Annotated in this window: 110 protein-coding genes and 1 tRNA gene (1 of these 111 running past the window's edge); 55 read left to right on the top strand and 56 right to left on the bottom strand. The window is 34.5% G+C overall.

The genetic code is table 11. The features are described 5' to 3' along the window. The 7 genes from ACXAGJ_RS03955 to ACXAGJ_RS03925 form a co-directional block, all read left to right on the top strand. Window positions 1–2,096, top strand: partial view of a UvrD-helicase domain-containing protein gene (locus ACXAGJ_RS03955; RefSeq protein WP_474837337.1) — the 3' portion only. It extends 1,057 nt beyond the left edge of the window; the window shows 2,096 of its 3,153 coding nt (coding positions 1,058–3,153); the start codon falls outside the window, past its left edge; its stop codon occupies window positions 2,094–2,096. Window positions 2,097–2,381: 285 nt separating this feature from the next. Further along, a complete protein-coding gene (locus tag ACXAGJ_RS03950; protein WP_474837335.1) occupies window positions 2,382–3,779 on the top strand; it encodes an OmpA family protein in 1,398 nt (465 codons plus the stop codon). Window positions 3,780–3,896: 117 nt separating this feature from the next. Continuing rightward, window positions 3,897–6,629 (top strand): PD-(D/E)XK nuclease family protein, encoded by a 2,733-nt coding sequence (locus ACXAGJ_RS03945; RefSeq protein ID WP_474837333.1) that lies wholly within the window; start codon window positions 3,897–3,899, stop codon window positions 6,627–6,629. Window positions 6,630–6,631: 2 nt separating this feature from the next. Next, window positions 6,632–7,480, top strand: coding sequence for an alpha/beta hydrolase family protein (locus ACXAGJ_RS03940; protein WP_474837331.1), 849 nt, complete (start codon window positions 6,632–6,634; stop codon window positions 7,478–7,480). A 57-nt stretch (window positions 7,481–7,537) separates the two neighbouring features. Next, window positions 7,538–7,822, top strand: coding sequence for a hypothetical protein (locus ACXAGJ_RS03935; RefSeq protein WP_474837329.1), 285 nt, complete (start codon window positions 7,538–7,540; stop codon window positions 7,820–7,822). Between the two features lie 73 nt (window positions 7,823–7,895). Then, window positions 7,896–10,292, top strand: a complete 2,397-nt coding sequence (locus tag ACXAGJ_RS03930; protein WP_474837327.1) for a TonB-dependent receptor — start codon at window positions 7,896–7,898, stop codon at window positions 10,290–10,292. Window positions 10,293–10,303: 11 nt separating this feature from the next. Further along, window positions 10,304–10,882, top strand: a complete 579-nt coding sequence (locus ACXAGJ_RS03925) for a type 1 periplasmic binding fold superfamily protein (protein WP_474837325.1) — start codon at window positions 10,304–10,306, stop codon at window positions 10,880–10,882. Window positions 10,883–11,773: 891 nt separating this feature from the next. On the opposite strand, the gene ACXAGJ_RS03920 is transcribed toward ACXAGJ_RS03925, so the two are convergent. From ACXAGJ_RS03920 to ACXAGJ_RS03905, 4 genes are all read right to left on the bottom strand, one after another. Continuing rightward, window positions 11,774–13,504 (bottom strand): helix-turn-helix domain-containing protein, encoded by a 1,731-nt coding sequence (locus ACXAGJ_RS03920; protein WP_474837323.1) that lies wholly within the window; start codon window positions 13,502–13,504, stop codon window positions 11,774–11,776. Window positions 13,505–14,110: 606 nt separating this feature from the next. Next, window positions 14,111–15,892: an erythromycin esterase family protein gene (locus ACXAGJ_RS03915; protein ID WP_474837321.1), complete on the bottom strand. Its 1,782-nt coding sequence runs from the start codon at window positions 15,890–15,892 to the stop codon at window positions 14,111–14,113. 291 nt (window positions 15,893–16,183) lie between these two features. Continuing rightward, a tRNA-Ala gene (locus tag ACXAGJ_RS03910) sits at window positions 16,184–16,257 on the bottom strand. Between the two features lie 9 nt (window positions 16,258–16,266). After that, window positions 16,267–17,067 (bottom strand): universal stress protein, encoded by an 801-nt coding sequence (locus ACXAGJ_RS03905; RefSeq protein WP_474837319.1) that lies wholly within the window; start codon window positions 17,065–17,067, stop codon window positions 16,267–16,269. Window positions 17,068–17,247: 180 nt separating this feature from the next. Here ACXAGJ_RS03905 and ACXAGJ_RS03900 point away from each other — a divergent pair, with 180 nt between their 5' ends. From ACXAGJ_RS03900 to ACXAGJ_RS03880, 5 genes are all read left to right on the top strand, one after another. Beyond that, window positions 17,248–17,748, top strand: coding sequence for a GNAT family N-acetyltransferase (locus ACXAGJ_RS03900; RefSeq protein ID WP_474837317.1), 501 nt, complete (start codon window positions 17,248–17,250; stop codon window positions 17,746–17,748). Then, a complete protein-coding gene (locus ACXAGJ_RS03895) occupies window positions 17,745–19,076 on the top strand; it encodes an MATE family efflux transporter (RefSeq protein ID WP_474837315.1) in 1,332 nt (443 codons plus the stop codon). Before ACXAGJ_RS03900 ends, ACXAGJ_RS03895 begins: the two co-directional genes overlap by 4 nt. 378 nt (window positions 19,077–19,454) lie before the next feature. Then, window positions 19,455–20,225: an enoyl-CoA hydratase/isomerase family protein gene (locus ACXAGJ_RS03890; protein WP_474837313.1), complete on the top strand. Its 771-nt coding sequence runs from the start codon at window positions 19,455–19,457 to the stop codon at window positions 20,223–20,225. A gap of 134 nt (window positions 20,226–20,359) precedes the next feature. Further along, window positions 20,360–20,812 carry a 6-pyruvoyl trahydropterin synthase family protein gene (locus ACXAGJ_RS03885; RefSeq protein ID WP_474837311.1) on the top strand — a complete coding sequence of 151 codons (453 nt, stop codon included), beginning with the start codon at window positions 20,360–20,362 and terminating at the stop codon, window positions 20,810–20,812. A 48-nt stretch (window positions 20,813–20,860) separates the two neighbouring features. Next, a complete protein-coding gene (locus ACXAGJ_RS03880; protein WP_474837309.1) occupies window positions 20,861–21,619 on the top strand; it encodes a UDP-2,3-diacylglucosamine diphosphatase in 759 nt (252 codons plus the stop codon). 56 nt (window positions 21,620–21,675) lie between these two features. Here ACXAGJ_RS03880 and ACXAGJ_RS03875 read toward each other — a convergent pair whose 3' ends face one another. The 8 genes from ACXAGJ_RS03875 to ACXAGJ_RS03840 form a co-directional block, all read right to left on the bottom strand. Then, window positions 21,676–23,172, bottom strand: a complete 1,497-nt coding sequence (locus ACXAGJ_RS03875; RefSeq protein WP_474837307.1) for a T9SS type A sorting domain-containing protein — start codon at window positions 23,170–23,172, stop codon at window positions 21,676–21,678. A 159-nt stretch (window positions 23,173–23,331) separates the two neighbouring features. Next, on the bottom strand, window positions 23,332–24,300 hold the full coding sequence (locus ACXAGJ_RS03870; protein ID WP_474837305.1) for an ABC transporter ATP-binding protein: 969 nt from the start codon (window positions 24,298–24,300) through the stop codon (window positions 23,332–23,334). A 97-nt stretch (window positions 24,301–24,397) separates the two neighbouring features. After that, on the bottom strand, window positions 24,398–26,566 hold the full coding sequence (locus ACXAGJ_RS03865; RefSeq protein WP_474837303.1) for a prolyl oligopeptidase family serine peptidase: 2,169 nt from the start codon (window positions 26,564–26,566) through the stop codon (window positions 24,398–24,400). A gap of 201 nt (window positions 26,567–26,767) precedes the next feature. After that, entirely contained in the window at window positions 26,768–27,136 is a 369-nt protein-coding gene (locus ACXAGJ_RS03860; RefSeq protein WP_073316131.1) for a DoxX family membrane protein, read from the bottom strand. A gap of 150 nt (window positions 27,137–27,286) precedes the next feature. Further along, on the bottom strand, window positions 27,287–28,279 hold the full coding sequence (locus tag ACXAGJ_RS03855; protein WP_474837300.1) for an aspartate-semialdehyde dehydrogenase: 993 nt from the start codon (window positions 28,277–28,279) through the stop codon (window positions 27,287–27,289). Window positions 28,280–28,508: 229 nt separating this feature from the next. Next, the gene (mscL, locus tag ACXAGJ_RS03850; protein ID WP_474837298.1) at window positions 28,509–28,928 is read right to left on the bottom strand and encodes a large conductance mechanosensitive channel protein MscL; all 420 of its coding nucleotides are present in this window, start codon (window positions 28,926–28,928) and stop codon (window positions 28,509–28,511) included. A gap of 101 nt (window positions 28,929–29,029) precedes the next feature. After that, window positions 29,030–30,142: an alanine racemase gene (gene alr / locus ACXAGJ_RS03845; RefSeq protein WP_474837296.1), complete on the bottom strand. Its 1,113-nt coding sequence runs from the start codon at window positions 30,140–30,142 to the stop codon at window positions 29,030–29,032. Then, entirely contained in the window at window positions 30,135–30,782 is a 648-nt protein-coding gene (locus tag ACXAGJ_RS03840; protein ID WP_473283921.1) for a thymidine kinase, read from the bottom strand. Before ACXAGJ_RS03840 ends, alr begins: the two co-directional genes overlap by 8 nt. A 106-nt stretch (window positions 30,783–30,888) precedes the next feature. On the opposite strand from ACXAGJ_RS03840, the gene ACXAGJ_RS03835 reads away from it, so the two are divergent. The 6 genes from ACXAGJ_RS03835 to ACXAGJ_RS03810 all read left to right on the top strand — a co-directional run bounded on the left by ACXAGJ_RS03835 (window position 30,889) and on the right by ACXAGJ_RS03810 (window position 34,453). Then, the gene (locus ACXAGJ_RS03835) at window positions 30,889–31,671 is read left to right on the top strand and encodes a hypothetical protein (protein WP_474837294.1); all 783 of its coding nucleotides are present in this window, start codon (window positions 30,889–30,891) and stop codon (window positions 31,669–31,671) included. 17 nt (window positions 31,672–31,688) lie between these two features. After that, a complete protein-coding gene (locus tag ACXAGJ_RS03830) occupies window positions 31,689–32,033 on the top strand; it encodes a DoxX family protein (RefSeq protein ID WP_474837292.1) in 345 nt (114 codons plus the stop codon). Continuing rightward, window positions 32,033–32,707 (top strand): 16S rRNA (cytidine(1402)-2'-O)-methyltransferase, encoded by a 675-nt coding sequence (gene rsmI, locus ACXAGJ_RS03825; protein WP_474837290.1) that lies wholly within the window; start codon window positions 32,033–32,035, stop codon window positions 32,705–32,707. The genes ACXAGJ_RS03830 and rsmI overlap by 1 nt, the downstream gene beginning before the upstream one ends. After that, on the top strand, window positions 32,707–33,279 hold the full coding sequence (locus ACXAGJ_RS03820; protein ID WP_474837288.1) for a uracil-DNA glycosylase family protein: 573 nt from the start codon (window positions 32,707–32,709) through the stop codon (window positions 33,277–33,279). The genes rsmI and ACXAGJ_RS03820 overlap by 1 nt, the downstream gene beginning before the upstream one ends. Window positions 33,280–33,300: 21 nt before the next feature. After that, entirely contained in the window at window positions 33,301–33,642 is a 342-nt protein-coding gene (locus ACXAGJ_RS03815) for a HopJ type III effector protein (protein WP_474837286.1), read from the top strand. Between the two features lie 112 nt (window positions 33,643–33,754). Then, the gene (locus ACXAGJ_RS03810; RefSeq protein ID WP_474837284.1) at window positions 33,755–34,453 is read left to right on the top strand and encodes a M50 family metallopeptidase; all 699 of its coding nucleotides are present in this window, start codon (window positions 33,755–33,757) and stop codon (window positions 34,451–34,453) included. 64 nt (window positions 34,454–34,517) lie between these two features. Here ACXAGJ_RS03810 and ACXAGJ_RS03805 read toward each other — a convergent pair whose 3' ends face one another. Then, the gene (locus tag ACXAGJ_RS03805; protein WP_474837282.1) at window positions 34,518–35,108 is read right to left on the bottom strand and encodes a carboxymuconolactone decarboxylase family protein; all 591 of its coding nucleotides are present in this window, start codon (window positions 35,106–35,108) and stop codon (window positions 34,518–34,520) included. 127 nt (window positions 35,109–35,235) lie between these two features. On the opposite strand from ACXAGJ_RS03805, the gene recJ reads away from it, so the two are divergent. After that, window positions 35,236–36,921 (top strand): single-stranded-DNA-specific exonuclease RecJ, encoded by a 1,686-nt coding sequence (gene recJ / locus ACXAGJ_RS03800; RefSeq protein WP_474837280.1) that lies wholly within the window; start codon window positions 35,236–35,238, stop codon window positions 36,919–36,921. Between the two features lie 60 nt (window positions 36,922–36,981). Beyond that, a complete protein-coding gene (locus tag ACXAGJ_RS03795; protein ID WP_473283904.1) occupies window positions 36,982–37,335 on the top strand; it encodes a hypothetical protein in 354 nt (117 codons plus the stop codon). 4 nt (window positions 37,336–37,339) lie between these two features. Here the strand turns inward: ACXAGJ_RS03795 and ACXAGJ_RS03790 are convergent, their stop codons facing one another. The 10 genes from ACXAGJ_RS03790 to pdxA form a co-directional block, all read right to left on the bottom strand. Continuing rightward, window positions 37,340–38,275 (bottom strand): alpha/beta fold hydrolase, encoded by a 936-nt coding sequence (locus ACXAGJ_RS03790; RefSeq protein WP_473283902.1) that lies wholly within the window; start codon window positions 38,273–38,275, stop codon window positions 37,340–37,342. Between the two features lie 117 nt (window positions 38,276–38,392). Then, the gene (locus ACXAGJ_RS03785; RefSeq protein ID WP_474837277.1) at window positions 38,393–38,851 is read right to left on the bottom strand and encodes a 3-oxoacyl-ACP synthase; all 459 of its coding nucleotides are present in this window, start codon (window positions 38,849–38,851) and stop codon (window positions 38,393–38,395) included. After that, on the bottom strand, window positions 38,832–39,533 hold the full coding sequence (mtgA, locus tag ACXAGJ_RS03780; RefSeq protein ID WP_474837275.1) for a monofunctional biosynthetic peptidoglycan transglycosylase: 702 nt from the start codon (window positions 39,531–39,533) through the stop codon (window positions 38,832–38,834). The genes ACXAGJ_RS03785 and mtgA overlap by 20 nt, the downstream gene beginning before the upstream one ends. A gap of 15 nt (window positions 39,534–39,548) precedes the next feature. Next, window positions 39,549–40,661 (bottom strand): NAD(P)/FAD-dependent oxidoreductase, encoded by a 1,113-nt coding sequence (locus tag ACXAGJ_RS03775; RefSeq protein ID WP_474837273.1) that lies wholly within the window; start codon window positions 40,659–40,661, stop codon window positions 39,549–39,551. 34 nt (window positions 40,662–40,695) lie between these two features. Further along, entirely contained in the window at window positions 40,696–42,048 is a 1,353-nt protein-coding gene (gene accC, locus ACXAGJ_RS03770; RefSeq protein ID WP_474837271.1) for an acetyl-CoA carboxylase biotin carboxylase subunit, read from the bottom strand. Between the two features lie 85 nt (window positions 42,049–42,133). Further along, window positions 42,134–42,628, bottom strand: coding sequence for an acetyl-CoA carboxylase biotin carboxyl carrier protein (gene accB / locus ACXAGJ_RS03765; RefSeq protein ID WP_474837269.1), 495 nt, complete (start codon window positions 42,626–42,628; stop codon window positions 42,134–42,136). Window positions 42,629–42,655: 27 nt separating this feature from the next. Further along, window positions 42,656–43,651: a beta-ketoacyl-ACP synthase III gene (locus ACXAGJ_RS03760; RefSeq protein ID WP_474837267.1), complete on the bottom strand. Its 996-nt coding sequence runs from the start codon at window positions 43,649–43,651 to the stop codon at window positions 42,656–42,658. Window positions 43,652–43,918: 267 nt separating this feature from the next. Beyond that, complete coding sequence (gene rpmF / locus ACXAGJ_RS03755) at window positions 43,919–44,116, bottom strand: 50S ribosomal protein L32 (RefSeq protein ID WP_073316151.1); 198 nt, start codon at window positions 44,114–44,116, stop codon at window positions 43,919–43,921. A gap of 10 nt (window positions 44,117–44,126) precedes the next feature. Beyond that, window positions 44,127–44,669, bottom strand: a complete 543-nt coding sequence (locus tag ACXAGJ_RS03750; protein WP_474837265.1) for a YceD family protein — start codon at window positions 44,667–44,669, stop codon at window positions 44,127–44,129. Between the two features lie 161 nt (window positions 44,670–44,830). Next, the gene (gene pdxA / locus ACXAGJ_RS03745) at window positions 44,831–45,904 is read right to left on the bottom strand and encodes a 4-hydroxythreonine-4-phosphate dehydrogenase PdxA (protein ID WP_474837263.1); all 1,074 of its coding nucleotides are present in this window, start codon (window positions 45,902–45,904) and stop codon (window positions 44,831–44,833) included. A gap of 87 nt (window positions 45,905–45,991) precedes the next feature. Between pdxA and ACXAGJ_RS03740 the strand changes: the two genes are divergently transcribed. Further along, on the top strand, window positions 45,992–46,579 hold the full coding sequence (locus ACXAGJ_RS03740; protein WP_474837261.1) for a riboflavin synthase: 588 nt from the start codon (window positions 45,992–45,994) through the stop codon (window positions 46,577–46,579). A 2-nt stretch (window positions 46,580–46,581) separates the two neighbouring features. On the opposite strand, the gene ACXAGJ_RS03735 is transcribed toward ACXAGJ_RS03740, so the two are convergent. Continuing rightward, window positions 46,582–47,208, bottom strand: coding sequence for a hypothetical protein (locus tag ACXAGJ_RS03735; RefSeq protein ID WP_474837259.1), 627 nt, complete (start codon window positions 47,206–47,208; stop codon window positions 46,582–46,584). Between the two features lie 75 nt (window positions 47,209–47,283). Further along, window positions 47,284–47,439 carry a hypothetical protein gene (locus tag ACXAGJ_RS03730; RefSeq protein ID WP_474837257.1) on the bottom strand — a complete coding sequence of 52 codons (156 nt, stop codon included), beginning with the start codon at window positions 47,437–47,439 and terminating at the stop codon, window positions 47,284–47,286. A gap of 427 nt (window positions 47,440–47,866) precedes the next feature. Here ACXAGJ_RS03730 and ACXAGJ_RS03725 point away from each other — a divergent pair, with 427 nt between their 5' ends. Further along, window positions 47,867–48,205: a hypothetical protein gene (locus ACXAGJ_RS03725; protein WP_073316156.1), complete on the top strand. Its 339-nt coding sequence runs from the start codon at window positions 47,867–47,869 to the stop codon at window positions 48,203–48,205. A gap of 93 nt (window positions 48,206–48,298) precedes the next feature. On the opposite strand, the gene ACXAGJ_RS03720 is transcribed toward ACXAGJ_RS03725, so the two are convergent. The 7 genes from ACXAGJ_RS03720 to ACXAGJ_RS03690 form a co-directional block, all read right to left on the bottom strand. Continuing rightward, on the bottom strand, window positions 48,299–48,874 hold the full coding sequence (locus ACXAGJ_RS03720) for a TetR/AcrR family transcriptional regulator (protein ID WP_474837255.1): 576 nt from the start codon (window positions 48,872–48,874) through the stop codon (window positions 48,299–48,301). 33 nt (window positions 48,875–48,907) lie between these two features. After that, complete coding sequence (locus ACXAGJ_RS03715) at window positions 48,908–49,846, bottom strand: lipid A-modifier LpxR family protein (RefSeq protein WP_474837253.1); 939 nt, start codon at window positions 49,844–49,846, stop codon at window positions 48,908–48,910. Window positions 49,847–49,963: 117 nt separating this feature from the next. Beyond that, window positions 49,964–51,046: an adenylate/guanylate cyclase domain-containing protein gene (locus tag ACXAGJ_RS03710; RefSeq protein WP_474837251.1), complete on the bottom strand. Its 1,083-nt coding sequence runs from the start codon at window positions 51,044–51,046 to the stop codon at window positions 49,964–49,966. 15 nt (window positions 51,047–51,061) lie between these two features. Further along, window positions 51,062–51,505, bottom strand: coding sequence for a hypothetical protein (locus ACXAGJ_RS03705; protein ID WP_474837249.1), 444 nt, complete (start codon window positions 51,503–51,505; stop codon window positions 51,062–51,064). 13 nt (window positions 51,506–51,518) lie between these two features. Next, window positions 51,519–54,638: an efflux RND transporter permease subunit gene (locus ACXAGJ_RS03700; protein ID WP_474837247.1), complete on the bottom strand. Its 3,120-nt coding sequence runs from the start codon at window positions 54,636–54,638 to the stop codon at window positions 51,519–51,521. Between the two features lie 5 nt (window positions 54,639–54,643). Next, complete coding sequence (locus tag ACXAGJ_RS03695) at window positions 54,644–55,951, bottom strand: TolC family protein (protein ID WP_474837245.1); 1,308 nt, start codon at window positions 55,949–55,951, stop codon at window positions 54,644–54,646. Next, window positions 55,951–57,024, bottom strand: coding sequence for an efflux RND transporter periplasmic adaptor subunit (locus tag ACXAGJ_RS03690; RefSeq protein WP_474837243.1), 1,074 nt, complete (start codon window positions 57,022–57,024; stop codon window positions 55,951–55,953). The genes ACXAGJ_RS03695 and ACXAGJ_RS03690 overlap by 1 nt, the downstream gene beginning before the upstream one ends. A 447-nt stretch (window positions 57,025–57,471) precedes the next feature. Between ACXAGJ_RS03690 and ACXAGJ_RS03685 the strand changes: the two genes are divergently transcribed. The 5 genes from ACXAGJ_RS03685 (at window position 57,472) to ACXAGJ_RS03665 (ending at window position 61,712) form a co-directional block, all read left to right on the top strand. Then, window positions 57,472–58,350 (top strand): helix-turn-helix domain-containing protein, encoded by an 879-nt coding sequence (locus ACXAGJ_RS03685; RefSeq protein ID WP_474837242.1) that lies wholly within the window; start codon window positions 57,472–57,474, stop codon window positions 58,348–58,350. A 572-nt stretch (window positions 58,351–58,922) separates the two neighbouring features. Continuing rightward, on the top strand, window positions 58,923–60,173 hold the full coding sequence (locus ACXAGJ_RS03680) for a tyrosine-type recombinase/integrase (RefSeq protein WP_474837240.1): 1,251 nt from the start codon (window positions 58,923–58,925) through the stop codon (window positions 60,171–60,173). Window positions 60,174–60,634: 461 nt separating this feature from the next. Next, window positions 60,635–60,859 carry a hypothetical protein gene (locus ACXAGJ_RS03675; protein WP_474837238.1) on the top strand — a complete coding sequence of 75 codons (225 nt, stop codon included), beginning with the start codon at window positions 60,635–60,637 and terminating at the stop codon, window positions 60,857–60,859. A gap of 100 nt (window positions 60,860–60,959) precedes the next feature. Continuing rightward, window positions 60,960–61,367 carry a hypothetical protein gene (locus ACXAGJ_RS03670; protein WP_474837236.1) on the top strand — a complete coding sequence of 136 codons (408 nt, stop codon included), beginning with the start codon at window positions 60,960–60,962 and terminating at the stop codon, window positions 61,365–61,367. Window positions 61,368–61,415: 48 nt separating this feature from the next. Further along, a complete protein-coding gene (locus tag ACXAGJ_RS03665; protein WP_474837234.1) occupies window positions 61,416–61,712 on the top strand; it encodes a hypothetical protein in 297 nt (98 codons plus the stop codon). Between the two features lie 9 nt (window positions 61,713–61,721). Here ACXAGJ_RS03665 and ACXAGJ_RS03660 read toward each other — a convergent pair whose 3' ends face one another. After that, the gene (locus tag ACXAGJ_RS03660; RefSeq protein ID WP_474837233.1) at window positions 61,722–62,072 is read right to left on the bottom strand and encodes a hypothetical protein; all 351 of its coding nucleotides are present in this window, start codon (window positions 62,070–62,072) and stop codon (window positions 61,722–61,724) included. Between the two features lie 221 nt (window positions 62,073–62,293). Between ACXAGJ_RS03660 and ACXAGJ_RS03655 the strand changes: the two genes are divergently transcribed. From ACXAGJ_RS03655 to ACXAGJ_RS03635, 5 genes are all read left to right on the top strand, one after another. Further along, a complete protein-coding gene (locus tag ACXAGJ_RS03655; RefSeq protein WP_474837231.1) occupies window positions 62,294–62,533 on the top strand; it encodes a hypothetical protein in 240 nt (79 codons plus the stop codon). Window positions 62,534–63,179: 646 nt separating this feature from the next. Then, window positions 63,180–63,677 (top strand): hypothetical protein, encoded by a 498-nt coding sequence (locus ACXAGJ_RS03650; RefSeq protein WP_474837229.1) that lies wholly within the window; start codon window positions 63,180–63,182, stop codon window positions 63,675–63,677. Window positions 63,678–64,513: 836 nt separating this feature from the next. Further along, window positions 64,514–67,849: an RHS repeat domain-containing protein gene (locus ACXAGJ_RS03645; protein WP_474837227.1), complete on the top strand. Its 3,336-nt coding sequence runs from the start codon at window positions 64,514–64,516 to the stop codon at window positions 67,847–67,849. 19 nt (window positions 67,850–67,868) lie between these two features. Continuing rightward, the gene (locus tag ACXAGJ_RS03640) at window positions 67,869–72,983 is read left to right on the top strand and encodes a DUF6443 domain-containing protein (RefSeq protein WP_474837225.1); all 5,115 of its coding nucleotides are present in this window, start codon (window positions 67,869–67,871) and stop codon (window positions 72,981–72,983) included. A gap of 3 nt (window positions 72,984–72,986) precedes the next feature. Beyond that, window positions 72,987–73,283 carry a hypothetical protein gene (locus tag ACXAGJ_RS03635; RefSeq protein ID WP_474837223.1) on the top strand — a complete coding sequence of 99 codons (297 nt, stop codon included), beginning with the start codon at window positions 72,987–72,989 and terminating at the stop codon, window positions 73,281–73,283. A 28-nt stretch (window positions 73,284–73,311) separates the two neighbouring features. Here the strand turns inward: ACXAGJ_RS03635 and ACXAGJ_RS03630 are convergent, their stop codons facing one another. Beyond that, window positions 73,312–73,686, bottom strand: coding sequence for a hypothetical protein (locus ACXAGJ_RS03630; protein ID WP_474837221.1), 375 nt, complete (start codon window positions 73,684–73,686; stop codon window positions 73,312–73,314). Between the two features lie 208 nt (window positions 73,687–73,894). On the opposite strand from ACXAGJ_RS03630, the gene ACXAGJ_RS03625 reads away from it, so the two are divergent. The 4 genes from ACXAGJ_RS03625 to ACXAGJ_RS03610 all read left to right on the top strand — a co-directional run bounded on the left by ACXAGJ_RS03625 (window position 73,895) and on the right by ACXAGJ_RS03610 (window position 75,758). Further along, window positions 73,895–74,167 carry an immunity protein Imm33 domain-containing protein gene (locus ACXAGJ_RS03625; RefSeq protein ID WP_474837219.1) on the top strand — a complete coding sequence of 91 codons (273 nt, stop codon included), beginning with the start codon at window positions 73,895–73,897 and terminating at the stop codon, window positions 74,165–74,167. Between the two features lie 76 nt (window positions 74,168–74,243). Continuing rightward, window positions 74,244–74,588 carry a hypothetical protein gene (locus ACXAGJ_RS03620; RefSeq protein WP_474837217.1) on the top strand — a complete coding sequence of 115 codons (345 nt, stop codon included), beginning with the start codon at window positions 74,244–74,246 and terminating at the stop codon, window positions 74,586–74,588. Beyond that, window positions 74,581–74,985, top strand: a complete 405-nt coding sequence (locus ACXAGJ_RS03615) for a DUF2750 domain-containing protein (protein ID WP_474837215.1) — start codon at window positions 74,581–74,583, stop codon at window positions 74,983–74,985. The genes ACXAGJ_RS03620 and ACXAGJ_RS03615 overlap by 8 nt, the downstream gene beginning before the upstream one ends. Before the next feature lie 500 nt (window positions 74,986–75,485). Continuing rightward, a complete protein-coding gene (locus ACXAGJ_RS03610; protein WP_474837213.1) occupies window positions 75,486–75,758 on the top strand; it encodes a hypothetical protein in 273 nt (90 codons plus the stop codon). Between the two features lie 619 nt (window positions 75,759–76,377). Here ACXAGJ_RS03610 and ACXAGJ_RS03605 read toward each other — a convergent pair. The 10 genes from ACXAGJ_RS03605 to ACXAGJ_RS03560 form a co-directional block, all read right to left on the bottom strand. Next, on the bottom strand, window positions 76,378–76,521 hold the full coding sequence (locus ACXAGJ_RS03605) for a hypothetical protein (RefSeq protein WP_474837211.1): 144 nt from the start codon (window positions 76,519–76,521) through the stop codon (window positions 76,378–76,380). Further along, window positions 76,484–76,768 carry a hypothetical protein gene (locus tag ACXAGJ_RS03600; protein WP_474837209.1) on the bottom strand — a complete coding sequence of 95 codons (285 nt, stop codon included), beginning with the start codon at window positions 76,766–76,768 and terminating at the stop codon, window positions 76,484–76,486. Before ACXAGJ_RS03600 ends, ACXAGJ_RS03605 begins: the two co-directional genes overlap by 38 nt. Next, a complete protein-coding gene (locus ACXAGJ_RS03595; RefSeq protein WP_474837208.1) occupies window positions 76,731–76,955 on the bottom strand; it encodes a hypothetical protein in 225 nt (74 codons plus the stop codon). The genes ACXAGJ_RS03600 and ACXAGJ_RS03595 overlap by 38 nt, the downstream gene beginning before the upstream one ends. Before the next feature lie 15 nt (window positions 76,956–76,970). After that, entirely contained in the window at window positions 76,971–77,324 is a 354-nt protein-coding gene (locus ACXAGJ_RS03590) for a hypothetical protein (RefSeq protein WP_474837206.1), read from the bottom strand. Between the two features lie 304 nt (window positions 77,325–77,628). Next, a complete protein-coding gene (locus ACXAGJ_RS03585) occupies window positions 77,629–79,743 on the bottom strand; it encodes a toprim domain-containing protein (protein ID WP_474837204.1) in 2,115 nt (704 codons plus the stop codon). 162 nt (window positions 79,744–79,905) lie between these two features. Continuing rightward, on the bottom strand, window positions 79,906–80,148 hold the full coding sequence (locus ACXAGJ_RS03580) for a hypothetical protein (RefSeq protein ID WP_474837202.1): 243 nt from the start codon (window positions 80,146–80,148) through the stop codon (window positions 79,906–79,908). Then, complete coding sequence (locus ACXAGJ_RS03575) at window positions 80,145–80,489, bottom strand: helix-turn-helix domain-containing protein (RefSeq protein WP_474837200.1); 345 nt, start codon at window positions 80,487–80,489, stop codon at window positions 80,145–80,147. Before ACXAGJ_RS03575 ends, ACXAGJ_RS03580 begins: the two co-directional genes overlap by 4 nt. 230 nt (window positions 80,490–80,719) lie before the next feature. Beyond that, window positions 80,720–81,760, bottom strand: a complete 1,041-nt coding sequence (locus tag ACXAGJ_RS03570) for a hypothetical protein (protein WP_474837198.1) — start codon at window positions 81,758–81,760, stop codon at window positions 80,720–80,722. 62 nt (window positions 81,761–81,822) lie between these two features. Further along, window positions 81,823–86,853 carry a DUF5724 domain-containing protein gene (locus tag ACXAGJ_RS03565; RefSeq protein ID WP_474837196.1) on the bottom strand — a complete coding sequence of 1,677 codons (5,031 nt, stop codon included), beginning with the start codon at window positions 86,851–86,853 and terminating at the stop codon, window positions 81,823–81,825. Window positions 86,854–86,866: 13 nt separating this feature from the next. After that, window positions 86,867–87,283: a hypothetical protein gene (locus ACXAGJ_RS03560; protein ID WP_474837194.1), complete on the bottom strand. Its 417-nt coding sequence runs from the start codon at window positions 87,281–87,283 to the stop codon at window positions 86,867–86,869. 254 nt (window positions 87,284–87,537) lie between these two features. On the opposite strand from ACXAGJ_RS03560, the gene ACXAGJ_RS03555 reads away from it, so the two are divergent. After that, on the top strand, window positions 87,538–88,350 hold the full coding sequence (locus tag ACXAGJ_RS03555; protein WP_474837192.1) for an endonuclease/exonuclease/phosphatase family protein: 813 nt from the start codon (window positions 87,538–87,540) through the stop codon (window positions 88,348–88,350). A 480-nt stretch (window positions 88,351–88,830) separates the two neighbouring features. Here the strand turns inward: ACXAGJ_RS03555 and yidD are convergent, their stop codons facing one another. The 8 genes from yidD to ACXAGJ_RS03515 all read right to left on the bottom strand — a co-directional run bounded on the left by yidD (window position 88,831) and on the right by ACXAGJ_RS03515 (window position 94,158). Next, the gene (yidD, locus tag ACXAGJ_RS03550; RefSeq protein ID WP_474837190.1) at window positions 88,831–89,118 is read right to left on the bottom strand and encodes a membrane protein insertion efficiency factor YidD; all 288 of its coding nucleotides are present in this window, start codon (window positions 89,116–89,118) and stop codon (window positions 88,831–88,833) included. After that, complete coding sequence (locus ACXAGJ_RS03545) at window positions 89,115–89,354, bottom strand: hypothetical protein (protein ID WP_474837188.1); 240 nt, start codon at window positions 89,352–89,354, stop codon at window positions 89,115–89,117. Before ACXAGJ_RS03545 ends, yidD begins: the two co-directional genes overlap by 4 nt. Before the next feature lie 108 nt (window positions 89,355–89,462). Next, window positions 89,463–89,633: a hypothetical protein gene (locus ACXAGJ_RS03540; RefSeq protein WP_474837186.1), complete on the bottom strand. Its 171-nt coding sequence runs from the start codon at window positions 89,631–89,633 to the stop codon at window positions 89,463–89,465. Between the two features lie 71 nt (window positions 89,634–89,704). Then, the gene (locus tag ACXAGJ_RS03535; protein WP_474837184.1) at window positions 89,705–90,829 is read right to left on the bottom strand and encodes a hypothetical protein; all 1,125 of its coding nucleotides are present in this window, start codon (window positions 90,827–90,829) and stop codon (window positions 89,705–89,707) included. Window positions 90,830–90,942: 113 nt separating this feature from the next. After that, on the bottom strand, window positions 90,943–91,113 hold the full coding sequence (locus tag ACXAGJ_RS03530) for a YjzC family protein (RefSeq protein WP_473283763.1): 171 nt from the start codon (window positions 91,111–91,113) through the stop codon (window positions 90,943–90,945). Window positions 91,114–91,299: 186 nt separating this feature from the next. Continuing rightward, window positions 91,300–91,968, bottom strand: coding sequence for a response regulator transcription factor (locus ACXAGJ_RS03525; protein WP_474837182.1), 669 nt, complete (start codon window positions 91,966–91,968; stop codon window positions 91,300–91,302). A gap of 12 nt (window positions 91,969–91,980) precedes the next feature. Next, the gene (locus ACXAGJ_RS03520; RefSeq protein WP_474837180.1) at window positions 91,981–93,945 is read right to left on the bottom strand and encodes a tetratricopeptide repeat-containing sensor histidine kinase; all 1,965 of its coding nucleotides are present in this window, start codon (window positions 93,943–93,945) and stop codon (window positions 91,981–91,983) included. Between the two features lie 48 nt (window positions 93,946–93,993). Beyond that, window positions 93,994–94,158 (bottom strand): hypothetical protein, encoded by a 165-nt coding sequence (locus ACXAGJ_RS03515; protein ID WP_474837178.1) that lies wholly within the window; start codon window positions 94,156–94,158, stop codon window positions 93,994–93,996. 383 nt (window positions 94,159–94,541) lie between these two features. Here ACXAGJ_RS03515 and ACXAGJ_RS03510 point away from each other — a divergent pair, with 383 nt between their 5' ends. The 5 genes from ACXAGJ_RS03510 to ACXAGJ_RS03490 all read left to right on the top strand — a co-directional run bounded on the left by ACXAGJ_RS03510 (window position 94,542) and on the right by ACXAGJ_RS03490 (window position 98,417). Beyond that, the gene (locus ACXAGJ_RS03510) at window positions 94,542–95,282 is read left to right on the top strand and encodes a hypothetical protein (protein WP_474837176.1); all 741 of its coding nucleotides are present in this window, start codon (window positions 94,542–94,544) and stop codon (window positions 95,280–95,282) included. Between the two features lie 406 nt (window positions 95,283–95,688). Then, window positions 95,689–96,972 (top strand): tyrosine-type recombinase/integrase, encoded by a 1,284-nt coding sequence (locus ACXAGJ_RS03505; RefSeq protein ID WP_474837174.1) that lies wholly within the window; start codon window positions 95,689–95,691, stop codon window positions 96,970–96,972. Between the two features lie 367 nt (window positions 96,973–97,339). Further along, window positions 97,340–97,564, top strand: coding sequence for a hypothetical protein (locus ACXAGJ_RS03500; RefSeq protein WP_474837172.1), 225 nt, complete (start codon window positions 97,340–97,342; stop codon window positions 97,562–97,564). Between the two features lie 100 nt (window positions 97,565–97,664). After that, on the top strand, window positions 97,665–98,072 hold the full coding sequence (locus ACXAGJ_RS03495; RefSeq protein ID WP_474837170.1) for a hypothetical protein: 408 nt from the start codon (window positions 97,665–97,667) through the stop codon (window positions 98,070–98,072). A gap of 48 nt (window positions 98,073–98,120) precedes the next feature. Then, window positions 98,121–98,417, top strand: a complete 297-nt coding sequence (locus ACXAGJ_RS03490) for a hypothetical protein (RefSeq protein ID WP_474837168.1) — start codon at window positions 98,121–98,123, stop codon at window positions 98,415–98,417. Window positions 98,418–98,426: 9 nt separating this feature from the next. Here the strand turns inward: ACXAGJ_RS03490 and ACXAGJ_RS03485 are convergent, their stop codons facing one another. After that, window positions 98,427–98,777: a hypothetical protein gene (locus ACXAGJ_RS03485; protein WP_474837166.1), complete on the bottom strand. Its 351-nt coding sequence runs from the start codon at window positions 98,775–98,777 to the stop codon at window positions 98,427–98,429. Between the two features lie 221 nt (window positions 98,778–98,998). Here ACXAGJ_RS03485 and ACXAGJ_RS03480 point away from each other — a divergent pair, with 221 nt between their 5' ends. The 5 genes from ACXAGJ_RS03480 (at window position 98,999) to ACXAGJ_RS03460 (ending at window position 109,859) form a co-directional block, all read left to right on the top strand. Further along, window positions 98,999–99,238 carry a hypothetical protein gene (locus ACXAGJ_RS03480; RefSeq protein WP_474837164.1) on the top strand — a complete coding sequence of 80 codons (240 nt, stop codon included), beginning with the start codon at window positions 98,999–99,001 and terminating at the stop codon, window positions 99,236–99,238. A gap of 648 nt (window positions 99,239–99,886) precedes the next feature. After that, complete coding sequence (locus tag ACXAGJ_RS03475) at window positions 99,887–100,384, top strand: hypothetical protein (protein ID WP_474837162.1); 498 nt, start codon at window positions 99,887–99,889, stop codon at window positions 100,382–100,384. A gap of 833 nt (window positions 100,385–101,217) precedes the next feature. Then, entirely contained in the window at window positions 101,218–104,559 is a 3,342-nt protein-coding gene (locus tag ACXAGJ_RS03470; RefSeq protein WP_474837160.1) for an RHS repeat domain-containing protein, read from the top strand. A gap of 18 nt (window positions 104,560–104,577) precedes the next feature. Next, window positions 104,578–109,644, top strand: coding sequence for a DUF6443 domain-containing protein (locus ACXAGJ_RS03465; protein ID WP_474837158.1), 5,067 nt, complete (start codon window positions 104,578–104,580; stop codon window positions 109,642–109,644). Window positions 109,645–109,715: 71 nt separating this feature from the next. After that, on the top strand, window positions 109,716–109,859 hold the full coding sequence (locus ACXAGJ_RS03460) for a hypothetical protein (RefSeq protein WP_474837156.1): 144 nt from the start codon (window positions 109,716–109,718) through the stop codon (window positions 109,857–109,859). 3 nt (window positions 109,860–109,862) lie between these two features. On the opposite strand, the gene ACXAGJ_RS03455 is transcribed toward ACXAGJ_RS03460, so the two are convergent. Both ACXAGJ_RS03455 and ACXAGJ_RS03450 read right to left on the bottom strand, forming a co-directional pair. Further along, window positions 109,863–110,153, bottom strand: coding sequence for a hypothetical protein (locus ACXAGJ_RS03455; protein WP_474837154.1), 291 nt, complete (start codon window positions 110,151–110,153; stop codon window positions 109,863–109,865). 3 nt (window positions 110,154–110,156) lie between these two features. Further along, entirely contained in the window at window positions 110,157–110,495 is a 339-nt protein-coding gene (locus tag ACXAGJ_RS03450) for a helix-turn-helix domain-containing protein (protein ID WP_474837152.1), read from the bottom strand. A gap of 209 nt (window positions 110,496–110,704) precedes the next feature. On the opposite strand from ACXAGJ_RS03450, the gene ACXAGJ_RS03445 reads away from it, so the two are divergent. Then, window positions 110,705–110,977, top strand: coding sequence for a hypothetical protein (locus ACXAGJ_RS03445; protein WP_474837150.1), 273 nt, complete (start codon window positions 110,705–110,707; stop codon window positions 110,975–110,977). Window positions 110,978–111,232: 255 nt separating this feature from the next. Continuing rightward, entirely contained in the window at window positions 111,233–112,510 is a 1,278-nt protein-coding gene (locus tag ACXAGJ_RS03440; RefSeq protein WP_474837148.1) for a hypothetical protein, read from the top strand. Here ACXAGJ_RS03440 and ACXAGJ_RS03435 read toward each other — a convergent pair whose 3' ends face one another. Next, the gene (locus ACXAGJ_RS03435; protein ID WP_474837146.1) at window positions 112,511–112,729 is read right to left on the bottom strand and encodes a hypothetical protein; all 219 of its coding nucleotides are present in this window, start codon (window positions 112,727–112,729) and stop codon (window positions 112,511–112,513) included. A 198-nt stretch (window positions 112,730–112,927) separates the two neighbouring features. Between ACXAGJ_RS03435 and ACXAGJ_RS03430 the strand changes: the two genes are divergently transcribed. The 6 genes from ACXAGJ_RS03430 to ACXAGJ_RS03405 all read left to right on the top strand — a co-directional run bounded on the left by ACXAGJ_RS03430 (window position 112,928) and on the right by ACXAGJ_RS03405 (window position 115,279). Next, a complete protein-coding gene (locus tag ACXAGJ_RS03430; protein WP_474837144.1) occupies window positions 112,928–113,083 on the top strand; it encodes a hypothetical protein in 156 nt (51 codons plus the stop codon). Between the two features lie 4 nt (window positions 113,084–113,087). Then, on the top strand, window positions 113,088–113,378 hold the full coding sequence (locus ACXAGJ_RS03425; RefSeq protein ID WP_073320001.1) for a helix-turn-helix domain-containing protein: 291 nt from the start codon (window positions 113,088–113,090) through the stop codon (window positions 113,376–113,378). Window positions 113,379–113,400: 22 nt separating this feature from the next. Next, window positions 113,401–113,604, top strand: coding sequence for a hypothetical protein (locus ACXAGJ_RS03420; protein ID WP_474837142.1), 204 nt, complete (start codon window positions 113,401–113,403; stop codon window positions 113,602–113,604). Next, window positions 113,597–114,733: a hypothetical protein gene (locus ACXAGJ_RS03415; RefSeq protein WP_474837140.1), complete on the top strand. Its 1,137-nt coding sequence runs from the start codon at window positions 113,597–113,599 to the stop codon at window positions 114,731–114,733. The genes ACXAGJ_RS03420 and ACXAGJ_RS03415 overlap by 8 nt, the downstream gene beginning before the upstream one ends. A gap of 128 nt (window positions 114,734–114,861) precedes the next feature. Further along, window positions 114,862–114,987, top strand: a complete 126-nt coding sequence (locus ACXAGJ_RS03410) for a hypothetical protein (RefSeq protein WP_474837138.1) — start codon at window positions 114,862–114,864, stop codon at window positions 114,985–114,987. Between the two features lie 16 nt (window positions 114,988–115,003). Continuing rightward, complete coding sequence (locus tag ACXAGJ_RS03405) at window positions 115,004–115,279, top strand: DUF7660 family protein (RefSeq protein WP_474837136.1); 276 nt, start codon at window positions 115,004–115,006, stop codon at window positions 115,277–115,279. Window positions 115,280–115,343: the final 64 nt, after the last annotated feature.

The raw sequence follows: 115,343 nt of genomic DNA, 5'->3' as shown, positions 1-115,343 counted from the left end.
AGATTTTACTGATTTCAGAATTTAATACCATTATTAGTACTACTATTCAGGATCAGCCAGCACCTTTTATTTATGAACGTTTGGGAGAGCGGTATCGTGATTATTTTATAGATGAGTTTCAGGATACTTCAGAATTACAATGGAATAATCTAATACCTCTGGTAGATAATGCGGTGTCTGCAGAAACGCTTTCAGGTAAAAAAGGCCAGATTACCATCGTTGGTGATGCGAAACAAGCTATTTACCGTTGGCGAGGAGGAAAGGCAGAGCAATTTATTAATTTATCAGCCGATCATAATCCTTTTTCGGTGAAGGAAAAAGAAGTACTCAACCTGCCCAAGAATTATCGTAGTCATGAAGAAGTGATACATTTTAACAATACCTTTTTTACCGAATTGGCCAAGGATTTTAGTAATCCAAAACACCAAAAATTATATGAGGTAGGAAACAAGCAGGAAGTGAATACCAAAAAGGGAGGGTATGTAAACATTTCATTTATTGAAGCAAATAATATCGCCGAAGAAAATGAAATTTATCCTCAAAAGGTATATGAGCAGATTGCTGAGTTACTGGAAAAAGGATACAAGGCCAACGAGATATGTATTATCGTAAGAAAGCAGAAAGAAGGAACTGCTATTGCAGATTTTCTAACAGAGAAAGGAGTTGCTATTATATCTTCAGAAACCTTGCTCATTAATAATGCTCCAGAAGTGTCTTTTATTATTGATATGATGACATGGCACATGCAACCCGATAATCTTTTGGCCAAGATTAATGTACTCCATTTTATTTCGAAACATTTGCAGGTTAAGGAAAAGCATGGCTTCTTGCAGAAAATGATATTCTTGAAAACGAGAGATTTTACGACAGCATTACAAGCAATAGGAATTGATTTTAACACCAACCTTTTAGCTCTAAAACCTTTGTATGAAGCTGTAGAGTATTTGATTAGTTCTTTTAAATTAAGCACAGTTGCTCCGGCCTACCTTCAATTTTTTCTAGATGTAGTGTTTTCATATACCCAAAAGGATGTTGGTGATATGATGGGATTCCTTTCGTATTGGAATGAGAGAAAAGACAAGCTAAGCATTGTAGCTCCAGAAGCAGAAGATGCTATAAAGATTATGACCATTCACAAAGCCAAGGGTTTAGAGTTTCCTTGTGTTATTTATCCTTATGCCAATGTAGATATCTATAGAGAGATAGAACCCAAAACGTGGTTTCCTGTTCGTCCTAATGACTATTTAGGGTTTGAAGAGGTCTTTATTGATTATTCCAAAAGCATTGGAGATTATACTGAAGAAGCTCAGGAAATGGTTGCTAAACGAAGAGCGCAATTAGAGTTGGATGCTTTTAACCTATTGTATGTAGTACTTACACGTGCAAAAGAACAACTCTATATCATTTCAAAATTAGAAATCACTCAAAAAGGAGAAAGCAATCCTAACAAATTTTCAGGAAAGCTGATTTCATATCTAAATAGTATAGGAGTTTGGAACAAGGAACAACTAGAATATGAATTTGGAATGCCAGAGCGACCTATGCCTATAGCAAAGCAAACATCGGACAAAGTCAAGGTGGTTAAATTGACTCGATTTGGTGACACAAGAAATAACTATAAAGTTCATATCGTGACACATTCTAGCAAATTATGGAATACTATCCAGGAAACTGCTATAGAAAAAGGGAATTTAATCCATGATCTTATGGCTTCGGTATACGTGCAGGATGATGTGAAAAGAGTGATACAAGAAGCCTTTATAAAGGGGGAAATTAATACTTCAGAAAAAGAAATATTATCAGTAGAGTTGGATAATGTTGTTCGTCATCCAGAACTAGCTTCATATTTTTCAGAAGGGAATATCATATACAATGAAAGAGACATTATATATAAAGGACGATTATTTAGACCAGATAGGGTAGTTATAGATTCTAATAGAAATGCTACGGTTATAGATTATAAGACAGGGAGTTATGATATTTCTCATGCCAAACAAGTCGATGAGTATGCCGGAATTATGCAAAAAATGGGGTATAGTATTGAAAAGAAAATTCTAATATACTTTGATAAAAAAATCACTTTAAAATACATATAAATAAGGACACTATTTTATAATTACTAAAAGAAATTTAAGGATAAAACGTAATTTTATCTTATACTTGTAGCGTAATTTTCGAGATAAACACGATAATTTTTCTCAAAATAGGTTAAAATTCACACTTTTTTCACGGTGAATTAATCGAAAACGAAAAGGGTAAAAACCTTGAAAACGGTTATATTTACTGGCCTGTTATGAAAATTTTATTAGATTTGTCTTTGACAGTTATGTTTAACATATTACATTTGCTCTAATTAACACTTAAAAATTAAATTATTGAATATGAAACATCTTAGCAGATTTTTAGTGGCTTCGATTTTTGTACTTGGACTTAGTACTGCGAATGCACAAAATGAAGACAATCCTTGGGCGGTTTCTATAGGTATCAATGCAGTTGATATTTTCCCTACGGGAGGTGACCTAATCAGCCAGGGGGAAATTTTCGACGAATTTTTTAATGCTGGTGACCATTGGAATATCCTTCCTTCTGTTTCTAAAATATCTGTTGGTAGATATATAGGAGACGGTTTCACATTTACTGTGGCTGGGTCTGTTAATAAAATAGACAATGCTGGAGAGCTTCCTGATGGGACTCTTGTAGACGTAGATGATTTATCTTACTACGCAGTAGATGGTAGAATTAGCTACAGTCTTCAAAAAGTATTGAACACAGGTTGGTTCGATCCTTACCTAGGTGTAGGTGGAGGTTATACTTGGGTTGACGAGCTAGGAGCTGGAACCCTAAACGGATCTCTTGGAATGAACTTCTGGTTAACAGAAAACTTAGCACTTAATCTTCAAACAACTTATAAGCACGTATTCGAAGACTACGAGGTAACTGGTGTAACTCCTACTCACTTCCAACACTCTGCTGGTCTTACTTTCGCTTTCGGAGGTAAAGATACAGACGGTGACGGTGTATATGACAAAGAAGATGAGTGTCCAGACGTACCAGGTTTAGAAGAATTCAACGGATGTCCTGATACTGATGGTGACGGAATCACTGATGCAAAAGATGATTGTCCTGATACTGCAGGTACTGCAGAATTTAACGGATGTCCTGATACAGACGGTGACGGAATCGCTGATCCTAAAGATGAGTGTCCTACTGTTGCTGGTCTTGCTAACTTAAATGGATGTCCTGATGCTGACGGTGACGGAATCACTGACGCAAAAGACGGTTGTCCAAACGAAGCAGGTCCTGCTGAAAACAACGGATGTCCTTACCAAGATAAAGACGGTGACGGTGTTCTTGATAAAGATGATAACTGTCCAGATGTTGCAGGTACTGTAGCAAACAACGGATGTCCTGAAGTAACTGAAGAGATCCAAAAGACTCTTAACCAGTACGCTGCTCAGGTATTATTTGACTCTGGTAAGTCAACTATCAAAGAAGAGTCTACAAAAGTACTTAACGATATCATCGCTATCTTAAAAGAGTACCCTACTGCTAAGTTTACAGTAGAAGGACACACTGATAGTGCAGGTAGCGCTAAGCTTAACCAAAGATTATCTGACTCTAGAGCGAACGCTGTTAAGAACTTCTTAGTAGAAAATGGAGTTGATCAGTTCAGATTATCTGCTGTTGGATACGGTGAAGATAAGCCAATCGCTTCTAACAGTACTAGAGCTGGTAGAGCTAAAAACAGACGTGTAGAGATCAACTTAGTGAAAAACTAAGAAAGTCTCTCAAGAATAATAAAGAAAACGTCCCGAGTTATCGGGGCGTTTTTTTATTTTTAAATCCTAATACAACTATACCATACGTTGCTATGAGTAGTGTAAAATGAAAAGGATTTGAAAAGTTTTTTACAAGAAGTACTACAAGATTTAAACTACTCTCCTGAAGAAATTAGTAACGTAATTTTTTTGGTCCCTAGTAAAAGAGCCGGGCTTTTTCTTAAAAAAGAACTCGTAAATACTTTTGGAGATTATACCATCCTACTCCCGGAAATTTATAGTATAGAAGAATTTATATCCAAATTATCAGGATTACAGCAAATAGATAGTATTCAGGCATTATTCGAATTTTATGAATCCTATTTACAAACATTCCCAGAGCAGGATAAAGAGGATTTTGAAACCTTTAGCAATTGGGCACAAACCTTAATTAGCGACTTTAACGAAATAGATCGTTACTGTATTGATCATAAAAGCTTCTTCTCTTATTTATCCGGAATTCAAGATTTGAATCATTGGTATCTGCAAAAAGAGAAAACCGAACTGGTACAAAATTATATTCGATTTTGGGAAAGTTTAAAGGAGTACTACGATGCATTCAAAAATAGACTATTATCTCAAAAAATTGGATATCAGGGATTGCTATATAGAAAGGCCTCAGAAGATATCGTAAACTATATTAATGAGGAAAAGAGGACTCATATCTTGGTCGGGTTTAACGCATTAAATAATGCCGAGCAGCTTATTTTTCAGGAATTGTTGGGAGCAAATATGGCCGAGGTGTATTGGGATGGAGATGAGTTTTTTTTTAATAACACCTATCATGAAGCATCCTTGTTTTTAAGAAACTATAAAGAACAATGGGAGTACTATCAAAAACACTCTTTTCGATGGATAGGAGATCATTTTTCTGACGAAAAGGATATTCAAATTATTGGAGCACCAAAACACGTTGGTCAGGCAAAATATGTAGGAGAAATTGTAGCTACAATCCCAGAAAAGGAAATGGAAAATACAGCTTTGGTATTGGCAGACGAGGGATTGTTACAACCATTGCTTAATGTATTACCAGATACGGTTAGGTCCATTAATATTACTATGGGATTGCCACTCAAAGAAGTTCCGATTTCTGGATTTTTTGAACAATTGTTTGATTTACATAAACACTCGAATACAAAAGGTTTGTACTATAAATCAGTAGTGCAAATTCTGAGTACCCTTCCAGCCTTTCGACTTTTGAAAGGAACATCCAGAAAGTTAATAGAAACCATTTCAAGGAACAATATGGTATTTGTTAGTTTGGAACAATTAAAGGAGGGTTATAATGATAAGGAACAAGAACTACTAGAGTTATTATTTAAACCTTGGGAAAATGTTTCTGTTGCAGTAGAAAATTGCCGAATACTAATTACCCAGCTCAGGGATCATATAGAGCAAGAAGATCATCAAATAGAATTAGAATATGTATATCGATTTCATATTGTATTCAATAAGCTGTCGGCATTAATAGATAACTATGATTATTTGAAAACCATTGCAGGGTTGCATTCTTTATATCGAGATATTTTGCTAACAGAAAACCTGGACTTCTCGGGAGAACCATTTAGCGGTTTGCAGTTTATGGGAATGCTAGAATCGAGGTGTTTAGATTTTGAAACCGTAATTATTACGTCGGTCAATGAGGGAATTTTACCTGCAGGCAAAAGTGCAAACTCCTTCATCCCCTATGATCTAAAAAGAGCATATAATTTACCTACTTATAGAGAAAAGGATGCCATTTATACCTATCATTTTTATCGATTGATTCAACGTGCAAAAAAAGTGTATTTGTTGTATAATACAGAGTCCGAAGGTGTAGGTGGAGGTGAAAAAAGCAGATTTTTACATCAATTAGCTATCGACAAACGACCAAAACATCAGATAGAGCAGCTTCTAGTTTCGTCTGATGTACCCAAGTTGAGTAGTGATCCACTGCGTATCGATAAGAACGAAGAGATTTTAACCTCGCTAAAGGCGCTCGCAAATCATGGCCTATCTCCTTCTGCCCTTACCACATATATTAGAAATCCAATAGATTTTTATTATAAATATGTATTAGGAATTCAGGAAATGCAAGAGGTAGAAGAAACTATCGCCGCCAATACCTTGGGAACGGTGATCCACAATACCTTGGAAGTGTTTTATAAACCGCTGGAAGGTGTTGTTTTGACTTTAGACCACCTAAAGAAGATGAAAGAAAACGTAGCCCAAGAGATTCAAATTCAATTTAAAGAAACTTATTCAGAATTAGATATCACACAAGGTAAAAACCTCTTGATTTTTGAAGTAGCTAAAAAGTATATTTATAATTTCCTGAGGTCTGAAGAGAAGTTGCTCAATAGTGGAAGTCAACTCAAAATTGTAGCGATAGAAAGCAATCTCAAAACTGAATTAAAAGTACCGGAACTTAATTTTCCTGTATATATTAAAGGTAAGGTGGATCGTATTGATGAATTAGATGGGAAACTTCGAGTAATTGATTATAAAACAGGAAAAGTAACCCGAAACGATGTTGTGCTAATGGATTGGGATCTGATTAGTGAAGAATACAAATACAGCAAAGCTTTTCAGGTGCTAAGTTATGCGTATATGCAAAGTATGAATGTTGCAGAAAGTCCTTTTCAAGCGGGGGTAATTTCGTTCAAAAACCTTCAGGAAGGGTTTCTAAGATTTGGAACAAAACAAAGTGTACGAGGTAAAGTAGATCACGAAGTCACAGCCGAAGTAATGGATACATTTTTGATACAACTGAAAAAAGTAATTATCGAGATTTTTGAGAGCACAATTCCGTTTACCGAAAAAGAAGTATAACTATGATCACAAGTAAAAAAAATATTGTTTTAGAAGGTAATCATGGCAAACGCATTGTAACCGATGTATTCTATGCCAATGAGCTCAACAACAAATCCGTTATAGTTTTTTGTCATGGATACAAAGGTTTTAAAGATTGGGGCGCATGGGATCTAATGGCTGAAGCTTTTGCGAATGCTGGATTTGTTTTGGTGAAGTTTAATTTTTCGCATAATGGAGGTACTGTTGAGCAACCTATTGATTTTCCAGACCTAGAGGCTTTTGCCAATAATACATTTATCAAGGAATTGGATGATTTGGAAACAGTATTGGACTGGATTACAAATCCAGATAATGAGATTTTGTCCAATGCTAATACCCAAGACATTACACTTATAGGGCATTCTAGAGGAGGAGGAATTGTTACCATTAAGGCAGCAGAAGATCCAAGGGTTACAAAACTGGTTACCTGGGCTGGGGTGTCGGATTATAAAAATCGATTTCCAAAAGGAGAAGCTTTTAGGCAGTGGGAAAAAGATGGGGTCTTTTATGTCGAAAATGGAAGAACTAAACAACAGATGCCTCATTATTTTGATTTTTATAGTTCTTTTGAAGAGAATGAAGAGCGTTTGACGATTTCTAGAGCCGCTGCACAAATTACGATACCATATTTGATCGTGCATGGTACAGAAGATCCTACTGTGGATGTGCAAGAAGCATATGACATAAATAAGTATAATCCCAATGCATCTCTCTTTTTGGTAGAGGGAGCAGATCACGTGTTTGGAGGAAGACATCCATGGAAAAACAGTGATTTGCCCAAAGATTTGGAGAAAATCATTGAGAAATCTATTGAGTTTACAAGACTTTAACAGCTGTTATAGGCAAATAATGTAATATTTTTCATTTTTTTTTGTTTATTTGTCACAATGAAGTCAGAAAGACGAATGATAGCGGCCATATTTCTTACCCTGTTCTGTTTAATACAGTTAGCAGAGATTCATGTGTTTGGACATGATAGTTGTGAGGAAGAATGCCAGTTATGCCTGATTTCAGCAGAAAAAATAAATGACGGGTTTCTAAATACAGAAGAGGTTACCGTACCTTGTATTATAGTTGTCCCTACCGATGTTGTTCGATCTACTTATGAACAACGCTATTTTACTTCTACAGTTAAGAACGCTTTTCTTAACAAAGCTCCTCCTACGGCCTAATAACTTCGTTATTTTTTTTAGTTCAACTTTTTTTAAATAGCAGGCAGTCAGTGCTAGCGATAATTATATTTTAATGAAAAGATTAACACTCGTTACAGCAGTGTTTCTTTTAGGAACTTTGATCTCAATTGCCCAAGAGTGCAATAAAACCCTTACCGGTAAAGTAATAGATTTTCATGATGGAGTACCATTGAAAGGAGCTACAATTACATATAATAATCAAACCATCGTAACCGACGATGCAGGAAACTATAGTATTAGTTCGCTATGTCCTACTTCGTATGCCTTTACGATATCTCACAAAGATTGTAATTCTCAGGTGGTTACTATCAATATTGGCGAGGTCTCTACCAAAACTTTTTATCTCGAACATCATTTGAATGAGCTTCAGGAAGTAGAGGTTTCAGGGCAAGCTCCTAGTAAAACATCGTCTTCACAAGAAGAAACGATTAGTGAAAACATTCTCGAAAAATATAGTAGTGCCTCTTTGGGAGATGCCCTTAGAGAAATTACAGGCGTTTCTTCATTGAATACAGGTTCAACTATTGTAAAACCTATAATCCAAGGATTATCAGGTAGTAGAGTGTTGATTATGAACAATGGAGTGCGAATGCAGGATATGGAATGGGGAGATGAGCATGCACCCAATGTAGATATTAATAGTGCTGGAAAAGTTACCGTAGTTAAAGGTGCGGCCGCATTGCGTTATGGAGGTGATGCTATTGGAGGTGTTATCGTTATGGAACCCAACAATGCCCCTGCAAAAGATACGTTAATGGGGAAAACAGCTGTAACCGGTTCATCCAATGGTAGAGGAGGTGCTATTACCTCTGAACTTATAAAAGGGTATGAAAGTGGATGGTTTGTCAAAGGGCAAGGTACTTTCAAACGTTTTGGAGATGTTGAAGCACCAGACTATGTGCTTTCTAATACAGGCATTTCAGAAATAGCTGCTTCTCTGGCATTTGGAGTTAATAAGTTTACACATGGTTGGGATGCCTTCTACTCATATTTTGATACCGAAATTGGGGTGTTAACAGCTTCTCATATTGGTAATGTTGATGATCTTATTGTATCGATCAATAGCAATGAACCCAATGTGATCAGAGATTTTACTTATGATATTATTAATCCAAAACAGGAAGTAAAACATCATTTAGGGCGCTTACGTTATTTTAAAAGATTCGAAGAATTGGGTAAGTTAACCGTACAATACGATTTTCAGCTCAATCAACGATTAGAGTTTGATATTCGACAAACTGCAGCCTTAAGAGAAATACCCAGTCTGGATTTGGAGTTGACCACGCATACGTTTAGTTCTGATTTTAAATTCGATTCGAAATCAGATTTTACCCTGGATACCGGAATCTTATTAAGGTATCAAGAGAATTTTGCTGATCCCTCTACTGGAGTAAGAAGGTTGATCCCGGATTATGATAAATATGATGCTGGAGCATTCATTACGGGAGAATATGTCCTTAATGAAGATTTGGTAGTAGATGCTGGTATACGATATGATTACAATCAAATCAATGCCAAGAAATTTTATTTAAAAACACGATGGGAAGAACGAGGATATGATCAAGAGTTTTCGGACCTGATCATAGAAGATTTTGCAACGCAGTACTTAACCAATCCAAAATTTGATTACCATAGTTTTTCTGCAACTACAGGTCTTAATTATCAGTTTAAAGATGATTATGAATTAAGATTCAATTATGCGTTGGCACAAAGAGCACCAAATCCCGCAGAGTTGTTTAGTGATGGATTACATCATTCTGCGGCTCGTATAGAATTAGGGGATCTTAGAATTGAACAAGAAACCTCTCATAAAGTGTCGTTATCAGCACAAAAAAATGGTGAACGCTGGGGCTGGGAAATAGCACCCTATGCCAATTTTGTCAATGATTATATCTTGTTAGAGCCCACAAATGTGGAATTGTCTATAAGAGGTGCTTTTCCGGTTTGGGAATATAGACAAACAAATGTTCGCCTATTAGGAACCGATGCAAAGTTATATACCCAATTACACACCAATTGGAGAACGGATCATAGCTTTTCTATTGTAAAGGGAATTGAAACTGAGAATGATACCCCACTTATTAATTTACCAGCGGCAAATTTATCTAATAAGGTAACTTTTACCAAGCAGGATTGGTTGGGGCTAGAAATGTCTTTAGAAAGCCAATACGTTTTTAGACAGAATGAATTTCCGCCTAATATTAGTGTTTTTTCACCGCAAGCAGGACAAGATGTATTATTAGAAATCAATACACCACCTGATGCATATCATTTGTTGCATGCCAATGCAGATATCGAAGTATCTGCTTGGAAAAACAGCACAATGAAAATAGGTGCCACAGTATCGAATATTTTAAATAAAAATTATAGAAACTACCTTAACCGTCAGCGGTTTTTTGCAGATGATGTAGGTAGAAATTTTATACTAAGACTAACATTTAACTATTAAATTTTTTTAAAATGATGAACTCAAGAAAATTTTTATCAATCTTAGCTATTGCGGGTACTTTGTTTGTATCATGTTCTGATGACGACGATAATCCGGATCCAGTACTTGAACAAGAATTAATCACAACTATGACGATTACCTTAACTGCGGGTAACGATGTGGTTACTTTAAGAGTATTTGATGAAGATGGTCAAGACGGGCCAGTAGCTCCTGTAGCAACCGTTTCTGGAAACTTAGCGGCAAATACTACGTATAGTGGTTCTATAGGTTTATTAAATGAAACTGTAAACCCTGCAGATGATGTAAGAGAAGATGATGTTGAGCCAGAAGCAGATGAGCACCAATTCTTTTTTGAAGCTGCCGGTGGTTTGAATGTGGTAGCGACTTATGCTGATACAGAAGCTGATTATCCTCCATTAACAGGAACTAATCCAGTGGGTCTTGAATTTCAGTTAGAAACAGGTGATGCTAGTACAGGTACATTTACTGTTACCTTAAGACATGAGCCTACAAAGCCAAATGACGGTACGTTAGCAGGTGCTGGAGGAGATACTGATATTGCGCAGGCTTTCCCTATTACAATCGAATAAACGCTTTAAATAATTTGAAACAATAGTAATTATATGTTATAAGTTGAGTTTGTAGATTTTCTTTCGCAGATAATAATTTGTTTCAATGTTAAACCCTCGAGGAAGTAGTTACCCTTGGGGGTTTTTTTATATCCAAAAAGCAAAAATTGGTATACATTTTGATGAATTTACGATAAGATAACATCATGGTTTTCGATTTGGCTCAGAAACCACTGAGAATATGCTAACAAAAGGAGAAAAACCACATTGTAAAATGCTATGAAATGTGATGTTCAATGGGTTAAATGCAATGATTTTACGAAGACATTACGGCATCGTTAAATGTTATTTATCATCAAAAAAGAGCTATTATAATTGAGGAAATGACATTATATTCGCGGCATAATTAGCAATAAAGAAAACAATTGAAACTATCATAATTAGTATAAGTTGAGTTTGTGTTAAATACTACTACTAAGTTTCAATTAAAAACCCCCGGATTAGTTACCCGGGGGTTGTCTTTTTTAACTGATATTTTTCTAATAACTTATCTATTTAAAAGAATGTAAAGTGCATTAAAGCCCTATTCACTATTTCGATAAGAAACTTAATACCATATAATGTTACCGTAGATTACACAATTGCTGCATGGTAACTTCGCTATTGCTTCCACCTTTTACTTTAGTTTTTTGTAATTGATTCAATTTAGTAACATTAATTTTTGTTAACGAAAGCTTACTGTTTTTTTTAGATTTCATTGTGTGAGTTTTAAAGGATTTAATGATGTAAAACTATTTAAAAGCGTACTAAATAGCAGTGTTTTTTGATCCCTTATGCTCAAAATTTATAAAGATATAACCAAGATTTATAAATTTTTATCAAGTTTAGCCAGAAGAAATTGAAATTTATAAACTATTGATCATTAAGGTTTTGTATGTAGTCCGAAGGGTTTTGTCCAATTCTTTTTTGAAAAGCAGCAGAAAAAGACTGTATATTATTGAAACCAGTTTCCAAGGCAATGGATTTGATCGAATAGCGCCTAAACTTTTGATCTGTTTTCAACCTTTGAATACAAAATTCTATACGTAGATCATTAAGATAGTTTGCAAAATTCTGTTTTTTATGCGTATTGATCACTTTGGATAAATAGGAAGAATTAGTTTTGAATTTTTTGGCCACATTAGCCATAGTCAGATCATTTTTTAAAAATTCCTGGTTTTCTTCAAACTTTGTTAGCCTATGGATGATGTTCTCAACAATTTCAGGTGCTATTTCTATCTGCTTTGATGATCTGGTTCTTTTAGAAGACTTTTTGATCAAGTCGGTATACTTTTCTTCTATTTTTTGCTCGTAGACTTTCTTTTCCTTTTTGAAATAATAGAAATATGCAAAGGAGACCGTAGCAATAACTAGAATTGCGATTAGTAAAAATCGATACTGTAATTTTTTACTGCGATTTTGTATTCCAAGGATAAGCTCATCTTTATCCTTTATAAGTTGTGCAGTATCGTAGTTTTTGGCGATATTATTGCTCAACACTTTTTCTCTTTTTTGACTGATCTGCTCATACTTGATCAGTTTTTCCATCATTTTTAATTGACTTTCCTGATCTTCTTCGCCTTTGTAATGATCAATAAGCATGGTGAACGCATCTTTTATCGAAGAAGAATAATTGGATTCGTCTATAGAATCGTCAATTTTCTTTAAAATAGCGAATGCTTTTTGGTGTTGATTGAGTTTCGAATGCGTTTTTGCAATGTATAATTGGTTCAGAAAGAAAAGATCATTATTTAAGATTGGATCTATCAAACCCGAAGCTTTTTTTAGGCTATCAATAGCGTTAGGGTAATTTTCTCGCAAAAAATTATTAACTCCACTACCAAATAGAAGTTCCGGATAGTATTTTTTAGAATCTTCAGAAAAACTTTTAATGATTCCTTTCTTAAAATAATATTGAGCAGAATCCAAAACACCTAGGCGGTTATAACAATTTCCCAAATTGTAATATGTGGCGATATAGTGATCCAGAAATTGATTTACGGTATCTCTATGCTTTATGATTTTCAAGTTTTTTTGAAATGTACTAAGGGCCTCTTGGTATTTACCCAATGTACTCTTTAACATAGCGATGTTGTGTTTGCAGGCTACTATATGATCCAGATTATTACTGTTTTCTGCATACTGTAAAGCCAACAAATAGAATTCAAGGGCATCATTATTTTTCTTTAGATCTGTAGAGACAATCCCTTTTCCTATATAGGCCCTGGCAGGATAGTACTTATGACCTGTATTTTTGGTAAGATTGATAATAGTATCGCAATAACTCAAAGCTACTTTAGGTTGCTCCCAGTTTAATCTTAGTAACATATAATAGGCATCTGCAAGTTTTATCGTATCAAGATCCTGTTTTGCCTTTTTCAAGTACTGCTTAGCGATTGTAAATGCTCTAAAGGAATTCTTATACCTGTTGTTGTCATATGCCTGAGACAACTCAGTATATGATTTTCCTTGCCAATTATTTTGAACAGAATCATTTGTCTGTAGAGGTAAAATAGCATCAATGACCAAACTGTCAATACCACTAGAAAAAATAAAGTGAGAGTTTATAAATAAAAAAGTGATAAAACATAAAACAAATCGCATACGTGCAAGCCCTAATTTTTAATAAATGATTGTAGCGTGTTGTCATTAATATTCTTATGTACATAAGGAATTAATACGGGACAAACTACGCAAAATTTATAAATCTTGTGTTATAAATTTATGATTTTGCGCTTATTTCTTCTCCAACTTTGCATTTATTCATATCTTAAAATAAGATATGAAAATTAATGCAGTTTTTTTTGATAAAAACAAATTCAGGCATTTCCTACCGCAGGAAATCAGATTAAATACCTCACTAGAATAACTTTTAAAACCTTGAAGGATTCTAATAATTCATTTCAATAGATGATTAATTATTTCCGTAGTTGCTTATTAGAACAATCCAAAATCTGTTTTTATCTGTAATGAAATAACACAATAAGTATGTGTCGTTTTTATATAAAATGTTACTAACGATTTTGGCATAATTACATTTTAAAAGGTGTATTTGTTAAGACGTGAGAATAGATCTTGTAGTATTATTTGTTCTAGGATAGAAGTTATAGAATATAAAACATTTGATAGTTAGATTTTTAATATGGATAAATATTAAAAAAGGGATTAGAGCACTAATAGAGGTAAGATTAGAGTTCTTTGGTAAAAAGACTACGATTTCTTTTGCAAACGTTTATTTTGAAGGCGTCTCATAACTTCTTTTTTTCCGTTAGGCGTAAGATTTGCACTTGAGGTTTCTTGAATAAAAATCATTCCGTCAAAGGTTTTAACAGGAACAATTCGTTGTTTTGAAGCATATGTATAATCCTTGCTCCAGCTTGCTCCGGCATAATACATTTCAAGTTTTTTATTTAGGAAGTTTTTGATTGCTGGAGATGACGAATTAGATGCATTTAAATCAATAAAAAAGATGTCGTTTTTAGATTGCGCGAAGTACCAGTCCAAACTACCCTCTAGCGCCGGCGGAATTTGAAATGGAATCACTCCAGTATATTTCTTTTCCCTAGGCAAATAATTCATTGCCTGAAAACTTCCTTGATAGGTAGAAAAACCAATCGCATAGTAATCATCGCTAAAGTATCTTGCCAGTGCACTTCCTAAGGGGTTCGGATATCCATTTACCTTCTCTTTGGAGTTTTTTGAAATATGCCCATTATGAGCCCAAATTACAATTTTACGATCAGGTTGTTTTTGAGATATTTCTAATACTGTTTGAGCCATAAACTCATCGCGTATACTATAAGCCAAGGTGTTTTTTTGTAGTTTTCTATCATTAGATTCTACTCCTTGAAGTACTTTTCTAAAATCAGCAATTACATTTTCATATTCTGAAATAGAACTATTGTGCACTAATTTGGTTTTATGTAGGACAAGTTTAGATAATAGCTCATATAGCTTGTTTCTTTGAGAAGAAATGTCTTTGTAGTTTATGTTTGTACTTAATTTAACAAACAAAGAATCTACTTGTTCTTTGATTTTGGTATTAATCTTCGTCTTAGAAAGGAATGTGTTTATATTGTCATAAGCTAATTCTAATGCTTTGACCTGGGTATCAATACCAACAAATTGTACTTTTTTATCCTCAGACACTTCAGCGTTATATTTTCGCATCCATTCGATCATATCTACTACTTCTTCTGTATCCCAAACCCAGAACCCTTGAGAAGAAAGAGCATCTCTACTATTGCTTTTCCCATAAAGAACATAATCGTTGATTGGTCGGCATCCTATATGACTCGCTTCAATGGCAAAAGTTCTAAACCCCATTTCTTTAACCAAAAATTCAAGAAAACGATGTTTCATTTGGAACATTTCTTTTGTGCCATGACTGGTCTCTCCCAGCCCAATCACTTTTTTATCTTTCAGGATTGTTTTTAAGCTGGAAAAATCTTCTAACCCGGTTTCTGCTCTAACACCGTTAAGCGGTGTAGAATTGGTATTGATCCACGAGATTACAGCATCTCTTTGAGCATCTTCAATAGACATTTTCTTGATATATTCACCTTTTGAAAATATCCTAGGCTCGTTAAATTGAAACGCACCATTAATATTTTCTATATGACTTAGAAGGTCAGAATCGCTTAAATACTCAGGAATATGTGAGGAGATCTGAAATGTATAAATACCAGGGTCTATAGCCTGAAATTGCACGAATTCGATATCATTTTTTGTGTTGTTGGTATTAATGATTTGTAAAGTGTCCATTTGCTGAGAAAGAACTAACACCTGAAGATTTACATCTTTCTGTTCAATCTGAAACTCGATAAAATCTTCTTTTTTTAATTGAACCTCGAAACTATGCTTTTCGTTACCAATTAATTGAATATCCTTATTCTTCTGGTGATCTATCAAAGAATACTGTGCCTGTATTGTACAGGAAAAGGTAAAAGACGTAATTAGTAATGCAATGTAAGTACTAGAGTTAATTTTCATATCAAAGGTTGAGGTTTTAAGATGTAATTAATTTGACTGTAATTATTTCTTCACTTAAGACGGCTCAATTCTTTAATAAAGATAGAGCTTAATGCACTCAAATTCTTTTTTTGGAGAGGCAAAGAACCCGAGTATACACCAAGATTTATAAAAGTATAAAAGGTAAAAATATGTGATAGTATTGATTTTACTAATGCTATATGAAGATTAATGCCAATTTATTGGTTCGAGGTTGAAAAGGATGTAAAAAAAGAAAAGAGTTGCACTTTTTTGCAACTCTTTTGATAAAAGTGGAGAAGATGGGACTCGAACCCACGACCTTTTGACTGCCAGTCAAACGCTCTAGCCAGCTGAGCTACATCCCCTTTTTTGAATTAATCGGCACCGCGAAGTACCAATAATGGGAGCCTACTTTCAAAATCTTTCTTAAGCACGGTGTTTTCTTCCCAAAGCTTAGAGAAAAACCCTCGTTTTCTTCTAAAAACACAGATAAGATCTGGATGAGTCTCATTCAAATGTTCCAAAACGCCTTGGAAAAGTGTAGCGTTTTCAGAAGATTTGTAGGTAGATACAATCTCGCCTAATTCCTTTTGAAACTCCGAGTCTTCAGGTAAAAAATCTGCAGTCTTTACTTGAAGTAACTTTAGCTCAGCGCCAAATGTAGTTAAAATTTCTTTGATAGGAGTTAAAGCATTTTTCTTTTTTACCATACCAGATTTTACAGCCATGAGAACAGTTTTGATGGGTGTAAATTTGTGTTGTGAGGGTATAATCAGGACAGGTATTTCGGTTTTTTTGACCAAACTACCAGAAGTTTCACCAAGAAAATATGGATTATTAAGGTCACTACTTTCAGAACCCAAAACAATCAAATCAATCGCGTGTTCCAGATTAAATTGTGGAATGGCTTCCAGTAACTCTCCTTCCAAAGGAAGTGGGATCACTTCTACTCCTTTTTTGTCAAGAGCACTCAACTTTTCTTCAATAGAAGATGTGCTGATTTCTTTTAAAGTTTCATTTACCGAAGGCAAACTACCTGATCTGGGTAGCTCTTTAAATACTTCTACTGCATACACCGTTCCACCAAGCTCTTTGGCTAGATCCACCGCATATTGAAGTAATGAATTACTAATTGAACTTTCAGACAAGCCCACTGGAACAAGAATGTTCTTCATCCCTATAATTTGATTTGTGATTAAGGTGACAAAATTACAATTTTAAAGTGATTGGTTGTAGAGATAACTATAAAGATATCAGGTGGTTTTCTTAAAGTTTTTTTAAAAATCCCTGTAAACCAATGATAGAACTATCATTGCAGATATAAAGTTAGTACTTTTGCGACTTTCCTAAAAAATATGATTCGTAAAGCGATATTATCTGATTTGGATGTCATCCATAAACTCACACAATCATGTGCTCAAGCAATGATAGCCAAAGGGATCTATCAATGGAATGAGCATTACCCAAAGCGTGAGCGTTTTGAAAAAGATATCCAATTACAAGAACTGTATGTTTTTGAAAAAGATGCAGTCATTATTGGGACTATAGTATTGACTGAAATCATGGATGAAGAGTACATCCCGATAGAATGGCTCACCAAAAATGACAATAACGTATACATCCATAGATTAGCTGTTGATCCAGAGTATTGGGGTAAAGGGTATGCGCAACAGCTTATGGATTTTGCCGAGGATTATGCACGTAAGAACAACTATGAATCGGTTCGATTAGATACCTTTAGTCAGAATACGCGAAATCAAAAGTTTTATGAAACCCGTGGATATCAACGTTTAGGAAATATATATTTTCCAAAACAAAGCGAGTATCCTTTTTATTGTTACGAGCTCATACTATGAGTGCATTAATCAGTTTTAAAAATATCAATAGACTTGCAATTCCGGCGATTATTTCGGGAATAGCAGAACCTATTTTATCGGCTACAGACACAGCTGTAGTAGGTAACATTCCCGTATACGGAACAGAGTCTTTGGCTGCTGTTGGTATTGTAGGATCATTTCTTTCGATGTTGATATGGGTTTTGGCACAAACGAGAGCTGTTATTTCGGCTATTATTTCTCAATACCTGGGTGCAGGAAAATTAGATGAAGTAAAGACACTACCTGCACAAGCTATTCTTTTCAATATAGGGCTTAGTATAACCATACTGATTGCAACCGTACCTTTTATAAGAGAGATTTTCGAATTGTTAGAAGCCAAAGGAAAGGTTTTAGAATACTGTATTTCTTATTACAGAATACGAGTTTGGGGATTTCCATTGTCCCTTTTTGTTTTTGCTATTTTTGGTATTTTCCGGGGACTACAAAATACCTTTTGGCCCATGATCATTGCCTTAATTGGTGTAGTGGCTAATATAGCGCTGGATTTTGCTTTTGTATATGGGATCGAAGGTATATTGGATCCTATGAATCTGGAAGGAGCAGCCTGGGCTAGTTTGATATCTCAAGTCTTGATGGCTGTTTTATCTTTAATTTTGCTGCTTAAAAAGACAGAGGTTTCTCTAAAACTGGAAGGACTTTGGCATCCAGAAATGAAACGTTTCTTGGTGATGAGTGGTAATCTTTTTATTCGATCTTTAGCCTTGAACGCCACTTTGATGTTGGCAGTACGAGAAGCAACTAGTCTTGGAACCAATTTTATTGCTGCACATAGTATTGCTATACAGTTATGGCTGTTTTTCGCATTTTTTATTGATGGATATGGCGGCGCAGGAAATATTTTGGGAGGTAGATTATTGGGAGCCAAAGATTACAAAACCCTTTTTGCAATGTCAAAAAAAGTAACCGTTTATGGCGTAATTGTAGCTTGTCTTTTAGGAGGAATAGCTGTATTAATTCCTAAGCAACTTGGCTTGATTTTTTCTAAAGATCCAGAAGTACTGTCTATTTTTACCGATTTTTTCTATATCGTGGTCATTATGCTTCCGATCAATGCATTAGCGTTTGTGGGAGATGGTATTTTTAAGGGTATGGGAGAAACTGGATATCTTCGAAATGTATTGGTGGGTTCTACATTCCTTGGTTTTGTGCCTGCGTTGTTGATTACCCGATATTTTGATTTACAATTGCATGGAGTATGGATAGCGATCTCTGTTTGGATGCTGGTAAGAGGAGTATCTCTGGTTATAAAATTTAAGAAAAAGTATATTCCCCTAGCGGTGGGATAAGATTACTTTGATCACAAACCAGAGTGTTATCAGATAAGTAGATAGCATTATAAGCTCTAAACGATATTTTTCAAGATACTTTTTTATCATGGTTCAAAAATAGAATATGTTGATATACAATGAAATACGTAGTGATACGTATTTAAAAACGTCACTTTGTAAAAAAGTATACCGGACAACGCCTAACCCCATTGCTGTCCGGTATTTCAACTACACTTAAGTAAAAAAATGTTGCTTTATTAGATAGTGTTACAATCAAATGATATGTTACCCACTTTTTTTAAATTTTTTTTGTGGGGTGTCTGAGCAGAAGTTTTCTTACTTCCTTGGAACTATAAAATTTCAAAACTTTATATACTTTTATCAAAAACAGATACGATGAGTACCACCGATAGAACCAATGGGAGTTTATATGTACATACCGAGAATTATATTACCACTATTGAATTTGGTCACCCTGCAAGTAATTCATTCCCATCAGAGTTATTAGAAAGATTAACCCAAGCCTTTATTAAATTATCAGATGATCAAAATACCAGAGTCATCATTTTGAAATCTGAAGGAGATAGGGCCTTTTGTGCGGGGGCTTCTTTTGACGAGTTGGTTGCCATTACGAATTTGGAAGAGGGTAAAAAATTCTTTTCTGGTTTTGCCAATGTGATCAATGCTATGAGAAAGTGCCAAAAACCAATTATTGGTAGAGTGCAAGGTAAAACCGTTGGAGGAGGTGTCGGACTGGCCTCAGCATGTAACTATTGTTTGGCAACCGAAGCAGCATCTATAAAATTAAGTGAGCTTACTATAGGCATAGGTCCTTTTGTGATCGAGCCGGCCGTATCCAGAAAAATTGGAATAGCCGCTTTTGAGACTTTAGCTTGGGAGGCCTCGCAATGGAAAAATGCATATTGGGCCAAAGAAAAAGGCTTGTATTCCAGAGTTTTTTCAGAGATTAACGAACTGGATAAAGAAGTACAATTGCTAGCTGAAAAATTAGCGAGTTACAATCCTCAAGCCTTACAGCAAATGAAAAAAGCAGTCTGGGAGGGTACAGAACATTGGGACAATTTATTGGCCGAAAGGGCAGCAATTTCTGGAGAATTGGTGTTATCCGATGCAACCAGAAAAGCCCTTGAAAAATTCAAAAAATAAAAATGGATATTTTAAACTTTTTAGGAGGAAACGGACTGTTTCTTGTTTTAGGAATAGTATTAGTTGTAGTTTACTTTGTAAACAAGCGAAAAAGAAGGTAATCTTCCGTAACTTTGCACAAATTAATACAAGGAATGAATAAGATTAGGATTACAAAGCAATTTTCTTTTGAAACTGCCCATGCACTTTACGGTTACGACGGGAAGTGTCGAAATCTACATGGACACAGTTATAAGTTGAGCGTTACTGTAATGGGAACTCCTATTGCCGATACTTCGCATGTTAAGTTGGGAATGGTAATTGATTTTGGAGACCTGAAAAAAATTGTAAAGGAAGATATTGAAGATGTTTTCGATCATGCCACAGTATTTAATAAAAACACCCCTCATGTAGAGTTGGCTGGAGAGTTGGAACAAAGAGGACACGACGTGATTCTAGTAGATTATCAACCTACTACCGAAAACATGATCCTTGATTTTGCAGAAAGAATAAAGAAAAAATTACCAAATACGATCGAGTTACACTCTTTAAGGCTTCAGGAAACAGAAACATCCTACGCAGAGTGGTATGCTTCGGATAATGAGTAAATTGCACTCCTCTAATAAATGCCTATATTTATTTTATAAACACACAATATGAACCTTCCAAAGGGGAAAAAGATTTATTTTGCTAGTGACAATCATTTGGGAGCTCCAACATCGGAGAAAAGTTTCCCAAGAGAACAAAAATTTGTAAAATGGTTGGACGAAGTAAAGGAAGATGCTGCTGCCATTTTTTTATTGGGAGATCTTTTTGATTTTTGGTTTGAGTATAAAACGGTTGTGCCCAAAGGATTTACAAGAACATTAGGCAAATTGGCCGAAATTACCGATTCAGGAATTCCAGTGTATTATTTTGTAGGGAATCACGATCTCTGGATGAATGGTTATTTTGAGGAAGAACTAAATATTCCTGTATACCACAAACCCAAAGAGTTTAAATATAATGGAGTGACTTTTCTTATAGGTCATGGAGATGGCCTTGGTCCTGGGGATAAAGGGTACAAGCGGATGAAAAAAGTGTTTACTAACCCGGTAGCAAAATGGTTTTTTAGATGGTTGCACCCAGATCTTGGAGTAAAACTAGCGCAATATTTGTCGGTAAAAAACAAGCTAATTTCCGGAGATGAAGATGTGACCTTTTTAGGAGAAGATAATGAATGGCTGGTACAGTATTGCAAAAGAAAGCTGGAAGATAAACACCGAGATCATTTTGTATTTGGGCATCGACATTTACCCATGGAAATTCAATTAAATGAAACATCAAGATATACAAATCTTGGAGATTGGATTACCCATTACACCTATGCCGTTTTTGATGGAAAAAATTTAGAGTTAAAACGTCTTTCGGAGTAATAAAAAAGGGCTGCAAGTATATACAGCCCTATGTAGTGTGGTTTGTCCCGGAGGGTTTATTTTAAGAGTATTTGTTCTACAAAAACAGCTTCGCCAAGAGTAACCTTTACCAAATATAACCCCTGAGTTGTTATATTGCTTTTCAAATCGTTAAGAGCAATTACCTGATTTCCCTTTTCTTCTATTGCTATGGATTTAGAAACAATCCTCTTTCCGTTAAGGTCCATAATTTCTACAGTGCACGTTTCGTGGGTAGCATCAGAAATGTGTAGCTTGAGATTGTCTAAAGTGGATGGATTAGGAAATAGTCGTATATTTTTTGAATCGGATATCAAGTTTTGATTTGCTCTGCTTGTAGTATTATTTAACCCCTGGATAACGAATTTTTCCCAGGAACCAATGTTAGATCTATTACAGAAAATGCCCTTATCATTTCCGTTTTCATGGCTCACATATTTACCATTATTACCTTTGATTGCATAGAGGTCATTTCCTAAGGGTTCCAAAACGAATTTTTCCCATGCGCCTACTGCATTACGGTTACAATTCATGGCTTTGGCTCCGTTCTCAGAACTTACATATTTACCATTGTTGCCTTTGATTGCATATTGGTTGTTACCAAGGGATTCGAAAGTAAATCGTTCTTCTGCCTCTGCGGTATTGCGATTTGCTCTCATTGATCGAGAACCATTTTCGGCACTTACATATTTATTAATGGATTGCCCCAAAATGGCAACATTAGTATTAGGCGAACCATCTGTTCCTTCAGGAATTACATAAACTAAAATATCGACTACAGAGACATTCCCTTTGTTGTCGTATGCTTTTACTTCAAGAAGATAATTTTTTACGGGTAGATTGGCCAAAGCATTGTCCTGTCCGCGGTCATTCCATAAATAGGGAGCAAATCGTTCTACTCTCACCAATTGTCCATCGATAATCAGTTGGATTTCTTTTACTCCGTCTGCGTCTGTAGCTTCTGCCTCTACGGTAAAAGTTGCAGGAGCTACCAATCGTTTATTCAGGGTAGGGAAAAGCACTCGTAGTTTTGGGCCTTCTCCTTGTCCACTACCTCCGGTTCCTGCTGTTCCTATTTCGTCCAAGTCATCACCGCCATCACCGCCGTCGGTTCCTCCGTCACCATTAAACCTTGGTCTACTTGATAACCAAGCCATATCCCATTTGGGCCCGATTTGATCACATCCTTCCGGACCCAGATCTACTCTCCCCGGGCAGCCAGGTTCATCGGGTGCATCGTTAAATGGTCCATTACCGCATTGTATGTCGTTATAGATGGGATCTCCATTTTGGTAAGCGCGATAATTAGGGTGTTTTTTAAGTTCGTCACAGATATCAACTACACTGTATGCGGTATTATTAATAGTAACAGTTTTATTGGCAATTCCATGATCCAAATTAGAATCACACCAACAAAATCCATTGGCTTCAAAACTGTCTTTCCAACCTGGTCTGGGATTCCACTGTTGGGATTGTACGGTAATCGCCGTAGAAAAAATGGCGAGTAGGGTAAGCATGTAAAGTTTACGTCTCATGTTTAATTTTTTTGCGTGAATATTTATACTGGTTATTCTGTAAACGTAATTAATTATGTGTGGAAAGAGTACATTTGGAGTACATATATGGGGTAAAAGAATACATAAAGCATACTCGTTGTATGATATGGTAAAAAGGAAAGTCTCTAGAGGATCTTATTAAAGAGATAATGTACGATGAAGTGCTTTTTCATCGATATGAATACCAACAGATTCTGGTGCTTTAAGTGCCGAGGTATGGGTAAAGAAAAATACAGATTGATCAAGAACGGCTTCCACCAAATAATGACTTCCATTAAAATAAGAATTCTTTACTCTTACTTTTGTAGAGGAGTTTTGATCTATGGATATTTCATGTGGGTATACTAGAATATTATCCGGGCTATCATGACCCAACGAAGAAAGTGCTACTTGATTTACTTCGCCAAAAAGAGACGCGATATAGTAATCTTGTGGATTTTGATACAATTCTTGAGTTGGTTTTTTGACTACAATTTCTCCTTGACGGATGACAATGGTTTCGTTGGTAAACGATAGGATGTCGGTTTTATCGTGTGTAGCAATAATACTGGTGATGTTGTTTCTGTTGAGATACCTGAAAAGATTTCTGCGTAAAGAATTTCTTCTGAAATTATCTATATTATGAAAAGGCTCGTCCAAAAGTAGTATCTCTGGTTTTTTTGCTAGAGCTTTGGCAAGTGCCACGCGTTGTTTTTGCCCACCACTCAGATTTTCTACTTTGGTAGCTGCAAAATCTGTCATTTCAACAATTTCGAGCAATTCATTTACTCTTCCTTGTTTTAACTCAAGCTCGAAATTGGATAAATATTGTCCTATATTTTCCGCAACAGTTCTGAAGGGTTGTAATTCGAATCCTTGCGAAAGGTATTTCATGTTTTCTTCACCTGGGACTAGATTATAAAGTGGGCCAAGTAATTTTTTATCTTTCCAGAATAATTCTCCTTCATTGGGCTGCAACAATCCATAGATGACCTTCAACAAGGTACTCTTACCACAACCACTAGCACCAATAAGAGCGATGTGTTGGCCTGGTTCAATCGTAAAGTTGATATTTTTTAGAACAGGGATGGTATTGTAAGCAAAAGAAAGATTGTGAATTGCAAGCATATTCAAAGATATTGAACTTTGATGAAGTTTTTGAAGAAAAAAATCCACTTCTTTTTAAAGAAATGGATTTTTTAAGTATAGGGAGTGTTTTTTGAATTTATCCTTTGATATCGTCAGTCACTTTTTCAGGCAATACCTCATATCCCATATTGTACAATGTGAACCCAAAAACATCTGCGAATTGCTCAATAGTTTTGCTAACTGGAGTCCCAGCTCCATGTCCTGCATTGGTTTCAATACGGATTAATGTTGGATTTTCTCCGGTTTGCTTGTCCTGTAATTGTGCAGCAAACTTGAAAGAGTGTGCAGGTACCACACGATCGTCATGATCTCCAGTGGTAACCAAGGTAGCAGGATATTCTACCCCTTCTTTTACATTGTGTACAGGAGAGTATCCTTTCAAATATTCGAACATCTCTTTATCATCTTCAGCAGTACCGTAATCATATGCCCATCCTGCACCAGCAGTAAACGTATGATAGCGTAGCATATCTAGTACACCTACCGCAGGAAGAGCTACTTTCATAAGATCAGGTCTTTGCGTCATTGTTGCACCAACCAGTAATCCTCCATTCGAGCCTCCTCTTATTGCCAAATAATCACTAGAGGTATATTTGTTTTCTATTAAATATTCTGCAGCTGCAATAAAGTCGTCAAAAACATTTTGTTTTTGCATTTTGGTCCCAGCTACATGCCATTTTTTACCATATTCTCCTCCACCTCTTAGGTTAGGCACAGCAAAAATTCCTCCTTGCTCCATCCATACGGCATTACCAATACTGAAAGAAGGAGTAAGGCTAATATTAAAGCCACCATATCCATAAAGTAGTGTTGGGTTTTTACCATTAAGTTCGATACCTTTTTTGTACGTTATTATCATAGGTACTTTGGTACCATCTTTTGAAGTGTAAAATACCTGCTTACTTTCGTAATTGTCCGGATTAAAATCGATTTTAGGTTTACGATATAATTCAGAGGTTCCGTCGGTGATGTTGTATTTGTAAATGCTCGAAGGCGTTTTATAATTGGTGAACGAATAATATAATTCTTTTTCTTCTTTTTTGGCTCCAAAACCATTAGCGCTTCCTACTCCTGGAAGTTTTACTTCTCTAATCAATTTTCCGTCATAATCATATTGTAATACTTTAGAAACGGCATCCACCATATATTCCGCAAAGAAATATCCTCCACCAGTACCTGGACTTAGCACATTTTCAGTTTCCGGAATGAAATCTTTCCAATTTTCTGGGGTTGGATTTGCTGCATCTACAGTAACTATTTTTTGATTTGGTGCATTTAGGTTGGTAACCAAGTATAGTTTTGATCCTACATTTTCGATGATATAGGTATCGCTATCGGTATGATCCAGAATGGTTACTAATTCGCTATTAGGCTTTGTTAAATCTTTTATGAATAACTTATTTCCAGAAGTCGAGATACTTGCAGAGATGATTAGGTATCGATCATCTTCGGTTACACCTCCACCAATGTATCTATGTTTTTGTTCTGGTGTACCTCCAAAAATTAGTTCGTCTTCCTTTTGTTTGGTGCCTAATTTGTGATAGTACACCTTGTGTTGATCAGTTTTGGCAGAAAGTTCGCTTCCTTTTGGCTTATCGTAGCTAGAATAATAGAATCCTTCACTACCTTTCCAGGACATACCCGAAAATTTAACATCAATAAGGGTGTCTTCGATGACTTCCTTAGTTTCAGCATTCTTGATGATGATTTTTCTCCAGTCGCTACCTCCTTCAGAAATAGCATAAGCAACTAGTTTTCCATCTTTAGAAAAACTTACACTACCTAATGATGTAGTACCGTCTTCGCTAAATGTATTAGGATCTAAGAATACTTCAGGCTCATCACCATCATTTTTAAACCTATAGATTACATATTGATTTTGAAGACCATCATTTTTATAGAAGTAAGTGTAATCACCTTCTTTAAAAGGAGATCCTACTTTTTCATAATTCCATAGATCTGAAAGACGTTTTTTGAGATCTTCTCTAAAAGGGATATTTTCTAAATACCCAAAAGTGGTTTTGTTTTGTGTTTCTACCCATTTCCCGGTTTCTTCACTTCGATCATCTTCTAACCATCGGTAGGGGTCTTTCACTTCGGTTCCAAAATAAGTATCTACGGTATCAACTTTTTTGGTTTCAGGATAATTCAATGCAATTTGGTTTTTACTGGGTTGTTCTTTTGATTCGTTTTTGCAGGCTACCATAAAAATTAGAACAGATAGCACAAAGAGTGTGTTTTTCATGATGAGAATTCGTTAGAATAATACACAAATCTATCAAAAGAAGCGTGGCTAAATGCTAAAGAAAATATAAAAAAAGACTGCCTGTACACGAATCTATGAAGAAAAATGTTTTTCTTCCAGGAAGCTTTGGGGTTTAGCGACCTGTAGGATTAGTATACAAAGGCAGTCAGAAATTTCTGTAAGAAACAAAAAAAAATGGTTTTAGAAAAGAGGTTTATACTTGTCCCAAAATTTAGATATTAAGAAAGTGTTGACAAGAAATACAAATATGGCAGGACCAATATTTGCAGGGTCAAGTGTAACGTGAAATAAGATGATATTCACAGAGATAGGTGCCAATAGTATTAAGGCAAAAGGAACTGCTTTATTAATAAGTAGCAAAAAGCCAACAATTACCTCGATTAAACCTACAGTTTTTAGAACGTAACTACTGGCTAATGCACCAAAAAATACACCGGCCTCTGGATTTGCAAATTCAAAGTCGGGTAAAAACCCTATAAATTTATTGATTCCGAAAAGAACTAGCATCGCTCCCAACAGTATTCTTAAAATTAAAACTAACTTATTCATTATGTTATTTTTTTGTGATTAAATTACTGTATTAGAGGAGGAAATGTTAGCAACCTTACAAATCTTATTTTCTGTACAAGTAGATATAAAAAGAAAATCCCTTGCTATTTTTTAGATAACAAGGGACTTTGAAGTGTTGTATAATGGTGTTTAACCGATAAGATTATTTTCGGTCAGATATTCAGCAATTTGCACTGCATTGGTGGCTGCTCCTTTACGTAAGTTATCCGAAACGATCCACATATTTAATGCATTTTCTCGAGAATGGTCTCTACGTATTCTCCCTACAAATACATCATTTTTCCCCTCTGCATAAATTGGCATAGGATAGGTATTTGTATCTGGATTATCTTGTACGGTTACTCCTGGAGTTTCATTTAATAATGTTCTTACATCTCCTTCAACATATTCGTTTTCGAACTCAAGATTTACGCTTTCACTATGTCCTCCAACCACTGGAATTCTAATGGCAGTAGCAGTTACTGCGATAGTACGATCATCAAGAATTTTCTGGGTTTCGTTTACCAGTTTCATTTCTTCTTTGGTATATCCATTGTCCTGAAATACATCGCAGTGTGGTATTGCGTTGCGGTGTATTGGATAAGGGTACGCCATTTCACCATTCTGACCAGCATATTCATTCTCTAACTGTTGCACCGCTTTAACTCCAGTTCCTGTAATCGATTGATAAGTAGAAACTACAACTCGTTTGATTTTATATTGATCATGCAAAGGTCCTAATGCCATTACCATTTGTATGGTTGAACAGTTTGGATTGGCAATAATTTTGTCATCTGCAGACAAAGCTTTGGCATTAATTTCTGGAACTACCAACTTTTTGGTAGGATCCATTCTCCAAGCCGATGAATTATCGATTACCGTTATACCGGCATCTGCAAATTTTGGAGCCCACTCCAAAGAAGTACTTCCTCCTGCGGAGAATAAGGCAACATCCGGTTTCATTTCGATAGCAGTAGAAAGCCCTACTACAGTGTATTCATCACCTTTGTAAGAAATCTTTTTACCTACAGATCGCTCTGATGCTACAGGAATTAACTCGGTTACAGGAAATTGTCTTTCCTCTAATACTTTTAACATTACGGTTCCTACCAGTCCGGTAGCACCTACTACAGCTACTTTCATGAATTTTGTTCTTTTTAGAAATACAAAAGTCGTATAAACTCTTTTAAATTTGGGCAAATGTGAGGAATATTTTAAAGACCACAAGAAATTACACAAAAAATATAGAAATTCACATTATTTGTTATATAATAAACAAGATGTAAAAAAGAACCACCCTGGTATGGGTGGTTTAGTTAGAATATGTAGTATAGCGGTCGCTATAGATAATTCATTCTAAGAATGGTCGAGATTATTGTTTCTTCAACAAATCTCTGATTTCTGCCAATAACTCTTCTTGAGTTGGTCCCGCAGGTGGTGCCGGAGCTTCTTCTTCTTTTTTCTGTGTTTTTTCGTAAGCCTTGAGCACGATAAAGATAAATAAACCAACAATTATAAAATTAATAATTGCCTGAATCAAGTTGCCATACGTCATTACAGCTGCTCCCGCCTCTTGAGCGGCAGCTAAGGTTTCATATTCTTTGCCATCTAGGGCAATAAATTTCTGTGTGAAGTCAGTCCCACCGGTAATGATACCAACAATAGGCATGATGATATCAGCTACAGCCGAACCTACAATTTTGTTAAAAGCTCCACCGATTACAACAGCAGTTGCAAGATTTATAATATCACCTTTCATTAAGAAAGACTTAAAATCTTTAAAGAATCCCATATGTATAGATATTAATATAGTTAGTATAGGCCTAATTTAACAAAAATTAATTTACACCTTGAATGAGAGAAATGATTTAAAAAGTGCTTTTTCGATAAACGTCAAGAATTGTCGATAACTACACGTTTTACCCGGGGCGAGATGGCAGTTAGTAACTCATAAGAGATCGTACCCGAGTGTTCTGCAATTTTTGCGGCATTCGAAGTATGATCAAAAATAACAACCTCATCACCTTCATTACAATCTATATCAGTAATATCCACCATAATCATATCCATGCAAACATTCCCAATGATATAGGCCATCTTATTATTGATCGTTACAAATCCTTTTTTATTCCCGAAGAATCTACCTATACCATCTGCATGTCCAATAGGGATAGTAGCAGTTTTTACATATCCCGGAGCTTTATAGGCGCGATTATACCCTACACTTTCTCCTGGTTCTAAGGTGTGAATTTGGGAAATGACTGATTTTAATGAAGCAACGGGTTTTAACTGCGTATCAAATTTGGCCTCATTACCATATCCATACAGACCGATACCGGTTCTTACCATATCAAAATGTGCTTCGGGATAGTTTAGAATACCCGAAGTGTTGGATTGATGAAGGATAGGTCGGTACCCTAGTCGATTACTGATATTCTCAGCTATTTTTTGAAATGTATGTATTTGATCCAAGGTAAAAGTTCTTTCCTCATGGTCTTCACTGGCTGCCAGATGAGAAAGTAAGGCTTTAATTTTTATAGCCTGGGTGTTGTTAAGTTGTTCAAAAATGTAATCAATATCGTTTTCCCAAAAGCCTATTCGATTGAGACCGGTATTGAATTTAATATGAATAGGATATTCTTGTTGATCTAACGAATCAGCAAGTTTGATAAATTCTCTAAGTGTTCTAGGGCTGTATAAACTTGGCTCTAGTTGATATTTGATTAACTTTTCAAAGTTAATAGGTTGTGGATGCAATACCAATATAGGCGTTGTGATTCCGGCTTCTCTTAATAGAATACCTTCAGAAACATAGGCTACTGCAAAATAATCGGCTCCCAACGTTTCAAGATGTTTGGCAATAACAGTAGCATCGCTTCCATAACCCGAGGCCTTCACCACAGCAAGCATTTTAACCTGAGGAGCGACCTTACTTTTTAGATAATTGAAATTATGAGTAAGATGGGATAGATGAATTTCTAAAACAGTTTCTCGGGTACTACTCATTCGTGTTTTCTGAGTTTTTTGATATTTCCTTTGGGTCCTTTACTTCCATACCTTTCACCTTTTCCTTAAGCATAGCTTTATAATAGGCTGCTCTGCTTAGAGGCTCATATTCTTCAGTTTCTCCCAACAGGACCAAATCGTCTTTTCTGGATTTTCGATAACTGTACTGTGCCAGATTTCCTGTACGAGTGCATACAGCATGTACTTTGGTCACATATTCTGCTGTTGCCATAAGTGCGGGCATAGGTCCAAAAGGATTGCCTTTAAAATCCATGTCCAATCCTGCAACAATTACTCGGATTCCTTTGTTTGCCAAATCATTGCAAACGGCTACAATTTCATCATCAAAAAATTGAGCTTCATCGATCCCTACCACATCACAAGTATCTGCTAGAATGCGAATATTGGCAGCCGCAGGAACAGGAGTTGATCGAATCTCATTGGCATCATGCGAAACCACCATCTCGTCATCATAACGAACATCTATGGCGGGCTTAAATATTTCAACCTTTTGTTTCGCAAATTGGGCACGTTTCAAACGGCGGATCAATTCTTCCGTTTTCCCAGAAAACATCGAACCACATATTACTTCTATCCACCCAAATTGCTCTTTATGATTTACCGTATTTTCGAGAAACATTTTGTACTTTTCAGAATCAATTAAAGAAATCCCTTTTTCCTTACCTAAAAGATGAGGTAAATTTATTAAAAAACCAAAAGCAGTATCGCAAACGTATAAGAAAGTTATGAAGAAGAAATTGGAAGCTGAATTGATAAGTATTGCTCACCGAATATTACAATTAAAAGATAGATCCACATTACCACAGTTGCAAGAAGAGGCAAGACAGTTGTATGAAAAACTAACCATTTTAAATTTTGCCGAAGATCATTTTCTTGGACCACAACCTACTATTGGACAGATACGTAAAGTGATCGAAGAACAAGTGTCCAATACCTTTGAGGAAAAGAAATCAATTACTCCAGTACCTGTTACACCACCATCAGAAATTGAAAAAAGTATTTCAGAGCCCTCTTCTCAAAATGCTCATCAGGAAGTAAAGGAACAAGAGCCAGTTTCTTTGGATCAGAAACCAGAACTAGTGATCGAGGAAATTAATGCCAGAGTAAGTGAGGATTTATTTGTACCAGCTTCAGATACCAGTGAAGAAGTAAAAACATTTTCAGATACTTTGACGTCTACACCAGATTATCAAAAAAATGATATGAATGATGTTACTCCGCAATTAGACAAATCTGAAGATCACGAAAAACCAAAGTCTCTTAATGAGCAACTGCGGAAAGATATCCATATCGGATTGAATGATCGTTTGGCCTTTATCAAACATCTTTTTGAAGGGAGTACGCCAGATTATAATCGCGTGCTTTCTCAGTTAAATACCATAAACGATAAAAAAGGAGCCGAAGATTTTATTAGCTCGATGGTAAAGCCTGATTATAACAATTGGGAAGGAAAAGAAGAGTATGAGAATCGCTTTATGGATGTTGTACTCAGTAAATACGAAAACTAAACACAAATCTAATATTTATGAAAATAGTTTATTGGATAACTACGGTTGCCCTGTGTGCCATTATGTTGTATTCTGCACAGATGTATTTTTTTAAGACTGAAATGATCAAAGGTTTTTTTGAAAGTTTCAATTATCCAACATATATCGTTATTCCTTTGGCAATAGCCAAGATTTTAGGGATAGTAGCCATTTTGACCAATCAAATTAAATGGATAAAAGAATGGGCGTATGCTGGTTTCTTTTTTGATCTGGTATTGGCAAGTCTTGCACATCATTATGCTGGGCATCCAGTAGGATTGTCGGTATATGCAATTATTATTTTGATTGTATCTTATGCGGTTGGTAAAAAAGTGAGACCTTAATGTCAAAGTTATATATTGTTCCTACTCCAATAGGTAATTTAGAAGATATGACCTTTAGAGCGATCAAAGTGCTAAAGGAAGTTGATCTTATTTTGGCAGAAGATACCCGCACTAGTGGCAAACTTCTCAAACACTTTGAAATTGCTACTCCTATGCAGAGTCATCATATGCATAATGAGCATAAAACGATAAATAACATTGTAAATCGATTACAAAGAGGAGATACCATTGCCCTTATTAGTGATGCTGGTACTCCTGCAATAAGTGATCCCGGTTTTTTACTTACTCGAGCTTGTGTAGAGCAAGGAATTCCGGTTGAATGTTTGCCTGGGGCAACGGCATTTGTGCCTGCTTTGGTGAATAGTGGCTTGCCCAATGATAAATTTGTTTTTGAAGGCTTTTTGCCTGTTAAGAAAGGACGGCAAACCCGACTAAAATTTCTGGCAGAGGAAACCAGGACCATGATTTTTTATGAATCTCCGCATAAGTTGATCAAAACCTTAGGGAATTTTGTCGAATATTTTGGAGCCGAACGATTGGTTACTGTATCTCGTGAGCTTAGTAAATTACATGAAGAAACCATTCGCGGTACTGCCAAAGAAGTATTATCTCATTTTGAAACCAAACCTCCAAAAGGGGAAATTGTTATCGTTGTAGAAGGAAAAAAGAAATAGTGGATCAATTACTTTCAGATATTAGATCGTGTGGTGTTTGCGCCGAACATTTGGCTTTAGGGCCTAGACCAGTAGTTACTGGTCATCCTGAAGCAAAAATTGTCATTATTGGTCAGGCACCAGGAACCAAAGTGCATGCCTCTGGCGTGCCCTGGGATGATCAAAGTGGAAAGCAACTACGGAAATGGCTCGATGTTTCGGATGAAGTGTTTTATGATGAAACTAAGATCGCCATTGTCCCTATGGGATTTTGTTATCCCGGAAAAGGAAAAAGTGGAGATTTGCCTCCACGACCAGAATGTGCACCGCTTTGGCATCAAAAATTATTCGATCATATGCCCAATATCGAATTAATCATCCTTATCGGACAATATGCTCAAAAGCACTATTTACAAAAAAATGTAAAAAATAATCTTACCGAAACGGTTCGTGCGTATCATGAATATTTGCCCAAATATTTTACCTTGCCTCACCCGTCGCCAAGAAATCGGTTTTGGTTTACAAAAAACCCTTGGTTTGCCATGGATGTACTTCCTGTACTTCAAAGTATGGTTAAGAAGGCGATCACATAAAAACCTGTTTAAATTTTAGAAATGACAATATCTCAATTTATATCCAAAGTAAAAGAACAACCTAAACAACTATCCTTTGAGGATACAATGAACGTTATTGAAGAACACTATAATTTTACACCAAGTGCTTTCAAAAACGGAGAAGTGGTTAATAAAGAAGGAGAGAACTCGGGGTCCTGTAAACTATTGAGTTTTGCACAACTTCAACAATTAAGTAAAGAAGAGACTTTACATTGTTTTGGGCAGTACTATACCGATGTACTAAAAACTCCTGAAGGTAATGACCATCAAAATATCCGTAATTTTATGAAAACAGGATGGGATGGGGTTTCTTTTGACCGAGATCCACTGGTTCAAAAATAAGCGATACGGTTTATAAAAAGGCTAACCAAACATACGTTACAAAAGAATTACTTTCAATAATACATTAGTGTAAGCGTTATTGATACTAAAGTAATCCTTAAAACAAAAGTCATTGAAACGTAAATCGTTGTTTACCATTTTGGGCGTAAGCCTTTTGGTTTTCTTATTATGGCAATTACCTTATTTTGGGGTAATACAGTACCCTTTTTTGTTGTTAGGAACCTGGTTTCATGAAATGGGACATGGTCTTACTGCTATACTACTAGGAGGTAAATTTTATTATCTGGAGATTTACGAAAACGGAGGAGGAGTAGCTTATTCTAATGTAGAGAACAGCTATGTAAACTATGATCTGGCTAGAGCACTTACAGCTGCAGGAGGATTGTTAGGACCAGCTATTTCGGGTGCCATTATGATTACTGCTGCAAAAAACCGGATAGCTTCCAAAATTACTTTATGGGTATTGCTGCTGATTATGGTAGTATCCTTATGCATTTGGATTCATGACCTACTGGCACTAGTTATTTTAAGTGTGTTTGCCGCTATTTTGTTTTTTGTTGCGATACTAAGAATTCGAAATCTTGAAGCGTTTACCCTATTATTTTTGGGTACCCAATGTGTGTTGAGCACCTATTTGCAAACGGGATATTTGTTTACCAAACAATTTGAAAGAAGTGGAAAGATACACTATTCGGATACACAAATGATAGCTGCTCATCTATCAGGAACTTATTGGCTATGGGCGATATGTATTCTTATAACAACCGTTTTTTTACTCTATCGTAGTTATCGATACTATCTTCGTAAATAAAATTAGGCCATACAAGTGTATAACTTATACAGCCTAATTTTTATAGGTTGATCAGGAGTGACGTCTACACGTGTTTTCCTTTTTCCCAGCCGTGTTTACCAAGGTATTGTTCACCAGATTCTATAGCACCTTCTTCAACAATAGTTCCCATAGAGTCGTTCCATCTATTCAAATACCCGAACAAAGAAATTACACCGAGCATTTCCACAATTTCACCTTCGTCCCAATACTTGTATAATTCTTCTTTGATTTTGGCATCAACAGCATTAGGGATTACTGAAGCAGCTAGAGAAAAATCTAGTGCAGCACGCTCGGCATCGCTAAATGCTGGATGTGTCTTATATTCCCAAATGTTATCTAATTGTTCTTGCTCGGCACCGTATCGCTCTGCAGCACGAATAGCATGAGCCTGGCAATATCTACATCCTGTAGCATTACTGCTTACCCAAGCAATCATACGTTTTAAAGCAGAAGTTACTCGGCCCTCATTAGCCATTACCGCTTTATTAAGATTAATAAATGCTTTTGAAATAGCGGGTCTTCTCTGCATAGTAAGCACAGAATTAGGGCAAAAACCAAGAGTTTCATTAAAAAATTCTGCTAGTTTTTTGGTTTCCAGATCGTGTTCTGGAGATAATGGAGTTACTAATGGCATGTGTATATTTTTTTGAGTTTAATCTAAAATTTTAGAGAGGCAAAATACAAAACTAATACCCAAATACATGATGATGAAGATGTTTTTTGTACTTTGTATTTTTAATTGTTTGGAATAGATTACACCCATGAGATGGACACTAAAACCCACCCCTGATACTTCGATTGTAAATGCTTTGGCAGAAGGCCTTAATGTAGATACCATAATTGCTACTTTGCTGGTGCAAAGAGGGATTGAAACTTTTGATGAGGCAAAGAAATTTTTCAGACCATCTCTCGATGATTTACATGATCCTTTTTTGATGAAAGATATGGATCGTGCAGTAGATAGAATCGAATCCGCAATTCGTAATGAGGAGAACATTTTGGTGTATGGGGATTATGATGTAGATGGCACCACTTCGGTAGCTTTAATGTCGTCATATCTTTCCACTTTAACGCCTCAAGTGGCTACCTATATCCCAGATCGATATCAAGAAGGATATGGAGTTTCTTATCAGGGGATAGACTATGCGCATGATAATGATATTTCGTTAATTATAGCTTTGGATTGTGGGATAAAAGCCATTGAAAAAGTGGCATATGCCAAAGAAAAAGGAATTGATTTTGTGATATGTGATCACCACCGACCGGGAGAACAAATACCAGACGCCGTAGCGGTTTTGGATCCAAAACGTAGTGATTGTGAGTATCCGTATAAAGAGTTATGCGGTTGTGGTGTGGGGTTTAAGTTAATTCAGGCGCTGGCTTCAAGATACGATCAAACTATAGAAGACTTATTGCCTTATTTGGATCTGGTAGCTACAGCAATTGGAGCTGATATTGTCCCTATCACAGGAGAAAATAGAGCCCTGGCACATTTTGGATTAAAGGTAATCAATGCTCATCCTAGGACTGGATTTAAAGCGATGTTGTCTAAGGCAAACAAAACTACCCTAACCATTACCGACCTGGTATTTCTTGTAGCCCCCAGAATTAATGCTGCCGGGCGAATGAAACACGGTTTGCACGCAGTTAACCTGCTTACAGAGACAGATTTGCAGACTGCTTTACAATTTGCTTCAGAAATTGAATTGTATAATAGCGATCGTAAAGAGGCAGATAAGAAAATCACTGAGGAAGCTCTGCAACAGATCAAAGACAATCAGGAAGAAGAACGATATACCACGGTTGTTTATCAGGAAAATTGGCATAAAGGAGTTATTGGTATTGTTGCCTCTAGACTTACCGAAACCTATTACCGACCAACATTAGTTTTTACCAAAAGTGGAGATAAATTGGCGGCTTCGGCGCGATCGGTAAGAGGGTATGACGTATACGAAGCCTTAAACGCTTGTACGGATTATATCGAACAGTTTGGCGGCCATAAATATGCTGCCGGACTTACTTTGCTTGAAGAAAATTATGAGGCTTTCAAAGAGAAATTTGAATCTGTGGTGGCATCTACTATTGATAAAAAACTATTAACTCCGGAAATCATGGTGGATATGCCAATCGAGCTCACTCAAATTACGCCAAAGTTTTATCGCATCCTAAAACAGTTTGCTCCCTTTGGTCCAGGTAATATGACTCCGGTATTTATGACCGAAGGTGTAAAGGATACAGGGTACGGAAAATGCGTGGGTGCAGATGACAAGCATCTCAAATGTGCCGTGCAAAAAAATAAAATTGCTGTAGGTGCTATAGGTTTTGGTTTGGGAGCGAAGCAAAACCTGATTACAGGAAATAATTCGTTTAAAGCCGCATATTCGATTGACGAAAATGAATGGAACGGGCAGGTATCTTTACAACTGAAGTTAAAAGATATAAATTAACTTATTTTTATTTAGATTGATTATAAATAATATGTATTTTTGAATCAAAATAGATTCAGAATGAGCCCTATTGATAAAATATTCAGCAACGAAATTGGTATTTCCTTCTTCTGGAAGAAAGAAACGCAGACCAATACACCCAAAGTACAATTGGTATTTAGAGATATTGGATTTTTACTAACGCTTAATGAGTTAAAAGACTTTTCGGATTCCTGCACCAACACCATTCAATCGCAATGTTGTAGTGAGTGTATGGATCCAGAACATTGTCGATCCTTATTATTAAGAACACCATCAGATAAAATTGATCTTGCAGTAAACCGACAAGAAATTCACCAGATTCAAGAATTGATCAACGGGACCATTTTTAAGATGGAGCTAAAAAGTTGGATTAATGGATTAAGTTTTAATTAACCCATTATTTTTTCATAAAATCCAGGATTTTATAGGTAATTTCCTGTGCCTTGGTTTCCTGAATAAAATGTTTTTCGTCTACAAAATGAATATCTTCGGGCCTAACACCCAGGGCATTTGCCGCTCTGTTTTCTTGTGGAGGCCACTGCAGCATGGTATCGTGTATTCCCCAGATTACCGAAACAGGAACTTTTACATTCTCGAATACTTCACTATAATCCGGAAGGTCATTACACGTTTGACTGAAGAAGTAATACATCGCATCAGTTTTACCTTCCAATAAAGGAGTTTTATATCCTTCGACATCAACAGGATTAAGAGTATTTTCTTTTAACCCTTCTTTAAACAACTTTTTTAACAGCGTATTGGTAGTAACCCCATTGCGATAGGCCCACATGGCAGTTTTGGCAAAGCCACCCGGTTTCATACGAACAGGAGGGTAGAAACCTTCTTCATAGATAATGGTATTGAGTACGACTAACTTTTCAATTTTATCAGGATCTTGCTTGATCAATTCCCAGGTCCATAAACCACCAGCATCATGCATAACATGGGTCCAGCTTTCGATACCCAAAGATTCCATAAGTTCCAGAATTCGTTTGGCATGGTTTTCATTGTTATATATTTCAAAGCCTTCTGGAGAATCACTAGAACCATAACCCAACATATCCGGTACAATAACTCGATACCCTTTTTTGGCCAATGGATCAATCATCTTGCGATATAACCAGCCTGATGCAGGAACACCATGAAGTAGCAAAATAGCAGGCCCCTCACCTTTGTCGATATATTTGATCAAACCATCTTGAGTAGGGTATAATCGTTGTTCTGCTCTGAAATCCTCGTAGGTAATTTGATTTTTTCTAATTTTAGTAGTTTCATAGGGCTTGCAGGAAAATAGGAGCAATCCCAGTAGGGTGAAAAGAAAAAACTTTCGCATAGCAATGATGATTTATGAGGTAGCAATTTACTTAAAATCATTTTGGTATGCCATAACTGATAAAATTTTAAAGTACAGATCTTTATTTTTGAATATAATCACCATTCAAAAAAAGCATCAGGATACTGATTGTATAGTAATTTCTGCAGTGTTGAACACAAAATGATCTTCAGGGACTTTACCTAATAACAGACGTCCAATAGGAGAATTAGCAGCAATAGCAAAATAGGAAGTGTCGTTTACCAGTAGTTGCCCAGCAGAAATACTTATAAAATAGTTCCCTTTTGATGTAGTAACCAAACTTCCTAAATGTACAGGTTGAGAGGAGATAGTAATATCAATTTTGGCTAGTATTTCTTGTAACTTTTGTACTTCGGCAAGCTGTTTTCCAGCTTTTTCGCGTTCTAGTTGTAACATGGCACGACCGGTTTCATGCTTATCCCCTGCAGTACTTTTTGTTTCCGAAGTTAGGGATTCCTGGATGTCACTAATGGTATGTTGGATGCGTTCTAACCGTTGAGCTACATACTGCTTGCATTGATTGTATAGCTCAAGTTTAATGTCCTCTGTATTCATTTTGTTGTGGCTTATCAAATACTAAGGTACCATAATTACGCATTTGAATAAAGATCCATTCCGCTCTTTTTTGTGTGTAAGAAGATGGAGGGTTGGCAAGATATTTACGAGGATTAGGTAATATGGCAGCTATGGCAACAGCTTCTTCTCTGTTAAGATTAGCAGCGGTAGTATTATACCAAAACTTTGCTGCTGCTTCGGCACCATATATCCCATTTCCCATCTCGATGCTGTTAAGGTATATTTCAAGAATTCGTTCTTTGGTCCACAGCTTTTCGATCAGAAATGTAAAATAGACCTCAAAACCTTTGCGAACCCAGCTTCGCTGAGGCCAAAGAAATACATTTTTTGCGGTTTGTTGTGAGATGGTGCTTGCACCTCGTAATCGTTTGCCAGCCTTATGTTCGGCGAGTGCTTTTTCTATAGCTTCTTGGTCAAAGCCGTTGTGCTCCATAAATCGTTGATCTTCGCTGCAAATCACTGCTAACTGCAGTGTTTTTGAAATTTTGGATAAGGGTACCCATTGGTGCTGAATGGTATGTTGTTTTTCGGATTGTAGTTTGCGTATACCCATTAGTGGAGTAGCCGGTACATCAATCCATTTGTAGGCCAGTACCCATAAAAAACTAATGACAATAAATGCAACCGTACTTTTGACTATAAACCGAAAAAACTTTTTCATAACATGCATCAATTATTACAAAAGATCTGCTAATTCTGTGCCAACTTGAGTACCGATGGCAACTCCCATTCCTCCTAGGCGTACACCACAATACACATGATCAGAGATGGGTTGAACAATAGCTTTTTTACGATTGCCTACACCCATTATGCCGCTCCAGCGATGCTCAATTTCAAAATTAGTATCTGGTAAAATCACCTCATATAAAAGCTGTTCTAATTTGTTTTGTATTAACGGTGTTTGTTCTAATTGAGTGGTTTCTTCAGTTTTAAAATCAAGATTTCGTCCTCCCCCCAAGAGGATTCGGTTATCAATATTTCTGAAATAGTAATACCCCTTATCCAGATGGAAAGTGCCTTTGATATGTAAATTTTTGATTGGTTGGGTAATCAGTACCTGAGCTCTGGCAGGTTTCACCTTGGTGATGCCCAATTGAGAGGCAAAACCGTTGGTTGCAATAAGTGCTTTGTTGGTATAGAACGTAAAATGTTCGGTTTTTATTTCTACAGCAGTGTTAAGATCTTCAATTTGAGTTACTTGGCAAGCGCTTAGGATTTTGATATTTTGCTGATGCACTTTCTGTATCAAGGCATCCATCATCTTGCCGGTATCAATCTGACCTTCGAACTGATTTACAATGTATTGCGAATGAATATTCTTGAAATCAAAGTGATTTTCTGAAAGGAAGAAGGTGTCTTTTTTAAAAATAGGACGCAACAATTCGTTAATCTCCCCTTTTCTAGACAAACATTCTTCAAACAATGCCATGTCTGTTTGGGCAAATAATTCGTACCCTTGATGGGCTTGATAATCGATGGCTTGATCTCCCAAAGTTTCTCGCAGCAAACTTAAACCATGATATCTTTTTTGAACAAGTTGTAACAGCTCTTCTTCAGAATGAGTGTTGAGGTCATCCAAGATTTCAGATAAGCTCCCAAAACAGGCAAAGCCCGCATTTTTGGTGCTAGCGCCGTTGGGTAGTATACCTCGTTCTAGAATTACAATTTTGGCACTAGGGAATTTCTCTCGTACCCTAAGTGCACAAGAAAGTCCTACGATACCACTACCTATAATGGTGAAGTCGATATTGGATAACCATGTTTTATATTCCCAATAGCTTAAATTCATAAAAAAAGCCTCTTGGTAGAGGCTTTGGATATTATTATTGTTCTTTTGGTTCTTGCATTTCAAAGTCCTCCATAAACTTTGTCGTATAATTACCAGCAACATAATCTGGATGATCCATAAGTTGTCTGTGGAAAGGAACAGTAGTTTTTATTCCTTCGATAATGAATTCATCCAATGCTCTTTTCATTTTATTGATTGCTTCTTCTCGTGTTTGAGCCGTGGTAATCAATTTTGCAATCATAGAGTCATAATTAGGAGGAATAATGTATCCACTATATACATGGGTATCTACTCGAACACCATGCCCTCCTGGAATATGTAAATTGGTGATTTTTCCTGGCGAAGGTCTAAAGTCCTTATGAGGATCTTCAGCATTAATTCTACATTCGATAGAGTGTAATTGCGGATAGTAGTTCTTTCCTGAAATTGGCACTCCTGCAGCGACCAATATTTGTTCACGGATCAAGTCATAATCTACAACTTGTTCTGTAATAGGGTGCTCTACCTGAATACGAGTATTCATTTCCATAAAGTAGAAGTTTCTGTGTTTGTCTACAAGAAATTCTACCGTTCCCGCACCTTCATATTCGATAAATTCTGCTGCTTTGATAGCGGCTTCTCCCATTCGATCTCTCAATTCGTCGGTCATGAATGGAGAAGGAGTTTCTTCAGTAAGTTTTTGGTGTCTACGTTGCACCGAACAATCTCTTTCAGATAAATGACAAGCGCGTCCGTTACTATCACCTACTACCTGGATCTCGATATGCCTTGGCTCCTCGATAAGCTTTTCCATATACATATCATCATTTCCAAAGGCAGCTTTACTTTCTTGTTTAGCAGACTCCCATGCGGCTTGTAGGTCTTCTTCTTTCCATATGGCACGCATTCCTTTTCCACCACCACCGGCACTTGCTTTTAGCATCACAGGATATCCTGTTTCTTTAGCTACTTTTACACAAGTTTCGAAGTCAGGAATAACGCCTTCACTTCCTGGTACACAAGGAACTCCTGCTTTGATCATGGTTGACTTTGCAGAAGCTTTATCTCCCATTTTATCAATCATTTCTGCACTGGCACCAATAAATTTGATTTGGTGTTCTTCGCAGATTTTAGAGAATTTGGCATTCTCTGATAAGAATCCGTAACCAGGGTGTATTGCATCTGCATTTGTAATTTCTGCAGCAGCAATAATATTTGACATTTTTAAATAAGATTCGGTACTGGGGGCAGGTCCAATACAAACGGCTTCGTCTGCAAATCGAACGTGTAAACTTTCGGCATCTGCTGTAGAATAAACCGCAACAGTTTTGATTCCCATTTCCTTACAGGTTCTGATTACCCTCATGGCAATCTCACCTCTATTTGCAATTAGAATTTTTTTAAACATAACTTCTTAAAAATTACAATTGTCCAAAAAGCAAATTCCAGGGTTGTTTACCTTTTGGAATTTGATATTTGAATTTTGGGATTACTTATGATGGGTCTACTAAGAAAAGAGGTTGATCAAACTCTACTGGAGAAGAATCATCAACAAGAACTTTTACTATAGTACCAGAAACTTCACTTTCGATTTCGTTGAAAAGCTTCATCGCTTCAATAATACAAAGTACATCTCCTTCTTTTACGCTATCTCCAACTTCTACAAAAGTAGGTTTGTCTGGAGAAGGTTTTCTGTATAAAGTTCCAATGATTGGAGATTTGATTGTAATATATTTGGAATCGTCTTCTGCAGGCTTTTCAGTCGCCGCAGGCGCTGCTGGAGCAGCTGGTGTTGGAGCAGCTTGTACTGGTGCAGGTTGAGCAGGCACGGCGCTACCAACAGGAATCTGTTGAACGATCGTAGTCTCCTTGCTGTCGTCTGATGCAGTTTTAATGGTGATTTTAACGTCATCCATCTCTAATTTTACTTCGCTGGCCCCTGACTTGGCTACGAATTTAATCAAATTCTGAATTTCTTTTAAATCCATAATATTGGGTATTGTGTGTTTAGTTGTTTAGGAATTATAGGCCCATTTCAGATAAATAGAACCCCATGTAAAGCCTCCTCCGAAAGAGGCAAACACGATATTATCTCCTTTTTTGAGTTGTTTTTCATAATCATGCAACAATAATGGTAAGGTGGCCGAGGTGGTATTACCATATCGCTGTATATTCATAAGGACCTTATTTTCGTCAAGTCCCATTCGATTAGCAGTTGCATCAATAATTCGTTTATTAGCCTGGTGAGCAACCAACCAATCTACATCATCTCCTGTTAGATTGTTACGTTCTAAGATTTTGGTACTGGCATCAGCCATATTAGACACAGCATATTTAAATACTGTTTTACCGTCCTGTTGCACAAAATGCTGTTTATTGGCTACGGTTTCTGCCGAAGCAGGTAGGATAGAACCACCAGCTTCGATTTTTAGGAATTCTCGTCCTACGCCATCGGTACGCAAGTACTCATCCTGAAATCCATATCCTTCTTCGTTAGGTTCGAAAAGTACAGCACCTCCACCATCACCAAAAATGATACATGTAGCACGATCAGTATAGTCTATAATAGAGGACATCTTATCGGCACCGATAAGTAATATCTTTTTATATCTTCCTGATTCGATATAGCTTGCTGCGGTAGACATTCCATATAAAAAGCTGGAACAAGCTGCTTGTAAATCGTAAGAAAAAGCATTAACTGCTCCTATAGCAGAAGCTGCAAAGGCTGCAGTTGCAGCTACCGGAAGATCTGGTGTTGCGGTTGCAAAAATAACCATATCGATCTCTTTGGGATCCAGGTTCCTTTTGGCGATAAGATCTTCGGCTGCTTTAATGCCTAAGTAAGAGCTCCCTTTATCAGTATCTTTTAATAATCTGCGTTCTTTAATACCTGTACGGGTGGTGATCCATTCATCGTTTGTGTCAACCATTGTTTCCAAAATCTGATTTGTTAACACATAATCTGGCACATACGCGCCTACAGCTGTGATAGCGGCTGTGATTTTACTCATATCTTGATTTTAGTTTCATCTGAGCAATTTTGCTTCAGATGGAATTCACCAATTGATGCTTTACACTTCTGTAAAGCAAGGGTTTACCTTAAAAAAATATTTAGTTCATCTCATGAATCGTAGCACAAAAATGAGCTAAAAAGTCGTTGAAATTACTAAATTATATACAAATATGGCGCAAAATAATTGGATTTTGACACATATTCAACTAAAAACAAAAAAACTCTCACAAAAGTGAGAGCTTAGTTTAAAATTTTAACAGTAGCTTTATGCTACTTCCTCTTCGGTATTATCGATTACTACCTGCCCACGGTAATATAATTTACCTTCGAACCAGTGTGCTCTGTGATATAAATGTGCTTCACCAGTAGTAGGATCCGTAGCAATTTGTGGTACAGAAGCTTTATAATGTGTTCTTCTTTTATCTCTTCTAGTTTTCGATATTTTTCTCTTAGGATGTGCCATTGCTCAGCTATTATTTATCGTTTAATAAGTTTTTTAATTTATCCCAACGAGGATCTGTCTCCTCATTATCATTTGTTTCTTTATTTTTTTCCTTTGGACTTAGCTCTTCCAACTTTTCGAGTATGTCAGACTGTAAAGTACCATCTTCAACACCAGGGTGTACTCTTTTTGAAGGCACACCTAATACAATAAGTTCGTAAATATATTGCTGTACATTCACTTCATATTCTCCATGGGGGATAATAAGAAGCTCTTCATTTTCATCATTAAATTCCTGACCAAATTTAATTACCAAAAAGAAATTATCTTCTACAGGTAAATCAAAAGGTTCATTAGTGACATCGCAATTTACATTTACCGTACCGCTGGCTTTAAACTCAAGTTCTAAAAGCGTTGCTTTTTTGTTAAACTCAAGATCAATAGTTATTCCCGCAGCATTAAACTCATCATACTCAAAATGTTCAAAGAACGTATTGTCAATCTCATACTTGAAGCGATGCAATCCTTGCTTCAATCCAACAAAAGGAATAGTATACTCTTTTAGTTGTATCATTCTATCACCAGTTTCAAGCGTTGCCAATTTAATTAAGGCGGGTGCAAAGATAACAAAAATTCGTAATTAAAGTATTTTTGTAAACAAAATTATATCAGAAAGTTAGTGAATTGATAGGTTGCTTACAAAAGTGCTTGGAAATCGATGTACTTCTTTGCTGTTTAAGCTTGTTGTTGATTGTTTTTGTTTTGTGGTTTACGAGGTTGTTTTTTTAATGGATTTTTGGTCAAGTCCTGATATTCGTTTCTATTCTTATAAATTTTTAAAGCGGCAAATACTGCTTCTTTAAAAGAGCTATTGTCAGCTTTGTTTTGTCCAGCAATCTCGAAGGCTGTCCCATGATCTGGAGAGGTACGTACCTTGTTCAATCCAGCCGTATAGTTTACCCCTTTGCCAAATGATAAGGTTTTGAAAGGAATCAACCCCTGATCGTGATAAGCAGCAACAATAGCATCAAAAGCTTTATAATTATCCGAACCAAAAAAGCTGTCGGCTGCATAAGGACCAAACACCAACTTACCAGAATCTATAATCTTTTGAATAGTTGGTTTTAAAACTTCTTCATCTTCTTTACCAATTACGCCATTATCTCCACTGTGGGGATTAATACCCAGCACAGCAATTTTTGGTTTGGCTATAGCAAAATCCTGTTTTAAGGTGTGATGTATCGTATTGATTTTTTGCTCGATAAGCTCTGGAGTTATGGTTCCTGCTACATCTTTTACAGCGACATGATCGGTAAGTAACCCTACTTTTAAGTCGTCTGTAATCATAAACATCAAACTGTTACCTTGTAATTCCTGATCCAGATAATCGGTGTGACCAGGAAATTTGAATTCGTCGGATTGGATGCTACTCTTATTAATAGGAGCGGTGACCAATACATCGATTTCATCATTTTTAAGCGCCTGGGTTGCGGCTTTCAAAGATTTGATAGCATAACTTCCTACTTTTTCATCTTCTTCGCCAAATTTGATGTCCAACGGCTCTTTCCATACATTAAGGACATTAATTTTTCCATCTAAGATTTGAGAGGTCTTATCGATACCATGAAGATTGATATTGGTTTGGTACTTTTTCTTAAGAAAAGAAAGAATCTTTACCGATGCGAAAATTACAGGAGTGCAAAAATCCAGCATTCGAGAATCCTGAAAAGTTTTCAGAACAACTTCGCTTCCTATACCATTTAAATCACCTATAGAAATTCCTAATCTTATTTTTTTTTCTTTCTTCATTATATAAAGTACTTAATCTGTATTTTTGAAGTCCAAAATCAAACCTCAAATAGTAAGGTCACAAATTTAATTAAATAATTCGCATTTATGTTTACTGGGATCATTGAAGAATTAGGAACGATTACTTCCTTGAAGAGCGATCATGAAAATCTGGATATTACTGTACAATCCAATTTTACATCAGAGTTAAAAATCGATCAAAGTGTAGCACACAACGGAGTTTGTCTTACCGTGGTTGCTATCGATGGAGATCATTATACGGTTACAGCGATTAAAGAAACTCTGGATAAGACTAATTTGAATGATCTGAAAGAAGGAGCTATTGTAAATCTGGAAAGAGGAATGAAGCTAGGTGATCGACTGGATGGACATATCGTGCAAGGCCATGTAGATCAGACCGCAGTTTGCAAATCAGTAGCTGAAGCTGATGGGAGCTGGTATTTTACTTTTGAATATGACCCGGGCCTAAATAATATCACCATAGAAAAAGGATCAATTACGGTAAATGGAGTAAGCCTCACGGTGGTGAACTCTCAAAAAAATGAGTTTAGTGTAGCGATTATTCCATATACTTATGAGCATACCAACTTTAATACGTTTACTGAGGGTACGGTGGTCAACCTGGAGTTTGATGTGATTGGAAAGTATGTAAAACGCATTACCGAATTGCAATAGGATTATTGACGTTCGTACCTTGAATAAAACCATAGTTTGGGAGAAAGATTAGGGTCGTCTCCCGAATAATAGCCCCATCCAATAATTTCATAATATTCTTGAGATACGGTTTCTTTGAAGTATTCGATTTTTTGAGGATTTTGTTCGTTGCGTTGCCAAATAATGGTGTTTTTTCCTTCGGTGCTACCACTATGAATAACGGTTTCGTCTGGTTTTCTAACCACACACCATAACTTTCCGTTCTGTATCTTATTAACTCCCTGGCTTACGATTTTTTTGCCAGTATCTGGGTAGTAATCGGTAATCGTTACTTTCTGAAAATATGGAGTATCTGATTGATATACTTGCAAAACATCAATACTATTTACTTGCGTTAATCCTTTTTTTTGAAGGCTGGCTTTGCTGATGTTTTTTAAGTTTATTTGGTCTTTAGACACTTGTTGTTGATCCTCAAAAACCAGAAACTTACCTTTCCAGGTACCATCAAGGATTTTATAGACATTTTGAAGCTCTTGGTCCGCAGCCGTGACTTTTGGTTGAGTTTCAATATTATCAATAGGAACTTTGTTCTGGCAACTACTGTTTATCCAGAACAAGACAAATACATATATGTGCCATTGTTTTATCATATCAATGTCATATACGGTATTTTGGTTTTAAATTAGAAGTGTAGTGTACTGGGGTAGGCAGAAGTAGAAAAGATGTTACATCAATTCTACTTCATTAAATTTAAATAGTGACACTTTGTCCCTTCCGATCTTTAGGAGTACACCTCCCAGATCATTTAAATTTGAGCAGGATTGAAAATCCAATACTTTACCAAAATACTGGCTTTTTGTATCAATTACTTTATACTGCATAACTTACAATTTGATTCGTATTTCCCAATTTCTTTATTCTAGTCGTTCTTTCCCCAAAAAACATACCAGATAATATCAAATTCGTGAGGTAAATGTAATAGGCAATGTTGGGAATCAAAAAAAAACTTATTAGGTTTTATTAACAACATTTCAAGGATTTTGGATGTAAGTGTCTGTTTTGCAGAGATTTTGGGACTGAAAACCGAAATATTAGCTAAATTTAATTTTTGGAATTATTCCAAATTTTGTATCTTTGTTTTGGAATAATTCCAATTATCTCTAGGTAGACCTCAGTTATAATTTTAAGAGATTTTCACCTTTTATTAAGTTATTTTTTGGATCTGATGGCATGCGATTTGCAAAATTAATAGTAACCAAATCGTATGACTATGATAATAGAAGTACCTAATGAAAATGATTTTAGGCTATGAGTGGTATTAATTATGAAATACAAAACAGAAAATTGCAATCGTATAAACATACGTTTGACTATAACTTTTGTAAGCGAAAGTATAACGAGTATGCTTCTATGGACTTAAAGAAGTTTCAGAAGTGTTTAATGGATCCCAAGAAATTGGGTGAGATTGGTCATTTGTGTTCTTTTATTCTATGGGTCAAAAACAAAGAAAAGCATGAGTACCGAGATACCCTTGGGGATTATGGATTAATCCATTTATTGTTTCACTGCTTAGAGAGTGAACATCACGCCAAAATACATGGTGAATATATCCATATGTTGTTTAAGGAAGATATCAAATTGGTGTAATTAATTACAAATTATATAAAAGCTGTTTCTTTTAAGGAACAGCTTTTTTCTTATATGAAATAATGGTTGTACTAACGGATTAGCATTAATGATTTAATTCTTATTTAAGCCTATGTTTTCCTGTTTTGCATAAGCGAGTAATGTTGTTAACATTGTCTCTAAGAATTGACTGTCATTCATTTTTTCTGGATAATTAGGTAAAGTATATCTTCTCTTAATCGAAACTCTAATAAAAGCTAAAATATTGATTAGTCGCTCCTTTTGATTTTTTGAGGTGGCAATTTCATCAACAATGCATTGAAAACCTTCAGAATAAATCTCCCTTTCTGTGATCATCATTGCGGTATTAAAATCTTTTAAATTCTTTAACTGTTCAAACAAGTGAGAGTTGAAAAACGTTTTAGCATTTTGATTTAATTGCTTAATTTGAAAAACTAGTTTCTGAATTTCTGAAGAATTAAGGGTTTTTATGTCTCTTAGTAAACCGATAAACTGCTTCTTGTACAAGTAAAAGACCTCAAATAACATAGCATTTTTGGATGGAAATAACTTGTAAAGGCTTTTTTTGGAACATTTTAAACGTTCAGATAGCTTATCCATTGTTATTGTTTCATTATTGCTTTGCAATAATATACTGTATACATCATATAATATTAGTTCTCTATTCATGTCAAATCTGTTATTTGTTTTTGTAATTAATGATTACCATCTATATGCAGTTGAAAGCGTTATATAAATGTGATTATCATTACTTTCAATTTCCCCTTGATTGTAGAAATACCTTGCTTTAAACATCCAGTGATTTTTGGAATAATTAATTCCGAAAAAAGCATTAAAAATCAAATTGTTAATTTCATCTTGAGTAAAGATGGAATCATCTTGGAAAATATCTCCTTGAATCGTTGCATTATACGCTGAAAGTTTCAACCTCGCTGACGCTTCAATAAAAAATTCTTTTTGCCCTGATTTGGACAGCAACCCATTATTTAATGCGATGGAACGACCGATAGTATTAAATTTTCCCAAACGAAATAAAAGTGCGGGCTCCGTATAGATAAAGATGTTTCCTATTGAGTTATCAATAACCAGACTCAAATCAAATTTTTTACCGGTTTTAAACGTTTTGGCATATTCCATTCTAAAGTTGATTCCCAAAATATCACCAATTTGATTATTCCAGCCATCTAGGGTTTGATCTCCTGATATTTCTCGATGGAACCAGTTTTGAATATTCCCGGCATAGGAATGAGGGCCCAGTATTCCCACATCTGCTCCAAGTTTTATAGCTTTGTTTGGATAGGAAAAACTACTGAAGTACTCGAAATAACTCCAGCCTGCATATGGTCGTTCCATTACATCTGTTTGATCTTCTAAATACCCGGGGGTATAGGCCTGCATATTGAACCCGAAGTTATGATAACTTGCCGTTGAACTAGGGAAGTACTTTTTCAAAAAGTTAGTTTCATCGCTTCTTCTTCTATAATCCAAGTGGATTCCATAAGTGTAATATCTATCCGAACTAGAATGCCAAACGAAAAAATCATTAGATGTGCCTGCTTCTATCTCATGATTATATTTTTGTTCCTGAGAGTACATTTTAGTACATACGATAAGGCAAAATACCCCGAAAAAAGTATTCATTATTTGATTAAAATTATTCATCGTATTAATGTTGTTAAGGCGGGTGATTGATTCATTTTTTTTGCTGAGATAAAGATTATTGCTACTACTGATTTAATAGTTATAATTTAAATATTTTTATGCATGAAACACGGCACTATTCTGGTTTTTTCCTCTCAATTTTAAATCTATCAAAAATGTTGGAGTAAAATGTTTTATGTTTGAAATCGATTCCAAATATTTTTGTGTAAACAAAATCCCTTTATTGTATTTTTTGCATAATTCTAATAATCGTGCTGTGGTGTTAACTACATCACCATGATATGCCAGTATTTTGTTTTTCCTACCTACAAGAGATGAAGCAACAAATCCAGTATGCACAGAAGCTTTAAATTTTGGAGTAATTCCAAACGTAGTTTCATAAAACTCCTGTTTATTTATTAAGCATTCGGTTATACAGTTATACATCAGAATGGCTTGGCCGTTTTTATCAATTTTTGGAGACCAGGTAAGTATAACTTCATCACCTACATATTGATATACATCGTATTTAAAATCTTGTATTGCTGCTAAAATATCACTAAAACATTGCGTGATAAACCTACTGTATTTGGTATGTCCTAAAAATTCTGCTATGTAAGTAGAGTTGTTTAGGTCGATAAACAAGAAGGATCTTTCCTCTTCTCTGACTTGAGAATACTTTCCAACTAAAAAATTAAAGAAGACAGCTTCCCCAAAGTTTTGACGAAGCTGTCTTACAAAACAAACCAAAAAACCAATCATGAAAAAATAACCAATGAATGAGATAAAAATTTTAGTAATTATAAATTGATTACTATAGTTCCAAGCCAGATCTAATCTGATATCGTGGGCAAAATGAAGGAATAGAAACCTTATGAGAATACCGTTTACTATTATGATCGCAAAAATTGCCAAAATCCAAAACAGTTGGAATAACCGTTTATGTAGTTGTTTTTGGAGAAAAAGAGCCAAATAAGTTTGAAACAAAATAATCTGTATACCAATAGCTAATCCTAAAAATGAGACTTCGCTATAAATTTCTTCTAAAGAATAAACCGTATTAGCCTGAGCAATTAATTGGTCTAAGTTTGTGAGCCCTCCTGTTTTTAGAAAAACAAAGAAATTAGCTCCTCCAACAAACAACAGTAAAACGATACTGTATTCAATCATGGTCTGGTATTTTATTTTTTCCAAATTCATTTAAGCTGTTTTAAATCAATTGACATTTGCAAAACTTCTTTTTTTAAAGCTGCTTCCTGTACGGGTTTTATATCCTAAATCCAAAAGCTCAAGAAATCCGGAATAGGTAATAAAAATCAACCCTACAGATCTTAGAATAGCAGGCAAAATAGAATACCAAACTTCACCTGTACCTCCATACCATTTTAACCCACCAAATACAATATGAAAAATTAATGCTCCCAGCACAACAGGTATCAAAACAATACCTCCAAACAAGCGAAGTATTATATTTCTGACTCCAAAAAATAGCAATACACCACCAATGATCTCAATAAATGATATGATCATTTCTATCCATTTTGGTATTGAATACGCCTTAAAAACACCTATAAAATCATCATCCAGTATTTTAAATAATGCCATAGACAAAAACCATAGGCTTAAGAGGTAGCATATTACCATTTTTGAAGTCTTCATATGAAGGGGGGGGTTATGAAATGGATAATTCTAATCGGTTTGCCTCTTTACTTTGTTTCTTAGGCTTGAGCCAGAGATAATACATAAGAGGTATGATATAAAGTGTCATAAACATGGACCACATCAATCCAATACAAAGTACACTTGCCAATGGAGCCCATAAAGGAGACCCTCCTATAATCATTGGTACTACACCAATCGCTGCAGCCGAGGCTGTTAGAAAGATTGGACGCATTCGTCGTTGTCCTGCCAAGATAGATGCTTTACGTATATCATAACCATGATCTCTAACCAGCTCATCAGCATAATCCACCAATATAATCCCGTTACGAACAACAATACCAATCAAACTAATGGTACCCAAAAAGGCTGTAAACCCAAAAGGGTGGCCAAGTCCAAGCAGCCCAATCGCTGCTCCCGGAATAGCAAGAATAAATGTGGATAGCACAATGAGGGATTTTTTAAAGTCTTTAAATTGAAACATTAATGTCAAGAAAATCAGAAGTATACTAGTCAACAATGACATCAATAGATTAGGCATATTACTTTCAGTGTCTTCCTGATCTCCACCATATGCAATAGATACTCCATCTGGAAGATCCAGTTCCTTTATTTTAGGAGATGCGTCCGCTAAAATTTCAGATGCAAACCTTCCCATTTGTGCTTCGGATCTTACGGTTACCGTTCTAAGTCCATTACGTCTTACAATACGACCGGGCATCCATTTTGGTTCAAAACTTGCTACTTGGCGTAAAGGTACTGTTGTACCATGGGGTGTAGGTATATATATGTTTGCCAAATCATCAAAATCTTTACGATAAGTCTCTTCAAGTCTCATAGATACATTTACTGGTTCATCACCTTCCCAATATGTAGTAACAGGAAACCCATTAACGAACCCTCCAATAAAAGATGAAATACTTTCAGAAGTTAGTCCTACACGATTAGCTTCGGTTTCATCGATGTTTATCCCTATACGGTAGTATTTTTCTCTCCAGTCTGTATGTAACCAATTCGCACCTTCTGTTTCTGATAGAATATCGTATACCTGTTTTGCGGCCCATTGTATGCTATCCATATTTCGACCTATGACACGTACTTCTATTGGAGTTGGAGCTTCTTGATAACTTAGCTGACGAACCCTTACGGTAGCTTCCGGAAATTTATTGGCTAAAGTTGTTTTATAACTGTTTAGTAACTCATCCGATTCATGTGCTCCTTTGGTTTTTATAAAGAGTTGTGCATAATTCTCTGCAGGCGGTTCTGGAGCATAAGTAGCGTGAAAACGAGGTGAAGATTCTCCGACAAAACTACTGATACTTACTATACGTTCATCAGATTCAATATAATTCTCAATTTTTCGAACAATTTCTTCTGTTTTTTCCACGGTTGCGCCTTCTGGAAGCCATACTTCTAGGTTGAAAACGTCTCTTTCTAATTTTGGAAAAAATTCCTGTGGTACTTTTGAAAAAAGAAACAAACCAATACAAATAGTTGCTGTTCCCACTAACATAGATACACGCCCATTGCGAAATACCCATTCTAATGATTTATCATATGCACCTTGTACCTTATCAAGAACAGAAGGCTTTTTATCTTCTGTTGGCTCCTCCTTGCTGTGCACTCCTTTTTTAATAAACAAGTAACATAAATATGGCGTAAGAAATATGGCTACGACAAATGACATACCTAAGGCCAAGGAAATTACTATTGGCATTGTAAAAATGAAATCAGATGTAATACCATCCAGTAAGAACGCTAAAGGCATGAAGGCAAACACAATAGCAGCAGTTGCAGTCATTATTGGAACGAATAATTGTGTAGCACTCTTCCATGCTGCTTGCCATCGATCCATGCCTTCATCTAGTTTTTCTATATAATTATCTACAATGATTACCGCATCATCCACAACCATTCCCAAACAAATAATCATTCCTGCCAATGTTACGCTATGAATGGCTAATCCCATAAAATTAAGAAAGGCAAATGTGATAAGAATAGAAACGGGACTGGCTATGGCAGATACGGTGGCCATTCGCAATGGTAGAAGTATCATAATAACAACAATTACTGCTATTACTGCTATGGCAAACTCTAAGAAAAAGTGATTTACTGCAGAGGCCACGATAGTAGGTTGCGAATGTATCATCTCAATTTTGGCATCTTCCGGGATTCTATTTTTGGCCTTAGCTATCGCTTTATCAAGGTCATTTCCAAAATCTACAATGTTATACCCTGGTTGCATTTCGACTGAAAGAGCCAAAACATTTTCATCATTTTTGATTATTTTTTGCTGCAAATCTGCATATCCTCGTATTAAGATTGCTATGTCTTTTAATCGTACAGTCTTTCCGTTTGGTTCATAATACACTATTTGATTTTCTAATTGTGATACACTTTTGTATAGTGCATTTGTGTTTATAGGTACGTTGAACTGGTTGGCGTTTAATTCACCTGTGCCTTTTATGGTATTTTCTTGTTGAATAGCATTGGCGATTTGCTGGAAACTTAAACCATAACGAGCCATTTTCTCGGTACTTGTGGTAATTGTAATTTGCTCTTGTTGTACACCTAGTCTATTTATTTTTGAAGCTTTTGAAAGTGTTTTTATTTCATCTTCTAGTATTTCTAAAAACTCTTTTTTCTCTGCATAAGAATGTCTTTCTGATGAAACAGAGACAATTATTGCCGTAGTCTCTCCAAAATCACTATTTAATATAGGGCCTACAACACCTTGGGGTAAGTTTCTGCGAAAAGTAGCCAAACCGCCCCTTATCTTAGACCAGACGATATCCAAATCCTCGTTCTTTATATGATCATGTACATCTATGGTAATAACAGATCTTCCTTCACGAGTTACCGAATAAGTATCTTCTTTGTCAATTTCTTCAAAACTAAAAAGGAATTCTTCCAGTTTTTTAGTCACTTGTTCCTCTACTTGGGTAACATCTGCTCCTGGATATAAGGAATACACTACCGCTTGTTTGATGTTGATTCTTGGATCCTCACTACGTTCCATTGTCAATAGTGAATAGATACCAAAAACTAGAAATAGTCCGAATATGGCAAAAGTGACTTGCCTGTACTTCATCGCTAGTTCGATGATATTTGGTTTTTTATTTTTATGTTCCATGATTTTTAATTTGAAAGTTTTCCTAATGTTCTCAAATAATTTGAATGGCTTAGTTGCTCTTGAACACGTGCATTGATATAATCAAGTTGTGATTCTTGATAAAGTGCTTCAGCTTCGAGTACTTCTTCGGATGTTATTGTCCCGGCATTATAATTATCATTAATAATGCGAGCATTTTCTTCGGCTTGAATTTTCGATTTTTCAGAAAGGGTTACATTAATTTTGGCCTCGTCGATCTTATCAATGGCTTGCTGCAATTCAATTGAAATTCCTTTTTTAGTTTTCTGTTGGTTCAATTCCAATTGTTGTGTTTCAATGCTATTTCGTTTTAAACGGTGCTTTTTCTGGCCCCAGTTAAAAACCGGAATATTAAGACTTACGAAGGCTGCACCAAACCCTTGATCTGTTTCGATGGCTCTAGGGTCTGTTTCTTCTCCTGTATAATAGTAGCCTCCCAGGCTAAGATTCAACTGTGGTCGGTAATCAGATTTAATTAATTTTTCTTCAGTCTTCTTTGCTTTTAAGGAATTTCTTAGAACTTCAAGCTCTGGTCGTAACAGATACGAGGTTTCTTTATCTTCAATAAAGTTATATTGGACTAAAGGACTACTAAATTTTTCTACAACATCAAAGTCAGTATTGTCTTTTCCTATGGCATACGCTAGCTGCAACTTTGCTAAATTTTTGGCATTAGTAGCTACTTCTACATTGTATTGTGCTCGATTTTTTTCAACCTGAGTTTCCAGTAAATCTGTTTTGTTAACAATACCTGCTTTGAAGTAATTATCAATTTTAACTTCAAGGTCACTTAGAGTTTTTAAGTACTCCTCTGCAACAACGATTTGTTGACCTGTAGCAACCACTTGCCAATACAATTGTTCGACGTAGTACAACAACTGTTCGTCAGAAAGTTTCTTTTTATTCTGACTAATCTCTTTTTGAATTTTTGCCAGATCCAATAGTGCTTTAAGCTTCCCGCCATTATAAATAGGTTGGTCAATGGATACGTCACCAATAACACTGTATCTTGCAAAGCTGGTAAGAACAGGGTTGTCTGTAAACCCTGATCCGGTAGAAGAGGCAGACACAGATGGTAAAAGACGCGTCTTACTTTCTTTGATAGCCTGTTCTTTGGCCTTTATCTCTGCAGAAGCTATAATAGCATCTTCATTATTAAGTAATATTAATTCTTTACACTCTTCAAGAGAAATTCTATTCAGATTAAGTTTCTGTGCAGCGATTTCATTGATAGAAATCATCATCAATGCAAGAAACAAAAGGCCTCTCACTTTTATATGTATTCTAGTGTTCATTATTTCAAAGTATTTTGAGCTGTAATTGAAGATTTACTCTGACCAACATCGCTTACCAAACTTCCGTCTTTTAAGTGTTGATGCCCATCGGTAATAATAGTTTCGTTTCCATTCAATCCGTCAACGACTTCGACTGATGTTCCTGTAACTTTTCCTACTTTAATACGCTTTTTTAATGCTCGATTATCCGATGCACTATAGACAAACACATGAGGTACATTTTTGGCAGACATTACAATTGCATTTCCGGGAACGATGATCTGCTCTTTTTCTTGAAGTGTTTTAACATTGATAGTCACCAACATTCCATCTTTTAAAATTCCCTCTTTATTATCGATAATCGCTTTTACCTGGTATGATCTTGTTCTGGTATCAGCTACGGTAACAATTGATGATACTTGAGCTATCACATTTTTATTGTTTAAAGAAGTTACGCTTGCGTTTACTTCATCGCCTACACGAAGGTTGTTTATTTCGTTTTGAGGAACAGAAAAAACAATTTCAAGATCAGACAGATTAGCAATTTCATATACGGGTTGTCCTTGTTGGACAATAGTACCTATCTGCTGTGCTTTTTTGTATATAATTCCATCAAATGGAGCGTATAATTTAGCGTCAGAAACCTTTTTTCTTGCAATTTTAACTAATGCATCTGCACTTAAATAACCTGCTTTTGATCGGATGTAGTCGCTCTCGGGAATACTGTTTTTTTGATACAACTCTTCCATTCGCTGATAGGTGTCTTTGGCTTCCAAAAGTGTTGCCTGACGAAGTAATAATTCATTTTGATAATCCGTTGCATTCAATGATGCCAAAAGCCCTCCTTTGCGCACTGCTTGTCCTTCTTTTACATTCATTTTTTGTATCATTCCTCCGACTAAAAATGAAAGTGTGGATTTTTGATCTGATATAATTTGCCCGCTATATGAGAAATGAGCAAACCCTTTGTTTGGTGAAATTTTTTGTGTATTCACATTTGTCGTTACACTTAATTCACTCTTGTCTTCTTTGTGATTGCAACTTTGCAACCCAACTAAGACGATTACGATAATAATTCTTGATAATAATTTCATGATATTAACTTTTATATGACTAACAAATAAGTGAAGCTTATAAAGCCTATGTATTGATTCAAGCGACAGCTTTACAATACCAACCTATGATCTAATTGTTTAGAAATGTGTGACATTTATCAAATTCAGCCTATTGACTAAAACAGGGTTTTGTTCATAGTTCATTTCTGTTTTTTTTGCATGACATGCAGTTTTCTTTATTTCGATATTTTCCATGATTCCAGATTGTTTTTTATCGTTTATAGTATTTGATTTTTAATGTGATTTTATCAACAATGATGTTGATGTGACTTTCACTATTTCAAGATTATGAAGCAAAATTACCATTCAAAAGGCTCAATAAATGGTATTAAACTTCATTAAAATGGTAAATATGAAACATTTGATTTTTTTACCTTTTTTATGGTACTATTCATGTCTATATTTGTTTTATAAAAATTTTGAACAATGAAAGACATACCTTTATTAAAACTGAATAGTGTAGTTCTCAATATGGGAGAGAGGGTTAGCAATGGAGATAACTTTTCTATTTTTGAAGTAAAAGACACCCCTGAACGTCTGAAACAACAAGATCCTTTTAGAAATGACTTTTATGCGATAATCTTTATTTTAAAAGGAACACTTAAACTTTTAGTGGACTTCAATCATTATGCGATCACACCAGGAATGATTTATTTTGTAACCCCAGGGCAAGTACTTTCTACTATTAGTGTTCCTGAAGAGGGTTTTGGAATTATGTTTAAGAAAGATTTCATAATGCGTCAGGGCGCAGCAAAATGGCTTCAAGGACTACCAATGTTTCATAGAATTCACAGTGCGCCTCATTTAAATATCTCACTTACATCTGATGAAAGATTGACATTCTATCTTCAAGAAATGCTCAATGAATATCAAAATAATGAATCTTATAAATATGATATGATTAAGGCTAACCTGATATTAACCCTAGTATACTTATCGCGCCTTTATAAGATAGAACAGGGGGAAGAGCATAAGGAGAGCAATCATGTTATTTTGCGTTTTGAGTCCTTAATAGATGAACATTATCAAGATATAAAGTCCGTCAAAGAATATGCAGAAATGTTATATATGACACCACAGAATCTAAACCGGGTTACCAAAAAGATTACAGGGAAAACCGCGAGTGATTTGATTAATGAAAAAGTATTGATAGAAATTAAGAGGCATCTGCTTTATACTGATAAGAGTATTGAGGAAATTGCATATCAACTTAATTTTTTTGATAACTCTTATTTTACCAAGTACTTTAAAAAAGCAACAGGGATGACTCCTAAGAATTTTAGAAATACAAATCGTAATCAATGATCAAAAGCACAGTTAAAAACCATAGTTTTTTAGAATTTATAGTTATGTGATAATGATTATTAGTAAGTTGAGTAAGCGGTGTGAATCAGTAATTAATGTTGTTAAGGTACTTTTTTTGTAGTACGAAATAATTTCTTTGGTAAGGAAAAGTAGACAGTATCAAAAAATGAAACTGATAGGTTTTATCTTCACATGATAAACTCGTTTATCATGACCATAAAAATCACCCAGCTTTTGCTAAGGTTTTGTTATAAAGTGGTCCCACTTGGGCTCCCTTCGGCTCGTTACCTCGCTCGGGATGAACTTCTCGCCCGAATTAAGTTTATTCAAACAAAAAAGCTGCTTCTATAAAAGAAACAGCTTAATTTACTATAGGTGGTCCCACTTGGGCTCGAACCAAGGACCCCCTGATTATGAGTTGGTTTTTAATGATTTGATATTTCTGTAAAAAACTTGAAAACCTTTGTTAATAAAGGGTTTAAGAAAGTTTAGTCTTAATTTTTCTTGCGGTTTTGTATGCATATTTTGTAAGTTTGTATGCAAATCGTATGCACATTATATGCACAGCAATTATGACAAACGAATATTCAATATCTATATATCTAGATAAGAGAAGAGAGAAAACTAATGGTAAATTTCCAGTAAGGTTAAGAGTTTTTGTTTCGAATCCTAGAAAACAAAAATTGTACCCAACTTCATTCGATTTTACTACGGAAGAGTTTGAAAGTATTTGGAAGACAATAAGGCCAAGAAAAGATCATAAAAATGTAAAATTGAAATTACAGGCTATTGAAAATAAGGCGAATGAAGTAGCAAGTAAGATTAAGCCTTTTAGTTTTTCAGAGTTTGAAAAGAAGCTTTTCAGAAAAAAGCATGATGGAATAAAGATAGATTACCATTATAAAGAACGAATAGAAGATTTTAAAAAACAAAATAGATTATCTACGGCAGATTCTTATAATTGTAGTAAAAATGCATTAAAAAGGTTTGTTGAAAAAGAAAATAAAAGTTTTAAGAATCTTACGTTGTTTGATGTCAACAAGGAGTGGTTGGAGGGTTTTGAGAGATATATGAAAGATGCTGGTCGATCTGTTTCTACTGTTGGAATTTATTTAAGACCACTTAGGGCAATTTTTAACAAGGCAATTGATGAAGGAGAGATTGAAAAAGAGTTTTATCCTTTCGGGAAACGGAAATACCAAATCCCAACATCCAAAAAGGTTAAAAAAGCACTTACTAAGGAGCAAATGAAAAAGATGTTTAATGCTATACCGAAAAACAAAGAACAGGAAAAAGCTAAAGATTTTTGGTTCTTTTCGTATAACTGTAATGGGATGAATATGAAGGATATTGTAGCTTTAAAGTATAAAAATCTTACTGATAATACGATTGTTTTTTATAGATCAAAAACATTATTCACGTCAAAAACAGCGTTAAAGCCAATTACAATATACCTTAATGATTACACCAAATCTATAATAAGTAAATATGGGAATCTCAATAAATTATCGGATAATTATGTTTTCACAATTTTGGATGGAAATGAAACTGAAGAGGAAAAACAAATAAAGTCTAAAAATTTCACAAGGTATGTGAATCAACACATAAAAAAATTGTGTGAAGATAATGAACTTCCTCAAGAAATCTCTACATACTGGGCTAGGCATAGTTTTGCGACACTATCCATACAAAAAGGAGCATCTATGGAATTTATGCAGGAAAGTCTGGGGCATAAAAATATGGCTACTACCCAGGCATATTTTGCAGGGTTTGATGATGAGACAAAAAAGGAATTCGCACAAAATTTGATGTACTTTGATTAAGTGAGCTTTTCCGTTTAATTTTTCAGTCGACTTGCGACATATGCTAATATGTTACCAAAGATTCTTCTAATTAGGATAATTGTTAATTTAGAAAAGTAAAGAAAGCATGACTTTTTGTTTTTGGAGAAGGAATGAAAAACGATAAAATAATTTGTACTAAATATTAAATAGCCTAGTTATCCAGAAATAACCAAAACTGTTTTGATAGACTCATCAAAAAATGTTTCGATATGTTTATTTAGTTTTGATTTGTATGTTAATGTTTAGAAAAAAATACGAGGTAAACCCGTAATAAGAATTTGTTACTTTTTATTTACTTTGCCTAAGTAACTAATATGACTAGCTTTACCCCAATTGTCATAATCCAGAACGATATGTTTAGATTTTAAATCTTTGTTTCAATTATATTTTAACTAATCTATAATTGGTATTTTTAGTTAATAACCATATAGATTATTCGAATGAACAAAGTATTTTATTTTTTAACAGTATTGTTTTTTGGTTTGATTTTGAGCAGTTGTGAACAAACAGATTTAAGTGATGAAACCGGAATCAAACTCGCCATTGACAAAGAAGATGTCGAACCACCAGGGGGACAAGGTAGTGAATCAAATTCAGAAGAAACATACCTTCAGAAAATCGACAAAGAAAACGTGGAGCCACCAGGAGGACAAGGAGGTAAATGATATTGATTATAGCAAAAAAGTTGATAAACTTTATCTAATAGAAAGAACCGGGTATTTCTTGATCTTAGCTAGTGGGCTACTCCCATTTTTACACTCATTTGTGAAATTTGAAAAGCTAGAAGAAAGATTATTTGGTTTTACTAGTGTACAATCTTTTTTATACTCATTTGGGGTGCATCTTAGTATTTTATTTTTGACTATAGGTGTGCTCCTTGTGATCTCTCCTGTTTCCAGTCCGCAAAAATACAAAGCAGTACAGCATCATTTAAAATACGCTTTAATTTCTCCATTTATTTCAGCTATTTTCTACGCTTCTTGGGTGTTTATTCCAAATGTAAATTATGACTTACTAGCTTATATCTTCTTGTCTTTATTCTTATGTGTCATTTCTGTACTGATCTATAAAAAAATCAGTAATTACATTGAAGCTCTTAAGGTTCTAAGTAAACATAAAGAAACGGTACTAAACAACGGGCTAAGTTATCTGAAAACTAAGCTTAAAAATTAAACCTCTTGAAAAGAAAGGACTTTATACAATACAAAGGCGAGCCCAAAAATGTTAAACAGGATAATAAAAAGAATAAGGAATCACAATGATTTTGTGTCCAGACATAGGAAAGGCGAGATTAGTAATGAGGAATTTGAAAACTTTTTGATTGATGAAATCGAATATCTAGAACGAGATCTCGAAGAAAAATTAAATGAGAAACTTCTAGAAGAAGAAAAAAGGCTTTTGAAGACTATTACTATAATTCGAAAAATTATTGAAGAAAACGATATTGAAAAATCTGAATTGATAAATTTGATTCACTCCGAGTTTAATTCCTTATACTTGAAAAAGTACATCTTGTAGATTCCATTTTTAAGATTTGGATTTAGTGCTGTAAATTCTGTCTATTAACTCCGGAAGTTTATCGTTAAGCATTATAAGTGCATGTCGCTCAATCATTTTTCTGATTTTTGGTATTTCCATGAGTTCATCTTCATATTCAAGTACAGCATTAGCAAGGTCATTTAGTTGATTTTGAGGTGTGAAACTATTCTTTTTGTCACTATCAAAATCCTCAACAAAAGGCTCTCCAATTCCTTTGAGTAGCCAATTATAATCCAAATAAGGAACTACTTCACATATCTCTTTTGCAAAATCCGGAGTAATATCATTTCTACCTTTAATGATATGATCCACTTTGGTACTGGCAGAAAGTCCCAACATTTTAGTAGAAAATTTGTTTTTCGAAACTTTTAAATGATCAATAACAAATAAAATTCTTTCCCCCGGAGTCATAATTAGTGTGCGTATGATAAGATTTTAAAAATCTTTAGATTTATTTTGAAATGTTTAGATATGTTTTGTATATTTGGATATGTTTAGGTTTATTTGGTATATCGACCTGCAAATTTACCAAATAAAATTACAAAAAATTGATCAATTAAATGAAGTTACCAGAATTGGCTCATGCGATACGAAAAGAACTTAACTCCAATGAAATTAAAGAGGCGGCAAAAGAATTTGGGTTATCTCATTTTTACTTTACACAAAAGATAAAATCAGTGGATACTAGCAAACAAGAATTATTAAGAGCAGTAGAGTGTTTACTGAAGATTCATAACGATAAAAATGAAAGAGTTCAGATGCTTTATCAGCAATTTTTGAATGTATACGACAATGAATAAAATAAAAGATGTATTAACCTCAAAATTAACTTTCTAATATGGAGACCTTTGCTTTAGAAAAGAATAAAACAGAAAACGTTTTGTTTTCCACATATTTTACAGCTACCTGCATTAAAGATAATCAAAAGGCAATAAGAAAATATAACAAAATAATTGCCGAGCTAGAATCAAAAAGTGTGTATGAATCCTTGGAGATCAGCGAAAAATTAAGGATACAAAATACGATTATTGCCTTTCTACAAACAAGACTCTACCCGTACCCCCAAATTGTTGCCTTCGTTGTTAAACTGATAAACAATAAAAAACATCAAAACAAGGATATCAGAACAAGTTAAAACCCCTTGAGGTCCAATTCCTTTATTGATTTAAGTTAACATAGCATAATAGAAAACATACCCAAAATGAAATTACTTTATAACAATACAGTTTAGTTTGTGTACCCCATTAGTAAAGAGATATCTGGCATTTTTTAAGGAGATAAACCATACTTTGAAATCGCTATTTTGGCTCGTCAAGTTTCTGCCTGTTTTTAGTGAACACCCCATTTGTTATTATTTCAGAGTATAGAAGAAAAGTGCCAGTATATCTTCTTTAAATACTATCGTCATATCCTATGCATATTACTAATCTATAACCCTTTTAGTATATGACTACTTATCAGGATAAAATTTTAAAGAAATGCGTGAAGCAATTTGATGGCATGACCAAGATAGATGCCTATGATATTCTCTATAAAATAGAATCATTACTTATCGAAGAGAGTTCTCCCATTGAATATAAAAGTATAGAAAGGACTATTGAAAAGGCGTATGACATTAAAAATGTATTACCAGTGGGTAGTCATTCGTATTGTTATCTAGAGGACCAATGTCATTATATGCAGATCTATACCTTTAGATCTGAGTACCCAACTTTTCTTGGAGGAGAGCGCACCTACTTTACCATTTATAATGATTATCAGATGATGCCTTTTGATAACAAAGCAGTTAAAGAGGCTTTTAAGGATACTAACATTGGCTATATCCTTGATGATTTTCTAAGAGACAATCATGTAAAGAAGCGGAATACGAAAACCAATCGATTCGTTTTGTTGGAGTTATTTGATCAGATCGATCTGCCTTATAAAATGGTAGATTCCAAATAAATACAGTACAACATAATATCACTAAAGTAAGTCTCAAGAAAAGTAAACTTCAATCCCTGTTTCTATGATTACAGATTTTTTATATGACGATATCGTCCCATTTCGGGATGTCCCGATCCCGGATCCATAACTCAATTTATGCTTTTTGTAATGCTGGGTGTTTGAGTATTTTTTTACTAGTTGTAGTTTAATGAGATCTATTAAAGAAGCTAGGTTATCGATCTAAAAAACAAGACTTACTATGTCCCTGATCTAATAGATTGTTCCTTTTGTCGAAAAGGGTATTTTTCCCCTAATATAATCAAAGAGAATCCATTAGGTTTGCACGCGAAAACAAATAAAGAAACCCAAAATAAAATTTGAGATTGCTATGCAAGGACTATCCCTTTTTAAGAGGACTACTCTGTCTGTACCAGTGATTGATGAGCTAATTTCTAGCACTTTGACGAAAGCTTACCGACACATTTTTTATAAAAAAATACTGGTAATACAGATTTCTGTATTGCGAAAAGAAGGTAAGATGATAGTTTTGTCCTTGTCTTTGATAGCAAGGGAAAAATTATCAAAAACTTTAACATTTCAATAAAGCAGAGTTTCAAATTTTGAAACTGGCGCGGTGTAATATTGCATTACAAAAAGGAAAAATTGAATTACAATTATTTGTGTTTAGATAATGAATCATAAGGGATAAGTTTAATTAGGAGTAGGCACCAAAAGAGAAGATTTCTCTGCTTATCCCTTCCCGGTTCATTGGCACATGGTAATTGGTTTAAATATTATGGGATTAATACAGTAAAACAAAAATTAAGTAACTAAATCAAATGAACATTTCAACAATGAAACAATTAATCATACTGTTTCTGATGGTGGTATGCTCCATAGCTACTGCTCAGGAATTACCAGATGTTACTCCAGTCTCACCAGAGGCTGCATCCATTGCCCGTTATGGTCAAGTACCAGTAGGGTTATTTACAGGAACTGCACAGGTAAGTGTTCCGATATACACATTTACTTCAGGACCATTATCCATTCCTGTGAGTTTGGATTATAGTTCTAATGGAATCCGAGTAGACGAGTATTCGTCTTCAGCTGGTTTAGGCTGGAATCTATCCGCAGGAGGAGCGATTACTAGATCAGTATATGGGAAAAAGGATGAAAATCAGTATCGCCCTGCAAAAGATGTAGATTTGAATATAGGTGAAGACCGATATTTATATGCATCCGCTGCTGCTGATCCAAGTCCTGATGGGATCGATATCCAACCGGATATTTTCTCTTTTAGCTTTAATGGTTTTAGTGGTAAGTTTTATCTAGATGACAATGCGCCTTTTATAACAGAGCGCAATGTAATTTTCTTAGAACCTTCCCCAGTAAAAGTGGAAATCCTGAATGTAGGTACAGAGCATCATTTTAAAATTACTGATCCTAGTGGGATTGTTTATTATTTTGGAGGTGCTAATGCGATTGAAAAATCCAGATATTCTTCTACAAATCAGGCTAATTCTGGTGATGTAAGGCCGCTTGTGCCTTCTGCATGGTATTTAACCAAAATTACACATCCATCAGGAGAAGAAATCACTTTTTCTTATACTTCTACATCAAGTACCTATAAACAAAGTATTTCGCAAAGTGTAACTCGAGTAGATGGTTTTTATCGGGATTCTGATGCTTGTATTTCAAGTGGCAGTGATAGTGCATTTTTAAATATTGCACAAGGGAATACTTCTTACCTTTCACAAATTAGTTCTACAGATTCGGGAAGTATTACTTTTAATTATAGTGCCAAAGCGAATATGCCAACTGGTTTTAATAAACTGGAAGAAATCGTAATTAAAAACCAGCATGATACTACCATTAAGAGCTTTTCTTTGGAGTATGATATGGTATCTAGTACAAAAGCTAATTTAGATTTTACGCAAGAACCTTATTTTAATACAAGATATTATCTATCCAAGGTAACCGAAATTTCTTCTAGTGGGACACTATTATCACCATATACTTTTGAATATAATAACCCAGAAAGTTTACCTGCACGTTTTGTATATGCTCAGGATCACTGGGGATTTTATAATGGTAAAGATGATAATCGTAATTTGATCCCTACTGAGGCGATAGATAAGATAGCAGCGAACTTTGTACTCTATAATGCATTAAGTGGTTTGGAAGCAGCAGATCGCAGTCCTAGTTCTACGCATGCAAACTTTGGAATGATAAAAGGGATCACCTATCCTACCAAAGGAAAGAATGAATTTAGTTATGAGGGGCATGGATATTACGGAGAAGTGACCACAAATCCATCTTACGTAGATCAAATCGCAAATGTCACCAATACCAATCCAAACGGTAGTTTTGATACACCAGTTATACCCCACACGCATAAAGGATGGTTGAGTTTTGGTGCTAATCTGGATGATTTTAGCCAGGGTATTGGAGATACAACAAATCCGTTGAATTTTAATATTGCAGTAATTGATGTATTTGATATCACTACAGGTACAGAAGTGGGGGTTTCTATTTTTGATGAGTCTGATGTTCATGGTAATAGCCCTATACCGGGAGTAGTCTACGGAATTACCAATCAAAACTTTTCAAAGAGAAAATACGTGCAATTGCAAAAAGATCATCGCTATCGATTCAAGATCAGATTGAATAATGGCTATACACTTTCTAATATCAAGCTCACTTACTTTGATCAATTACCTATAGTGACTACACAAAAAATACCAGTTGGTGGGATGCGTATTGCTGAAGTAAAAACATTGGATGGTAATGGAAAGGTTGAAACCAAAAAATACCATTATGGGAATATGGATTGTCTGGATTGTGATTCTGGGGTGGCTATTGCCAGAAACATAGAACCACATATCAATACCAATACTGTATTGTTTAATGATGCTGATAGTAAAGCAACTCTTTGTGGTTCTACTACCATATCCTCAAACACCGCTTTTCCTTTGTATGGAGTACAAGGATACCATATTGGGTACAATAAAGTAATCGAGGAATTAGGAGAAGATTTTAAAGGAGGGTTAAAACTACATGAGTTTGAGAGTGATTTTTTGCTTGTTCCTAACGTCGCTGTTTTCGGAGAAGAATATATTGCTGGATTACCATACAGCAATTTCTTTGGATTTGGTCGTAAGCTTTCAGAAAAGACATATAAAAAAGAAAACAACGGTTTTAAAATCGTACAGGAACAAGCGAACGAATATACGCACAAAACAAACTTGGATAAAGAAACAATAGTGTATTCGGTACGAAAAGCAAGGAGTATCTCAGTGGGATTTGCAGATGATCCAGGATATACCCTACAAAATACTCAATATCATATTGGTCAATATTCATTATTGCGCCAATGGCATACGATGAGTAAACGTACTACTAAACAATACAATAGTAATGGAGAAAACCCATTAACCACTACAGAGAAATTTTTCTATGATAATGCGGATCACTTACAACAAACCAGAACAGAAGTGACCGATAGTAAGGGTAGAATCATTAAAACCCAGACCATTTATCCTCAAGATATAGCAGCTCCTAATCGAACCGTTACAGAACAAAAACTAATCGATCAACATCAAATTGCAGCAGCTATCGATGTGATTACTATAGAACAGATGGGAGGTGCTGAAGAAGTACTTTCTAAAGTACATAACGAATATAAAGATTGGGGGAATAATGTATTACTTCCGGAAGAAGTGCTAACTGCCAAAGGAAGCAACGATTTAGAGCTTAGAGTAAAATATACATCTTACGATAACTTTGGAAATCCAACCGAGGTGGCCAAGGCAGATGGGATACCTATGGCTTATATCTGGGGATATGATCATCAATATCCGGTAGCTAAAATCGAAAACATGACCTATAGCGGGGTATCGGCATATGTTGGTGAGATTCAAAATAAATCCAACTCGGATACCGATCATAAAATGGGTGGAGAAGGTAGTGAAGGCGCGTTACGCACCGAGCTCAATAAACTACGGGTAGAATTACCAGCGGATGCTATGGTAACTACCTATACCTATGATCCTATGGTAGGAGTGACCAGTATGACAGATCCAAGAGGGTACACGGTATATTATGAGTATGATGATTTTAATCGTCTGCAGTATGTACGAGATGCCGATGGCAATTTGATTTCAGAGAACAAATACCACTATAAAAACTAATCCTAAAAAGTAAGAAGACATGCAAAACAAGATATATTTAATTGTATTCCTATTACTTATAGGATACACTGCGCAAGCACAATTAACTGATGAGCCTATTGATGGGGGCGGTGGTACCACCAAATATTATTATGATGGGGATAGAGATGGGTATGGTAATCCTAATTCTTCCTATGTAACCACCCCTACTACTAATTATGTGCCTAACAATACCGATTGTAACGATGGTAGTGCGGCAATCAATCCTACTACCCGTTGGTATTATGATGGAGATGGTGATGGTAGAGGGCGTACCAGTCCTATGAAGATCCAGTGTACTAAGCCTTCTGGTTATGTATTGTATAATGACGATCGGGATGATAACAATCAGTATATCACTCATATCGCTCCACGTTACTTTTACAGAGATGGGGATAACGATACTTTTGGTAATCCCAACAACAGGGTATACCGCAGTGTTCGTCCTGGGGGTTATGTGACCAATAATCTGGATTGTAATGATGGTAATGCATCGATTAATCCCAACAAGGTTTGGTATAGAGATGCCGACAAAGATGGTAGAGGGAATGCGAACTCGACTACCAAGAGTTGTACGCAACCATCAGGTTATGTAAGTAACAATGATGATATCAATGATGGAGACAAATGGATTACTAATATCCCACCCCGTTATTTTTATAAAGATGGAGATACCGATACTTATGGTTCCCCTGCAGCAGCTACACGAGTATACCGTAGTGTTCGTCCAAGTGGTTATGTAACCAATAATAGCGATTGTGATGATGGAAATATCAATATCAACCCCAACACGGTTTGGTATAAAGATGGGGATGGAGACCAGAGAGGAAATCCCTCTATTACCAAAACCCAGTGTGGCAGGCCTCTAGGTTATGTGCTGACCAATGATGATATTAATGATGGTAATGAGTTTATTACCAATATCCCACCTAAGAATTTCTACAGAGATGCGGATAATGATACTTTTGGGAACCCTAATATCAAATATTATCAAAGTTTTCCTCCATCTGATGGGTATACTTATGTGACCAATGGTAATGATCGTAATGATAGTACCGAGTTTATCACCAACATTGCACCTAAGAACTTTTATAGAGATGTAGATACGGATACCTATGGAGATCCCAATGCTCGATTTTATTATAGTGCAGCACCAACAGATGGGTATGCCTATGTACTTAATGGAGATGACTATAATGATAATGATGAGTACATCACCAATGTAGCTCCCAAGAATTTTTATAGAGATGCAGATACAGATACCTATGGAAATCCAAATGTCAAATATTATCGTAGTGCTGCACCAGTAGATCAGTACACTTATGTGTTAAATGGAGATGATCATGATGATGGTGACGAGTATATCACCAACATTGCTCCTCAAAACTTCTACAGAGATGGGGACAATGATACTTTTGGGAATCCAAACATCAAGTATTACCGAAGTGCACCACCAGTAGATGCATATACTTATGTGCTTAATGGAAATGATTGTAATGACAACAACCCTTCTATCCATCCAAATACAAAATGGTATAAAGATGTTGATAATGATGGTTTTGGAGATCCTGCCGATATCCAAACCAGTTGTACAGCGCCAACAGGGTATGTAGCTGATAATACCGATAACTGTCCTGGAGTATTTGGAGAAAATCAAGGATGTGAATATTCTCCTTATACGTTAAACTTATCGGATACAGAAACGTATGTATTTACTCGTACCTACCAAACAGAAATGGAATCTCCAAGTGAGATACAGTACAACAAAGATGTTACAGAAACCGTCACTTACTTTGATGGGTTAGGAAGACCTAAACAACAAACGGCGATTAAAGCCTCACCAACAGAAGCAGACATCATCACCCATATGGAGTACGATGAGATCGGTAGACAAGCCAAGGAGTATTTACCTTTTGCCAAGACAAACAATGGTAGTTATACTTCAGTAAATGTTACTAACGACATCAACCAATATTATTTAGACACCTATGCTGCAGACTTTGCAGGGATTACGAATCCGGCACAAGTAAATGCCTATAGCGAAAGTATCTTTGAAGATTCACCTTTAAGTAGAGTATTAGAACAAGGAACCCCGGGTAAGGATTGGAAAGCAGACCCTAATAGTGATGCTGATCATACCATTAAATTTGATTGGAGGCAAAACACGGCAAATGAAGTAGTACGTTTTGATGTTACTTTTACAAATAATGATACCGAGAAACCAGAGCTATATCAAAACGGATATTATGCAGCTAATGAGTTGTATGTAAGTATCACCAAAGATGAAAACTGGACACCAACCGATGGAGATAATCACACTACCAGAGAATACAAAGACAAACAAGATCAGGTAGTATTAAAAAGAAACTATAATAACGGAGAAGCACATGATACGTATTATGTCTATGACAAATACAATAATTTAAGCTTTGTACTACCTCCAAAGGTGACTATTACAGATGGTGTCTCTGACACCGAGCTTGCCGAGTTGTGTTATCAGTATCATTACGATTACAGAAATCGATTGATCGAAAAGAAGATCCCAGGTAAAGGATTAGAATCTATTGTCTATGACAAACAGGATCGTCCTATCTTAACTCAGGATGCTTTATTAGCAGCAGAAAATACCTGGCTGTTTACCAAATACGATGCTCATGGTAGAGTGGCTTATACAGGAAAGTATATCGATACAAGATCCAGAGCTACAATACAAACAGAGATCAATAATAGTTCTGCTCCTGTAACCATAGAAAAACGAGGAGCAGAAACTACCGTAAATGGAGCAAAAATCTCATATAGTAGTAATGCGTTCCCAACGAATAACTTAGAACTATTAACGATCAACTATTATGATGATTATAGTTTTGATGTGGTAGGGATTACAGCACCATCGGCAACAGTATACGGTCAAACAATAACTAGTAATACAAGATCACTAGCTACTGGAAGCAAAGTGAGAGTATTGGGGACTGATGATTGGATTACTACAGTAACCTGGTATGACGGTAAAGGAAGACCAATCTATGTAGTCAATAAAAATGACTATCTGGGTGCTACGGATATTGTAGAAACTCAATTGGACTTTACGGGTAGAGTAGTACAAAGTAAAACCACCCATACCAAAGGTAGTAATGCAGCTATTGTAACGATCGATACTTTTACCTATGATCATACTGGTAGAGTGACCAAACAAAAACAATCCATAAATGAACAAGACGAAACCATTGCAGAAAACAGCTATGATGCCCTTGGGCAATTGATCACTAAAAAAGTAGGAGGTGGATTACAAGATGTAGATTATAAATACAATATTAGAGGATGGCTTAAAAGTATTAATGAAGGTACAACCAGTAATGGAGATATTTTTGGTTTTGCTATTGATTATAATACGGGGACCAATCCTTTATATAATGGAAATATCACAAAAACATCTTGGAGAACAGCTAATGATAATATTACCAGAAGTTACAGTTATAGTTATGATGATTTAAATCGTATCCTTAGTGCTACAAGTAATGATGGTAAATATGATCTAAGTAGTGTTTCTTATGATAAAGTAGGAAACATCCTAACATTAAATAGAAAAGGACATACCAATGCTGCAGCTACAACATTCGGGAATATGGATATGTTAGCCTATACCTATAATGGAGGTAACAAGCTTAAAAAGGTGACAGATACGGCTAATGATAATTTTGGGTTTAAAGATGGAACTAATACTAATGATGATTTTGAATATGATGAAAATGGTAATATGATTGTTGACCGTAACAAAGGGATATCATCAATCACTTATAATCATTTAAACTTACCTGAAACAGTTTCCATTAGCAATAGTCATGGTACAGGAACAATTGCTTATATTTACAACGCCGCTGGAACGAAACAAAAAAAGATCGTAACAGAGGGAAGTTCTGTAACTACTACAGATTATGTAGGGAGCTATACATACGAAAACGGAAATCTTAAGTTTATTGATCAACCAGAAGGGTATATTGAGTCAGCTGGAAACGGTTACCAATATGTATATCGTTTACAAGATATTTGGAAGAATACTAGAGTTTCTTTTGCTGATACCAATCTCGATGGTGCGATTACAACCTCTGAAATCAAAAGGGAACAACATTACTACCCTTTTGGTATCGAATGGAAAGGAATTAATCCTACCATTAGAGGAATTAAGAACAAATTAAAAACTTATCAAGGGCAGGAATTAACCGAAGATTTAGACCTAAATATTCATGAATGGAAATATCGTATAAGTGATCCTAGTATTGGTAGATTCTGGCAAATAGACCCGTTGACAGAAGATTATATGTATAACTCAACTTACGCATTTCAAGAAAATAAGTTAGGAATGGGTGTTGAGTTAGAAGGTGCAGAGTTATTAGATTGGGCAAAACAAGCTCTTATAGGTGATGCTGTCCAGAACCCTAATGGTTTTGGAGCCCATGCAATTGGTATAGTTCAAGGTGTTGCTAATAATGTAAAAGGAGCAATCGATGCTATCACAAACCCAGTGCAAACAGCTAAAGGATTAGGTAATTTAGCTATTGCTAGTGCATTACAAGGGAACCCTGGAATGATGTCTCAAGCAGATGCTGCATTAGGAACAAACTCTTTAGAAACAGCAGTGGCAGTTGGAGAATCTGCGGTAAAAGGAGCTAAAGACTTAATAAGTGGTAACGGTGTACAGAGAGGAAACGTTATAGGAAACGTTGTTGGATCGGTTGTTGGGGCTAAAGGAACAAATATAGCTACAAAAGCTATTTCTAATGTCATAAAATCAAACAAGGCAACGACTTTATTTAGAGCAGTTTCTCAGGCTGAATTAGATGATATATCTTCTAATGGTCTAAGAAATACTCCAGGTCAATATGACACAGGGAAGTTATTTACAGAAACAGCACAAGACGCAGCACAACATGCCAAAAATTTCTTTGGATGGGATAAACTGCCAATGACAATAATAGAGGTTAAAGTTCCTAAATCAGTCATGAAAAATGCTACAAGATTTTCGGCAGATAATATGCCAGCAGTATCTATTCCTGCAAATCAACTTAAACAAATAAAAAAAATAAAGTCATTAGATAGCAGCCCAATTCCTAATAATTAAATTATGATTAAGATAAAAGCAAGATTATACTTATACAAGCATAAAGGAAGAAAAACACCTTTTTATAATGGTTATAGACCTGCATTCTGTTTTGATAACAGAAAGGATAGAGTTTATACAGGCCATATAGAATTGATAAATCAAGAATTCTTTGAAAGAGGAACACTAAATGAGGTTTTTATAACTTTTGTTGACAGAAAATTAGTAGAGAAATTTATTAAGATAGGAGAAACTTTTAGTATTAATGAACCACCAAACGAAATAGGAGAAGGAGAGATTTTAGAAATAATAAATGTTTGATAATAAAACCACTCTGTTAAGAGTGGTTTTATTCGTTTATTTTTAGGATCTCTCCATTCATTTTACGAGTATCATCAAAGGCTGTATATGTATAGGTGTTACCATTAACGGAATTAATGTCCACATTAAAAGAAGTTCCTATAATCATATTATAAGCTGGGTTATTCACTTCTTTATAAGTAAGTGTATATTGGCAATTAGATATCCATTTTATAGTACCCACTATTTTGATATTAGTGTTTTCATCGATTTCTATTTGTATCGAATCATTACGTATTATTTTGTGGTATTGCAAATTTGGATTAGTATACTTGAAAGTACCTGTTTTAAATTTAGAGCAATCTGTTGATTGTGAGTGTACTCCAATAGATAGTGCTAGGAATATTATGTAAATAATTTTCATAATTATAAATTTGCTTTTTTAGTTTTAGTATCTCTAATAATAGTAACAATAGGACGAAACATAATGTTTTGATGTCATCATCTAAATCTTGTATATCCTGTAATCGATGTACGGTTTTTTTGTCAAAAATTGCATTGATCCCTTCATCTACTGGATAATCCAAAAATAAACTTATTTTGTCATAATTTTAACTTTAGTTAATGAGATTATGGATCTGAATATTGGTGCAATATTTATAAGCAATAAAATTTTAATTGATAAAGAAGCTCCAACCTGGATGTATCGCGAAAAGCTAAGTAATGAAGGAGATAGTGGTTGGAGAGTTTTTTCGGGGAACGAGGATGATGAGTATCTTAAAAATTATGACAATTTTAAACTGGTTTCTGCAGATCAATTAATAAAAATTGATGATGAAGTTAAGGTTAATTTATTAGCGCCTTATGGTTTTTCTTTTGAAAAAGATCTAGAAACTAACGAGTAGATAATAGTTGATGAGGTAGAGTAAAATAGAATTGTAAGTGGATTACAGAAAATTGAATCGTATAAATAAGGTCATTTTGACTCAGGAAGAAGACAATATTTATATATTGTATCTTGTGAATGATTTAAATGAGGAAGATTCCTTTATGCTTCAATTTCAATCTGATCTATCTAATGAAGGGAAAGAGCTAGGCTGGACTAAATATTATTTGGGATATGCAGATGGTTCAAGGGGCAATTACAATTGCATAGAGTCTATAGATTTAAGTAAAAAACAAATAGATATTAAACTTAATTCCATAGGAAAATCAACCTTCGAATATTCTGACCTTTCCTTTAACTTTAGTCAAATTTTGGATGACAATATTTTATCATTTATAAAGGATAGGTTCAGTGAAGAAGATGTTATATTAAATGTTTAGAATTGTGCATCCAAAACAAACAGAAAATTTATTAAAACTATCTAATGAAGAAAGAGTTGAATATTTCATTAGATATTGTGCAGATTTCGAGGAGGTATGGGGTCTTTGCACCGAAAAATATAGCTGGATAATATTTAAAGACGCAGAAGGAGATGAAATATTCTCTTTATGGCCTCACAAAGATTTAGCAGATTTTTGTGCCTTTGATGAACATAAAGAAATGGGGGCTAAGCCAAGTTCAATTTCTATTTACTCATTTATAGAAGAGTTTATTGGTAATCCAAGTTTGAAAGATGTTTATTTTGGTATCTTTTATAACAAAGACAGAGAAGCCTTAGTTTTAAAAGGAGAAACTTTAAAAGAGGAACTGGAAGCAGAATTAGATGAACATGAGTAAGAGTACTTACAGGGATAATTCACGTTCCTTCTAGTCTGTGACTCGTGTGGGATAAGATACTTCTAATCTCACCAGTCTTTTATTAATGCTGGATAAGAACAAGAAAAAAATAACAAGCCAGTTTCATTTTTTGAAACTGGCTTGTCGTATTTTTGGATGACTTACCTAGTTTTGAGAGAGGTAATAGTTGCAATCTAGCCCATGGGGGCTATGGATAAAGGTGAAGTTTAAGTTCTATCCCCAAAGGTAAACACGTCGTCATTTTAATCAATTAATAAAATGAAAAGAAATAACAATGACATTTTAAAAGTTATAGTATTTATAATTTTTATACTCTTCTTTTTGACCTTGTATATTTTAGAAGAAAAAATGTAAGCAACTGGAGTTTCATGGTAAGCAATATCAAATTAAAGATATCTTATCAAAACAAATACGGTTTTCCGTAACATCGTTAGGTATAACTTTCTGAACTTACTCTTAAAAAGCAAAGAGTAGGTTATATGAACGATTTATTTTTTAAGTACAAAGAGCTATTGTTTCGTGCAGAAGTAGGTGTTTTAAAAAAGAAAAATTTGTTGAATCACCCAAGAAAGACATATCAGGTAAAGGGTAAACAGAAATACGGTAGATTAATTCAGGATGAATTTCTAGATCATAACAATACTGCAATTTACCATGTAGAGTATTTTATTTCTTACGATCATACCTATCAATACATTTCCATAAAGGATGTGGAGCAATCTGTTGATTATGAACATGAAGAGCTAATATAGTAACTAAAAAGCCTAACAAAATAGCTTTTTATCGATGAAAATTGATTTTTGTCGATAAAATAACTTCTTGTGCATTTATAATTTGAGGTAAAACCGTAATTGTATTGTATATTTGTGTATAGAATTAGATGATATAGCATTGTTTATATATCGCTCGTCAAAATACGATTACTTTTACCCCCAAAATTACCCTGAATTTAACTTAACAAAAACCTCTTTTAAATAAAGGAGGTTTTTTTATTGATTGAATTTTTCCGTAGTGTTAATCTGGTAGTTAGTTTACGAGGATTAAAAAACTTTTACAAATTGCTAATACTCAATGCATATATGCAACAACTCGATTAAGTTGTTTTTTAACCCGTAAAAACTTTGTGGGATAACAGTTTGCAATTTTGTTTTGAATTCTTTTATATTGCTATTGTTTCATATATCTCATCGTTTATTTTAGTCATCCCTGATAATTTTCGCACTTCTTAAAACCCTGACTAATTACAACGATGAGATTTCTTCTTTAAAAGGGATTTTAGTAGAATGCCACAATAAAAAGGGGAAGTAAAATCCCAGATGGTTATAGATTATTAATAGAATAAAAGCAGTTACATTGCTAAGGATAAGATGATTACTTTTTTCTGTCCTTAGTTTTAAAGTAAATTTCTGTGGTAGTTTTGGCTATCCCTACTAAAAGAGAAACTCCAAAAATCACTTTCAGTGTTGTGGTCAAAGCATCAGGTCTGGTGATATCTTTTAAAAGAGATTTGTTCATTGTTTGAAGTTTTTGTTAGGATTTTCCATGCATCACGCACCTTTTTGCAGGATTCAATCATACCGGCTGTAGCACTAAGAAAATACTTGGAGACATACAGAAAGACAAATACTGTTCCAGCAATGACTACTGTTTTTGTAATGGTTTTTACAAGAGGCTTATCAAAAAACTCATCGCTTGGACTGGTTAGAATTCTTTGATAAGTCTTATCACTGGAGATTTTTCTTTTGGTTCTTCTTTTTTCCATAGTTTTTGATCATATGATACACGATATAGAGACAAATTCCAGAGCCTGTAACCATCAATGCATTTTTAAACAATTGATTTTGATTTGCCAATTGAATACACTGATTTTTATAAAACAAAAGCTCTGTAGGTATATCTCTTGCAATTTGTAATTCAGAACAATCCAATAGATTTTTGGGCAGTGTCATTGAGATTTGTTTTTATTAGGTTTTTCTAATGATAAAAGCTTGGTCTTGAACATCTGTAATTCCATATTCATATACACAGTTCCAGAGTATACCTTCAATTTTTATGTTATGGGTAAACACCCCAAAATGATATCCTGCCCCAAGTAGGAAGTCACGACTTCGTTTTACACTTTCCTGCTCACCAAGAATGGTCCGTAATACTTTTCGGTTTTTATCAAGCGCTCTGTTAATAGAAGCCATCGCATTTCTTTTTTGCCTGGCTCTTTCATTGTTAAAACGTATTTGATTTTCTTTGCACTGAAATTTTTGATTGCTTCGGTGCTTGGTAAATTCTTGATTGGTCCAGGGGTCGATTCCTTTAAGTTCCATAGTTTTGATTTTAGGGCTAAGATATCCGAAAAACCCTTGAAAAAAGCAGTTTACCTTCAAGTGAACGTCATACAACGAAATATAACACGATCTAACATAGGGTAGGATACATCCAATCATATTTCAGAGACAGATAACGAAAAGAATAGCGGCTAAAATGTGATAATCTATATTAATTTGGATTTTGAGCACTTTCTTTGGCATTTTTACACCTCTACACCCTGGTAAAGTAATATATATTACTTTACCAGGGTGTAGAGGTGTATGCCTTGAACCCGAAAATTTCCAAGTTTTCAAAACGTTTTTAAGAAAATTTCATTTGCGAGGTTGGGTTTTCAATGGGCTGCAAACGATAAAAAATTTCTCTTCCGTTTTGAGTTTTTACTAATTGGCAAGGGACATCATTGGCATCTGGAATTTCATAATAGTTGCTGCACAATTCTTTAAGCCGTTCTCGGATAGTACGATCCCCACAAGAAAACGTTTGACAAAGATCAGCAATTAAGGTTTTCCCAGAAACTTTTCCGGTAACATAGGAAGATAGAAATTCCTTGATTTCTCCAAGATTCCCCTTTTTGCTTTGAACTACTGTAGATACAGGCAAAACGTTGGAATTTGCCAGGATCAATCGTTTGGTGGTTTCACAAAATTCTACTGTTGCTGGCAAAGGTCTTTTTCCATTTCGGTTTTTAGGGAAATGAATCAGGATTAAATCGGAGACTTCAGGTTGTTTTTCATTCTCGAAAGCGGTTCTGAAGGTAAAGGTAGATTTATTCCCTATTTCGGTTCCCAAATGCCCTCTAGGTTTTCCTTCGGTTTGTGTTGGGTTTTCGTGAATTACAGCGATAAAAGAAACTTGTTTTTCTCGCTTATTGATCTCGTCATTAAGTTTGTCGTTAATCAGCAGGCTATCTTGAGTGCTATTAAAATCCATCACACAGTCTGATATCACATCAAGTATGACAACCAGGTGTTCATCAACAAGTTTTTCTTGTACATGATCCATGAATTCACATAGTGCTTCAAAGCGTTGAGGGCGTGGAGTATTCACTAAGGAAGTATAGTGGAAATTCCATGGTTTTTCCATAATTTCATAACCAGCATCTAGTTGAATTTCTTGTAGTGCTTTTGGCAATTGATGTGCAAGGTTCCGCTCGGTATCTACATAGCATACATGACAAGGAATTTCTGGATTATGAATAAACCCTAATAGTTCATTGGTACACGCTTGTTTTTTAAGTAAAGCGCTACATAAGGTTTGTGCTAGCCTGCTTTTGTGTGTTCCCGATTTTCCTTGTATTAAATGAATACTTTGAGCGAAAATCACACCTTCTCCCTTATGAGTAACTAATGAAGGAATTTCCTGAATTTCAGAAGCGATAACCTTACTGAGTTCTTGCTCAACCTGGCAAAGTTTTGTCAGATACTTACCTGTTATTGTTTCCTCTTTTTCGGGAGGTGGAAATAGTTGAAAAGTATCATTGGAAACTGCTTTTCCACTTTTGACAAAATCGGAAAAATCTTTTCCATCATAAGCAGCAAGTTGTGGTAGTGTCGCTCGATATAGCTGAAACTTTGCAGCGAGTTTTTGAGATTGCGCTTCTCCGGTATCATCGTTATCATAGAGTACAATGACTTTATCAAACCTGCCTTTTAGTTCTTTTATTAAATCGGGATGAGGAAGTGAGGTTTCACTATTAAAACAGATGGCATAATACCCTTTAGTAAATAAACTCATGACATCCTTTTCACCTCCGGTAATAAACAATTGCTTTCCCTTTTGAGGTAATTGTGTATATCCGAAGACATAATCCTGGGGTTTATCCCCGATCCATGAAAATTTATATTTTTTGGATAAAGGTTGATATATCTTATAGCAATCTTTAGTAACCTGATAGGCATAGATAGGATTTTGGGGTATAGTCCGTATAGCAATAGGATCATTGTTTTCTTTATACCGAGTCATTTTTGCTACAGGAAATACCCTAAAGTGATGTAGGTGTTTGGGAAGAATATCATAAGATTTCCAATACGCCATATTTTGGTTATTCCACGAGGTATCTAATTCAATTTGTGGTTTCTTTTTAGGACTAGCGGATACCAACCCTAAATTAAAATCGGCGTTAATTACTTCTAAGGCTTGTTTAAAAGAAATGTTTTTAAGCTTCATAATCAGATCAAAAACACTTCCGTCACAGCTGTCATCTGCAAAGTCTTTATATCTCCAAACACCACCTTTAGACGGATAGATATTAAAAGAAGGGGTTTGTTGCTTTTCTAAGAGAAAAGGATTGGAAATATGCTTTCCCTTCTTAAGAGTGCCGTAATTATGGTAAGGTTGTAAATAGTGATTTATTAAAGTATATGAATCTGTAAGTTGGATAATATTCTCTTTATTTAAAAGGTTATGTGAATTCATAATTTTTCTTCGTTTATGATTAATAATTTGCAAGAGGCCAAAGCACTATCATATTGGGGGAGTTACTTAAGCAGGTATATCCATTGATAGGAATACCACTCTGATTAGTAAACTCTTCAATATGATAGGCTCCTTTCTTAGGCGGACAGGTTTTTACAAGGGTTATAGCGCAGTATCCAGATCATAATTCATATCTGTTTCACAGAGTTGAAGGATCAGTAGGATAACATAAGGTTTGTAGTAAAAAATACTACCCTCAATTCTTATGGGCACCAATGGCAGTTTCCCGGACTTTTGAAGTCTACCCAATTTTTGTCTGGAGATAGGAGGGCTAAAGAGTTTCCCCACCTCACTGATACTTAAAAACAAAGCCCCTGGATTGATTAGTTCATTTGGATTTTTCACGACCTGGGCGATTTTAAATAGTTAGAGGCTTCTAGTTCATCGGCAACAGCAGGTTTTCCATCATGAATCCACTGGATCAATGCTTTCTTTGAAAAGGTAAGTGGTTTACCGCGAGAGAGTGTGGGTATTTCATATCGGCTGATCTTGGAATACATCGTTGGTTTGCTATATCCAACCAAGGCGCAAGCTTCATCAATAAATATGATATCCTGATCAACCTTGGGTTTAGATACTCCTTGATGTAGTAAGGCATCTTGTACTTCTCTTTTTACAATTTGTCGGTTTAGTTCTGTAAACTCTTCTACGTTAAGAGCATACAATGGTTTTAATAAATTGCTCATTATCTACTTTTTTTGTGATTTATAATGAGCATTGCGCAATGCTTTGTTTTATTAGATATCTGGTGCTAAATAACAGAAGATATCAAAGCAAAAAGAAGGATGGCTAGGCATTGCATAGCATGCATGGTGCATGGATATGCTAAATGCTGAAAACATGGGCGCTTTGAGGGTTATGCTACCCGTAAAAAGTTACAACCATGCATGAAGTATAATGGTAATACTTTTTGTATTTATGGAAACAAGGCGACAATTTTCCTGAATTCCCTTTTTGTATCTTCTGATGGGATACTATTTCCTAAGTTTCTGGGATTAAAATCTTGTTTGTTTTTGTCTATAAAACAGGCAGTAGTAAGTTTCCATATTCCTGAATACGGTTTTTCTATTTTATGTTGATCACAAAGGGTGACGATAAAGGCTTTTAAGTCTACTTGTTTTGCAATCCAATGAATACGGTTTTCTGGCAGTATAACTTCTCTGGAGAATACTTTTTTAAATTGAGTGTACGAAGTATTGGTATGAATATACTCGCTTTCCAATAACTTATGGAATATATCCAAAAACTTTGGATTGTTTCTATTAAAGAAGAGGGGATCTGATTTAGAGCCTATAAGAGTATAAGAATTTGAAATGTTGCTCCTATTCTTATTCTTGTTTTTTGATGTAGTGGTTTTAATTTTTTCATCTTTATGATTTGATACATTGGTTTCTAATTCTTCCGATAAGAAATTGACATATTCCAATGCAGTTAGAGCTACTTTTTTAGTCAACAGCAGATCTTTATATTGCCTTATCATCAAGGTTAGAAAGTTAGCATATTCTAGAAGATTATTTTTGAAGGTCTCTTTCAAATGATATTCTAAAAAATTATCAATATACTTGAGAGTGGCATCGAATTGACTTAATTTGAGTGCAAACCAGTAGTCATAAGAATCATCATTATTTGGGATGAGCACCTTTTGGTTTAAGTAATATAAAGCACCTTTAAAATCAAAGAAACCAAGTTCTATTTTATCCTTAAGTTTTTTCTTGTTTTTATAGATGTTTTGAAAATTTAAATAAACACTATCATTTGGTTTCTGGGTCAAATAGCTTGTGCCGTATTGTATACATATTGAGCACGTGTTTTCATACAAATGGAATAAATGCTCATATTCATCCCTGGTATATTTTTCTCTCTTTGTAATTTTTAATTCTTGATATATGAGTTCAAGCTCATACCTCCAAATATCCGATAATTCGATATCAAAATGGTCAAGATGATCTATATTCATTATCTACGTGATTTCCCCAATTGTATTTCAATAGTAAAGAAAAATAAATTTTTTTCCTATTTCTAGCTATTGATCTGTGCCAAAATAGTTGGGTCTTTTATTTTATCATCTTCAGATAATAGCTTCATTTTAGAAATAATCTCAGCTGATTTTGGATCATCATCTATGAAAGGTAAAAATAATCTACCCCTATGCTGACTATGAACAGGTATGATAGACAACTTCAGGCCATTTTTACTTACCAAACCACTTCCTAAATGAATACTGTAATTAGAGAGTTTTCCATTTATAATTATATGACGTTCTTTTACAGCAACATTATCAGCGTTGAACAATCTCGCAGTTTCTCTGGCCAGTGCTGCACGCATTTCCATGGTTGAATGGCTTGCTTCAGGATCCACGCCACCAACATGAGCAACACTTACCACTAGGTCAATATCCCGCATTATTTCACTAAAAGTAACGGGATCAATTTCTTTTAGAGGAATTGGTTTGTAATCTTTTCGAGAATAAAAACTGATATACTCTAACGTAGGAGCTTCAATATCTGCTGGAGAAAACCAATCTGCCATGGCAAACATAGTTGCGATATATCCCTTTTTATGATATACCTTTTGCAATCCTTCTTCATGATTTACTGTCCACCCTCTTGATCTTAGTAATGCAATCGTCTTTTTAGGTTGTATTTGATGTCCCTGATATCTTTCAGACCGAGTAGCTGTCTCGATCTCATTTTGAGTTATGATATACAACTCTCTAAAAATCTGTTTAAATGGTTGAATTAGTTTATGATCAAAAGCATGTTTCTGGTATAAATCCCATTCAACATTTTCGTATAAATGTGAAGGGTGAGCGATTACGAAAGTATCGTCACTTTTAACTTCAATCTTTTTACCACCCAGATCTTCTAAATAACCTTCTTTCCAAAATCCGGACTTCTTATTCTTTTTATCAAATAAGACCAGTTTAGACAACATCGACTTTACAACAGGATGAAACATAATATTTACAATTTCCTCGGCACCAAATTCTTCTTCCTGTAACATTGCATTTTCCAAAGAAACTCGTGTTCTGGAATATTGCTTTTTTAAATAGGTCTTGTTCTTTTGTAGTTCAACTATTCTTTTGTCTTTCTTATATTTTGCGGGGATGGACTTTTGAGTTTTTCCATCCTTAGTGATTTTAATATCTGCTTTTCCATGTTCATCTACAACAAGCTCAAGGGTTACATTATCAATTTCTAAGACTGCCTTTTCCATGATCTTTTGGGTGGCTTGTCCTTCCATCGCCCAGGAAAACCGAATACTATCATCATACCCTGCATTACGGGCTAAGTTATCCAAGGCAATACTTACTGCATTTTTTTCACTTTCCTGTCTCTGAGCACCAAATTGCTTGCTTTCCTTTAAGAATTCCTGTAAGATATTATATCGGTTAAGTAGGTCTTTTTGTGGATTTGCTTTACTTAATGGAATTAATCCAAGAGCTCTAACATAATCTTTATCCCTTTTCTCATTTATTTTTGCAAGAGTTTCTCGAATCTTTACTTCTCCTAGCATTACACCGGAGTATAATTTTACTAAGCGGTGTCCATTACCATCGGAAATGTATTTTGCAGCATCGTGTAAGAGTTTCCAGTTTTGTTTGCCAACTCCTAGATATACATCGTGAAACCAATTAATATCTATGGCACCTTTGGCAAAATCCATTCGTTCTACATTGGAGTATCTTGAGATCAAGGTTTCTTTCTCGGCATTCATGTAATCTGCAGCATGGGCATGGAACCACCATATAGCATCTTCTAATTTTTTAATTCCTAAATGTTCTTCTATCCAATTAGCCCATTGTGGTGCGTATAGCGCCGTTTCAATCCATCTTTTTTTAGATATTTTGGATTCTTTAGCTTGCGAAAGGAAACCTGAAATTTCCTCGGTTTCATTAGGAATACACTTTTTGATCAGGCTGCTAAATGTATTTTTTCGGGAGTCATTTCCGCTCCAGAAGTACCCTCTATGGAATGTTTCTTTTCCTAATCTTCCCAAAAGCTTAAACAGATACGAACTTCCCTCTACTTTTCTAAAATGGTCCATATAAGAGGAAGCCTCAGTTGGAAGATCTCCACGTTCTAACTCAATATTCAAAAGGTTTTGTTTGATTTCATCAATCAATCTTGTTGGCAATTCTTCTTGTTCCAACATTTTTGTCCTGTAATCAAAACTACCATCTAATGCCCTAAAGAGTTCTGGATTTACCAAAATTTGATATTTAAGATCATCTTCATTAAGGAATCCTTTTTTAAACAAATCTACCGTGGTCCATACAGGGGGTGGAGTCGGTTTTATTGCATGTGGGTTGATTTGAGCAATAGCTTCCATATTTTCTGGAGTTTTTGGATGTATTAACTTACTTGCCAATAAGTACATTCTTAAATCCCAGAACCTCTCCATTAATTTTTTATTTACCTCTTGCCCTAATAATTCCAAATCAATTGCTGATACACCCATACCTAAATTCTCAACAATATCACACCAATGGGTCACTTCCTGATTCCAGTGATCTTTATGAACAATTTTGGTCTTTAATTGATCAGACATTCGGGCAATCATATCTTCCAATACATCAATTTTGAATTGGATGATGGTATTGTGATCGATATAGGCATCATACAAAAAACTTAATATTCTATGGATTTTTTTATTGATGCTATCCCATTTCCATGTATTGTCAAGTTTTAACCCTTTGAGATCGGGAATATATTGTTTTACAAACGGAATAAAGTGATTGTGTCTGGTAAAAGTTTCCGGAAAGTGATAACAATAATGAATCATAGCAAGCATTTCAAAATCATTGAGGCGAGATTGCTCGTACCATTTTTTCCAAACATCAGTCAATGGAACATACTTGATCTTTTCTTTTGGATCCATCTCATAGGCTTCAATATTCATTAAACTAATTGTGTTCCCTAGAAGTACAGTTTCTTTTACACCACTTGCATATACAGCCTCATATTCAAAGTTTTGATGATTTGTGAATATATCAACAAGGTCGTTTATGGCGTTCACCAATTTTTTATCATCGATTAAGTCTGCAAAGAGAAATCCTTGTTTTTGAGATAGTTTTGAAACGACACTTGATAGGAGGGATTTTTTGCCATTTTCAAAAATAATCTTAGGAGTCACCAGAGGTTTTAAATTCTTATAATCCACAGCACCAAACCCATTTTCAAAAGAGAATTCTTGATTGTTTTTAGTGAACTTGTCCAGGAAAACCTGTTCGTTTTTAGAAAGTTTGGGCTTTTTCTGATAGGTGTTTATTTTGTCAGTCACGAATTCTGACATGCGATTCTCATCATGCAACACTGTCAAAATCTCTAATGCGGCCAAGCGCTGGTCGATTTTAGAAGAATCGATAAGGGTAGTAGTGGTATTTTGTATTTTGTGCTGATTTTGTTGTAGTACTAAACGAATAATACTTTCTCGCAATATTTTACTTTTTCTGGATAGTAGATCTTCTAATACGTGCATATCATCAGCATTCAAATCCATGGATTCAAACAAGCGAATACCTGTTCCCATAACAGATTCATTTCTGTCTTTGATGGCTTGATAAGCCAAACCTCTTTTCCAGGGTTCTTTTTTAAGATCAATCTTAGGTGGTTTTTTATTATTACGGTAATTATAGGACCAGGTATAGTGATCTGGGAAGATCTTATTAAGAAATGTTTGTCTTTTTTCTGACGGGATCTTGCTAATATCCTCTGCCAACAACTTTGTTTGTTCTTTATTAGCATATTCTACCAGAAAATCATAAAAAAAGTCTGATTTGATAGTATATGATACCCAAGAGAAAATTTGACCTTGTATAGATTTTCCCTTTGTAGGTAAATCATCGCCGTATTGTTTAATTTTTTTAAATAACTGGTCATCTATACTAGGATTCTGAGGAACTGTTTGTAATATCCAAAAGTCAATCTCGAGGTCTTTTCCAAAATTAGGATTAATCCAATCCCAAATCTTGTGGTGTGTCCTTTCTGTTTGTGTGATGAACATGCATGCAAGTATTTTCTTGTCTTTTTTACCAGTATTGATAAGGTCAATGGCTTTTAAATTAGCTTGATCCACATCTTCTAATCCAATACACCACAAGGCAACATATACTTCAAGATTATCTTCGCTTTTTAAGGCATTTTCAATTAATGATTTGTCTTCAAAGAATAAAATACATAATTCCAACACCCTTCTTATGGTTGCGCTTTTTGGAGCTTCCCATCCAAAACCAAACCAGGTGTCAACAGCTCTTATGACACTACTAAAACGCATTAAGTTATGGTCTAAGATGACCTTTATAAAATACCGAAGTGCTCTAACCGAGGTTTCATCGAGTGATTCTAATATAGTTTGTCGTAACCCTTCTTGTCGCTGTGCAGCAAGTAAAAGATCTTCTACCAGTTTCCAATTTTTTGGACTATTAGTTAATAATAATCCTTTTACCAATGCCCTTGTTACGCCACCTATCTCGTCTTCTCCTTGAAAGATATCTCGAATGAGGGTATACAGATTTTCTGAATGTTCTTTGCTACTTAAAGCCGCGGCAAATAGATACGCATTATTACTATAATAGGCTTCGTTGTATGCATCATATTGGGCAAGCTCCATAATCGTAAGTCCAGCATATCCTAAAGTTCCTGTTTGGTATAAATTCTGAAAATAGGTTATCTTATTTACTGTGTAGTCCTCATTTGGTTTGGAGCGGAATGACCTTCTATTATAGCTATTTTGATAAGGGGCGATAAGGATTAAATCCCAAACTTGTGAGATAAAATGAACTTGTGTCTCTCCAAAAAGAAGTTTAGCTAGTTTTTTACCCTCTGATTTTTTCCATGGATTTACTAAAGGATCCTTCCCGAATTGTTCAGTAAAGGGTTTGACATTGATCTTATATGAATAATAGCTTCTTTTATACTTTTCATGTAATTGGGTTGTAATTAACCCAAGAATTCTATATTTTTCACTAAAACTGTTAAGATCACTAATTTTTACTTTGGGTAATTTCTTACTTTCTATATAAGCTTGGGCTTGCTCCTTTTTTATCATAGTTTTTCGTGTTTTACCAATAAGTGCCTGTTAAAAATGTCATTCTTAAAAAAGTAATGGTGCTATCGGGGCTGAGTATAATAGGATTATCCAGTGATTGGATCTCTTGATCATCAATAAATACTAAAAACTGTCCATCTTTATAGCCTTGTAGTGCTATTTCGATACTTTGTTCGAAACTTGCCTTGTCGAGGTTATGTATATCGCCAAAACTTATTTTGCCGGTTTTAGACTGTTCTTGGATCTCAGACGGTGTCAAAAAAGGGAGTAAATGATTGTGCTCTCTTTCTTTATTAAAACGATTAACTTCACTTTTTACACAGGCTGTAATCAAATCTTGCAAGGTATTAATGGTACCCGTTATTGAGATGTTAGTAGTGTGTACTTTCTTTTTTCCTAGGCGTTTCAGGCGGATGGTAAGTTCTTGCATTTCATTATGCTATTTGTCCTCATAAAACTAGAGAATTTTGATCTACAAACTTATTTTTATTAAAAATTATTCTATTCCCGAGCTCAATATTGAAATTGTTGAGATTGTTTCTGTATGTTTTTTTGTTCTTGACTACAAATAGTAAGTGTCAAGAAAAGATGAAATGTTACCTTTTTTGGAGTATTACAGAAATTCTCAATGGCTTAGGAGTCTTTTTTAATAAATTTGAGAGTAACCTTCTAAGACCATAGTAAATGAATAAGATAATACTCATATTTCTTCTTTTTGTACAGAATGTTTTACTATCCCAAATTGACACAATCAAACTTGTTTCATGGAACATTAGAGATTTAGGACAGACAAAAAATACCGAGGAGTTAGAGCAAATAGCCGATGTAATTAGGCATGTTGATATTGTGGCTATTCAAGAAGTTGTAGCAGGTTATGGTGGAGCGCAAGCTGTTGCAAGGTTAAGTGATATATTGAATAGAAAAGGTGACAAATGGGACTATATAATAAGTGATCCTACAAATAGTCCTCCCTATATGACAGAACGATATGCATTTATTTGGAAGACGAAATATATTAAAATTAAAAATAGAGGAAGATTATTAAAGGAACTAGATACAGAGCTTGATAGAGAGCCACTATTAATTGATTTTTATATTAACCGAAAAAAAATTACGATAATTAATTTTCATTCACGTCCTTTTAAAAAAGATCCTAAACCTGAAATTAAAAATTTATCAACATATATAATAGATTCATTACAAACACCTCTTATTTTGACAGGTGATTTTAATACTAATGAAAATCACAATGTATTTTTATCGCTAAAAAATAAAGGGTTTAAATCGACGGTGCAGGATACAAAGACTACCTTAAAGTGGTCTTGTACGGGGGGTAACTACCTTAATTATGCTATTGACAATATTTTTTATTCCGAGAAAATTTTAAAAATTAAAGGAAAAGTTATTGATTTTGTAAAGCTATGTGATCATCTTAATGAAGCTAGGAAGCTTTCAGATCATTTGCCAGTTTACTTAGAATTTCAATTAAAAGAATGATTTAGAATCTTAAAAACCCCTTCTTATTTTTCGATTTATCATCTTTTCCCTAATCAGGAATGCAATCTGATACCAACATATTTACTGAGTTTTCTGTTACAGCATCAATAACATGTCCAAATATATTTTGAAGTTTTGATGACCTTCCTCCTAAAATAGTTCCTCTTCCTAGTTGATCATGAAACAGTTCTTTACCTTGTATATGTTTCCTTGGTTTATTATTAACAGTATAGATCTGTAATTAGAAATGGTATAACATCTTTGAGGGGATAATTCCCTTTGATATTTGAATTAACATAACCCTCCATATTAACTGGGGTTTCTAAAAAAATGATTTTTTCTAAATCTGTTTTTTCTGAAGGGGCTTTTTATAAGGAGTAAATTCATATTTTAAAAATTTTGAGTTACAACGTATAATTGACAGGGTAATTAGACTGAACAACAATAGCTTTATAAATATGCTGTTTTCGTTATTGGTATTCATAAGTGTTTAGATTTTAAGATTCTAGTTGCGATTTCTGTAAAAGGGAATAATTCATTGTTAGCAGAAATCAACATTTTTGTATTATTGATATAGATGATATTGTAACCAGGTCTACAGTTTTTGTATCTATACCGTAAAGCTATAATACCCTTGCTTAGACCTTTTTCTTTAGTGATATCAAAGACATAATGAGAACAACTTTTTTTAAAAATGCATTTTCTTCGTTTTGATTTAGGAATGAGCACCCAATACATTTGAATAATGGTTAAAAGGAAAATTCTCATTCTTTTATTTTAGAAAAAACTACCATTTGTCTAGAGGTTGTATAACCAGGTCTTCCACCAAATCCAAAACATCCACTTTCGGGTTGTACAAATGTGGTAACACTCTCTAATCGAATGTATTTCCACCCATAATTTGAGTGGTGTTTAATAATTTCTTCTAATTGTTCTGCAACTTGTTTTGAGGCAACTTTATTTTGAGTTACAGATGCCACAAATGGGATTACTTTATATTCCATAGTTGATTATTTTAGTTATAATCAAAGCTAAGGAGTAAGCAAATCAATCTATTACGTAAATTCGTAATCACTAAAAAAAAGAGCAATATAAAACTGCTCTTTTCATAACTAATTAGAAGTATTAGTCCTCCCAGCCACAAAGAGTTCTACCCATTTCCCTGGCTTTTGATATGGAAACTTCATAAATTTTGGTAGAGCATCTAGATAATCCTCTACAATCCTTTCTATAATGATATCTTTTACTATTTTTCCCTCTACATATGTAAACCTTAGGATCATTTTGATACCCTACTAACATTAAAGAAAACAGTAGGAGTATAGACTTTATGCTATTTATTTGAAGAAGAGATTTATTCAACAGGAATCCTAATTTTATTTTCCGAAACATTCATTCTAATTTTATCTAATGTAACAAACTTGGGTTGCTGTATTTCTTCTTCATAAGGTATATCTTTCCATACTTTATGAATTTGAGCAACTATGATTTTGATATCAACATCAATGCCTTTGGTAAAATTATCATTGTATAATTCAATTGTAAAACCTCCTTGTAGTAATTCGATATTTCTTCCAGAATCTGAAGTTCCATTACCATTGTTAAACACATAGGTATCATCATTTTTTTGTGTCATGAATTTGTAATGAACATTATCTCCTAAATTTGTATTACTAAATAAAGAAATTCCGGTTATTGCTAATTTAGACAAAGCTTCATAACCCGTCACTACTCCTAAAATATTTAGACCTTCAGATATATTATCATTTACAGCGTTATAATCTTGCTTAGCTTGTTGCCCAACACCTAACCAATGTGACCAGGCTATTACTTCTATAGACTCATAAGGATGCTGAGCATTAGGAATATATTTGTTTTTGGGGAGGTACACATTGATAAGGGAATATTGGGATTTACCTATTGCTGTTTCTGAATGTACACGTTCACTCTTGGATAATAAATTGGTAAAAATTGTATCAATCTTGACTAATTGTTTTTTAGTTTTCTTTATAATTTTAGGGATGTAACCAACAAGGCTATCTTCTTGATACCTTGTGTATGTGGTGTCACGGATAGTCTTCCATTTCCAATTAGTATTAAAGTTTTTGGTTTTAGGGCTTATTGGAACTCTTTTGATAGAATACTTAAAAATTCTATTCGTCAAAGAACTATTATAAAATCGAAACTTGTAAACGCCTTTATTTTTTATTGTGATTCCCTTATTATTTAACCTTGTCACTTTGTATTCTGAAAATAGAGTTTGATTTGGTAATGATACAATTTCAAGCTCTTTAAGGTGTTTTCCTTTAATCATTTCAAAATCAAAAATGATTTCGTCCCCTTTCGTAAAACTATAGTAGATTTCTTTTGTTTGATCGAAGGAAAGTTTAACTGTTTCAGTTGTTATATGGATGGGAGTCTCTTGATTATAAACAGAAATAGCTTTTAATAAGAATAATAAAAATATAGTTTTTTTCATCTATTGTTTTTAATGTAGATTTTAAGATTAAGGTGTTTCAAGAGTTTAGCTTGTTCTTGCAACAAGCTAAACTCAATAAATGGTTAATCGCTAATTAATTGATGATTTTAGGTCTAGGCATAAGCGATTAACTTCCAAACAACACTTTTGTTATCATAAGGAGGAAAGGTTTCTCCTTCGGTTAAAGGGATTGTTGTAGATGGATTACTTTGAGATTCCCATACTCCTGATTCTGGACATTTTTCTCCTGTCTTTCTTGTTGTTCCTAACGGTACTTTTGCCATAATTTTAAATTTTAAAGTTATTATGTTTCAAACTTAAAACCGTTGCATTACAATTCCTTACGAATATTCGTAAGGAAGAAATGTTTTACAAATGATAGGTGATTAAAATAATAACACCTCACATTTTACTATATGAGGTGTTAATTATCTTTTTAATTTGAATTACGATATCTTTTTCAGTTTTTATTATAAAAAACCAAGATCTTTGACCATGGCAATTAAGTGAGTTGTGTTTTTTGCTTTAAAATCATCAAATAACTTTCCTACTTTTTTATCTATAGTGCTTTCACTATTGGGAGACTTTTTTTGCTGCTTTAATTTCTTTGAAATTTCCTTTTTTGTAAGCCCATTTGCTAATTCTTTTAAAATCAGAATGTCAAAATCATCAAGGTTGATAGTGTTATTTTTATTCAATTTACCTGATAGTTCAGAAGGAATGTAGATGTTGTCTAAATATACTTGTTGAAGGGCTGATGTTAATTGTTTTATAGAATCTTGACCTTTGCATACATAACCGTTTATTTCCTGCTTATCAAAAAGTGTACTAACTTTATCGGGTTTAGTTTCTTGGGAATAAACTATGGTTTTAATACTTGGCTGTATTTTTTTGATCGCATCAATAAGTTCTATTCCATTTTTAGGGTTTCTTTCTCGATGGTCTTTTTTGAATGAGAGGTCGGTGATCAACAATTCAAAAGGCTGATCATCCTGATGTGCTTTCCTAAATTTGAGATAAGCATCATAACAATATTGAGTATCACAAATATTTGGAATACCTATCTTTTCTTTTAGGTGATTGACTATACCTTGATTGGCAAACTCATAATCCTCTGCAATTAATATTTTTTTGAACATATTATATCCTTTTTAACTCAAAATCTGTATTTTGACTTTGAAGCCATTTTCCTTTTCTAGATCAAATATAATTGTTCCGTTAATGGCTCGAATACGCTTTTCCGTATTCCGAAGTCCATTTTTATGCTCCATACTTTTTTTAGAAGCCCCAATACCATTATCTGAATATGCAATGGTAAGTTTATTTGCTTGTTGAGTAAATGTAATACCAACAAGCGTTGCTTCACTATGTTTTTCCATATTAACCATTAATTCCTGCAAAACCTGATATAAGGTGATCTTAATGGCTTTGCTCATTTTTTGCCAATTAACAGTATAGAAGTTTCTTAGTACTAATCTAGTATGATCAGAATTAAAACTATCAAGCATACTATAGAGTTGAATGTCGTATTCCCCTTCTATGTCAAACCCACTATATTCTTGTGAGATATCTCGTGCTTTATCATAAATTTCGTTTAATTTTTTGAGAATTATAGGGTCTGTGGGATCATTTTTAACCTGCATCATAACCTGGAATACATTATTGCCAAGGTCGTCATGGATTGTTTTAGAAATTTGAGTCTCCACCTCATAAGCAGTTTCAACTACCTTAATTTTCGCTTCTTGCTGACTACGTCTAATACGTTGTATTGAAAAATACAAAACAAATATGATTCCTATTATTAAAACTGTAATACCAAAACTGTATTGTATATTTTTATTTTTTTGCTTTAAGATCTCTGATTCTTTTTTAGAATTTTCCTCGCTGAGTTTTTCATTCTCATATTTAGTAACAGCATATACTTCTTTATTACTTTGATTAATTCGCTTTAGTTTTTCATTTACTTTATGATAAACTTTAGCTTCTTGATTAGTATTTTCTTTTAACTGGAAAACAAAACCTAATGCCTCTAAAATGGCAGTCATACTATTTCTTTTTTTGGCATTTTGATAAGCATTTTCAGCATATAGCAACGACTTTTCTTTATCAATATTAAAATAATATTTTGTAAGATGAATATTACTTGCAATTAGTCCTTGTACATCATTAAGACCTTCCCTAATAGATAATGCTTTTTTTAATAAGGAATCGGACTGAGTATTATTTCTGTTTTCAAGCCACTTTATATGACCTAAATTACTAAGTACTCGAGCATATTCTTTTTTACTTTTTAACACAATAGAATCCGACAACAGTTGATAAAGAACAGAGATTGATTCATTGTATTTTTTCTGATCTGCTAAAATATTAGCTCTTGAATTCTTTAACTTTAGAAAGTTATTCTTTCCAATCTTATAAATTAATAAAGAATCTGTTCTTAAACCTAGTGCTTTTGAGTTGTATTCAAGAGCTTTTTTATAATTTTTTTGAGCACGATAGGAAATCGAAATATTAAGATATAGCCCAGACAGTTTTTTTAGTTCTGAGCTATTTTTCAAATATTTTAATCCATCAATTGCAGTCGTTTTACTTCCTATGAAGTCACCTAAACTCTTTTGGATGTTTGCCATATACAGTAAACTATTGCCAGCAGAGACACTATCTTTAATTTTTCTAGATAATTTAAAAGCTTCATCATGATATTTAAATGCTTCGATTAGTTGATTGTTATTTTTATGATATATTCCTAGCTTAGTTAATGCTTTTTTAACATATAAACTATCGTGGTTTTTTTCTGACAAATCATGTAATTGGTATGAATATACAATTGCACTATCATACATTTGTGCTTTACCTAATAACCAAGTTTTTTGCAGTAATCCTTTATAAATTAATGAGTCCTGTCTATAACAATAAACACCGTTAAGATATTTGTCTAAATTCTTCAATCTATCAGAAATCGTTAAAGATGTATTATTGCTAGCGTTATAATAATTTTGAAGATTACCTAGTGATTCTTTTAGTTGGCTTTTATTGTTTTTTATTTGAGGCGAAGCAATCTGAATTACAAGTAAACAAAAAATAAAAAAGAAGGATTTAACAGAAATTTGTTTCATCCTTCTAATTTAAAAATAAAAAAAGTCAATATTTAAGAAATGATTATATTATTGACCTCCTCCTTCATCTTCTTCTTCGATTTCCGGGTCTTCACCTTCAGTAGCTAATACATTTGTATATACTTCTTCGGATTCTTCCAGATTATCAATAGAGCAAGAAGTAAGGTTCATGCTCATAAAAAGAGCTAATATTATATAAAATAAAGTTTTCATTTTTTTCAAAATTTTCACATTAAACAAAGTGGATGCTGTCCGGGGATTTGGCCCAGATATGTTTGCTTTGCAGCATCCGTTAGAAAAGGGAGTACTCCTTTGTTTTTTGGAAAGTGAAAATTCCCAGCAGTCACATTTAGCTACTTTCCAATTGGCTGAATACCAACTGCATTACGGATTTTCGTAATAACTAGTTTTGTACATTTACTATGTTAGCATGACATCGTAATAACTAGCTGTTGAGACAAATGTATTAGATAGTTTAGGAGTTAGTATAGCCAAAAGTTAGACTTGTTTTAACCAAGTTTTAGACACTTGTAAACATTAGGTTTTCGACGGGATTGTCTAACATTTGACTAACAGATTTTTTTAGATTTTTAGTAATGGATCAGAAAATTGTAGGTAGAATTGTTAAGGAAATGTTTGAAAAAGCAAAAAAGGGAAGCGCTTCTCATACGAAGTATGCATTATCAAGTTATATCTCTAAAGAAATGAATGAGGTTTTTGGTTATAGAACGCCTGAAAGAGCCTATGAAAAATATATTGAAGGTAAAAAAAGAAGTAACCCTAATGGAGATAGTGTTGATTTATTCTGTAAATACCTTGGGTATGAAGATTATAAGGAATACGTCGAAAAGAATAGTAATATTACAACAGAACCTAAACCGCCAATAAGGCTTTATATTAAGATATTTGTAGGGGTTAGTGTATCCATAGTACTATTAATGTTTATAGGTTCGTTAGTGAAAAAAGATGGTACTAAAATTAATAATTCAAGTAAATGTATGGCTTGGGTGAATGATCATTATGAAGAAATATCTTGTGATCTCAATTTTCACCCTAAATCTGGGGAAAAGATAAAACCTTACGATCCCAAGTTAGTTACCAATTTTAAAAAAATTGAAGTGACTATACTAACCAAGTTTTTCTCTGAAGAAACTCGTGAACCTTTAATATGGTATTATAAGAATAAGAAAGGAGAGATAGAATATTTTACAGCATCCGGATTACACCCAACCACAGGAAAAACCTTAGATGAAATTACTCCATATATTATAGAGAAATATGTTCCTAAGCACATATATAAGCCAAATTCTTTTATAAGTAATGATGAGAAAAATTAGAGATAGGAGATGTTTTGAATTTTGTATGGATTTTAAATAGAACTTAAAAAAACATGAAATAACAACAGTTTTGGCTTGTTGAGTTTAAAGATATTGTATGCAAATCATATGCACATTAAAAAAGGCTTTGTGAGATTAAACTCTACAAAGCCTTTTGTTTAAAGGTGGTCCCACTTGGGCTCGAACCAAGGACCCCCTGATTATGAGTAACTTCTTAATCAAATCTTATTTAAACTACAAAAGACTTATATGTTTGATAATCAAAAACAAAGGAAAAGTAAGATCTTAATAGGGTTTTAATAAAACCATTTAAAACCGAAAAAAGTGGGCAAAAAGTGGGCAAAAAAACTTTTGTAATTGTCTCGTTACATGTAACTTAGACATTCAATAAATACAAATTTTATTTATGGCTAAAGTCTTCTTTTTTCTCGATAAAAGAAATAATAATTCAGATAAATTTCCAGTAGTATTAAGGGTAAGTCATCAAAGAAAAAGAAAGGATTTAAGAACTCCCTATATGGTTTCTAGTAAACTATGGAATGAAAAGCAAAAGGTATTTAAAAGCTCTTATCCAAATTCTGTAAATGCAAATGCTAGATTGAGTAAGCGAATTAGTGTAGCGAAAGAGGTGATATCTGATTGTGAACCTTTTTTGAAAGAGATGTCCGTTGGCAAGCTTGCGGGTCTAATTCAAGAACGAATAGATGAAAAAGGGAAAGACAAACTTAATGAGATAATAAAAACCAAAATAATTAGTAATACTCGATTACAGGAATATAGCAAAATAGTAATTAAAAGGTATAGAGACGCCAAACGTTTTGGAATGGCCAATGCTATCGAAGATGCAGTTGTAGCGGTTGTAAAGTTTAATGATGATAAGGATCCTTTACTTTCTGATATTGATGAAACATTTTTGGAAAATTTAGAAGCTTATTATTTAAATAAAGGAAATACATTAAATGGTCTAGGAGTACGATTAAGATCAATAAGACGAGTCTTTAATTTAGCAATTAAGGATAGTAGCACTGAAATTAACATAGAGGATTATCCTTTTGGCAAGAATGGATATTCTATAAAACAACAACGTACCAAAAAAAGAGCGGTAGGTTTAGATATAATTGAAAAAATAAAAAATCTTAAATACCCAGAGGATTCTGCACTATGGCATCATAAGAATTATTTCCTGTTCAATTTTTATATGCGTGGGATGAATTTTATGGATATGGCCTATTTGAAAGTTGGGTCCATAAATAAGGGTAGACTTCAATATAAACGAAGAAAAACTAGAAGAGGTAATAATGTCAAAGAGTTTGATATTTTGATTCCTAAAGAGATAATAGCTATGCTCGAATTTTATACCAAAGGAAAGTCAAAAAACGATCTTGTTTTTCCAATTCTATCTGATGTTATACATACAGAATCCGATAAAAGAATTCATGAAGTATATAGTAGTAGATTAAAAAATCACAATAGAAGATTAAACACAATTAGCAAGGAATTAGGATTGAGTACTAAACTCACAACTTATGTCGCCCGGCATACATTTGCTACTGCAGGTTTACATAAAGGTGTTTCTAAGGCCCAAATAGGAGACATGCTCGGTCATACCAACTATTATACAACTGAAGCCTATTTTGCAGATTTTGAAAATCAAGTTTTGGATGAGGCCGCAGAGAAGATTTTCGAATAACAATTGTTTTGTTGATTTGTAATCTTATTTGAATTTGACAAAGCCAGATAGGAGTAAAGTTTTAAGAGTATTTCAAGGCCAGTCATCCAGAAATAACCCAAAACTATTTTGATAAACTCAGTAAAAATGTTTCGATATGTTTATTTAGTTTTGATTTGTATGTTAATGTTTAGAAAAAAATACGAGGTAAACCCGTAATAAGAATTTGTTACTTTTTGTTTACTTTGCTTAAGTAACTAATATGACTAGCTTTACCCCAATTGTCATAAACCAGAAAGATATGTTTAGATTTTAAATCTTTGTTTCAATTATATTTTAACTAATCTATAATTGGTATTTTTAGTTAATAACCATATAGATTATTCGAATGAACAAAGTATTTTATTTTTTAGCAGTATTGTTTTTTGGTTTGATTTTGAGCAGTTGTGAACAAACAGATTTAAGTGATGAAATCGGAATCAAACTCGCCATTAATAAAGAAGATGTCGAACCACCAGGGGGACAAGGTAGTGAATCAAATTCAGAAGAAACATACCTTCAGAAAATCGATAAAGGAAACGTGGAGCCACCAGGAGGACAAGGAGGTAAATGATATTGATTATAGCAAAAAAGTTGATAAACTTTATCTAATAGAGAGAACCGGATATTTCTTGATCTTGGCTAGTGGGCTACTCCCGTTTTTACATTCATTTGTGAAATTTGAAAAGCTAGAAGAAAAATTATTTGGTTTTACTAGTGTACAATCTTTTTTATACTCATTCGGGGTGCATCTTAGTATTTTGTTTTTGACAATAGGTGTGCTCCTTGTGATCTCTCCTGTTTCCAGTCCGCAAAAATACAAAGCAGTACAGCATCATTTAAAATACGCTTTAATTTCTCCATTTATTTCGGCAATTTTCTACGCTTCTTGGGTGTTTATTCCAAATGTAAATTATGACTTGCTGGCTTATGTTTTCTTGTCTTTATTCTTATGTGTCATTTCTGTACTGATCTATAAAAAAATCAGCAATTACATTGAAGCTCTTAAGGTGCTGAGTAAACACAAAGAAACGGTACTAAACAACGGACTAAGTTATCTGAAAACTAAGCTTAAAAATTAAACCGCTTGGAAAGAAAGGACTTTATTCAATACAAAGGCGAGCCCAAAAATGTTATACAGGATAATAAAAAGAGTAAGGAATCACAATGATTTTGTGTCCAAACATAAGAAAGGCGAGATTAGTAATGAGGAATTTGAAAGCTTTTTGATTGATGAAATCGAATATCTAGAACGAGATCTTGAAGAAAAATTAAACGAGAAACTTCTAGAAGAAGAAAAAAGGCTTTTGAGGACTATTACTATAATTCGTAAAATTATTGAAGAAAACGATATTGAAAAATCTGAACTGATAAATTTGATTCACTCCGAGTTTAATTCCTTATACCTGAAAAAGTACATCTTGTAGATTCCATTTTTAAGACTTGGATTTAGTGCTATAAATTCTGTCTATTAATTCCGGAAGTTTATCGTTGAGCATTATAAGTGCATGTCGCTCAATCATTTTTCTGATTTTTGGTATTGCCATGAGTTCATCTTCATATTCAAGTACAGCATTAGCAAGATCATTTAGTTGATTTTGAGGTGTAAAACTATTCTTTTTGTCACTATCAAAATCCTCAACAAAAGGCTCTCCAATTCCTTTAAGTAGCCAATTATAATCTACATAAGGAACTACTTCACATATCTCTTTTGCAAAATCCGGAGTAATATCATTTCTACCTTTAATGATATGATCCACTTTAGTACTGGCGGAAAGTCCCAACATTTTAGTAGAAAATTTGTTTTTCGAAACTTTTAAATGATCAATAACAAATAAAATTCTTTCCCCAGGAGTCATAATTAGTGTGCGTATGATAAGATTTTAAAAATCTTTAGATTTATTTTGAAATGTTTAGATTTGTTTTGTATATTTGGATATGTTTAGGCTTATTTGGTATATCGACCTGCAAATTTACCAAATAAAATTACAAAAAATTGATCAATTAAATGAAGTTACCAGAATTGGCTCATGCGATACGAAAAGAACTTAACACCAATGAAATTAAAGAGGCGGCAAAAGAATTTGGGTTATCTCATTTTTACTTTACGCAAAAAATAAAATCAGTTGATACTAGCAAACAGGAATTATTAAGAGCTGTAGAGTGTTTACTTAAGATTCATAACGATAAAAATGAAAGAGTTCAGATGCTTTATCAGCAATTTTTGAATGCATACGACAATGAATAAAATAGAAAATACATTAACCTTAAAAATCAACTTTCTAATATGGAGACTTTTGCTTTAGAAAAAAGCAAAACAGAAAACGTTTTGTTTGCCACAAATTTTACAGCTACCAGCATTAAAGATAATCAAAAGGCAATAAGAAAATATAACAAAATAATTGCCGAGCTAGAATCAAAAAGTGTGTATGAAACCTTAGAGATCAGCGAAAAATTAAGGATACAAAATACGATTATTGCCTTTCTACAAACAAGACTCTACCCGTACCCCCAAATTGTTGCCTTCGTTGTTAAACTGATAAACAATAGAAAACCTAAAGACAGGGATATCAGGACAAGTTAAAACCCCTTAAGGTTCAATTCCTTTATTGATTTAAGTTAGCATAGCATAATAGAAAACATACCCAAAATGAAATTGCCTTACAACAATACAGTTTAGTTTGTGTACCCCATTAGCAAAGAGATATCTGGCATTTTTTAAGGAGATAGACCATACTTTGAAATCGCTATTTTGGCTCGTCAAGTTTCTGCCTGTTTTTTAGTGAACACCCCATTTGTTATTATTTCAGAGTATTGAAGAAAAGTGCCAGTATATCTTCTTTAAATACTATCGTCATATCCTATGCATATTACTAATCTATAACCCTTTTAGTATATGACTACTTATCAGGATAAAATTTTAAAGAAATGCGTGAAGCAATTTGATGGCATGACTAAGATCGATGCCTATGATATTCTCTATAAAATAGAATCATTACTTATCGAAGAGAGTTCTCCCATTGAATATAAAAGTATAGAAAGGACTATTGAAAAGGCGTATGACATTAAAAATGTATTACCAGTGGGTAGTCATTCATATTGTTATTTGGAGGATCAATGTCATTATATGCAGATCTATACCTTTAGATCTGAGTACCCAACTTTTCTTGGGGGAGAGCGCACCTATTTTACCATTTATAATAATTATCAGATGATGCCTTTTGATAACAAAGCAGTTAAAGAGGCTTTTAAGGATACTAACATTGGTTATATCCTTGATGATTTTCTAAAGGACAATCATGTAAAGAAGCGAAATACGAAAACCAATCGATTTGTTTTGTTGGAGTTATTTGATCAGATCGATCTGCCTTATAAAATGGTAGACTCCAAATAAATAGAGTAGCGCATAATACTATCAAAGTAAGTCTTAAGAAAAGTAAACTTTAACCCCTATTTCTATGATTACAGATTTTTTATATGATGATATCGTTCCTTTTCTGGATTCCCCGATCCCAGATCCATAACTCTACTTATGCTTTTTGTAATGCTGGGTGTTTGAGTTTTTTTTACTAGTTGTGGTTTAATGTGGTCTATTAAGGGACTTGCTTACTATCTAAAAAAACAAGACTAACTGTGCCAGTGATCTAGTAGATTGTTCCTTTTGTCGAAAAGGGTATTTTTCCCCTAATAATATAAGAGAGAATACATTAGGTTTGCACGCGAAAACAAAAAAGAAACCCAAAATAAAATTTAAGATTACGATGCAAGGACTATCCCCTTTTATAAAGACTACTCTGTCTGCACCAGTGATTGATAAGCTAATTTCCAGCACTTTGACCAAAACTTATAACAATACATTTTATAAAAAAACACTCACAATACAGATTTCTGTATTGCTAAAAGAAGGTAAGATGATAGTTTTGCCCTTGTCTTTGATAGCAAGGGAAAAATTATCAAAAACTTTAACATTTCAATAAAGCAGAGTTTCAAATTTTGAAACTGACGCATAGTAATATTGCATTACAAAAAGGAAAAATTGAATTACAATTATTTGTGTTTAGATAATGAATCATAAGGGATAAGTTTAATTAGGAGTAGGCACCAAAAGAGAAAATTTCTCTGCTTATCCCTTTCCGGTTCATTGTTACATGGTAATTGGTTTGAATATTATGGGATTAATACAGTAAAACAAAAATTAAGTAACTAAATCAAATGAACATTTCAACAATGAAACAATCAATCATACTGTTTCTGATGGTGGTATGCTCTATGGCTACTGCTCAGGAATTACCAGATGTTACTCCAGTCTCACCAGAGGCTGCATCCATTGCCCGTTATGGTCAAATACCAGTTGGGTTATTTACAGGAACCGCACAGGTAAGTGTTCCAATTTACACATTTACATCAGGACCATTATCCATTCCAGTGAGTTTGGATTATAGTTCAAATGGAATTCGAGTGGATGAATATTCGTCTTCTGCAGGATTAGGCTGGAATCTATCGGCTGGAGGAGCGATTACCAGATCGGTATATGGCAAAAAGGATGAAAATCAGTATCGCCCTGCAAAAGATGTAGATCTAAATGATCCTGTGGCTCGATTCTTCTATGCATCCGCTGCTGCTGATCCAGGACCTGAGGGGATCGATATCCAACCGGATATTTTTTCTTTTAGCTTTAATGGTTTTAGTGGTAAGTTTTATTTAGATGATAACGCACCTTTTTTTATAGATCGTAATGTGATTTTCTTAGAACCTTCTCCAGTAAAAGTGGAAATATTAAACGTAGGTTTAGAGTATCACTTTAAGATTACTGATCCTAGTGGAATTGTCTATTATTTTGGAGGAACTAATGCGATAGAAAAATCCAGATATTCTTCTACAAATCAGGCTAGTTCTGGTGATGTAAGGCCGCTTGTGCCTTCTGCATGGTATTTAACCAAAATTACACATCCATCAGGAGAAGAAATCACTTTTTCTTATACTTCTACATCAAGTACTTATAAACAAAGTATTTCGCAAAGTGTAACTCGAGTAGATGGTTTTTATCGGGATTCTGATGCTTGTATTTCAAGTGGCAGTGATAGTGCATTTTTAAATATTGCACAAGGGAATACTTCTTACCTTTCACAAATTAGTTCTACAGATTCGGGAAGTATTACTTTTAATTATAGTGCCAAAGCGAATATGCCAACTGGTTTTAATAAACTAGAAGAAATCGTAATTAAAAACCGGCATGATACTACCATTAAGAGCTTTTCTTTGGAGTATAATATGGTATCTAGTACAAAAGCTAATTTAGATTTTACGCAAGAACCTTATTTTAATACAAGGTATTATCTAGCCAAGGTAACCGAAATTTCTTCTAGTGGGACACTATTATCACCATATGCTTTTGAATATAATAATCCAGAAGAATTACCTGCACGTTTTGTATACGCTCAGGATCATTGGGGATTTTATAATGGTAAAGATGATAATCGTAATTTGATCCCTACTGAGGCGATAGATAAGATAGCAGCGAACTTTGTACTCTATAATGCATTAAGTGGTTTGGAAGCAGCAGATCGCAGTCCTAGTTCTACGCATGCAAACTTTGGAATGATAAAAGGGATCACCTATCCTACCAAAGGAAAGAATGAGTTTAGTTACGAAGGACATGGATATTATGGAGAAGTGACCACAAATCCACCTTACGTAGATCAAATTGCAAATGTGACCAACTCCAATCCAAACGGTAGTTTTGATACTCCAATGATTACCCATGCTCATAAAGGATGGTTGAGTTTTGGTGCTAACTTGGATGATTTTAGCCAGGGTATTGGAGATACCACAAATCCGTTGAATTTTAATGTTGCAGTAATCGATGTATTTGATATCACTACAGGTACAGAAGTGGGGGTTTCTATTTTCAGAGAATCTGATGTTCATGGTAATAGTCCTATACCAGGAGTTGCTTACGGGATTACCAATCTTAACTTTTCAAAGAGAAGGTATGTGCGATTAGAAAAAGACCATCGTTATCGATTTAAAATCAGATTGAATAATGGGTATACACTTTCTCATATCAAGCTCACTTATTTTGACCAATTACCTATTGTGACTACACAAAAAATTCCAGTTGGTGGGATGCGTATTGCTGAAGTAAAAACGTTGGATGGTAATGGAAAGGTTGAAACCAAAAAATACCATTATGGGGATATGGATTGTCTGGATTGTGATTCTGGAGTGGCTATTGCCAGAAATATAGAACCACATATCAATACCAATACTGTACTGTTTAATGATGCTGAGAATAAAGCAACTCTTTGTGGTTCTACTACCATATCCTCAAATACAGCCTTCCCTTTGTATGGAGTACAAGGCTATCATATAGGGTATAATAAAGTTATCGAGGAATTAGGAGAAGATTTTAAAGGAGGGTTGAAATTACATGAATTTGAGAGTGATTTTTTGCTTGTTCCTAACGTTGCTGTTTTTGGAGAAGAATATATTGCTGGATTGCCATATAGTAACTTCTATGGATTTGGTCGTAAGCTTTCAGAAAAGACCTATAAAAAAGAAAACAACGGTTTTAAAATTGTACAGGAACAAACCAATGAATATACTCATAAAACAAGCTTGGATAAAGAAACAATAGTGTATTCGGTGCGACAAGCAAGAAGTATCGCAGCGGGAGTTGGATTCGCAGATGATCCAGGATATACCTTACAAAATACCCAATATCATATTGGTCAATATTCGTTACTACGCCAATGGCATACGATGAGTAAACGTACAATCAAGCAGTACAATAGTAATGGAGAAAACCCATTAACTACCACAGAGAAGTTTTTCTATGATAATTCGGATCACTTACAACAAACCAGAACAGAAGTGACCGATAGTAAGGGCAGAATCATTAAAACTCAGACTATTTATCCTCAGGATATTGAACCTGCTAATCGTACTACTACAGAACAAAAATTGATCGATCAACATCAAATTGCTGCAGCAATCGATGTGATTACTACAGAGCAGGTGGGTAATACTGAAGAAGTGCTTTCTAAAGTGCATAACGAATATAAAGATTGGGGGAATAATGTATTGCTTCCTGAAGAAGTGCTAACTGCCAAAGGAAGCAACGATTTAGAACTTAGAGTAAAATATACATCTTACGATAATTTCGGTAATCCAACTGAGGTAGCCAAGGCAGATGGTACGCCTATGGCCTATATCTGGGGATATGATCACCAATACCCGGTTGCTAAGATTGAAAATATGACCTATAGTGGAGTAGCTGCATATGTTGGTGAGATTCAGAATAAATCAAACTCGGATACCGATCACAAAATGGGCAGCCAGGGTACTGAGGGTGCTTTACGTACGGAGCTCAATAAGCTACATGTAGAATTACCAGCAGATGCGATGGTGACTACTTATACTTATGACCCAATGGTAGGAGTCACCAGTATGACCGATCCACGAGGGTACACGGTGTATTATGAGTATGATGATTTTAATCGTCTGCAATATGTAAGAGATGCTGACGGCAATCTGATCTCAGAGAATAAATACCACTACAAAAACTAACCAACAAAGCAGAAAAAGATGAAAAACAATAAATATATACTAACAGTATTGGCATTGCTATGCTCGTTTGTAGCTTCAGCTCAGATTGGAGTTGGTTTAGATGGTGATACCAGATATTACTATGATAATGATGGTGATGGATTTGGTAATCCCAACAGCGCTTGGTTAACCTCTCCTGCCACGGGTTATGTATTGGATAAAAGAGATTGTAACGATAATGATCCATCTATTCACCCTAATACGGTTTGGTATCGTGATGTTGATGGTGATGGTAGAGGACGTACGAGTCCCACCAAAAGACAATGTACCAAGCCTTCTGGCTATGTGCGTTACAGTGATGATAGAGATGATAACAATCAGTACATTACTCATGTAGCTCCTAGAAACTATTATAGAGATGGGGATAGGGACGGTTTTGGAAATCCTAGTATCAAGTATTATCGCAGTGCTCCCCCTAGTGATGGGTATACCTATGTCACTAATGGCAACGATTGTAATGATGGTAATGCTTCGATTAACCCTAACAAAGTTTGGTATCGTGATGCAGATAGAGATGGTAGAGGGAATAGAAACTCCACCAAAAAACAATGTACGCAGCCTTCAGGTTATGTAAATAACAATGATGATATCAATGATGGTGATGAGTATATCACCAATATTCCACCACGTTATTTTTATAAAGATGGAGATACCGATACCTTTGGTTCCCCGGCAGCAGCTACACGAGTATACCGTAGTGTTCGTCCAGGTGGATATGTGACCAACAATCTGGATTGTGATGATGGAGAAGGCGATATCAACCCCAACACGGTTTGGTATAAGGATGGGGATAGAGATGGTAGAGGAAATCCCTCAATTACCAAAACCCAATGTGGTAGACCGTTAGGATATGTACTTACTAGTGATGATATTAATGATGATAACGAATATATCACAAATATTCCACCTAAGAATTTCTACAGGGATGCGGATAATGATACTTTTGGAAATCCCAGTATCAAGTATTACCGCAGCTTCCCACCTAATGATGGGTATACTTATGTGACCAATGGTAATGATCGTAATGATAGTACCGAGTATATCACTAACATTGCACCGAAAAACTTCTACAGAGATGTAGATACCGATACCTATGGAGATCCTAATGCTCGATTTTACTATAGTGCAGCTCCAACAGATGGGTATACTTATGTACTTAATGGAGATGACTATAATGATAATGATGAGTACATCACCAACATAGCTCCTAAGAATTTTTATAGAGATGCAGATACAGATACTTATGGAAACCCTAACATTAAATACTATCGTAGTGCTGCACCAGTAGATCAGTACACTTATGTGTTAAATGGAGATGATTATGATGATGGGAATGAGTATGTCACCAATATTGCTCCTAAGAATTTCTATAGAGATGGGGATAATGATACTTTTGGTAATCCTAATATCAAGTATTACCGCAGTGCACCGCCTGTAGATCCATATAACTATGTGCTTAATGGTGATGACTGTAATGATGACAATCCTACTATCCATCCAAATACCAAATGGTATAAGGATGGGGACAATGATGGTTTTGGTGATCCTGCGGATATACAAACCGGGTGTATAGCTCCAACGGGATATGTAGCTGATAATACCGATAACTGTCCCGGAGTATTTGGAGAAAATCAAGGATGTGAATATTCTCCTTATACGTTAAACTTATCGGATACAGAGACCTATGTATTTACACGTACCTATCAAACAGCCATGGAATCTCCAAGTGAGATACAGTTCAACAAAGATGTTGCCGAGACAGTTACTTACTTTGATGGGTTAGGAAGACCTAAACAACAAACAGCGATTAAAGCCTCACCAACAGAAGCAGACATCATCACCCACATGGAGTATGATGAGATCGGTAGACAAGCCAAGGAGTACTTACCTTTTGCCAAGACAAACAACGGTAGCTATACTACAGTAAATGTTACTAACGACATTAACCAGTATTATTTGAATACCTATACAGCAGACTTTGCAGGGATCACGAATCCGGCACAAGTAAATGCCTATAGTGAGACGATTTTTGAGGATTCTCCACTCAATAGAGCATTAGAGCAAGGAGCACCAGGTAAGGACTGGAAAGTAGACCCTAATAGTGATACTGATCATACGATCAAGTTTGATTGGAGGCAAAACACGGCAAATGAAGTAGTACGTTTTGATGTTACTTTTACAAATAATGATACAGAGAAACCAGAATTATATCAAAATGGATATTATGCTGCTAATGAGTTGTATGTAAGCATCACCAAAGATGAAAACTGGACACCAGCCGATAGAGATAATCATACTACTAGAGAATACAAAGACAAACAAGATCAGGTAGTACTAAAAAGAAACTATAATAATGGAGAAGCCCATGATACGTATTATGTCTATGACAAATACAATAATCTAAGCTTTGTAATCTCTCCAAAGGTGACTATTACAGATGGTGTCTCTGACACCGAGCTTGCCGAATTGTGTTACCAATACAAATACGATTACAGAAATCGTTTGATCGAAAAGAAGATCCCAGGTAAAGGATTAGAATCTATAGTGTATGACAAACAAGATCGTCCTATCTTAACTCAGGATGCCTTATTGGCAACCGAAGGTACTTGGCTGTTTACCAAATACGATGCCCATGGTAGAGTAGCTTATACCGGAAAGTATACTGATACTAGATCCAGAAAAACCATACAAACAGCAATCAATACCACTTCGGATCCAGTAACCATAGAAAAACGAGGAGCGGAAACTACCGTAAATGGAGCAAAAATCTCATATAGTAGTAATGCGTTCCCAACGAATAACTTAGAACTATTAACGATCAACTATTACGATGATTATAGTTTTGATAAGATTGGGATTACAACACCACCAGCCAGTGTATTTGGTCAGGCAGTAACTAGCAATACAAGATCACTAGCTACAGGAAGCAAAGTACGCGTATTAGGAACTGATGATTGGATTACCACGGTAACCTGGTATGATGGTAAAGGAAGACCAATCTATGTAGTTAGCAAAAATGACTATCTGGATGCTATCGATATTGTAGAGACTAGGTTGGACTTTACAGGTAGAGTAGAACAAAGTAAAACTACACATACCAAAGGTAGTAATGTAGCTATTGTAACGATCGAGACTTTTACCTATGATCATACAGGGAGAGTGACCAAACAAACACAATCCATAAATGGACAAGAAGAAATCATTACGGAAAATAGCTATGATGCCCTTGGACAATTGATGATCAAAAAAGTAGGCGGTGGATTACAAGATGTGGATTATAAATACAATATAAGAGGATGGCTTAAAAGCATTAATGAGGGTACAACCAGCAATGGAGATATTTTTGGTTTTGCTATTGATTATAATGCTGGTACCAACCCTTTATATAATGGAAATATCACAAAAACATCTTGGAGAACGGCTAATGATAACATTACCAGAAGTTACAACTACGACTACGATCATTTAAATCGTATTCTTAGTGCTACAAGTAATGATGGTAAATATGATCTAAGTAGTGTTTCTTATGATAAAGTTGGAAATATCCTTACGTTAAATAGAAAAGGGCATACCAATGCTATCGCAACCACATTTGGGAACATGGATATGTTAGCCTACACTTATAATGGAGGTAACAAACTTCGAAAAGTAACAGATTCTGCTAATGATAATTTTGGGTTTAAAGATGGAACCAATACCAACGATGATTTTGAGTATGATGAAAATGGTAATATGATTGTTGACCGTAACAAGGGAATTACTGGTATTACCTATAATCATTTAAACTTACCTGAAACAGTTTCGATAAGCAATAGTGAGGGCACCGGAACAATTGCTTATATTTACAATGCCGCAGGGACGAAGCTTAAAAAGATCGTAACAGAGGGAAGTTCTATAATAAATACAGAGTATCTAAGTAGCTACGTTTATAGAAATAATGTATTACAATATATATCCATACCAGAAGGATATGCAACACCTAGCGGAAACAATTACAAATATGTTTATCGATATATTGACCATTTAAAAAATACGCGAGTAAGTTATACTAAAAATGATCTTGGATATGCAGAAATTATTCGAGAAAATAACTATTATCCTTTTGGACTTGAACATAAAGGGTACAATAGTTTGATATCCTCGGAAGGAAACTCGACAGCACAAAGTTTTAAGTTTAATGGAATTGAACAAGAGAAAGCTCTTGGAATTGATTGGTATGAAATGAATTATAGACAGTTGAATCCTGAAATTGGAAGATTTACTTCTCTAGATCCAATTACTCATCATTCAATATCAATGTACTCTTCTTTTGATAATAATCCTGTATTTTTTGCTGATCCTAAAGGGGCTGATGCAGAGACATTTATTATGGACTTGTTTAAAAAATCCGGAGAAGGAAAAAAAACCGTTTGGACTAATAATAATGATAATAGTTTTTCTGATGAAAGTGGTAGGAAAGAGGAATGTGATCAATGCAAAGATCTTAAGGACAAAAAAGAACGATTAGTCCAAAAAATAAATAATCTTAGTAAATCATTAGATAGAGCTAACCGAATTAGGAGTATAACCAGTAAGCTTACTAAAAATGCGGCCATAAAAGGTATTGTAGAAGAGTATGCTATTGATATTGCCAAGTTAACTAAGGAACAAGTTCAATTTCTTTTAGATAATCCTGATAAATTAGAGGAAACCGTTCAAAACAATGTTGAACAATTTATTGAAATTATGGTAAAAAATGGAACAAGTCCTAATCTTTCGACTAGAGAAGGCAGGCTAAGTTTTGCCGACGGTTTGGGTAACCGAGTTGCTTTACTCGCTAATATGAATATTTATTTGAATAGCGCTATTAAAGCTGCAAATGGAGCTGCGCAGTTGAACTATTATGGCACAGAATATAGCTTAAAAAACGCCAAAGAAGAACTTAAAAATGTGCAGGTTAGATTAGATGAGTTACAATTACCTTCTTCAATGGCTCCGGCAAAAGGCTTCAATGGTGGCTTTGGGAATGGACGTTTCGGTGGAGGAGGCTCGGGAGGAGACTTTTAACGAAAACTAATTGCGATAAATTAAATTTGAAAAGGGATGTTTTTTAAGCATCCCTTTTTTACTTTTGTGTTATGTCAGTTAAAAATAAAAAACTGCTGATTGCAATTTTAATTGTAATAGCAATTATCGCTGTAGTGTTGTTTTATATGCAAACAAACTCTAATACCTTTGGTGGTGGCAAATTTGGAGGTAGCGGAGCTGGTGGTAGTTGGTAATCCCTATTTTGTTAGATAGCCAATAGGTTTTTTATTTAAAAACAGACTGTTGTAAATATTATTAGGAAATATTCTCACAGCAGTATTGTAATCGTTTGCAAGCCAATTATATTGTACTATTTTAGGATATCTGCTTTCTATATCTTTTTGCTGTCTTAACTGAGCAATCTCTTCTCTTTTTTGATCTAGTTCTTCAAGTAGATTATTTTGTTTTTTACTAACTGTATAGATGTTTATTGCTATAATAGCTAGTATTAGTACTAAAACTCCAATGGTCACATTTTTTTTATTCATAATCTAAGAAATATAAGCTTGTTTAGTTTTAAAATCTCTTATCAAGGCATCAACTACATAGTATATTTTATCTTTTTCTTCTCTAGGTAGTTGTTGTATTTGTATGATACGTTCTTTAGCGTCTTTGTCCAAAACATATTCCTCATCATCTCTACTTACTAAATAGTCCAAAGATACCTCGAGGGCTTCAGCTATTCGTTTGGCGTAAAATACAGAGGGTATAGAATCACCACGTTCATATTTAGAGATGGCATCACGCGAGATACCTGTAACATTTGCAAGTTGAACTTGTGATAAGTTTTTAAGTTTTTTTAACTTTTTAAGTTTCTCTCCAAAATTCATAAGAAATACATTAGTAACAAAAATACGTAAAATAATATTCAAAAAGGTGAATAAAGCAAAAAAAAATAGTAATATATTATAGTTTATAACAGGGAACTGGTTTTTAAAATTGTTAGAGATATGTAACCTATTAATTGAAATACGGTTCTCCGTAAAATCCATAAGTATAACTTTCTGAAATTACTTTTAAAAAGCAAAGAGTAGGTTATATGAACGATTTATTTTTTAAGTACAAAGAGCTATTGTTTCGTGCAGAAGTAGGTGTTTTAAAAAAGAAAAATTTATTAGATCATCCAAGAAAGACATATCAGGTAAAAGGTAAACAGAAATACGGTAGATTAATTCAGGATGAATTTCTAGATCATAATAATACTATAATTTACTATGTAGAGTATTTTATTTCTTACGATCATACCTATCAATACATTTCCATAAAGGATGTGGAGCAATCTGTTGATTATGAACATGAAGAGCTAATATAGTAACTAAAAAGCCTAACAAAATAGCTTTTTGTCGGTAAAATAATACATCAAGATTCGGAATCAGACAGTTATTTTGTGTTTTTAGTCAAAAATAAATGCCAGTTTCATTTTTTGAAACTGGCTTGTTGTAATTTTAACCGATTGACTTGGCCTTAGACATCAAACTGTAAAATAAAAGAGAGATTAACTAAAAACTGTAAATATGAGCAAATAACTACTTAAAGAAGGGAAAACAAACTTAAAACCAAATTGTCTATGGAGCATATGAATGTATTCCACCGGATATTTCATGAGGATCTACATCCATTGACCGACCAAAAAAGTAGGGAATACTATGTTAACTATTTTAAATCAAAAAGTAAAGATGAATATATCAATCCACATTTAAGACAGAAAAACCTAGAAAACTTTGATGATCAAGAGTTGAAGTTTTTTTACTACGAGGATCTTTTGAAGAATTCACTAAGGAATTTTAAGCGAGACTTAACAGGGAAGCTGTTTTTATTTTTAGAACAGAACAAGAGTATCGAAAACCTGGTAAAGAGCTATCAAATGTTTGTGTTGGGTTATATGAACATTATTGATCAGGATTACTTATTTGGAGAGGATAAACAATCGGTATTTCAAATCTCAGAGGCACGATCAAATACCGATATTTTTAAGATGATATACCGAACCTTGGATGCTATATTATTGTACATCGAACAGATATTCCCAAGATATCTGGATCAATCTTTATCTATTCCTTACCAACAACAATTATGGTTTGTAAATAGATATCAAGAAACAATATCTGGTTTGTTAAGGGAACTAAATAAGCTGGAGGCTCCAGAGATTATAGTGAAGGAAATTTCCAAAGTGTTATCTCAAATAGGTAGTAATACTTTATCTGATTTGACCTATGAATCCAGAGACTATTATAAGATATTGATAAAAGTACTGGATCATTTGTTTACAAAAGAGAATCAACCTACACTAGATAAATTATACTCGGTTTTGATTAGCTTAGATTATAATACTTTTAAAGTGTTTTTCTTTATGACAAAGCAGGTTAAGGATAGTATGAAGGACTACTATACCAATGAAGAAAAACTTCAGATCTGCCAGCAATATCATAAAAAAGTAAAGACTACAGCTGTTACTGTTTTCTTTCGTTTGAATCCAGAACTTCCTTCATTAAAGGAGAAATTAATAGAGTGGGTGAGCGAAGAAATACTGTTCTATAAACAACTAACAGTCTTAGAAAATGATATCGAAAAAGGAAATTTTTTCAAACGGAAGTTATTAAAAATGTCTGTCCCGGAAATGTCATTGTTGACAAAGCTTTTATATGAATGTAAGTTAATAGATGGACCTAAGAAAGAAGTGTTTACTTTTCTTTCATCAGTGTTTAGAACTCCAAAATCAAGCGTGATTTCTACCGAGAGTCTTAGTAATAACTATTACTCGGTGAGTGAGAGTTCTAAGAAATCTGTAAAGAGTAAATTAAGTGGAATGTTATTGCAGTTAGATCAGATGAAAGGAGATTTATAATCATTGTTCTTTAAAAAGGTGCAGTCCGTTGTGATCATTCAAATAGTCCAACAGACTTTGTAGTATTCGATAAGAAAACCCTTTCATGTTTACTAATTCTGAGCCTTTGATTTGTAAAAGTTCATCTAGAGTTTGAATATGGTGTATCTTTGCAAATTGTTTGATTTCTTGTGATAATTCTGATGTAAGTATAGCTATTTCTAATATAGAAGAATGCATTAAAAAATAAGTTAAATATGTGTTTGTGCTTTGTAGCAAGATACTAATATTTCCCTCAAAAATAGAATTTTTTTATTTTTTAAATCATTGAAATACAATAAGTTAATTTAAATACTTGAGGGTTGTAAACCCCTTTACCACTGTTTTGGTATTATCAAAATGCTTCTCTTTGTTCCCATAAGTTTTAATCAAGGGAATATGTCAACAGAGCAACAAATAAAATGGTATAAATTAGAAAGAAATGAACTACCATTTGGGGATTGGATTCAGATTAATAGTAATGATCAATACCCATCCATTTTGATCTCTCGAGATAAATTCCTTGAACAGTTAGAAATACATGTAAACAATTAATTTTATGGAAATTATCGTATTTGAATCGGAAGCCTATCATCATTTACAACGAGAGATGTTACAAATGGTAAGAACTACTATCCGCGAGGCCAAAGAAGAAGCTCTAGCAAATATGGACCCTGCAAATGATTGGCTTTCTACGGAAGAGGCCAAGAAATTATTAGGTGTAAAAAGCAAAACTAAAATGCAGGAGCTAAGAGATTTTGATGAGATCCGATATTCTAAAGCAGGAAAGGTAATCCGGTATTCCAAGAAGAGTATTTTAGAGTACCTCGAGAGAAATATACCTATGTAAACCGATGTAAACATTACCTTTTATGCTAACCCTAGAAGAACAATTGGTATTTTTAAAGCAAGAGCGGCAAGATATGATCCAAACCTTAGAAAATTTGAGGAGTCAATTTGGAGAACGCAACAGTGAAATCTTCAATGAAAAAATAAGTCATACGATCTTTTGTTATGATTCTGTGCTCACTTCCTTGAAAGAATTACAACACCTTAAAAACAGATCTCATGGCTGATAAGGAAGCGCTAGGATATATTGATTTCTCTAAGGTTTTTAAAAGCACGAAGGCATTTATTGATACCCACAATGAGAAACATTTTGATTTAAAAGTAAAACTAAATGCGAGCCATAGAGCTACTGCAGAACTGATTATTAGAATGTATGTTAAACAGCTAAATCAAGCTATTAGTTTAGGAGATTCTTTTAAGAAGGAGCTTCCAGGGTTTAGAACCTATAATTCTAGCCTTGCCAGTTGTAAAGGATGTACAGTGAAAACGATCTTAAATCATAAGAGAAGATTGAGGCAAGCAGGGTTTATTAGTTATGAACAAAACAGAGGTAAATCAGGGATCGAATTATGGGTTAATATGGATGTTTTTGGTCAAAGAGTGAAAAATTTACACCCATTAGTTCATGTACAACAAGAACAAGTAAATAATAATAGGGGTGTTGATAAGTTGATAACTTCAAAAAAAGGAGTTCACCTATCGGTTCACAAAACAGATGATAACTGCGTTACAGGAACTGAACAAGAACAAGACATGAACACGGAGGAAAGCCGGATTTTTGATTCGAAAAAACAAATCAAGGATTTGAAAAACGAGTCAGATTCGGCTTTTTCTTTACAACTGGTTCGGGACTTCTGGAGATATGCCAGAGTGATTTTGTATACCCATAAACTGTATAGTGAGCCAGAGGAGGCGGAGATTCTTAATCACATTTGGTCTTCAGTATTCCTAAAGTTCAAGATAGAAGGAAGCAGAGAAGATTGGAAGGAGTATCAAGATATTCTCTACAAACGCATTAATATGGTATCAAGATGGCTAGAACGAGATTCAAATCGATGGATCCCACCAGCACATGTATACTTTCATCCAGAAAATCAGAAGAACAGTTTTAGAGAAACTTATAAATGGTTTGTAAAGCAAGAGGTTTTAAAACAAGAGATCAGAAATCAATTATTGATTCAGCAAACAGAACAGGAATGGAAAGATCACGATAAAGGAGTAGGTAAACACAAAAGCAAAACTCGATTTGAGCTTTTTTGTTTACACCATAAAAGGTTGTCGGCATATAATGATGTAGCCTTAATCAAGGCTTATAAAGAGAGTTTACAAAGAAATCTTATCAAGTTGTTTACATGATGATTTTAAAAGATTTACCTTTTAGGTCACTTACCAAGTGCATTGTATATTTTAAGGATGGAAACTCTCGAACTTTTTATTCTTACGATAAAAGTCATAGAAACTCAAAACCTAACAAAGCTTTAGGTATGAGAAGACTAGAGAGAATGCTGATGCGACATTTTAAGGATCGATGGGAAACTGCCATTATTTATGAGAATTTTACTAAAGGAAGAGAACTGGCTAAGTATAAAAATGGGGTAAGGGTATATTAATACATAATAAAGGAATATGAATTTATATGAGTTATTAGAAAAAGTAGATTCAAAAGAGTCTTTCTTTAAATTTATCAAGGCATTAAAAGAAAACAAAATGGATGAAGATGAAAAAGAAAAAACAAAACCTTCATCTCCATATGACCCTGGTGCAAACGGTTGGGAGAATGGAACAATTGCTTCCTTTTTAGAAGCAATGGAAAGCTATGGAGAAGATAGCGAGTCAATAGGTGAAAAAGCGAGTTGGAAGAACTTTGCTCTGCTGCTATATGCAGGGAAGTTCTATGAATAAATAACTACAGATTTGATGTCAGACTATATGGTAATATACAATAACATGTAGAGTTTCAAAAAAT

The sequence above is a fragment of the Aquimarina sp. AWH4_224 genome (genome assembly GCF_056160245.1).
This window is presented reverse-complemented; position numbering and strand designations above follow the sequence as displayed.

What these genes read in the sequence shown, in the direction of transcription:
- ACXAGJ_RS03835 (WP_474837294.1), top strand. Translation starts at nt 30,889, where the DNA reads ATGAAGAAGAAATTGGAAGCTGAATTGATAAGTATTGCTCACCGAATA.
- ACXAGJ_RS03815 (WP_474837286.1), top strand. Translation starts at nt 33,301, where the DNA reads ATGACAATATCTCAATTTATATCCAAAGTAAAAGAACAACCTAAACAA.
- ACXAGJ_RS03625 (WP_474837219.1), top strand. Translation starts at nt 73,895, where the DNA reads ATGGATCTGAATATTGGTGCAATATTTATAAGCAATAAAATTTTAATT.
- ACXAGJ_RS03515 (WP_474837178.1), bottom strand. Translation starts at nt 94,158, where the DNA reads ATGAAAACTTTATTTTATATAATATTAGCTCTTTTTATGAGCATGAAC.
- mscL (WP_474837298.1), bottom strand. Translation starts at nt 28,928, where the DNA reads ATGGGATTCTTTAAAGATTTTAAGTCTTTCTTAATGAAAGGTGATATT.
- ACXAGJ_RS03640 (WP_474837225.1), top strand. Translation starts at nt 67,869, where the DNA reads ATGCAAAACAAGATATATTTAATTGTATTCCTATTACTTATAGGATAC.
- ACXAGJ_RS03595 (WP_474837208.1), bottom strand. Translation starts at nt 76,955, where the DNA reads ATGACACTGCCCAAAAATCTATTGGATTGTTCTGAATTACAAATTGCA.
- ACXAGJ_RS03530 (WP_473283763.1), bottom strand. Translation starts at nt 91,113, where the DNA reads ATGGCAAAAGTACCGTTAGGAACAACAAGAAAGACAGGAGAAAAATGT.
- ACXAGJ_RS03405 (WP_474837136.1), top strand. Translation starts at nt 115,004, where the DNA reads ATGAATTTATATGAGTTATTAGAAAAAGTAGATTCAAAAGAGTCTTTC.
- ACXAGJ_RS03715 (WP_474837253.1), bottom strand. Translation starts at nt 49,846, where the DNA reads ATGAATACTTTTTTCGGGGTATTTTGCCTTATCGTATGTACTAAAATG.
- ACXAGJ_RS03720 (WP_474837255.1), bottom strand. Translation starts at nt 48,874, where the DNA reads ATGAATAGAGAACTAATATTATATGATGTATACAGTATATTATTGCAA.
- ACXAGJ_RS03805 (WP_474837282.1), bottom strand. Translation starts at nt 35,108, where the DNA reads ATGCCATTAGTAACTCCATTATCTCCAGAACACGATCTGGAAACCAAA.
- ACXAGJ_RS03545 (WP_474837188.1), bottom strand. Translation starts at nt 89,354, where the DNA reads ATGGAATATAAAGTAATCCCATTTGTGGCATCTGTAACTCAAAATAAA.
- ACXAGJ_RS03605 (WP_474837211.1), bottom strand. Translation starts at nt 76,521, where the DNA reads ATGAACAAATCTCTTTTAAAAGATATCACCAGACCTGATGCTTTGACC.
- ACXAGJ_RS03880 (WP_474837309.1), top strand. Translation starts at nt 20,861, where the DNA reads ATGAACCTTCCAAAGGGGAAAAAGATTTATTTTGCTAGTGACAATCAT.
- ACXAGJ_RS03560 (WP_474837194.1), bottom strand. Translation starts at nt 87,283, where the DNA reads ATGCAAGAACTTACCATCCGCCTGAAACGCCTAGGAAAAAAGAAAGTA.
- ACXAGJ_RS03590 (WP_474837206.1), bottom strand. Translation starts at nt 77,324, where the DNA reads ATGGAACTTAAAGGAATCGACCCCTGGACCAATCAAGAATTTACCAAG.
- ACXAGJ_RS03535 (WP_474837184.1), bottom strand. Translation starts at nt 90,829, where the DNA reads ATGAAAAAAACTATATTTTTATTATTCTTATTAAAAGCTATTTCTGTT.
- ACXAGJ_RS03490 (WP_474837168.1), top strand. Translation starts at nt 98,121, where the DNA reads ATGTTATACAGGATAATAAAAAGAGTAAGGAATCACAATGATTTTGTG.
- ACXAGJ_RS03445 (WP_474837150.1), top strand. Translation starts at nt 110,705, where the DNA reads ATGAACGATTTATTTTTTAAGTACAAAGAGCTATTGTTTCGTGCAGAA.
- yidD (WP_474837190.1), bottom strand. Translation starts at nt 89,118, where the DNA reads ATGAGAATTTTCCTTTTAACCATTATTCAAATGTATTGGGTGCTCATT.
- ACXAGJ_RS03630 (WP_474837221.1), bottom strand. Translation starts at nt 73,686, where the DNA reads ATGAAAATTATTTACATAATATTCCTAGCACTATCTATTGGAGTACAC.
- ACXAGJ_RS03695 (WP_474837245.1), bottom strand. Translation starts at nt 55,951, where the DNA reads ATGAACACTAGAATACATATAAAAGTGAGAGGCCTTTTGTTTCTTGCA.
- ACXAGJ_RS03665 (WP_474837234.1), top strand. Translation starts at nt 61,416, where the DNA reads ATGTTAAACAGGATAATAAAAAGAATAAGGAATCACAATGATTTTGTG.
- ACXAGJ_RS03915 (WP_474837321.1), bottom strand. Translation starts at nt 15,892, where the DNA reads ATGAAAATTAACTCTAGTACTTACATTGCATTACTAATTACGTCTTTT.
- ACXAGJ_RS03430 (WP_474837144.1), top strand. Translation starts at nt 112,928, where the DNA reads ATGTCAACAGAGCAACAAATAAAATGGTATAAATTAGAAAGAAATGAA.
- ACXAGJ_RS03440 (WP_474837148.1), top strand. Translation starts at nt 111,233, where the DNA reads ATGGAGCATATGAATGTATTCCACCGGATATTTCATGAGGATCTACAT.
- rsmI (WP_474837290.1), top strand. Translation starts at nt 32,033, where the DNA reads ATGTCAAAGTTATATATTGTTCCTACTCCAATAGGTAATTTAGAAGAT.
- ACXAGJ_RS03890 (WP_474837313.1), top strand. Translation starts at nt 19,455, where the DNA reads ATGAGTACCACCGATAGAACCAATGGGAGTTTATATGTACATACCGAG.
- ACXAGJ_RS03520 (WP_474837180.1), bottom strand. Translation starts at nt 93,945, where the DNA reads ATGAAACAAATTTCTGTTAAATCCTTCTTTTTTATTTTTTGTTTACTT.
- accC (WP_474837271.1), bottom strand. Translation starts at nt 42,048, where the DNA reads ATGTTTAAAAAAATTCTAATTGCAAATAGAGGTGAGATTGCCATGAGG.
- ACXAGJ_RS03865 (WP_474837303.1), bottom strand. Translation starts at nt 26,566, where the DNA reads ATGAAAAACACACTCTTTGTGCTATCTGTTCTAATTTTTATGGTAGCC.
- ACXAGJ_RS03575 (WP_474837200.1), bottom strand. Translation starts at nt 80,489, where the DNA reads ATGAGCAATTTATTAAAACCATTGTATGCTCTTAACGTAGAAGAGTTT.
- ACXAGJ_RS03795 (WP_473283904.1), top strand. Translation starts at nt 36,982, where the DNA reads ATGAGCCCTATTGATAAAATATTCAGCAACGAAATTGGTATTTCCTTC.
- ACXAGJ_RS03410 (WP_474837138.1), top strand. Translation starts at nt 114,862, where the DNA reads ATGAGAAGACTAGAGAGAATGCTGATGCGACATTTTAAGGATCGATGG.
- ACXAGJ_RS03870 (WP_474837305.1), bottom strand. Translation starts at nt 24,300, where the DNA reads ATGCTTGCAATTCACAATCTTTCTTTTGCTTACAATACCATCCCTGTT.
- ACXAGJ_RS03470 (WP_474837160.1), top strand. Translation starts at nt 101,218, where the DNA reads ATGAAACAATCAATCATACTGTTTCTGATGGTGGTATGCTCTATGGCT.
- ACXAGJ_RS03700 (WP_474837247.1), bottom strand. Translation starts at nt 54,638, where the DNA reads ATGGAACATAAAAATAAAAAACCAAATATCATCGAACTAGCGATGAAG.
- ACXAGJ_RS03930 (WP_474837327.1), top strand. Translation starts at nt 7,896, where the DNA reads ATGAAAAGATTAACACTCGTTACAGCAGTGTTTCTTTTAGGAACTTTG.
- ACXAGJ_RS03760 (WP_474837267.1), bottom strand. Translation starts at nt 43,651, where the DNA reads ATGAGTAAAATCACAGCCGCTATCACAGCTGTAGGCGCGTATGTGCCA.
- ACXAGJ_RS03475 (WP_474837162.1), top strand. Translation starts at nt 99,887, where the DNA reads ATGACTACTTATCAGGATAAAATTTTAAAGAAATGCGTGAAGCAATTT.
- ACXAGJ_RS03735 (WP_474837259.1), bottom strand. Translation starts at nt 47,208, where the DNA reads ATGATAAAACAATGGCACATATATGTATTTGTCTTGTTCTGGATAAAC.
- ACXAGJ_RS03525 (WP_474837182.1), bottom strand. Translation starts at nt 91,968, where the DNA reads ATGTTCAAAAAAATATTAATTGCAGAGGATTATGAGTTTGCCAATCAA.
- ACXAGJ_RS03635 (WP_474837223.1), top strand. Translation starts at nt 72,987, where the DNA reads ATGATTAAGATAAAAGCAAGATTATACTTATACAAGCATAAAGGAAGA.
- ACXAGJ_RS03730 (WP_474837257.1), bottom strand. Translation starts at nt 47,439, where the DNA reads ATGCAGTATAAAGTAATTGATACAAAAAGCCAGTATTTTGGTAAAGTA.
- ACXAGJ_RS03920 (WP_474837323.1), bottom strand. Translation starts at nt 13,504, where the DNA reads ATGCGATTTGTTTTATGTTTTATCACTTTTTTATTTATAAACTCTCAC.
- ACXAGJ_RS03480 (WP_474837164.1), top strand. Translation starts at nt 98,999, where the DNA reads ATGAAGTTACCAGAATTGGCTCATGCGATACGAAAAGAACTTAACACC.
- ACXAGJ_RS03750 (WP_474837265.1), bottom strand. Translation starts at nt 44,669, where the DNA reads ATGATACAACTAAAAGAGTATACTATTCCTTTTGTTGGATTGAAGCAA.
- ACXAGJ_RS03790 (WP_473283902.1), bottom strand. Translation starts at nt 38,275, where the DNA reads ATGCGAAAGTTTTTTCTTTTCACCCTACTGGGATTGCTCCTATTTTCC.
- accB (WP_474837269.1), bottom strand. Translation starts at nt 42,628, where the DNA reads ATGGATTTAAAAGAAATTCAGAATTTGATTAAATTCGTAGCCAAGTCA.
- ACXAGJ_RS03675 (WP_474837238.1), top strand. Translation starts at nt 60,635, where the DNA reads ATGAACAAAGTATTTTATTTTTTAACAGTATTGTTTTTTGGTTTGATT.
- pdxA (WP_474837263.1), bottom strand. Translation starts at nt 45,904, where the DNA reads ATGAAGAAAGAAAAAAAAATAAGATTAGGAATTTCTATAGGTGATTTA.
- ACXAGJ_RS03655 (WP_474837231.1), top strand. Translation starts at nt 62,294, where the DNA reads ATGAAGTTACCAGAATTGGCTCATGCGATACGAAAAGAACTTAACTCC.
- ACXAGJ_RS03610 (WP_474837213.1), top strand. Translation starts at nt 75,486, where the DNA reads ATGAACGATTTATTTTTTAAGTACAAAGAGCTATTGTTTCGTGCAGAA.
- ACXAGJ_RS03555 (WP_474837192.1), top strand. Translation starts at nt 87,538, where the DNA reads ATGAATAAGATAATACTCATATTTCTTCTTTTTGTACAGAATGTTTTA.
- ACXAGJ_RS03420 (WP_474837142.1), top strand. Translation starts at nt 113,401, where the DNA reads ATGCTAACCCTAGAAGAACAATTGGTATTTTTAAAGCAAGAGCGGCAA.
- ACXAGJ_RS03485 (WP_474837166.1), bottom strand. Translation starts at nt 98,777, where the DNA reads ATGTTGGGACTTTCCGCCAGTACTAAAGTGGATCATATCATTAAAGGT.
- ACXAGJ_RS03565 (WP_474837196.1), bottom strand. Translation starts at nt 86,853, where the DNA reads ATGATAAAAAAGGAGCAAGCCCAAGCTTATATAGAAAGTAAGAAATTA.
- ACXAGJ_RS03540 (WP_474837186.1), bottom strand. Translation starts at nt 89,633, where the DNA reads ATGATCCTAAGGTTTACATATGTAGAGGGAAAAATAGTAAAAGATATC.
- ACXAGJ_RS03875 (WP_474837307.1), bottom strand. Translation starts at nt 23,172, where the DNA reads ATGAGACGTAAACTTTACATGCTTACCCTACTCGCCATTTTTTCTACG.
- ACXAGJ_RS03645 (WP_474837227.1), top strand. Translation starts at nt 64,514, where the DNA reads ATGAAACAATTAATCATACTGTTTCTGATGGTGGTATGCTCCATAGCT.
- recJ (WP_474837280.1), top strand. Translation starts at nt 35,236, where the DNA reads ATGAGATGGACACTAAAACCCACCCCTGATACTTCGATTGTAAATGCT.
- ACXAGJ_RS03940 (WP_474837331.1), top strand. Translation starts at nt 6,632, where the DNA reads ATGATCACAAGTAAAAAAAATATTGTTTTAGAAGGTAATCATGGCAAA.
- ACXAGJ_RS03895 (WP_474837315.1), top strand. Translation starts at nt 17,745, where the DNA reads ATGAGTGCATTAATCAGTTTTAAAAATATCAATAGACTTGCAATTCCG.
- ACXAGJ_RS03725 (WP_073316156.1), top strand. Translation starts at nt 47,867, where the DNA reads ATGAGTGGTATTAATTATGAAATACAAAACAGAAAATTGCAATCGTAT.
- rpmF (WP_073316151.1), bottom strand. Translation starts at nt 44,116, where the DNA reads ATGGCACATCCTAAGAGAAAAATATCGAAAACTAGAAGAGATAAAAGA.
- alr (WP_474837296.1), bottom strand. Translation starts at nt 30,142, where the DNA reads ATGAGTAGTACCCGAGAAACTGTTTTAGAAATTCATCTATCCCATCTT.
- ACXAGJ_RS03685 (WP_474837242.1), top strand. Translation starts at nt 57,472, where the DNA reads ATGAAAGACATACCTTTATTAAAACTGAATAGTGTAGTTCTCAATATG.
- ACXAGJ_RS03935 (WP_474837329.1), top strand. Translation starts at nt 7,538, where the DNA reads ATGAAGTCAGAAAGACGAATGATAGCGGCCATATTTCTTACCCTGTTC.
- ACXAGJ_RS03460 (WP_474837156.1), top strand. Translation starts at nt 109,716, where the DNA reads ATGTCAGTTAAAAATAAAAAACTGCTGATTGCAATTTTAATTGTAATA.
- ACXAGJ_RS03705 (WP_474837249.1), bottom strand. Translation starts at nt 51,505, where the DNA reads ATGAAGACTTCAAAAATGGTAATATGCTACCTCTTAAGCCTATGGTTT.
- ACXAGJ_RS03775 (WP_474837273.1), bottom strand. Translation starts at nt 40,661, where the DNA reads ATGAATTTAAGCTATTGGGAATATAAAACATGGTTATCCAATATCGAC.
- ACXAGJ_RS03905 (WP_474837319.1), bottom strand. Translation starts at nt 17,067, where the DNA reads ATGAAGAACATTCTTGTTCCAGTGGGCTTGTCTGAAAGTTCAATTAGT.
- ACXAGJ_RS03840 (WP_473283921.1), bottom strand. Translation starts at nt 30,782, where the DNA reads ATGTTTCTCGAAAATACGGTAAATCATAAAGAGCAATTTGGGTGGATA.
- ACXAGJ_RS03585 (WP_474837204.1), bottom strand. Translation starts at nt 79,743, where the DNA reads ATGAATTCACATAACCTTTTAAATAAAGAGAATATTATCCAACTTACA.
- ACXAGJ_RS03615 (WP_474837215.1), top strand. Translation starts at nt 74,581, where the DNA reads ATGTTTAGAATTGTGCATCCAAAACAAACAGAAAATTTATTAAAACTA.
- ACXAGJ_RS03885 (WP_474837311.1), top strand. Translation starts at nt 20,360, where the DNA reads ATGAATAAGATTAGGATTACAAAGCAATTTTCTTTTGAAACTGCCCAT.
- ACXAGJ_RS03650 (WP_474837229.1), top strand. Translation starts at nt 63,180, where the DNA reads ATGACTACTTATCAGGATAAAATTTTAAAGAAATGCGTGAAGCAATTT.
- ACXAGJ_RS03740 (WP_474837261.1), top strand. Translation starts at nt 45,992, where the DNA reads ATGTTTACTGGGATCATTGAAGAATTAGGAACGATTACTTCCTTGAAG.
- ACXAGJ_RS03500 (WP_474837172.1), top strand. Translation starts at nt 97,340, where the DNA reads ATGAACAAAGTATTTTATTTTTTAGCAGTATTGTTTTTTGGTTTGATT.
- ACXAGJ_RS03925 (WP_474837325.1), top strand. Translation starts at nt 10,304, where the DNA reads ATGATGAACTCAAGAAAATTTTTATCAATCTTAGCTATTGCGGGTACT.
- ACXAGJ_RS03435 (WP_474837146.1), bottom strand. Translation starts at nt 112,729, where the DNA reads ATGCATTCTTCTATATTAGAAATAGCTATACTTACATCAGAATTATCA.
- ACXAGJ_RS03510 (WP_474837176.1), top strand. Translation starts at nt 94,542, where the DNA reads ATGGATCAGAAAATTGTAGGTAGAATTGTTAAGGAAATGTTTGAAAAA.
- ACXAGJ_RS03830 (WP_474837292.1), top strand. Translation starts at nt 31,689, where the DNA reads ATGAAAATAGTTTATTGGATAACTACGGTTGCCCTGTGTGCCATTATG.
- ACXAGJ_RS03415 (WP_474837140.1), top strand. Translation starts at nt 113,597, where the DNA reads ATGGCTGATAAGGAAGCGCTAGGATATATTGATTTCTCTAAGGTTTTT.
- ACXAGJ_RS03860 (WP_073316131.1), bottom strand. Translation starts at nt 27,136, where the DNA reads ATGAATAAGTTAGTTTTAATTTTAAGAATACTGTTGGGAGCGATGCTA.
- ACXAGJ_RS03710 (WP_474837251.1), bottom strand. Translation starts at nt 51,046, where the DNA reads ATGAATTTGGAAAAAATAAAATACCAGACCATGATTGAATACAGTATC.
- ACXAGJ_RS03680 (WP_474837240.1), top strand. Translation starts at nt 58,923, where the DNA reads ATGACAAACGAATATTCAATATCTATATATCTAGATAAGAGAAGAGAG.
- ACXAGJ_RS03505 (WP_474837174.1), top strand. Translation starts at nt 95,689, where the DNA reads ATGGCTAAAGTCTTCTTTTTTCTCGATAAAAGAAATAATAATTCAGAT.
- ACXAGJ_RS03785 (WP_474837277.1), bottom strand. Translation starts at nt 38,851, where the DNA reads ATGAATACAGAGGACATTAAACTTGAGCTATACAATCAATGCAAGCAG.
- ACXAGJ_RS03690 (WP_474837243.1), bottom strand. Translation starts at nt 57,024, where the DNA reads ATGAAATTATTATCAAGAATTATTATCGTAATCGTCTTAGTTGGGTTG.
- ACXAGJ_RS03660 (WP_474837233.1), bottom strand. Translation starts at nt 62,072, where the DNA reads ATGTTGGGACTTTCTGCCAGTACCAAAGTGGATCATATCATTAAAGGT.
- ACXAGJ_RS03455 (WP_474837154.1), bottom strand. Translation starts at nt 110,153, where the DNA reads ATGAATAAAAAAAATGTGACCATTGGAGTTTTAGTACTAATACTAGCT.
- ACXAGJ_RS03950 (WP_474837335.1), top strand. Translation starts at nt 2,382, where the DNA reads ATGAAACATCTTAGCAGATTTTTAGTGGCTTCGATTTTTGTACTTGGA.
- ACXAGJ_RS03425 (WP_073320001.1), top strand. Translation starts at nt 113,088, where the DNA reads ATGGAAATTATCGTATTTGAATCGGAAGCCTATCATCATTTACAACGA.
- ACXAGJ_RS03600 (WP_474837209.1), bottom strand. Translation starts at nt 76,768, where the DNA reads ATGGAAAAAAGAAGAACCAAAAGAAAAATCTCCAGTGATAAGACTTAT.
- ACXAGJ_RS03900 (WP_474837317.1), top strand. Translation starts at nt 17,248, where the DNA reads ATGATTCGTAAAGCGATATTATCTGATTTGGATGTCATCCATAAACTC.
- ACXAGJ_RS03570 (WP_474837198.1), bottom strand. Translation starts at nt 81,760, where the DNA reads ATGAATATAGATCATCTTGACCATTTTGATATCGAATTATCGGATATT.
- ACXAGJ_RS03855 (WP_474837300.1), bottom strand. Translation starts at nt 28,279, where the DNA reads ATGAAAGTAGCTGTAGTAGGTGCTACCGGACTGGTAGGAACCGTAATG.
- mtgA (WP_474837275.1), bottom strand. Translation starts at nt 39,533, where the DNA reads ATGAAAAAGTTTTTTCGGTTTATAGTCAAAAGTACGGTTGCATTTATT.
- ACXAGJ_RS03465 (WP_474837158.1), top strand. Translation starts at nt 104,578, where the DNA reads ATGAAAAACAATAAATATATACTAACAGTATTGGCATTGCTATGCTCG.
- ACXAGJ_RS03450 (WP_474837152.1), bottom strand. Translation starts at nt 110,495, where the DNA reads ATGAATTTTGGAGAGAAACTTAAAAAGTTAAAAAAACTTAAAAACTTA.